Here is a 115,343-nt window from a genome sequence, read left to right on the forward strand (position 1 = left end):
CCAGCCTCTTAAGCAAGTGCTTAGAAAAGTGAAGTCCGGCTGTAGGTGCTGCAACGGCTCCTTCTTCTTTTGCATAAATAGTCTGGTAGCGCTCAGCATCTTCAGGTACTACTTCGCGGTTTATGTATTTAGGTATCGGGGTTTCGCCCAGCTCAGTAAGCTTGCTGCGAAACTCTTCATAAGAACCATCATAAAGGAAACGAAGGGTACGTCCGCGCGATGTTGTGTTGTCTATAACCTCAGCTACAAGGCTGTCATCATCACCAAAATAAAGCTTGTTACCAATACGTATTTTACGTGCCGGGTCTACAAGAACATCCCACAGGCGCTGCTCGCTGTTAAGTTCCCTTAAAAGGAAAACCTCTATACGTGCACCTGTTTTTTCTTTATTACCATAAAGGCGCGCCGGAAAAACCTTAGTGTTGTTAAGCACCATTACGTCGCCTTCATCAAAATATTCTATGATATCCTTAAACAGGCGATGCTCTATAGTTTGTGTTTTGCGGTTAACAACCATAAGCTTAGACTCATCCCTGTTTTCTGCCGGAAACTCTGCCAGGAGCTCCTTAGGCAGGTTGAAATTGAAGTTGGATAATTTCATTTCTATTTTTTAAATTGACTGCAAATATACTATCGTCAGATAGGCGTTGTCAAGTGTTTTGCCATTTATTTACAATTACTACTGACAATCAAACCACTACAACTCATTTACAACAAAGCCTAACTGTTGCATGTCATCCCAAAACGTAGGAAAAGATTTGCTTACCACTTCAGCATTATTAATGGTAAAGGCCGTTTTTACAGCGAGTGGTGCAAAGGCCATAGCCATACGGTGGTCGTTGTAAGTGGCTACTTCTAACACTTCTGCTTTGGTGACGGCGGGGGTAAGATTAAATAAATTATGCGGTTCCAGCGTAAGGCTATCGTTAGTAACCGTAATATCGGCCCCAAATTTAGAAAGCTCTGCTTTAAGGGCTTCCAGCCTGTCGGTTTCTTTTATCTTTAACGTATGCAGTCCCGTTAAATGACATCCAATACCTAATCCAAAACACGTTACCGCTATGGTCTGTGCAATGTCGGGCGTATTGTTTAGTTCAAAGTTTAAAGTTTCAGGTTTCATGTTGAGCTTCGTAAGCGTAATTTCACTGTCGCAAAATGTAGTATCAACTCCAAACGCCTTATAAATACTTACCAAAGCACTATCTCCCTGCAGGCTGTTTTCTTTATAAAATGATATTGTAACGGCGGTACCAACAGGGCTCAAAGCTACAATGCTGTAAAAATATGATGCCGAACTCCAGTCGCTTTCGACTGTGATTGAAGATTTCAGATTGAAGATTTCGGATTGAGCTTCACTCGTGCTGTCCCGGTTGTCAGATTCCCTCTCTGTTTGAAATTTGTGATTTGAAATTTGTGATTTCACTTTAATCACATTTCCTTCAAAACTATTTTGTATCCCCAGCTCTGTAAGCAGGCCGAGGGTCATATTTATATAAGGTATAGAAGTCAGCTCTCCCTCAAGGGTTAGTTCAATGCCGTTTTCAAGTTTTGATGCAATGAGCAAAAGTGCCGTTATATACTGGCTGCTTACATCTGCCTTAATAGCGGTTTTACCCCCTGCCAGTTTCTTTCCGTTTATTTTCAGCGGTGGATATCCTTCATTTTCAGTATAAGCTATGTCTGCCCCAAGGCTACGAAGGGCATCTACGAGTACGCCTATAGGGCGCTCCTTCATACGCTGGCTACCTGTAAGCACCACGCTTCTACCCTCTTTTTGTGCAAAGTAGGCGGTAAGAAAACGCATAGCGGTACCCGCATGATGAATGTCTACTACGGCATTTGTACTTGCCAGCGCACTTTGCATGGCAATACTATCGTCTGACTCTGATATGTTTTCTATGCTAATACCCGGATACAGCGCCTGTAGTAACAATAGCCTGTTTGTTTCGCTTTTGCTGCCCGTTATCTTTATGCTTTCGCCAGACTTTATAGTGCCTGCCGTACTTATTTTTATGTTCATATTACTCTATGCCTTTTTATCCTGCGGCTTTTTCTTTTTCAGAAAAAAAACCTGCGCCAGGGTTATAATTACTGCCCATAGTATAATAAACCACCAGCGCATACCATGAGAACTGGTTATGTATTCTATAAGGCAGGCTATACCAAAGTTAATGACCAATGCCGTCGCAATATTTACAAACTTAATTTTCATGTGCAGTTATTTCAGCTTCTCGTTATTGTGGTGACGGTCGTGGTCGCGCTTGGTTTTAATATCCATTTTTTTATCAAAAGCCGCCTGCAAATCAGTACCCGTTTGATTAGCCAGGCAAAGCACTACAAAAACCACATCGGCCAGTTCTTCGCCCAGATCTTTATTTTTATCGCTTTCTTTTTCGCTCTGCTCACCATAGCGGCGCGCAATAATACGGGCCACCTCTCCCACCTCTTCGGTAAGCTGTGCCATATTGGTAAGCTCATTAAAATAGCGCACACCGTGCTCTTTTATCCAGTTGTCTACTACAAGCTGTGCATTTTTTATATTCATGGTGTGTTTAAATTTTAGAAAGGCTAAAAGTAACCAATATAAATAAAACCAAAAAGCTAAACTTCAAATTACAAATAGCAAAAGCCAAACAACGAATTACAATATCCACGTATCTACAAACAACCATTATGTGTTAAATAAATATTTTTTCATCCAACCGTGTAACTTTTTTGATGCTCCTTACGTATAACTACTGAATATTTAAATTAACTCAGGAATTTTTACATGAGACAGTTAAAAATTACAAAGCAGGTAACCAACAGGGAAACTGCTTCATTAGACAAATACCTCCAGGAGATTGGTAAAGTAGACCTTATTACGGCGGATGAGGAGGTAGAACTGGCACAGCGCATTAAAGCGGGTGACCAGCGTGCACTAGAAAAACTGACGAAAGCTAACCTGCGTTTTGTGGTATCGGTTGCTAAACAATACCAAAACCAGGGCCTTACCCTGCCCGACCTTATTAACGAAGGTAACCTGGGTCTTATAAAAGCCGCACAACGTTTTGACGAAACACGTGGTTTTAAATTTATTTCTTACGCCGTATGGTGGATTCGCCAGTCGATCCTTCAGGCGCTTGCTGAGCAGTCTCGTATTGTAAGGCTTCCGCTTAACAAAATTGGCTCGATCAACAAGATCAATAAAATGTATGCCCTGCTTGAGCAAAGTAACGAGCGTGCGCCTTCGGCAGAAGAAATTGCCAAAGAGCTTGACATGACCGTTAACGATGTTAAAGAGAGTATGAAAAACAGTGGCCGCCACCTATCTATGGATGCGCCGCTTGTAGAAGGTGAAGACTCTAACCTGTATGACGTATTACGTTCTGGTGAGTCTCCAAACCCGGACAGGGAGCTTATTCATGAGTCGCTTCGTACTGAAATAGAGCGCGCCCTTGAAACCCTTACTCCGCGTGAGGCTGATGTTGTAAGGCTTTACTTCGGTTTAGGCGACCAGCACCCAATGACACTTGAGGAAATAGGTGAAACTTTTGACCTTACCCGCGAGCGTGTACGCCAAATTAAAGAAAAGGCTATCAGGAGGTTAAAACACACCTCTCGCAGCAAGATCCTTAAAACATACCTTGGTTAATACCGTATAAGCAAAAAAGCACCGCCGGAATTTCATATTTTAAATAAAATTTGTATTTTGGCGGTTCCAATTGCGATATATACCTTTTTAAAATATAGAAGACACCAACAGTTCAATAACTGTTCGTTTTTTGATTGATGATTGAACTCCGGCTGATTACCGGAGTTTTTCTTTTTATAGAAATTACCGATTAAAAATAGTAACGATTGTTTCTTACAAATATTGTGTAGTAATCGTATTTAGCAATAAACTCTTACACCTGACAGGTTTTTGAAAACCTGTCAGGTGTAAGAGTCTGATTTCTTTACGTGCCGGCATATAAGCCCGCGTTTCTATAGCGCGGATTTGTAATCCGTGCCAAATATGGTAATAAATAAGCACGGATCGCAGATCCGCGCTATCGGATGTAAGAGTCTGCTAATGAATTAGGGTAATTTCTTTACGTGCCGGCATTGCGAGGTACGAAGCAATCTTATTAGGATACTAATTTAAGAAGCTCATAACAATGAGATTGCTTCGTACCTCGCAATGACTGACGCTCGTGTAATACGTAACTGAACTTTAAAGCTTCCCCAACTAAAGCGACAAATTTCCTGCCAGTTCCTTTAAATTAACTTCAGATAATTTAGCGTTAAATTGTGCAGTACTGTTACGTGCAAGGGCATTTACATAGTTAAGCTGCGCCGTGCGTACTTCAAGCGTAGTAATGGTACCTATGCGGTATTTCTCCATGGTAATATCCAGATTTTGCTCTGCTATCTGTACATTTTTGCCTTCAAGCTTTACAAGGTCGAGGTTGGTAAGATAGGTTTGGTATGCCGAGATTAGCTGTGCGTTTATGGCCTGAGTTTGCTGGTTTATAACTACGTTGCTATTATCTATCTGTAGCTTTGCTATGTTCTCATTACGCTTTTGTAAAAAGCCGTTAAAGATATTTACCCTTGCTGTAAGTCCATAACTCAATCCGCGCCCGGTATTTGTACGGGCAAAGCCAAGGCTCGACTCGCTATCGGTAAAAACATAACCTGTGGTAACGGCTACATTAGGCAATCGCGCGCCTTTTACCTGTTTAAGATTTAGTTCTGCAACCCGCTTATTAATGAGCGAAATTTGTATCTGCGGGTTTTGCGTAGCCGCAAGCGAAAGTAAATCTACCAGCTTTAGCTTATCATCTGTAGCAACAACATCTGCCACTTTAAAATTCTCCGTCAGTTCACGCGCCATAAGCTGGTTTAGCAACGTCTTGGTATTTTCATACTCCTGCTTTTGCTTCAAAAAATTGGTTTGATCCGTATTTAGGTCTACCTCGGCATTCAGCACCTCTAGCTTTGCAGCCTTACCTATGGTAAAACGGTTTTGGGCGGTGTTAACACGCTGCTTGCTTATTACTATGGCCGTATCAAGCGCCTGTAGCATTTGCTGTTGCTGCACAAGTGTAAAATAAGTTTCCATAACATCGCCCACACGGGTAAGCACGGTATACTTTAGCTCAGCCTCACCCTGCTTTTGCAGTTCCTTTAACTGATCGTATCGGGCAAACATGGCAAAACCGTCAAAAATAGTCCACCCAAGGTTTACGCCATAACTAAGGCTATTATTTTTGGCATTGTTCAGTTCCTGCACAGTACCATCGGTACGCTCCTGCTTACTGTTTTGTATGCTGTTGTTCTGGTTAACGCTTCCGTAAAGATTGGGCAATAAACCTGCATTGGCAAGGCTTACATTCTGCTGATCGATCTTTAGGTTATTATCTGCGATCTTTATGTCAAAATTATTTTTGAGTGCCTGCGATACGGCATCTTCAACCGACAAAAATGCAGGAAACTGCTGTGCAGTAGTTTCCTGCGCATAAGATGCAGCGCCAAGAAAACAGAATAAAATGTATAAACAATACCTCATGCTAAAGGTCTTTAATGTTATCAAATTCAGGACGGTGCTTTTTAGGGCGCGACCACATATAATAAATGGCAGGTATTACAAACAGGGTAAGTAATAATGAAAACACAGTTCCCCCCACAATTACAACCCCCATACCTATACGGCTGGTAGCAGCAGCACCAAGCGACATTGCAATAGGCAATGCCCCCAGTGCTATGGCAAGACTGGTCATTAATATAGGGCGCAGGCGGCTTTCGGCACTTTCCATAATGGCCTCATATTTATCTTTACCTTCTTCGCGTAACTGGTTTGCAAATTCTACAATTAATATACCGTTTTTAGTTACAAGCCCAATAAGCATAATGGTACCTATCTGGCTAAAGATATTCCAGGTTTGCCCAAAAAGCCATAGCGAAAACAACGCCCCGGCAACTGCCATAGGCACGGTAAGTATAATGATAAACGGATCTATAAAACTCTCAAACTGACCTGCCAGGATAAGATAGATAAGTAATAACGCAAGCCCAAATGCAAACAGCGTATTAGAGCTACTCTCTACAAAGTCGCGCGATTCACCACCAAGGTCGGTTGTAAAGGTATCATCAAGTACTTTTACTTTAGCACGATCCATGGCCGCTATGCCATCGCTTATACTCATGCCGGGAGCAAGCCCTGCCGAAACGGTAGCACTCATATAACGGTTGTTGTGGTACAGCTGTGGTGGGCTACTCTCCTCATCTACCGTCACAAGGTTATCGAGCTGGATAAGTTGCCCGGTATTGCTTTTTACATAAATAGAAGTAAGGTCGAGAGGTGTTTCACGGTCAGTATCTTCAAACTGGCCTATTACCTGGTACTGCTTACCGTTCATCATGAAGTAGCCAAAACGCTGTCCGCTTAACGATAATTGCAGTGTTTGCGCCACATCCATAAGCGAAACGCCAAGGCTCTGTGCCTTTTCACGGTTTATGGTTACGTTTATTTCAGGCTTATTGAATTTAAGGTTGACATCTGTTGCAGAAAAAGTAGGGTCTGCATTTACAGCATCCATGAACTCAGGAATTTTTTCGCGGAGTTTTTCAAAGTTAGGTGCCTGGATTATATACTGTATAGGGAAGCCTCCCCTGCGGTTTACGGCAATGGTAGGCTGTTCCTGCACTGCCACACGGGCTTCGGCATAGCGCTTGGTCCATTTACCCAGATCCTGGGCTATTTCTTTCTGGCTTCGGGTACGATCTTCGCTATTTTTTAACGAAATCCTGATGCGCCCGCTGTTTACTGATGATGACCCAAAACCGGGAGATGTAATAACCAGGCTTGTCGCCGTCTCCGGAATCGAATCTTTTATCAGCTTTTCCATCTCCTTCATAAAGCGGTCCATATAATCATACGATGCACCTTCGGGGCCTGTAATGCTCATCCCTACATAGCTACGATCATCATACGGTGCAGTTTCTTTTTGCAGCGTACTAAAAAACAGTGCAATAAGACCTATACAAATAGCAAGAATGGGGAAGCTTAGCCATTTTCGCTTCATATAATCTGTAAGCATGGCAGCATAGCCTTTATTCATTTTCTCGAAATAAGGCTCTGTAAGGTCATAGAATTTTGATTTTTTGTGTACTCCCTTAATCAGATAAGCGTTAAGCATTGGGGTAAGCGTAAGCGAAACAAATGCCGAAACCAGCACTGCCGCGGCGATTACGACCCCAAATTCGCGGAAGAGCCTGCCCACAAATCCTTCAAGAAAAATTACCGGAAGAAATACTGCCGCAAGCGTAACAGAGATGGAAATTACCGCAAAGAAAATTTCGTTCGCGCCTTTTAAAGCTGCCTCTATAGGGGTCATGCCCTCTTCTACCTTTTTAAAGATATTCTCGGTTACCACGATACCATCATCTACCACAAGGCCGGTTGCCAGTACAATGGCGAGCAGCGTAAGTACATTGATCGAAAAACCAAAAATGTACATGATAAAAAACGTAGCGATAAGCGAAACAGGAATATCAAGTAGCGGACGTAGTGCTATGGCCCAGTCCCTAAAGAAAAGGTAAATAATAAGCGTTACCAGTATAATAGATATTGCCAGTGTTTCGGCAACTTCGAGTACTGATTTTTTAATGAACACCGTATTATCAAGCGCAATATTTAGTGTAAGGTCGCCCGGAAGCTCTTTCTTAAGCTGGTCGTATTGTTTGTAAAACGCATCGGCAATGTCAATGTAATTTGTACCCGGCTGCGGAATGATGGCAAGCCCCACAAGTTGCTGCCCATTGTTGGTCATTTTTGTTTCCAGGTTTTCCGGCCCCAGTTCGGCACGGCCCACATCGCTGAATTTTACGATCTTCTCCCCTTCCGATTTTATGATAATGTTGTCAAATTGTTCGGCTTTCGCCAAATTGCCCAGTGTCTTAACCGTAAGTTCTGTATTGGCACCGGTTAGCTTACCCGTAGGCAGCTCTACGTTTTGGGCAGCCAATGCACTACGCACATCGCTAACGGTAACACCATACGACGTAAGTTTTACAGGGTCTACCCACAGGCGCATGGCATAACGCTTCTGCCCCCATATCTGCACGCTGCTTACACCGGGTATGGTTTGCAGGCGCTCTGCAATAACATTCTCGGCATAGTCGCTAAGTTCCAGCGGGTCGCGGGTAGCACTTTGCACGGTCATGGTAATAATAGGTTCACTATCGGCATCAGCCTTGCTTACTACCGGCGGCGCATCAATATCCTGCGGAAGGCTGCGCACAGCCTGAGATACCTTATCGCGCACGTCGTTAGCAGCTTCCTCCAGGTTTTTTTCAAGTTCAAACTCTATAGTTATGTTACTTGACCCCTGGTTACTGCTTGAGGATATGTTACGGATACCATCAATAGAGTTGATGGCCTTTTCTAACGGTTCTGTAATTTGCGATTCAATAATATCGGCATTGGCCCCCGTATAACTGGTACGTACAGATATTTGCGCCGGGTCGATACTCGGAAACTCACGCACACCAAGAAATGTGTAGCCAATAAACCCGAAGATGATGATGGCCACATTCATTACTATGGTAAGCACGGGCCGTTTTATACTGAGTGTACTAAGGCTCATGCTACTTGGTTTTAGGAGTTACTTTTACCTTAACAGGCGCATCTGCTTTAAGGGTAAGCACGCCTGTGGTAATTACGGTATCGCCGGGCTTCAGGCCTTCCAGCACCACAATATCGGCATCGGTACGGGTACCGGTGGTTACCATTACCTCAGCAGCCTTACCATTTTTAGATACATAAAGTTTTTTACCACCCTGCACCGGCACTATAGCTTCGGTAGGTACCATAAAGGCATTGGCAGTTTTATCAAGCGGCAAAATAACGTCGGCAAAAGTACCGGGAATTAAAGCGCCATCTGTATTATCGGCAAGTGCCCTGATGCGTAATGTGCGTGTAGACACCTCAACAGCAGGTTCCAGTGCATATACGGTTGCAGCATATTTTTTACCACTTCCGGGCACGCTGAAACTAACTTTAGTATTCAGCTTCATTTGCGAAGCATATTTTTCGGGAACGTTAAAGGTAATCTTTACCTTAACGCTGTTTACCAGGGTAGTAATAAGTGTTTGTGGGGTTACGTAGGTACCCGGAGATATATTACGTAAGCCTATGGTTCCGCTAAACGGCGCACGGATAGATGTTTTTGCTATTTGCGCGTTGATAAGCTGGGTTTGTGCCTGTGCAGTTTTAAAGTCGGCGCTGGCTATATCATACTCTTCCTGGCTAATGGCTTCTTTTTTCAGCAATAGTTTTGCCCTGCGTTCGTTTTCGGCGGCAAGGTTCTGTCGTGTCTGGTACTGGTTTGCCTGCGCGCGCAGTTCAATGTCGTTTATTTTTACCAATACCTGCCCCTGCGTAACTTTTGCACCTTCCTGAAATGATATCTTCTCTGCAATACCGGCAACCTCGGTTGTGATCTGCACCTGTTCATTAGCCTCTATAGAGCCGGAGAGCGCCAGGGTATTACTAAAATCTTCAGGGCTTACTACAATGCCATTTACAGCCATAGGCCCCTTTTTACCGCTGCCACCGCCAGAGTTTTCTGCTTTGGCTTTCTTGTTTTCGACTATCCTGTAGTACACAAGCGCACCTACCCCAAGTATCAGGATGGCATAAACTATATGCTTTATTTTCATTATATCGATTTAGGAAAAGTAATATTTAGCAAATCTAAAATAAACAGTGTTGCTAATTTACATTTTAGCATTTAAAAATGACGAATTTAATACATCATTAATATGGTAGACTGTAATTAGTGGTAAAGGTTTAATTGGCAAGGGTAAATTTTATGACTTTATCTTTGCTTGACTTTGTGACTACTTAGTGTGACTTTGTGAAATATTGCGCTAAGTTTCGCAAAGCATACACAAAGTCACACCAAGTTTTAGAGCTAACACCACTATTAACCAACACCATAAAAAATCACTTCATTTATAATGGACACCTAGAACTTGTACACGCCTTCTGAAATCTTATCTTTACATCAAAAAACAACAGCACACCACAAATGAAAAATACATTAATTGCACCATCGGTACTTTCGGCAGACTTTGCAAACCTGCAACGCGACGTAGAAATGATAAACAGCAGTGAGGCCGACTGGTTTCACGTAGACATTATGGATGGTGTTTTTGTACCAAATATTTCTTTTGGGATGCCGGTGTTGGAGGCCATAGCGCGCCATGCAAATAAAACCATCGATGTGCACCTGATGATTGTAAACCCAGACCCATACATAAAGACGTTTGCCCAGCTTGGCGCCAACAACCTTACCGTACATTTTGAAGCCTGCACTCACCTGCACCGCACACTACAAGCCATAAAAGCCGAAGGTATGAAAGCTGGTGTAGCACTAAACCCACATACAAATGTTAGCCTTCTTGAAGACATTATTAATGATATTGACCTGGTTTGCATTATGAGTGTAAACCCCGGTTTTGGCGGACAGAGTTTTATAGAGCGCACATATGATAAGATAAAGCAGCTTAAAGAGATCATTACCCGCAATGGCGCGTCTACCCTTATAGAAATAGACGGCGGCGTGAGCGACAAGAATGCCGTACAGCTTGTAGAAGCCGGTGCAGATGTTCTTGTAGCCGGTAATTATATTTTTAGGGCAGCAGATCCTGTTGCAACAGTTGCCGACCTTAAAAAACTTACAGCACTTTAGAATAGTCACTTTTCTAATACACAATCACAAAGCTTTCTGATTTCAGGAGGCTTTATTTTTTTATTAAAATTCATTAAATTAATTTTTAGTCTAAACTAAATTTATATTTTTGCAGTATAAATTTTAAGTTTAGATGAAACAATTATATTTTATACTCACAATTTTTGTTGCCTGCATATCATATGGGCAAAGCAATATTAAAGGCATAGTAACAGATGGCTATCAACCCGTCGCCGGAGCTACAGTTTCTCTTGAAATACCTAACTACATAACCGCAACCGATGGTGATGGTGCATATTTATTAGAAGATGTACCGGCAGGTAACCACACCCTGACCATAAGCTACATCGGTTTTAAAACGGTTACAAAGCAACTTAGCGTTACACCCGGCAAAGAGCTTACTGTTATTACAACATTAAAAGAAGACGATAAGGCATTAGAAGAAGTAGTAATTACAGGAACGATGAAAGAGGTAAGCCGATCCGACAGCCCCATTCCGGTAGAAATAATAACACCAAAACTTTTCAGGAAAAATCCTACCGCCAGCCTGTTTGAAGCCGTGGGGATGATTAATGGTGTAATGCCACAACTTAATTGTAACGTTTGTAATACCGGCGACATCCATATTAATGGTATGGAAGGCCCCTATACCATGATACTTATAGACGGCATGCCCATAGTAAGCGCCCTGAGTACGGTATACGGATTAAGCGGCATACCTAATAGTATTGTAGAGCGTATAGAGGTTGTTAAGGGCCCGGCATCATCACTATATGGTAGTGAGGCTATGGGTGGGCTAATTAATGTAATTACCAAATCGCCATCTAAAGCACCAACAGTAAGCGCCGATTACTTTTTTACGAGCTGGGGAGAACTTAGTGCCGATGCCGCAGTAAAGATTAACGCAGGCAAGGCCAGTTCGCTTTTAGGGATCAATTACTTTAACTATAACGTAAAGGCCGATAAAAACAACGACAACTTTACCGATGTTACCCAGCAAAACCGCATCTCAATATTCAACAAATGGAGTTTTGAACGGAAAGAAAACCGTCTGGCCAGCATTGCAGCCCGATACGTGTATGAAGACCGCTGGGGTGGCGAAATGCAATGGACAAAGCAGTTTCGTGGTAGCGACAGTATTTATGGCGAAAGCATTTACACAAAACGTGCTGAGCTTATTGGCCTTTACCAGCTGCCTTTTACCGAAAAGATATTTACACAATTTTCTTACAACTGGCACAACCAGAATTCCTGGTACGGCACCACACCTTATATGGCTACACAACAGGTAGGCTTTTTGCAAACCTACTGGGATAAGCAATTTGGCGAGAACCACACATTCCTGCTTGGTGCTGCACTGCGCTATACCCGTTATGATGACAACACGCCTGCAACGGCCAGTGCAGACGGTACTGAAAATCGCCCTCAGAACACCCCACTACCCGGCATTTTTGTACAGGATGAATGGACGCTAAACGATAAGCACAAACTACTGGGCGGCTACCGCTTTGATTATGATAGAAACCACGGTGGGGTGCATTCGCCACGGGTGGCTTATAAATTTTCGCCGGATGTGCAAAATACGTTCAGGGCAAGCTTCGGTACAGGATTCAGGGTCGTAAATTTATTTACCGAAGACCATGCCGCCCTTACCGGCGCGCGACAGGTGGTAATAACCGAAAGCCTGAAACCGGAACGCTCATATAACGGTAACCTTAACTATGTGTGGAAATTTCCGGCAAAGCCTTTTATCCTTAACCTGGACGTAACAGCTTTCTATTCATATTTTACCAATAAGATAGTGGGTGATTTTGACACCGACCCTACAAAAATTATTTATGCCAATCTTAACGGTCACGCCATATCTCAGGGCATTTCTGTAAATACTGACCTGCAGTTTAATTTTCCGCTAAAGCTTATGGCAGGTATATCATATATTGATGTGTTCAGGATAGAAAACACATTGGGCGAAAGCCAGCGCATACAGCAGCTGCATGCACCTAAATGGAGTGGTAATTTTATAGCTACCTATAGCCTGCCTAACAATTACAGTGTAGATGTTACCGGTAACTGGTATGGGCCCATGCGCCTGCCCATACAGCCTAATGATTACAGGCCTGAATATTCGCCCTGGTATTGTACCGCAAACATTCAGTTTACCAAGAAGATGGATTATGGACTGGAAATTTATTGCGGCTTTAAAAATATCTTTGACTTTGTACCACGTTATTCGCTAATGCGCCCGTTTGACCCGTTTAATAAAGATGCAGACAACCCTGTTAGCAACCCCAACGGTTATACGTTTGATACAGCTTATAATTATGCTTCGCTACAAGGCAGGAGAGTATTTTTAGGAATGCGGTATAATTTGGGTATATAAAAGCGGTAGAGGAGGAATTAATAAAGTTGGAGATTTTATCACAAGTCGACCCTGAAAGTCAATTATTTAACATTTATTTAAGACCAAAAGACGCATGAAAATATACTTTTGAGCACACGGTAAGTCTAAAATTTCATCAATATTATGAAAAAAATATTCGGATTTGTTTTAATATGTGTTATTGGATGCTCTACCAGTAAAAAAACACCGGAGCGTTTATCTCCTGAGAAGCAGCTTTTATATAATCAAAGAGAAGGGTTTGCACATTTTTTTAAAATACAGGTTTTTTGTGATGCTTTAGAAAAAAGCTATCAGGACAAAGAAATTTTTGAAAAGATTGGAAAAGAAGATTTATTAGGCGGATATGATGGGATTGCTCATTCATCAATTCAAGAAAAAATTGACAGTTTAGCCACAAAAGTGGCAAACTCAATAAAGCCTGAAGAATATCCCGATTTTGAAAATAAGAAGTTTATAATGAAAGCCTGCCTTGAATATTACAACAGCAAAGAACTAGATTCGATAGCCAGATTTATGGCAGAGAAATACAATAAAGACTGACAACTTTATAAGATTTTTTTACCACAAAGACCACAAAGCTTTTCACAAAGATCACAACGTAAACCACTTTCAGTGGAAGTTCACAAAGCTGTATGTTAGAACATAGTTTTATGACTACTGCGTAAATGCTCTGCTCCTTATGGCAAAATCAACTTTAATACTTTACTATAAGCTCTTTTATAAGTGTACGCACTTTTGGTTCAGCGGCTTTAGCGGCCTGTAGCACCTCGTCGTGGCTTACATTTCCTACGCCTTCCTGGGTATCTCCCATATCGGTAATTACAGATATGCCGAAACATTCTATGTTCATATGGCGTGCTACAATAACCTCCGGCACCGTGCTCATGCCCACACAATCGGCACCCAGTATCTTAACCATTCGGTATTCAGACAGAGTTTCAAACGTTGGCCCCTGTAAGCCCAGGTAAATACCATCTTTAACATCAATGCTAAGGCTAACGGCAATTTCTTTTGCTTTGCTTATCATATTACGGCTGTACGGCTCGCTCATATTTACAAAGCGTGGTCCAAAGCGTTCGTCGTTATGCCCGCGCAGCGGATGTTCCGGCATCATATTAATATGGTCGTATATAAGCACCACATCGCCCACTTTATAAAAAGGGTTTACCCCGCCCGATGCATTGCTTACAATAAGCTTTTCTACACCAAGGTATTTCATTACCCTTACCGGAAAGGTAACCTCCTGCATGGTGTAGCCTTCATAATAATGAAAACGCCCCTGCATGGCTACCACGTTGTTTTGCCCTATTTTACCAAATATCAGCCTGCCTTCATGCCCCTCTACGGTAGATGTAGGAAAGTTTGGCAAATCTGAATACGGTATAGAATGCAGTATCTCAATATCATCTGCAAAGCCCCCAAGGCCAGAGCCTAATATAACGCCGTAGCGTGGCGTAAACTTTGTAGTTTCCTGAATGTATTTAACGGTTTCCTGTACTTTGTTCCACATAATCTAAAATGGTTTTATTAAAATCGTCGCCATCGTTTATAAACCGGCTTTTAATAGGCAGGTAATAGAGCCTGTTTTGCGGCAGTCGCCCTTTAAGGCGTACATAATCTTTCTCGGTAGCAACAATATATTGGTTTTGGGATAATCTTTCTAACTCACTGATTTCACTATCGGTAAAATCATGGTGGTCAGGATATTCTTTAAGCACATCACCATCTGATCTTAAATAATCAAAAAACGGCTTTGGCTTTGCAATGCCTGCCACCAGCACTTTAGGCTGTGCGGCAAGTTCGGCTACACTAATCCGGGTGCTTTCATTATAAACCGCGGCATCATAAGCAATGCTCGTAAAATATACACATTGCGTTGCAGCAGGCTTCAGTTTAGCAATAATTTTTTGCTGTTCAGCAACAGATATATCAGGCGGGCATTTAGTAACTACAATCACACCGGCTCTTTTTGCACCGGCGCGGCCTTCCCGCAGGTTTCCGGCAGGGAGAATAAAATCGTCTGCATACAAATCGCCATAGGCCGTGAGCAGTATATAAAATCCAGCCTTTACACGGCGGTGTTGGTAGGCATCGTCTAATATAATAAGCTGCGGTTTTGGCGTAAGCGAGAGCAGGTTTGTAATACCATTTACACGGTTAGCATCTACCGCTACCCTGATATTTTTTAATTTTGAAAAAAACTGGTAAGGCTCGTCGCCAATGATTTGTGCAGTTGCGGCAGCATCGGCAAGAATATAGCCATGGGTTTTGCGTCCGTAGCCACGGCTTAGTACCGCAACATTATACTGTTGCGACAGCAGGCGTATAAGGTATTCGGTCTGTGGGGTTTTACCGGTACCACCCGTACTCAGGTTACCTACAGCTATTACAGGCACATTAAAAGTTACTGATTTAAACCCACCACTATTGTATAATAAATTACGAATACCGGTAACCAGGCCATACAGCAGCGAAAAAGGGAGTAATAACAGCCTGAGTGTTTTCATGTGGTTTTAAGGCAGCGTTCTCTGCTGCTACACAAAGATAAAGTTTTTAAACGTTGCCATGCCATCAAAAAAATTTGGTTTTATGGGTATTTTGCAATTGTTTTGTAACAATACAAACCAATTTAAAATTACACCAAAATGAAAAGACTTATCCTGTGCATTGCGATAATGGGCACCATTACCTTTGTAGCCTGCGAAAAAGACGATAGCAGCAACGAAAACTGTGTAACCTGCAGGTTTAACTCCGGAGGCATTACTGATAGCGAAGAAGTGTGTAATGTAGATGGCATGGCTTATGTAAATGGCACAAACTCTAATACAGCATACAGCGATTATATTGACCTGGCACAGGAAACAGGATATTCTTGCAGGTAATATTTTTATGAGCTTGTATAATTGCACTTAGCGGTTTTGGGATTTTACAAAAAAGTAACACTTTTTTTATAAAGCAATATTTTTTTAACCGCTGTGCAAACAGAATATACATTTCGGCACGATATTTATCAGGCACATATACTAAAACGATAAAAATAACAAAGTTTTAACGGAAAGATTTGGATATAAACCGCGTTTTTTCTTTTTTTGCTGTTCACAAAATTAACGTGCACTACAAAATGAAAAAGATATTATTTTCCCTGGCTATAGTAAGCCTTTTTACTCTGGCAGCATGTTCTGATGAAGAAAGCCTGCCAAAGATAGCTTACACAGGTTGTACAACCTGCGAAGTATCGGGCGTTGCTCCTGACTTTGTTCCTGAGGATTATGAGATATGTGTAGCACTGGAATCTGCCACGGTAGGTGACAGTACAGCACAACAGGAAGTAGTATATGTTAACGGAAGGTCTACAGGAATAGCGCCGGAGCGTTATTTTGAATTATTTTGCGACAATGCCTACGGCGAAGTTACTAACCCTGAACCAGGTGAAGGTGAAGGTGAAGGCGGTGGTGGTGGCACCGGAAACGAAAACTGTGTTACCTGCCTTGCATTTAATGATGTAACTACAGGCACACAATTTCCGGCACAAACAGTTTGCCAGGGTACAAATGGAAATGCTTTTGTAGATAATATAGACAAAGGGATGCCTTATGCAAACTACATTGCTGCGCTAAATGTTGTTACTACCTGCCAGTAAATAACTGATAAATAAAAAATACAGAACTGCCCTTATGGGCAGTTTTTTGTTTTTGTACCTTTGGGAAAGAAGAAACCATATATGAAAATAGCGGAGATTTTAGATATACTTGAGATAATGGCTCCACTGGGGTATGCCGAAGACTTTGATAACGTGGGCCTGCTTACCGGCAGCGCAGCTACAGATGCTACCGGTATACTGGTGTGCCATGATGCACTTGAGCAGGTTATAGACGAGGCCATAGCAGCAAGCTGCAACCTTGTTGTGTGCTTTCACCCGATATTGTTTAGCGGGTTAAAAAAGATAACCGGCAAAAACTATGTAGAGCGTGCCGTTATTAAAGCCATAAAAAACGACATTGCCATTTATGCCGTACATACCGCATTAGACAACCATAGCCAGGGTGTGAACAAAATATTTGCAGATGCACTTGGGCTTATCAATACTAAGATACTGGTACCTAAAGAAGGCTTTATTCGTAAGCTTGTAACGTATACCATTGCCGAAAATCACATACAATTGCGCAATGCCCTGTTTAACGCAGGGGCAGGCAGCATAGGCAATTATCAAAATTGTAGTTTTAACAGCACCGGGCTGGGCACTTACCAGGGTAATGAATTTAGCAACCCCGAAGTGGGCCAGCGTGGCGAATTTACTGAGGCCAATGAAATAAAAATTGAGGTTACTTTTGAAAAACACCTTGAAGCCAAAATACTGAAAGCACTTTTTGCAAACCATGTGTATGAGGAAGTTGCCTATGAAATTTACACCCTTCAAAACCGCCACCAGAATATAGGTCTTGGAATTATAGGCGAACTGGCAGAACCTCTTGATGAACATACATTTCTTGAATTTGCAAAGCAAAAGATAAAAGCTGGAGGCATACGCCACAGCGCTTTTACCGGAAAGCCGATTAAAAAAGTTGCCCTGCTGGGTGGCTCAGGCAGCTTTGCTATTAAAAATGCAATAGCAGCGGGAGCTGACGCCTACCTTACGGCCGACCTTAAATACCACCAGTTTTATGAAGCCGAGGGCAAGCTATTATTAGCAGACGTAGGCCACTATGAGAGTGAGCGTTATACTGCTGATTATATAGCAAAGTACTTGTCTGAAAATATAAAAGACATTGCAATCAGGGTTTCTGGCATCGACACTAATCCTGTAAAATATGTTTAGTTTTGGGCACGGGAGGATAAAATAAAAAAATCTTCTTTACAGTCCAAAAAAAATGCATAATTTTGCATTCATTTTATCAGGAGAATAACAAATCAAGTTTAAGTACTTATACATATGGCGAATATCAAGGAACTAAGTGTTGAAGAAAAGTTAAGGGCACTTTATGATTTACAGTTGATCGACTCACGCATTGACGAGATCACGAATGTAAGGGGCGAACTTCCACTGGAAGTAGAAGACCTGGAAGATGAAGTGGCAGGGCTAAGCACAAGGCTTGAAAAACTAAAAAATGACCTTGAAAGCATTGAGGAGCAGATCAAAGAAAAGAAAAATGCTATTGACGACCACAAGGTAGCCATAAAAAAATACACTGAGCAGCAAAAAAATGTGCGCAATAACCGTGAGTTCAACTCTCTTACTAAAGAAGTAGAATTTCAGGAGCTTGAAATACAGCTTGCAGAAAAGCACATTAAAGAAATGAAGGCTTCTATAGAGCACAAAAAGGAAACTTTAGGACAAAGCCAGGAAAAACTGGATGCTAAGTCTAACCACCTTGGGCACAAAAAATCAGAGCTTGACGCTATTATGGCTGAGACTGAAAAAGAAGAAAACTTCCTGAAAGAAAAGTCAGGCGAGTACCGTAGCCAGATCGAAGACAGGCTTCTTGCCGCTTATGACAGGATACGTAGCAGCGTGCGTAATGGCCTTGCAGTAGTATCTATAGAAAGAGGTGCTTCGGCAGGTTCATTCTTTACCATTCCGCCACAAACGCAAATGGAAATTGCAGCCCGCAAAAAAATACTTACTGACGAGCACAGTGGCCGTATACTTGTAGACAGCGCACTTGCTGATGAAGAGAGAGAGAAAATGGAGCAATTATTTGCTAAAATATAATTACAGTAAAGCCTCCGCCCGCGGAGGCTTTTTCTTTTACACGCCATGCCATATTTTTTAACAAACCTGGCCGCAAAGCTTATAGGCCTGTACATAAATATTCTTAGTTACCTGGCACCCACGGCTGCCAACAGAATTGCCTATATGTATTTTAGCAAGCCCCTGCGCGGACGGTTAAAAAAAGACAGGCTCCCTATTATACTCCGCGAGGCACAACAGGAAACCATAACCTACAACAATGCTGTATTTGAGGCCTATGTATGGCCGGGCAACGAAACAAAAGTTTTATTGGTACACGGTTGGGAAAGCAATGCCAGCCGCTGGAAACTGCTTATAAGCTACCTTAAAAAATCGGGCTGTACCATTATTGCGCTTGATGCTCCTGCGCACGGGCTCTCATCCGGAGATGAGTTTACAATTCCGCATTATGCCGAATTTGTAAATGTGCTGGTTAATAAATACCAGCCACAATACCTTATAGGGCATAGCCTGGGCGGCGCTACGGCACTTTACTTCCAGGCGCACTACCCTAACCCGTTTATTGAGAAAATGGTTGTACTGGGCGCTCCCAGCGAGTTTAACTCCATCCTGCAAAATTACCGCAAACTTTTAGGGCTAAGCAATCGCGTATTTAACAAGCTGAACGCCTTTTGTATAGAATGCTATGGTATGGACCTGAAGGATTTTTCGGGTGCGGCATTTGCCAAAAAAATTGACATTCCCGGATTACTGGTACACGACCGTGCCGATGAAACCGTAGCCTTTAAAGAAGGCAAGCGCATAGCAGATGCTTATCCTAACGCTACGTTTTTAATTACAAACGGCATGGGGCACCGCCTGCACGACGACGGGCTGTATAACCGCATTTACGATTATCTGTTTAATGAAAAACAGGTTGTTTCTAATGAAGAAATAGCATAGTAAGTAATAGGAATAAAAAAATGTCATATTTTGCATATTAGAGACTTTCCCTTCGTCGAAATGGAAAATCTTTGTGTTCCATTTCGACCGCAGCTTGCCTGCCGGCAGAGGCAGGCGCAGCGAAGTGGAGAAATCTCAGAGTTATTATGACAATAAATTATTCCCACTACTTACCTCTTCTTTAAAAGAAAAAAAAGGATTAAAAACCTAAGTTCTTAATCCTTTTATATTTAAGCACAACACTTTAAATAGTGATAGCCGTATTATGATTGAAAATTCTTAATTCTTTACAATTCTTCGGGTAGTAACTTTATCGCCATCGGTAACTTTCACGATATACACACCGGCAGCAAAAGCGCTAAAATCTATTTGAGACATTCCGTTTAAGGTACTGCTATATACTTTTTGCCCCATTGTGGTGTATACCTCAGCCGTAAGTTTAGCCGAAACTACTTCAGCGTTTAGCGTAAGCTTATCTTGTACCGGGTTAGGATATGCTGTAAACAAAGCCTTAGTATTGCCCGATACCCCAAGCAGGTTTTGTATGGCTACGATCGCAGCCTGCATATTTGGCAATGGCCCTATATGCCCTGTAGATGCAGATCCCTGCGCCTGGCCCGTACTAATAAGTAGGTCGCGCATTTCAGCAGGGCTAAAATAGGTGTCGGTAAGGCTGTGGTAGTACGATTGCAGCACTACAACACACGATGCCACGATAGGCGTAGCAGAACTTGTACCACTAAACATGGTATATTGCTGGTTAAAATCATTATCTATTGTAACATAATCGCCATAACCCGATGTAAGCACACCCTGACCCCAGCCCTGCACATCTACGCGCGCGCCATAAGTACTAAAGTTTAGCCTGCGACGGGTACCGGTACTATTTCCTGCACCTACCATAATGGCACCACTATTCCCCCTGTCCATATACTCAGCATAATCAGGGGCATCAAGGTTTTGCCCTCCGTTACCGGCAGCAGCTACAATAATAATACCTGTATCGGTAGCAGCGCGGGTAAGGTCCCACACTACATTATCATACTCTCCTGCCACATAATTATCAGGATATTCAGGATCGGTTTCAGTGCCCCCTACCTGTAGCTCAAATAAAATTACATCGCCGGGAGCCGATGCAGCTATACTTCTTGAGATAGCACGGGTTCGATTATAAGAGACCGTTGTCCATTCCGGGAACAACACTGCCTCATTAGCACCATATGCCATACCTGATATACCATAGTTCCCTTTATCTCCTACAAGCACACCCAGTACGGCTGTACCATGTTCTGTGTAATTTGTAGAAGCATCATTAGAAACGACCATACCCTGTGCAAATCCTACACTTACTTCGTTCAGGTCTTCATGGTTAGGATTAAATCCGTATTCTACATCCCTTATATTAATACCCTGCCCGTTAAGGCCAAGGTTCCAGGCATAGTCCATCTTAACTCCGGCAGTACCTATATAAGTTTGTTGGTTTTCATACAGCGGCGTTACCGGCTCTATGTCTAAAGGTGGCTTTACAGGAGTTAACGACGCAAGAGAGCAGTAAGCTACTCCGTCCAGTTTTTCCAGCTCACGCCCCAGGCTAAGCAGCCTTTCATTAGTTGGATCAGTAATCGATAATTTGTAAATATTACGCAGCCTGTTGACCGATGCGCCATTACCCGTATTTTTAAGCGCAAGGGCTTCCATAGCATCCAGCTTTTCAGCACTGATGTCTATGCCGGGCTCGGCAGCTATGCCATACGTTTTAACAAGGCCATCATAACCCTTAGGCATATCACTGCTATTAAAGGCAACATATAACTCATGTTGGCTATTGGGTTGTAGGTGCAGGTTTCCTTTTCGGTTTTGTGCAAAAAATGTAAGCGGCGCAAAAAGCAGCACAGCCAGAAGGGTAGTTTTCTTCATGTGGTAAAGCAAAAAATAGTTAATGGCGTTAACGCGGTAAATATAATAAGATTAAGCAACTGCTACCTGCTCTCAATAAAATATTTTACTTTTGCAGTATGGAAACGGAACTTAAACGCCTCAATAAATTTATATCAGAAACCGGGTATTGCTCACGCCGCGAGGCAGACAAGCTTATAGAAGAAGGTCGTGTAACACTAAACGGCGCAGTGCCGGAAATGGGCACTAAGGTAAGCCCTGCTGACGAAATACGCATTGATGGCAAACTGATTACCGAAAAGCGCGGTACTAATGTATACCTGGCCTTTCATAAACCGGTAGGCATTGAGTGCACAACCAATCCTGACGTGCGGGACAATATTGTAGAATACATTAACTACCCTAAACGCATATTCCCGATAGGCAGGCTGGATAAAGCCAGTGAGGGATTAATTTTTATGACCGACGATGGCGATATTGTAAACAAGATACTCCGCGCACGCAACAACCACGAAAAAGAATATATTGTTACCGTAAGCAAACCCATTACCGATCGTTTTATACAGCGTATGGGCAATGGTGTACCAATACTGGATACCATAACCCGTAAATGCAAGGTAGAGCAGGTAAGCAAATACGTATTTAGGATTGTGCTTACCCAGGGGCTAAACCGCCAGATACGCCGCATGTGCGAGTACCTGGACTATGAGGTAACAGCCCTTAAACGCATCCGCATTATCAACATATCGCTTGATGTACCTGTGGGACGTTACCGCGACCTAACCCCGGCAGAGATTACAGAACTGAATACCCTTATAGAGCCAAGCAGCAAGACTGAAGAAGCCAGTTTGCCTAAACCTGCACAACAAAGGGATACTACCCAAAAGCCTGCTTACAAGCCACGCGAAAATAAGCCGCTTAGCAATGGCAATAAACAAAACCGTACAAGTAGTAATGGCAGCAAAAGACCATTTAACCGTGATAACAAAGGCAATGGCGGGCAGTCAGGAGAAGGTAATAAAGGGAATTTCAGGAAGAAGAACAATGAGTGATATAACCCATAATCCGTATACCGAAAAACTTGTAGAAAAGATTAAAGAAGGTATTGCACAAAGTGATGCACAGAATATTTTTTCAAGCGACAAGGCAAAAGAAAGACTACAAAAATGGTTCAAAGACTAAATCAAGATTCTTCGAATCCGCTGCGCTCAGGATAATATATCTCATTTACAGACACTGAATACCAGGCTTTACAAAATCTTGCCTTAAGAAGCTTTCGACTAAATTTAAAGACTCAGCATATCCTTAAACAATGCTGATTGCCTGCGCGATATTTCTACCTCAGCACCCGTAGTTAACGTAGCGATAAGCTTACCGCTAAAGCCATTATCTACCGTTTTTATGTATTGCAGGTTGATTATTTGCTGGCGGTTTGCCCTGAAAAACAGCTGCTGTGGCAGGCGCTCCTCTACCTGGTTCAGCGATTTATATATTAACGGCCTGTTACCGTTAAAGTACACACGGGTATAGTTACCCACAATTTCACACAGCTGAATTTCGCCTACTTTTACAAGCCAGCACTTTTCTCCCTCCTTTATAAAAATCTGGCCGTTTTCATTTAACAGCCCGTTATTCGCATTTGCTTTAGCAACAGTAGCCTCAAGCTTTTGCTTTACTTTATCTACCGCATCGGCAAAGCGCTTTTCGTTAATGGGTTTCAGCAGGTAATCAAGGGCATTGTATTCAAAAGATTTTATGGCATACTCATCAAAAGCCGTAGTAAACACGACTAAAGGCACATCATCAAGCATTTCTAAAAGTTCAAAACCATCCTTGCCCGGCATATTAATATCCAGGAAAATAAGCTGTGGCTGCAATTCGTTTATCTTGCGGTACGCTTCATCAACGTTTTCAGCTTCGGCTATTACCTCAATATCCTGGTGCTGCTTAATAAGCTCCTTAAGTTCGTTGCGCGCCAGCCGCGAATCTTCTACTATTATGGTTTTTATACTGCTCATGCCATTGGTATTGTAATGCAGGCTTCTACAAAATTATCTTTTTCACGTAGCGTAAAGGTAGCCTTGTCTCCAAAGATAATGAAAAGCCGCTTTTTGATATTTTCAAGACCCAGACGGGTAGAACCTTCTTCCATCGAAAGCGTTCCTGAATTTCGCACTTCTATATAAAGCTTATCTTCTTTAACATCTACAACAAGTAGAATTTCTCCACCGTGCGTAAGCTTCCCTATCCCGTGCTTTACCGCATTCTCCACCAGCATCTGAATAATCATGGGTGGTATGGCGATGCTTAGAGCTTCAGGATTTACCTGAGGAGAAAACTGCAGGCGTTCTTCAAATTGTATTTTGCTTATTTCGATGTAATTATCTACTGTTTGTAATTCTTCTTTAAGAGATATGGTGGTAACGCCGTTTTTAGTAAGGCTGTAGCGCAGCATTTCGCTAAGGCGGGTTATCATATCGCGGGCACGGGTGGTATCTTCCAGTATCAGACCGCGTATGTTATTAAGGCTGTTAAACATAAAGTGCGGGTTTATCTGCCCTTTAAGTGTATTGAGCTGCGACTCCTTAAGGCTGCTCTCCAGTTGCAGGCGGCTAATTTTTACCTCGTTTAGATAAGCCACCAGCTTTATGGTAATAATTACAAAGATCCATATAAGGTACATTGCGGCAAAATAAGGCATGTTGGTAACCTTCATTACCGCAGTAACGTGTATCGGTTTACCCCTCATGCTCATATACACCCAGCTGAGTATGGGCCATAATGCCAGTGTATAAGCCACCTGTACACCTACAAATGCAAACAGCACACGCCAACCCATAGTTTTACGGAAATGACTAAAATCAGAATTATGTTCTATGGCCCACATAAGCGGTATAGAAAGCAGGTAGGCAAGCGTACCGCAAATAAGCCCTTCTAAAAGGTAGTATTTTATGGCAAGGTCTATTTTATCTGCATCATGTATCATCGATACATTATAGTATATCTTATCTATAGTAAGGGTACATACCACATATAGTATAAACCCTACTAAACTGTAGATATGGTATTTTGGCTTATGTAAAAAAGTTTTTTGCATCTATATAAAAAAAGGCAGCGATGTACACTGCCCGTTTCGTTTAACTAACACGAAATTAATGGTTGCAATAGCGCACACGGATTGATTAGGCCCGCACTACTGCCTGTTCTTTGATTGATGATTTAAAAGATATTTTTTAGAATAAAGACACCACAAAATGTATGGCTACTTTAATAACGTGTACTACAACTGTAATCATAATTGTTCTGTTTTAGTTTGGTATTTGGTTTTTGTTATTTCAAAAGTAGTATATATTCTTAACATACAATTATAATTATGACGAACGGTTCTTTTTAAATGCCGAACGGTAAAACCTGCAAAACAAGGACAAGCCATCACTTTATTTGCTTAATTTTTTTGCCACGAATTCCTCGAATTTTCACAAATTTTCATTCCACTTTAAATATAACGAATTTAATGGTTCTTAAAATTTGTGAAAATTCGTGGCTTTTTTTTATGGTGCGTTTACCCTACCTATAAAAAAAGGGCAAATGAACATATAAAACAAAATATGTATATTTGTTTGAATTTTGTAATGATGTATAATTATGGAAACAGAAAGCCTTCAGGAATTTTATGAGCACAAGCGCCAGCAAATACCGGCTAACTTTAATAAGGGCGCGGGCCACTTTAATGTTTTCCGGCTGGAAGACTGCCACCACGGCAGCCCCATAAACTATGCCCGCCGGGATTATTACAAGATTACACTTATACGTGGCAACAACCGCTACCATTATGCAGATAAGAGCATAGAGGTAAATGGCGTATCGCTCATATTCTTTAACCCGCAGGTACCGTACACATGGGAGTCGCTGGATGGTAACATGACCGGTTTTTTCTGCATTTTTACACCTGATTTTTTCACCGAAAAATCGCGTACTGCATTGGCAGACCTGCCCATGTTTGCTATTGGTGGTAAGCCATCTTACGTGCTGAACGAACCGCAGGATGATGCTATGTCGGAAATTTTTGAAAAAATGCTTACAGAGATAAACTCTGACTACACCTTTAAGTACGACCTACTGCACAGCTATTTACTGGAACTTATACACCTGGCATTAAAAAATGAAGCATCGGTAAGCCTGTACGACCACCCCAACGCCAGCACCCGCATTACTGCTGTATTTAACGAGTTGCTCGAAAGGCAGTTTCCTATAGAAACGCCGGCACAACGCTTTACCATGCGCTCTGCTGCCGATTTTGCCGAATCGCTATCTGTACACGTTAACCACCTTAACCGCGCCATTAAAACCACAACCGGAAAAACCACCACTACCCTTATAGGAGAACGCCTGGTGGCTGAAGCCAAAGCGCTGCTTAAGCATACTGACTGGAACATTGCCGAGATAAGCAACAGCCTTGGCTTTGAGGAAGCCAGCCATTTTAACAACTTTTTCAAGAAGCAAACCTCCCAAACCCCTACTAATTTCAGGATTGTTTGAATTTTGCAATCATTGGTTTGATTAGCGTAAACACCTGCCTGCATGGCTGCCTTAACTTTGTCCTATCAAAATTAAGTACACATCATGCAAAATCAGACTGTAAAAACCTGGTTAGTAACCGGGGCTTCTAAAGGGCTTGGGCTCGCCCTTGTAAACCAACTGCTGGCTGCCGGGCAAAACGTAGCGGCAACATCAAGAAACCTGCAACAGCTTAAAGATGCTGTGGGCAGCAACAGCAACAACTTTCTTGCACTGGAAGTAAACCTGGCCGACGACACTTCTGTAAAAAACGCAATACAACAGGCGCATACCCACTTTGGCAGCCTTGATGTATTGATAAACAATGCAGGCTACGGCATTGGCGGCAGCCTTGAAGAACTTACCGATACCGAAATTCGCGCCGCTTTTGATGTCAATGTTTTTGGCACCATCAATACCATTCGCCATACGTTACCTTATATGAGGCAGCAACGCAGCGGGCACATCATCAACATTTCATCTATTGCAGGTTATGCTGCCGCTACGGGCTGGTCAGCTTACGCAGGTACTAAATTCGCCATCTTTGGCCTTACCGAAGTGCTGGCAGAAGATGTAAAAGCGTTTGGCATTAAGGCAACTGTAGTAGCACCCGGAGGATTTCGCACGCAATTTTTAACCGATGATTCTATTGCACTGCCAAAAACCCCGATAGCAGAATATGAAGATGTAAGGGCTGCGCATACAAAACTATTGAGCTATAACGGCCAGCAGGCAGGCGACCCCGAAAAAGCCGCTGCCGCCATGATAGCCCTGGGTTTTGATGCTAACCCACCACAACGCCTGTTTTTAGGCAGCGATGCCTACAACAGGGCAACCGCCAAGATCGAAACCGTGGCCGGAGAGATCGAAACATTTAAAAACACCAGCTTTTCTACCGATTTTTAATTTCTAAACACTTTACATAAAACATTATGGCAACTAAAACATGGTTTATTACCGGAGCCAGCCAGGGCTTTGGGTTGATTTTTATTGAACAATTATTACAAAAAGGTGATAACGTAGCCGCTACATCGCGCAGCCTTGCATCGCTTGAAAAAGCAGCAGGCACACACCCTAACCTGCTTGGGCTGGAGGTTAACCTTACAGATGAGCAGAGTGTAAAAACAGCCGTTGATGCTACTATTGCCAAATTTGGCCGTATAGACGTAGTAGTAAACAACGCCGGTTATGGCCTGCTTGGCGCTGTTGAAGAACTTAGCGATGCAGAAACCCGCCAGAACTTTGAGGTAAACGTATACGGATCGCTTAACGTTATCCGCCAGGCACTACCTTACCTTAGGGAACAGGGCAGCGGGCACATTTTTAACATATCATCTATAGGAGGCTTTTTTGGCGGATTCCCCGGGTTTGGTATTTACTGTGCAACTAAATTTGCGATGGCAGGCTTTACCGAAGCCCTTGCCGAAGAAGCTAAGCCATTTGGCATAAAAACCACGCTGGTACTGCCGGGCTACTTCAGGACAAACTTTTTAGAGTCGTCATCACTGGCTACACCTAAAAATGCACTGGATGCTTATTCAAGTGTAAGGGAATCTCAAAGAATGCACGAGATTGAAATAAACGGCAATCAGCCCGGCGACCCTGCAAAAGGCGTAGCTGAAATGATAAAAATTGCCGAAGGCGATGCTGCACCTTTATACCTCTTTTTAGGTACTGACGCTGTAGACATGGCCGAAAAGAAACTGGAACTGATTAAAAATGAAATTGAAACATGGAGAAGCGTAAGTTCTGCTACTAATTTCTAATTCCTTTTTTCAATCAAAATTTGTTAACAGAACCTTAAAAAATACCTACTTATAGGTATTTTTTTTTTGAACCTAACCTCCTATTTTTGGTTCAGGAGATAATATTTAGCAAATAGTATTAATTTAACAACAGCATTTTGTTGTGCAAAAGCTTTTAGCCGTATTGCAAACCAACCTCATTTCAAGACGGTGGCAACCAATTTTCCACAAAGATTTTTTTTGAGCAAGGCTTCCCCCGGGGTTTGGGAAGCCTTATTTTTTTTAGTACCAGGCCAGTTTAATACGGCACAGGTAATGGTGTGCGGTAATGTAAAGGTAATCTCCACCAAAGGCACAGTTACTTGTGGGCACTCCTGTAAATATCCTGCCTATTAACTTACCCTTAGGCGATATCACCACAACGCCATTTGCTGCACCAGCAAACATATAGCCACCGGCATCTATTTTTATACCATCTGCTGCGGCACGGCTTATGTCGCTGCGCTGTTTACTAAAATCGAAAAATACTTTTCCCTCGCCTAGCTGGCCATCTTTCTTAACCGGATACGCCATGATGTATGGTGTTTGCCCATTACTCTGGCTAACATATAACGTCTTTTCATCCGGCGAAAGCGCCACACCATTTGGCCTGGCAAGGTTAGACACTACCTGACGCACCGTGCTATCAGGTGTAATACTGTAAACCCCTTCTGCTTTTTGCTCACGGTTTGCGGTATCTCCTTCCCTGCCCGGCAATCCATACGGCGGATCGGTAAAATAATAGGTACCGTTACTGTGCTGGCAAATATCATTAGGGCTACTAAAGCGCTTACCCTCCCATTTATCGGCCAAGGTAACCTTGCCACCCAGTGTAAGGTTCATTTTACTTATGCGGCGGTCGCCATGCTCGCAGGCTACGAGTTCGCCGTTGGTATTAATTAGCAGGCCGTTACTGCCGGGTTCATCGCTGTATTTCCCTAAGCCCGTATAGCCGGACGGCTTAAGGAATGTCTTTAGCCCATCCTTTTCGTCCCAGCGAAAAATGGTATTTTGCGGTGCATCGCTAAACAGCAGGTAACCGCCGTCTTTAACCCAAACAGGGCCTTCGCTCCATACAAAACCGGTAGCAAGTACTTCTATCTTAGCATCGGGCAACAGGAGTTTTGTAAATTCAGGGTCGTAGGTTTCAATACTGCCTATAGTGGGCAATGGCTGTTGCGCATAGGCTACAAACCCTACCAGGAGGGCGGTAAAAAGTAATTTCTTCATGTGATGTGTTTTGGAAACGGAAAGGTAGGTAAAAACGGGCATTTGAGGATTTGGAATCAGAAGCCTGTTTTAAATCTGCTCCATCTAATACTAAAAGTAAACATAATATAGTTCAAATATTTTTTCTCGCAAAGGCGCAGAGGCGCAAAGATGTATCCTTACTTAAGTTAACACACAATCGACTTATAAGTCGCAAAGCTTTGCGACACGACATCTCTGTGTGACATTTAAAACTTTGGACTAAATATATAAAAAAAGGTATAATTTATTGCAGGATATTAGTACGCTTAAGTGTACACATTATAGTACTTCCATCCTTTTTTAGTAGCGACACACTAACCTCAGAAGCCATTTTTCCCCGTATCTGTTCTAAGATTCCGCACCATATCCCGGAATCAATATCTACCGTATTTTGGCCATTTATAGCGGTCACAGCATCGCCTGATTCTATGCCGTGTTTAAACGCATTGCTACCCTCCCAGACTATAGAAACGGTTACATTACCATCTTTATAAACAGGAGCAAAACCAAAGGTATTGTACTCTCCATTTACATCTACAACTTTTTCAGGAAGGTAAATGCGGCGTTTTTTCCAGTCGAGTATCACTTCGCCAAATCCTTTAAAAATATCATTCCCCATCAGAAAGGTATCAGCATGATCTATATCTGCAACACCGTTTAAAACCAAATGCCTTTTGTTCGCTATATAAACACTATCTACAATGCCCATATATCTTTCTTTATAATCATTTTCAAAGAGCGTGATCGTGGTAGTGCCATAACCTTTTTTAAAGGGCTTTTCATGATTTTTACGGCTTTTAAAATAAAGGCTGTCGGGTATCGAATAGCCTCCGTTAAAACCAGTATCCATCAGCATATTTACGCTATAATCTCCCATAAAAAGCTCAAGCATGGGCGAACCCGAAAAACCCTCATTAAAATCAACGGCATAAAAATTATCTCCGGGCTTAATGGCTTTGTCAGACATGGTAATAACCTCGTTTTTATAATCGATTTTCCAGTGGCAGGTACGCATTAAATTAGTACCCAGTAAACCATCGATCTTAACGCAATATAGTGTTTCAAACTTCTTCATATCAGATACAATAGCCACCATATTCTTAAATTCTACACCACCAAATTGTACGTTTGGCATACTGTAAAATGGTTCTTCCTGTACTGTTCCTGAACCATCAACTATATTATTTTTAAACAATGGCTTTAGGGCAAGCCTGGCTGCAATTTCTTCAGATATAACAGTAGCTGCCCCGGTATCAAATAAAAAGTGGTAGGTTTCTCCGGCAATGATAACCGGCACGACAATTTGGTCGTCTTTACCATCAAACGGAATTGTGCTAAGAAATTTCTTCTGTACCGGGCGGGCTGCAAAAAGATATTTATCGCGGTTTTTAAAAGATTGTTTTTCGGCCGGTGTCTGGGCAATTGCAAATAGAGGAAACAGGAGCAGGAGTAAAATGTATTTCATAAAGATTGGTTTGCTTAAATATAGCAAAATCTGTGCTATACTGTTTTAGGGAATTAAAATATTCAGCTATGATGGTGTATTATATCATTCTGAGCATATAAATTAGTCTAACAATTTTAAAAATTTCTCGCAAAGCCGCGAAGTCGCAAAGCGGTACAACTGATTTAATTAACATGCTACTAATGAATCGCAAAGCTTCGCGGCTTTGCGAGAAAAATATTCAAGCTAACACATATTTTCACTTAGTACTACTTATTCCCGAACCTGCTAAAAACAAAAAATCCCGTCTGCTTATTGCAAACGGGATTCTCATATATTTCTAAAATCTTATTTTTTCACTTTTCGCAATTCCCTTGCCAATAGCGTGTTCTTAAGAAGCATTGCAATTGTCATAGGCCCTACACCACCCGGAACCGGGGTAATAAAGCTGGCCTTTTTGCTAACATTTTCAAAGTCTACGTCGCCGGTAATTTTATAACCTTTCTCGTTAGTTTCATCCGGTACGCGGGTAATGCCCACGTCTATAACCACTACATCGTCTTTAACCATTTCGGCTTTCAGGTAGTTAGGTACACCCAGTGCTGTAATGATAATATCTGCCTGTGTGGTGATCTGGCTAATATTCTTAGTATGGCTGTGCGTAAGAGTTACGGTACTGTTACCCGGAAAGCCCTTGCGGCCCATTAGTATGCTCATAGGGCGGCCCACAATGTGGCTGCGGCCTATAACCACGGTATGTTTACCCGCAGTTTCTACGTTATAACGCTCAAGCAATTCAAGGATACCAAACGGTGTAGCCGGAATGAACGTTGTCATATCAAGCGCCATTTTACCAAAGTTTTCAGGGTGGAAACCATCCACGTCTTTACTTGGGTCGATAGCCATAAGTACTTTTTGCTCGTCTATTTGCTTAGGCAGCGGTAACTGTACTATAAAACCATCAATATCGTCATTCTGGTTAAGCTCTTCAATTTTCTTTAAAAGTTCAAGCTCGCTAATGGTAGCAGGTAGTTTTATCAGGGTACTTTCAAAACCTATCTTTTCGCACGATTTTACTTTGCTACCTACATAAGTAAGGCTGGCTCCGTCGTTACCTACAAGCACAGCAGCAAGGTGCGGCACCTTTTCGCCATTGGCTTTCATTTTTGCTACCTCGGCAGCTATTTCATTCTTAATGTCTTCAGAGACTTTTTTTCCGTCGAGTAGTTGCATTCTTTATGTTTGTAGTTGTTGTTGTTTATTGTTTGTAGTTTAGGGTTATGCGTTCAACGTTCTGATTGGCAACCATAAACTGTAGCAGCAAAGCTGCTGCTACCCCTGCATTCCTTTCATGCCACCCATCATGCGCATAAGGTTTTTGCCGGCACCGCCCTGCATCATCTTCATCATTTTGCTCATCTGGTCAAACTGCTTTAGCAATTGGTTTACCTGCTGTACGCTGGTACCAGAACCTTTAGCAATACGGTTTTTACGCTTAACATCTATAGTTGCAGGTTTGCTACGCTCGCCCGGGGTCATACTGTGTATTATGGCTTCGATGTGCTTAAAGGCATCATCTTCTATCTCTACATCTTTAAGGGCTTTGCCTGCACCGGGAATCATCCCAACAAGGTCTTTCATGTTACCCATTTTTTTAACCTGCTGTATCTGCGAAAGGAAATCGTCAAAACCAAATTCGTTCTTCGCGATTTTCTTTTGTAGTTTGCGTGCCTCTTCTTCGTCATACTGCTCCTGCGCACGCTCTACAAGCGACACCACGTCGCCCATACCAAGAATACGCTCAGCCATACGTGCAGGGTAAAACACGTCTATAGCCTCCATCTTCTCTCCGGTACCGATGAACTTGATAGGCTTATCTACTACCGATTTAATGGTGATGGCAGCACCACCGCGTGTATCGCCATCAAGCTTGGTAAGGATAACACCATCAAAGTTAAGCCTGTCGTTAAAGGCTTTTGCAGTGTTTACAGCATCCTGGCCCGTCATGGCATCTACCACAAACAGGGTTTCGTGCGGCTCTATAGCTTTATGAACGTTAGCAATCTCGTTCATCATCTCCTCGTCTACGGCAAGGCGGCCGGCGGTATCTACAATAACCACGTTAAAGCCGTTAGCCTTAGCGTGCTTAATAGCGTTCTGGGCAATTTCTACAGGGTTGCGGTTGCCTTCTTCGCTATACACCTCTACTCCTATCTGACCTCCTACAACATGAAGCTGGTTGATGGCCGCAGGGCGGTAAATATCACACGCTACAAGAAGCGGTTTTTTGTTCTTTTTTGTTTTAAGGTAATTAGCCAGCTTACCAGAGAAGGTAGTTTTACCACTACCCTGTAAGCCCGACATAAGTATAACTGTAGGGTTTCCGCTAAGGTTAACCCCGGCAGTTTCTCCCCCCATAAGCTCGGTAAGTTCGTCTTTAACAATCTTAACCATAAGCTGACCCGGCTGTAGCGTTGTAAGTACGTTTTCGCCCAGTGCCTTATCGCGCACGCGGGTTGTAAAGTCTTTGGCTATCTTAAAGTTAACGTCGGCATCAAGTAATGCACGGCGCACCTCTTTAAGGGTGTCGGCTACGTTTACATCGGTAATCTTTCCGTGGCCTTTCAGTATATGGAATGCCTTATCTAATTTATCGCTTAAATTATCAAACATAATGTGGTTTCATTTAAAGAAGCGCAAATTTAAGGATTTGATTTTGAAGTAAGGAGTTATAAAATAAAAAATGGACAATTAACAGCCATTATTTAAAAGTTTTAGCCTTTGCGCATAAATCAATGTAAGAAAAAGACACTTAATACAGCAACCATATATTTTTATGGCATGGTTAACGCTTACAGAATATAAAGAAGCCGGCTCTGGGGGAGCCGGCATTTCCACCTAAATCTGTTTAAAGATTACACCTTTTACAATGCTATTATAAAACTACAGCGTTTTAGCAAGACCACAAAGGCCCGTCGAGAATTTACACTATTTGACCGAGAATTCGCATTAAACAAACAATCAGCTATTTAAACCTGGCTTAACATCAAAAAAAAACCGGCACCCTAAGGCACCGGCAGGAGAAAAATTAAATTAAATGTTTCTTTTTCAATGATAATTTTTAATTCTTAATATGTTGTACTATAACAGCCATGTTCTAAAACACCCTACTTTTCTGACTAAAAAAATAAATAAAAAAACCTGCTACATAGTTGTAGCAGGCTCCTTAATAAAAACTATCAACTAAGGTTTACTTGTCAGTTTTACACTAACTCAAATGTTTTCTAAATTTAGTTAATTTTTAAAATAAAACAAAATAAATTATTAAAAAAAATAAATTATAATTCATCAATTTAAGAATGTAAGATTATTAGTAAACATTTCAGGGTTTTAGAATATATAATGTGGTTAACAAATAGGCAATCTTGGCAATTCAGCATTGTTTGTCTCTCTTTGGCAATACGCATCATCTTAAAACTAAAGTAGGGAAAAACATTTGCCAACTGTTATTTACAGTATTTGGCTACAAGCCTATATTTAACACCGTCCATAACCATAAATTTGTTACCTTAACACCCATTTACAGCCGCTTATGAATGATGAAAGACAAAGGGGAATATGTGAGGAACTTACCTTTTCTAACTTTTTTGCAACACATGCCAGGACGCTGCGTAATTATCTGTTCTATAAATTTGGCAACCAGGACCAGGCAGAAGATATAACCCAGGAGGCTTTTATAAAACTATGGGAAAACTGTGCAAATGTACCTCCGGAAAAAGCCAAAGCATTTATATATACCGTGGCAAATAACACCACGCTAAACCAGATAGCCCACCAAAAAGTGGTCCTGGAATATGCAAAGAAAAGTAACATTACAAATACCGACTCGCAGAGCCCCGAATTCCTGCTGGAAGAAGACCAGTTTAAGGCTAAATTGCAAAGGGCTATAGAAAGCCTGAGCGAGGCACAACGCACGGCCTTTTTACTGAATCGCATTGAAGGAAAAAAGTACCATGAAATTGCTGAAATACTGGAGATAAGCATCAAGGCCGTTGAAAAAAGAATTAGCGGCGCATTGCTGGAATTACGCAAACAAATTGATAACTTTAGGTAGGGTTTTTTGCCACCCGCCTGTTTTTAAAAAAAAGACAAGAGCAATGGACGATATTAAGTTAGCAAAGTGGCTTAATGATGAGATGGACGCACAGGAACTTAAGGAGTTTGAGTCGTTGCCGGAATATGCCACTTACAGCAAGATAAAAAAATACTCAGCAGAGCTTACAGCTCCTGTAGCAGATATGCCTGCACTATATGCAAGGATAAACGCAAATAAAAACCACCCGCAGCCTAAGGTGCGAAAGCTAAACGTATGGATGCCCCGCGTAGCGGCTGTACTGTTTATTGCCATGGGGCTTAGCTTCTTTTTATATGCTGCACATACTACAAAACAACATGCGGGTGTTGCTGCAATAGACACATTTAGCCTGCCAGACGATTCTCAGGTAACGCTTAATGCCGGCACCGAGGCTAATTATAAAGAATTTAACTGGTCTAACAACCGTGTGCTTGAACTAAACGGCGAGGCTTACTTTAAAGCAGCGAAGGGTAAAACCTTTGATGTCGTTACACCTCTGGGTACTGTAACTGTAGTAGGAACGCAGTTTAACGTAAAAGCCCGTGGCAGCCGACTGGACGTTACCTGCTATGAGGGTAAGGTAAAAGTTACCACACCTAATGAAACCATACTGCTTACACCGGGAAAAACCGTAGCTTTTGAAAACGGCACTAACCTGAACCTGCCGGATGTAAAAGCATCTGAACCGGGATGGGTGCGCCATGAAGCGGTATTTGTAACTGAAAATATTAAAAATGTAGTAGCTGAACTGGAACGTCAGTTTGGGGTTACCATAGAGCTTGCAGGAACTGTTTCTACAAAAAGCTACAACGGTACCATACCTACAAAAGACCTGAACACTGCTCTTGATATAGTTATGGGCCCTTATAACCTGAACTATAAAAAACAGGGCAATAAAATCATCCTATCTGCTGAATGACGCGTGAAACCGGGTATGTTATATTAATACTTTCCTTTTTTTTTTTCGTCCCCCGTGTGTATGGGCAGGATGAAAATAAAAGTGTAGAATTAAAAACAATACTCGAAGCGATTACAAAACAGCACCACGTAAAATTCAATTATCTTGAAGAAGACGTAGCAGGGCATGCTATATTTCCGCCCGAAGCGCGCCTTCCGCTTAAAGCTAAGCTTATTTTTATAAGCAACCGCACACTACTAAATTTTAAGCAAATTGGCATTTACATATCTATAAGTGCTACCCGTAAAACAGAGGTGCGCACGCACTGTGCTTTTATTACGGATGAAAATGGCAACCCGCTTGAAGATGCGGTAGTACAATATGGCACCACTACATTGCTTACCGGTAAAGATGGCTATTTTACTTTCCCTAAATCTGTAAACCAGGTATTTATAGAGCACGTTGCCTATGCTACAAAAACCTATGCCGTAGCAGAAACCTATGGCGACTGTGCAGAAATAAAAATGATACCTGCCCCGCATGAACTTCAGGAAATAGTAACAGAGCGTTATCTGGCTACGGGTATTGCCAAGCTTAAAAACGGCAGCTACAACATTAAGCCTTCTAAATTTGGTATCCTTCCCGGGCTTATAGAAGCCGATGTACTACAGGCCATGCAGCAGCTGCCCGGTATAAACAGTATAGACGAAACCGTAAGCAACATCAATGTACGCGGTGGTACACACGACCAGAACCTTTTTACATGGAACGGTATCCGTCTTTTTCAAACGGGTCATTTCTTTGGGCTTATATCTGCCTTTAACCCTAACCTGGCACATAATATAGAAATATCAAAAAATGGCACTTCTGCTTTTTTTGGCGAAAGCGTATCCAGTACGGTAAACATATCGTCACATCCCGAAGATATAGAAAGAACATCGGGCAGCGTAGGCGCTAATATGATTAGTATTGATGCCTATACCCGTATAAAAACATCGCCCACTACTAATATTGAGCTCTCTGCCCGCAGGTCATACACCGATGTTATTGATTTTCCTACTTACACAAAATATTCGCAGCGTATTTTTCAGAACACAGTAGTTACAGGCCTTAATACCAACGATGACCTCTATTACAGGAGCGACAAGGAATTTTACTTTTACGATTTTACAGCACAGGTGCATAAAAAAATAGGCAAAAAGCATCATATCTATGTTGATGCCATTGGTATAAAAAACAGCCTGACCTTTACACAAAGTACCTTTATGCCCTTTGGTCTTATTATAAAAAACAGCAGCCTTAGCCAGCTAACACTTGGCGGAACGGCTGCCTGGCATGGCACGTGGGATTTGCATAATACTACAGAAGCTTCTTTTTATGCCTCATATTACAACGTAGATGCCCTCAACTCCAGTTTTCAGGATGGGGGGCGTAATACCCTGCAACAAAATATTATAAACGATGCCGGTTTTCAGGCTGCGCACACTTATAATTTCAACAACGGACTTAAACTAAAAGGTGGCTACCAATATAACCAGATAACCATTAAAAATCGCGACTTTATTGACTTTCCGGAATATGAACGCGACCTGAGAGGATCTGTAAAAACACATGCTGCCATTGCCCAGGCCGAATATGGTACCACAGAAAAACCATTGTATATACTGGGAGGCATACGGTTTAATTATATAGAACCTTTTGGATTGTTGTATGCAGAACCGCGCTTAAGCCTTACCTATAAACTGGGGCAGGACTGGCAGGTAAGCCTGCAGGGCGAACGCAAAAGCCAGACTACAAGCCAGGTTGTACAATTGCAGGAAGATTTTCTGGGTATAGAAAAACGTCGTTGGGTACTGGCTAATAATAATGACATACCGGTACAACGCAGCAGCCAGGCATCTGTAGGACTTACTTACAAACGAAATGGACTATTGATATCGCTTGATAATTTTTATAAAAAAGTAAGCGGCATTACCACAGGCGGGCAGGCTTTCCAAAACCAGTATGAACTTATTGACGCCACAGGATATTATGAGGTACTGGGCTCTGAGTTTTTAGTACAAAAGCAGTTTAAGCATTTTTATGTATGGCTAAGCTATGCTTATAACCACAATAACTATCATTTTACTAAGCTGGAACCCTCTGTTTTTTCAAGCAACTTTGAGCTACCTCATACGGTAAACAATGCCGTTACATATGAGTGGAAAAACCTGAAAATATCGTTAGGCTCTAAATTTTTTAGTGGCCGCCCCTATACTCCACCTTTCATAAACCTGCCAGTAGCCGATGATGGCAGCGCTGCCATTATATATGATTACCCTAACGGGCACAGGCTTAAGAGTTATTTTCAAATGAATTTTTCTATTGGCTATTCAGTAAGGCTTTCTAAAAATTCGAATCTACAAACCGGAATTTCAATACTTAACCTGCTTAACAGGACAAATACACTTAACCGCTATTACAGGGTTAGCAGCACAGGTAACGACATAGACCGGGTAAATACTTTTGGGCTAATGCGTACCCCAAACGTTATGGCAAAGGTTACTTTTTAATCTATTTACAATCTGTTTAGATTTTATTCTTTAAAAAACACTTCAGCCCTTTTTAGTAGAAAAGGAAAACAACTATAAGTATACATCATATTTTTATAAAGACCCGGAGCACCATTTCCGGTCAGAATTTTCAAGTCGCCATTAACTGATTTTGTACTATAATAAAAGTGCAGCGTATCATTACCTGACGTAATATGGTTAACTTTTTTAAGCCCTTGTATATTAACAAAACTCTTCTTACCGTCATCAATTTTAATGTTATCACCTGAAATAAACACCATGGTATCTTTATTATTAACACCGTAATAAAACGTCTTTCCAAAATATTCTTTTGAGGCATAAAGCTGAGCACACTGGTTCTCCTTGCCTAAATAAGTTGTCCCATCATTATGCCGTATACCACAAGCCAAAAACAAAAGCAGCAAAAGCCCAATACCTATTTTCTTCATAAAATCTAAAAGGGATATCTTGTAAATATAAAAAGCCCGTCCGCTAAAAGCGAACGGGCCTATCAATGATAAACTAAAAACAAAATTATTTCTTAACTATCTTCTGTGTCAGCACCTGGCCACCATCAAATTCTGCATTAACTATGTAAACCCCATTTTGAAGTTGTGCCATGTTTATAGCAGCACCGTTTCCTTTAAGAACCACTTGTCCAAGAGTATTTACAACAGAGAACGATTTTACAGGTTCGCCTGTACTGGCAATAGTAGCAATATCAGTTACCGGGTTCGGGTATACACTAAAGCTGTTTTTTGCAAAACCATCTACATTGGCAGCTATAGCCTCATTACCCTGTACATATAATGACATAGGGAAATATCCCTGTCCACCGGTAAAGGTAGCTGCAGGTACTGTAATCTTAAATGTATGCTCTCCTGCTGCAAGGTCTCCAAGCGGAATAACACGGGTAACAATTCTTGCACCCGGACACCAGTTGCTAAACTGCGCCCACTGGGCAGCAGTAAGTATCGTAGGGCCATATATACCGTTTGGCATAGTATTATATTGCCTGTAAGGCTCACAGTTTTCGCCCGGCCTGTAACGAAGTTTTTCTACGCCATCAAGGTATGCGTAATGCCATCTTCTGATATACTCTTCACCACCACTATTAGAACCGTGGTTAGATGTAATAAGGCTAAATTCGGCATCTTTAATTGGCTTATCAAGGGTAAAGGTTATAGACCTTACCGTTGTATTCAACTCATCAGTACCTTGTCCAAAATAGTTAGTTTCTGTAGCCTGTACATAGTTTTTTAGCTCAAATTTAAAAGCCATGTCTTTGAAATAAAGATCGCCCCTTGCAGGAACTGACGTATCGGTGCTTGAAACAAGTTCAAGAGAACCTTTATAAACATCGTTACGATTATTACAAAGCCCTGATGCTAAAAAGTCCCACTGGGCACCACCGGTATTAGCATTTGGCGCTCCCTGGTATCCATAAATCTCCAGTTCCAGCCAAAAATCATATTCCGCAGCTAAAACTTCATCATGAAGTATGTAGGTTAAATTGTCAACGTCAAAAGTATAAGGAACAGATGTTGGAGTCCTTGTGATGTTATTCATAAATGGTGTTATGAACCTGCCAACCTCTATACGGCGCACGCCCCTGTATTCATAAGATGTAGCACCTTTAGGCACAAATGCAAGGTTTACACCACCTATACGGTCATAATCGTCACACAGCGCAGATGCAGATACATTAATGGTAAGTTTATTACCTATCTGTGCAATTTGCTCAGCAGTCAGTTTTTTACCATAAGAGGTATTGTTGTTGCGTATGGCACCTTCCGGTACCGGGGTAGACACAGTGCCTTCATACATACCGTAAAAAACGGCATCTTCATAAACCTGTAACGTATATGGCTCCTGTGAATGGGCATCCAGCCCAAAAAACGAAGCGCATAAAGTAAGCAGTAGTAAAGTTTTTCTCATGTGGGTATTTTTAAAGTGCGAAATGTAATCATTTTATTTAATTAACATTCCCTTTAATTACGAATAATACACCCAAATTAGGAAAACCAACTATTTTTTACCAGAATGTTATATTTAAAACTGAAAATATATAAATGGCTGTGGCCCTGCGGCTGCGGCTGCATATACAAGCCAGAAAACAAGGCCTAAGATTATGCCTTTTAGTGGCCATGCCAATGCGCCAAAGGTACGCTCCATAAAATCTGTAAAGCTTTGCGGCAGGAAATGCCACACATAGCCTATAGCCATCAGGATAAACACATTTTTATAACCCAGGGCAATGGTTTTCCAATGATCGGGCTCAAAGGTTACCTTACCTATATTACTGATAAGATCTAACGCTATGCCAAAGTCTTTAGCACGGAAAAATATCCAGCAGAAAGCTACGAAATGAAATGTAAGCAATACGGCAATAACTTTCCATACAGCACTTCCCAGGGTTTTCTTATTATCATTTTTAGGAGGGAAAAATTCTATCCATATTTTATGTACCGCAAGGGCAATGCCATGCAGGCCACCCCAAATAATAAACCTCAGGCTTGCGCCGTGCCATAAACCGCCAAGGAGCATGGTAGTCATAAGGTTTACATTGGTATACATGGTTTTTTCTCTTTGCCTGGATAGCATAAACGTCATGGTAAATGCTACCACTCCCGCTACTGCCAATATAAGCGGTATGTTACTGGTACGCGAAAAGTTGATACCAAACACTACAAGCCCGAAGAAAAACAACGCCGGGAATAAAAACCCCGCAAATGAGCCATGCCTGTTACCCCCTACTGATATATAAAGAAAATCTTTTAGCCACGTAGAAAGCGAGATGTGCCACCTGCGCCAAAACTCTGTAATGCTGGCAGATTTATAAGGCGTAAGGAAGTTGGTAGGCAGCCTGAAGCCTAATAGCAATGCTATACCTATGGCCATATCACTATAGCCTGAGAAATCGCAATATATCTGTATAGTGTAACCGTAAGCCGCCATAAGGTTTTCAAAAGCGGTGTAGGCATTAGGCATATCAAACACCCGGTCTACAAAGTTGATGGAGATATAATCTGATATTACCGTTTTTTTGATAAGCCCCCCAATGATAAGGAACAACGCACGGTTTACATCTTCGCGGGTTAGGTTTAGCTTAGCGTATATCTGCGGAATAAAATCTTTGGCTCGTACTATAGGCCCTGCAACCAGTTGCGGAAAGAACGACACAAAGAACAGGTAATCAAGGTAATTCTTAGCCGGGGTAATTTCTTTACGGTAAATCTCGATAATGTAACTGATGGACTGGAATGTATAGAACGATATACCTACCGGCAGTATTACTTTAAGGAAACTATAGTGCGTACCGGCAGCAGTATTTACGGTATCTATAATAAAGTTACTGTATTTAAAGTATCCCAAAAAGGTAAGGTTTACAATAACACTAAACCACAGGTATACCTTTCGCTGCACATCGCGTTCTTCACGGTACAAAAAGTAGCTCAGCGTATAATCAACCACGCTGGAGAGTATGAGCAGCAAAAAATAGCGCTCACTACACAGGTAATAAAAGTAGATGGAGAAAGCTGCCGTAAAAACAATCCTTGTCCGGAAATTATCCCTTATAAGTGCGTAGATAAAGTAGAATATAAGAAACAGCCTCAGGAACTTAGTTGTATTAAACAACATTGGCTCCTTAGCATCATATAAAAACCAGCTATGCAGGTTTTCGGCGGTTATTTGCGGCAAAAAATCGTTAAGCTGCATTATTTATCCCTGTTGGTTTTAAAATTATCATATGCTTTTACAAAGGCTTCGCTAAAAAGACGGCCCTGTTTTTCATATCCGTCTTTAGTATAGTGCACGCGGTCTCCCCCTATTATGCCACGCTTTGCGTTGCGGGGTACACCATACAGCCCACCCATTTCGGTGTACATATCCCAGGTAGCATAGTTTTTTTCGGCTTCCTGTTCGGCAATGCTTTTCGCATAAGCCGCCGCTATGGTATTAGGGTACTTCCTGCGGAAGAGCGATGGCGGCGGGGTCATTACCAGTATGCAGGCATCAGGACATTCCGCCTTAACGCTGCTTATGAACTGGTTAAGCTGTATTAGAAACCCTTCTGCACCGGTCTTGTCAAAAGATTCGTTAGTACCTAATGATATCACAACCAGGTCGGGCTGTAATGCCGGCAGTTGCTTAAAGAACAGCGGGTACTTATTATAATCTGAAGCCTTAGCACCATTTACACCAATAGCATGGTACAACAGGCCGGGCGCATCATTTTCGAGCACCAGCCCGCTAAGTGAATATTCTTTTTGCCCTTTGTTTGGCAACAGGTAAATTTTATCAAGCGCAGTACTACTGTGGTAATAATGCGAAAGCGAATCGGACTGCAACGCAAGCGGAATAAACTCAGAACGCCGCACCTCCCGCTTTTGCATTTCGCCGGTAGGTATCTTTAGCGTTTTACCCGCACGGATACGGTCTGTCTTAAGGCCGTTCATCTTTTTAAGTTGGGTTACGCTTACATTGTATTTATCTGCAATGCTGCCCAGTACCTCCCCGCTTTTAATGCGGTGGGTAACTTTTTTAGGCACAGTACTTTCAAGCACTATGGTTTTACTGCTTGTAGCCACATCAAAGTCGGGCTCATTACCCGGCGTGATAATTTTTATGGTATTAAAATCGTAAGCCGAATCGCGCACGTTTAGCTCTACGGCAAAATCCTCACGGGTTTTCAGGACAATGCCACTAAGGCCTACTTCCATACCCGCCTCTACAGGATAAATAACCCTGCGCACCTGCCAAGAGGCATTACTCGTAAAACGGGTGTTATAGCTGCCATTTGTCTTTGCCAGCTGGTGCGGAAACGTAAAGCCGCCGCCGCCATTGCCATACATTTCCTGTAAACGCTTACGGATGTAGTTGGTCATCAGGTCGGCCTGGATATGGCTATCGCCAATGTGCACAATATTTACCTTACCGGCCTTTTGTTGCTCCATAAGAGACAGCTTTTCAAAAAACAGTTTAAGCGATGATGTATTGGTAATAACGTTATCGCCCACCATTTCTACCTCATCATCAAAGTCAAGTGTATCTACAGCCACACTGTCGATAACCACCTCTGTGGTATCAACCTGCGCTTTCACAGTAAAAGTGAAAAGCAATAGTAATATGGCTATAAGATTACTGCGCACTCGTGGTATCTGCTTTAGTAGTTATTGTTTGCGGCGTTACCTCAGGTTTTTTCTCTGCCGGTTTTGCCGTACCCACAGGTGTTTGCCTTGTAGCTTGCGCAGGTTTTGTTACCGGCTGCGGCGTTTTTGCCGGAAGCTGTTTTATAGGTGTAGCAGCAGGAAACTGCGACGTTGTTTTTACCGGCGGACTTACCGGTGCTACTGTCTTAAACGAATCTGCGGCAGGTTTTGTTGTAACCGGTGCAGGCAAAGGCGCTACAGGTTCAGGATCTGGCGGCAGGGTTTTGCCACCGCGCAGTTTTTTATATTTTTCGTAACCTTCATTAAGCTGTCCGTAAATAAGGTCGGACACTTTCTTGCTTCCGCGGAAGTTAAAATGCGTATAATCTTTATTGGCCAAAGCAGGATCCTGCTCTACCCACTTAACCATAGAGCCATCGCCGCCCATAAGGCTATACAGGTTAATATAAGATGCTTCGCTCTTAACGGCATAGCGTTTTTGGGCGAGCGCTACAGGCACTACGGCAGAATCGGTTTTCATCTCTGTACCGTATTTTGTCGACTTATCTGCGGTAGAAATTACCAGTATTGTAACACCGGGGAAACATTCGCGCAGGTGGGCTACTACCTTTTCCATACGCTTTTCATACCAGGTATATTTAAGCGAACCGTTGTTCAGTATGTTTGTACCATATTGCAGTACAATAAGATCGTACCCCAGCTTATCATTAAACGCCTTCATGAGCGCAGTATTAAAACTGCCGTTTGGTATGCCGGAGTTACCACGGGTACTAAAGTTATCAACGTGTACGCCACGCCCATCATCAAAGCTAAAGCCATAGAATGGTATGCTGTCAGACTTTATAAAATCGGCTTTAAAGCTTTTATAGTTGTCACCGAGTTTCAGCGTGTTTAACGTACCAGATGGGTTAAGCTTTTTGGTAATGGTATCGTTACCCGCATATACCCTTATGGTTGCCTGTGTATTACCACTACGCCCGTAGAAAAGTGTAGGCGATGGCAACGAACTTATGTGCCCAAAGTTAACTGCTTTGTATTTTACCCATGCGGGGTTAAGGCTGTCGTGTTTTGCAAAGAACACGCGACCGTTAACACCAAAAGGCTTTGTAGGGCTTTTTACATTAAGGTAGCTCTGGGTTTTCCAGTTGGATGCAAACTGGTGTGTAATGGTATTGCGCGATGGCGCCGACTCTGATGCGATGCTTACAAAGCCTACACCCTCACCCCCAAAACGCGCCTGAAGGCTGGTACGCAGGTCTTTCACGATCATGTCGCCATCGGTCATCGAGTCGCCAAAGTAGGCAATGCGCACATTACCCTGGCCTGTTTTTTCGAGTTGCATCAACTTTTCATAAAAGCGTATCAAGTGCTGGTAACCTTTATAATTCTCAAAGCTTTCCGGCGGAAACTTTACACCATAGGTTTCCTCAAAGGTAATCTTTGTATTGCTTAGTGTATCTTTTTCGGCTACGGTATCGCCCGCCTCCTGCACGGCTTCGAGCATAAGGCTGTCTACCGCCACATTTTTAGTGTTGCCGGTGGTTTCGGTAAGTATTTTTTCAGGGAGTATGCTCTTAAAAAACAGCATGGCGATTACCGAGATAACCACTATGGCATACGACTTAAAAAAGTAGGGCTTGTTCTCGCTCACGTTTTTTGTAGGTTATGGATGTGGAATTACATGCGCTCAGGCACGCCAATGCCCAATAGCCCAAATGCCGATTTAATGGTTTCGCCTACTTTTTTGCTTAGCTGCACACGAAATATTTTTTCGTTCTGCACCTCTGTGCCCAATACGGGAACACTTTGGTAGAATGAACTAAATTCCTTTGCAAGATCATAAGCATAGTTAGCAATTAGCGCAGGGCTGTATGACGATGCAGCATTACTTATTACAAGCGGATACATCTCAAGCTGTTTCAATAATTCTTTTTCTTTTGGATGAAGCTGAACATCTGTAACGGTATCTACCAGTGATAAAGAATCAGCTTTACGCAAAATAGACCTTGTCCTTACATAAGACATTTGTATAAATGGCCCAGAATCTCCATTAAAGTCAATGGAATCTTTAGGGTCAAACAATATCCTCTTTTTAGGATCTACCTTTAGCATCTGATATTTAAGCGCACCAAGGCCAATGATTTTATACAGACCTGCTTTTTCTTCAACAGAGTAGCCTTCCAGTTTACCTAACTCTTCTGAGATATTTTGTGCCGTTTCTATCATTTCAGCCATCAGGTCGTCAGCATCTACCACGGTACCTTCACGGCTTTTCATTTTACCCGAAGGTAAATCTACCATGCCGTAAGACAGGTGGTACAGGTGCTCTGCCCAGTCGAAACCAAGTTTTTTAAGGATAAGAAACAGCACTTTAAAGTGATAATCCTGCTCGTTACCCACAGTATATACCATACCGCCCACATCAGGAAAATCTTTAACACGCTGAATAGCGGTACCAATATCCTGAGTGATGTATACCGATGTACCATCTGAACGCAACACGATCTTACGGTCAAGCCCGTCTGATGTAAGGTCGATCCATACCGAACCGTCAGGGTCTTTTTCGAAAACACCTTTTGCAAGGCCTTCTTCTACAACATCTTTACCTAAAAGGTAGGTATTGCTCTCGTAATAATTTTTATCAAAGTCTACACCTATTTCAGCAAAGGTTGCATCAAAACCGGCATATACCCAGCTGTTCATGGTTTCCCATAATTGGATTACTTCAGGCTTACCGGCTTCCCAGTCAAGAAGCATTTGTTGGGCTTCTTTTAGAATAGCAGTCTGTTTTTTTGCAATCTCTTTAAGTTCTGAAATTTTATCGCCGATTTTAGTCTCAAGAGTTACTAACGGCTTGATTAGCTTTTCAATCTCTGATTTATCTTTTTCAGTAATATCTTGCGACTTATCATTTCGGATATTTTTATTAAGTTCCGAAAATGATGATTCTGTTTCAAAAATTTCAGCAATAGCATCTTTTTTCAAGCTATCCGGTAATTGGAATTTACCCTTGTTTTGTTCAAGTATATTTTTAAGCTTAGCTATTTCTAATACAATCGGTGACACTTTCTCTCCAAGTTCAGGAAATTCAGAAAAATCAGAATTATTAAATTTCTCTATAATTGGCTTAACTTGATTTTGTAATTCCTTTTCAAATTCTACATAGTATTTACCTACAAGCTTATCTCCTTTCAAATTTTCACTTTCCGGCGTTTCGTTCGCATGCCATTTTTGGTAAACCAGCATACTTTTACAAATATGTATACCACGGTCGTTTACCACCTGCGTTTTATACACCTTAGTACCCGATGCTTTTAGTACCTGTGCAACCGAATAGCCTAACAGTACATTACGCACGTGGCCAAGGTGCAGGGGTTTGTTGGTATTTGGCGAAGCATACTCTACCATTACCGCTTTACCATCTTCTTTAACCGGGGCAAAGCCAAAGTTCTCGTCGGCTTTTATGCCGTTAAAAAAATCAACATAGTAGCTGTCTGCAATAACAAGGTTAAGAAAACCCGCTACTACATTAAACTTGTTTACAATACCTGCATGCCCTACCAGGTACTGCCCTATTTTGTTACCAAGTTCTACCGGGTTGCCCTTAAGCAGCTTTAGCAACGGAAAAATAACCACCGTAATATCGCCCTCAAAATCCCTTCGGGTAGCCTGAAGCTCTACTTTTTCAAGTGTGATGTCAAACAGTTCCTTAACCGCATTTTGTATGTGGTTGGTAATGATATGGGATAAAGCCATGGGTTATAATTTTTTTTAAGCGTGCAAAGATAAGTATATTTTGGGTAGGTGTTGAAAAGAGTGGTTTTAAATGTTTTGTTAAAAGAGATAGATGGCACGCGGATAACGCGGATGAGGCAGATTTACGCAGATTTAGGATGACGGCACACGGTTTTTCATGCTGAGGGAGGAAGTATGTCGAATAGGCCTCACCCCCAACCCCTCTCCGAAGGAGAGGGGAGCCAACGGACGGGTACAGTATGGATACTTATAATTGAGATCCTTCACTACGCTGCGCTGCGTTCAGGATGACAATATCGGTTTGTCATGCTGAGGAAGGAAGGGTGTTAAAATTGAAACCCATTAGACCTCACCCCCAGCCCCTCTCCAAAGGAGAGGGGAGCCAACGGACGGGTACAGTATGGATACTTATAATTGAGATCCTTCACTACGCTGCGCTGCGTTCAGGATGACAATATCGGTTTGTCATGCTGAGGAAGGAAGGGTGTTAAAATTGAAACCCATTAGACCTCACCCCCAGCCCCTCTCCAAAGGAGAGGGGAGCCAACGGACGGGTACAGTTCGTAATAATCATTGAGAAAATGAGCTTAAGTCACTAACAAGACATCTGAGTGAAGCTGCTCCCTCTCCTTCGTAGAGGAAAACAAAAAGAAAGCTTTACTTATAATGAGATCCTTCGCTGCGCTACGTTCAGGATGACAAAAATGCACATAAAAAAACCCGCAGCCTTTCAGCTACGGGTTTATATCAATTATCTGACATCTATAATCTAAATATCAATTACTTTATCAGTTCAAAGCTTCTTTTTACAAAAGCGGTAAGCTCTTCGCCTTTCAGCAGATTCTGACTTAGTTTAGCAAGGTCTAGCGCCTGCTTAACAATAGCCTCACGGTTGCTATCATCGGCATTAAGTATGTTACCGGCAAGTTCGCTGTTTGTATTTACCACAAGGTTATACATTTCAGGGAAATTACCCATACCAAACATACCGCCACCGCCGCTTTGGCTCATCTCCTTCATACGGCGCATAAACTCCGGCTGTGTAATGCGGAATGGTGCTGCGTTACTATCCATAGCTTCAAGCTGCACTGTATAGCTTTGGCCAGGAACCACGGCCTCAAGCTGCGATTTTAGTTTGTCTTTTTCCTCGTCGCTCAGTTTGCTAATCTGCTCTTCGTCTTTTGCGATAAGCTTGTCTACCGTATCAGAGTCAACGCGCACAAAGGTAACCTTGTCGTTATCGGCCTCCAGTTTCTGGATAAGGTGCGACACAATTGGCGAATCAAGAAGCAGTACTTCATACCCCTTATCCCTTGCTTCGGCGATATAGCTATGCTGCACATCTTTATTAGAAGCATACAGCAATACAAGCTTACCATCTTTATCCGTCTGGTTAGCGGCAAGCTGCTCTTTAAGCTCTTCAAGGGTAAAGAATTTACCATCTACTGTAGGGTATAATACGAATGCGCCCGATTTTTCATAGAATTTAGGCTCGCTTAGCATGCCATATTCTAATACGATCTTGATGTCGTTCCATTTTTGCTCAAAATCCTCACGGTTTTCAGAGAACAGCGATTTTAATTTATCAGCTACCTTACGGGTAATGTAGTTTGATATTTTTTTAACCGCGCCGTCTGCCTGCAGGTATGAACGCGATACGTTTAGCGGAATGTCCGGGCTGTCGATAACACCGCGCAGCATGGTAAGGAATTCCGGTACAATACCTTCCACATTATCGGTAACAAATACCTGGTTCTGATACAGCTGTATCTTGTCTTTCTGCACCTGCAGGTCAGACGATAATTTAGGGAAGTACAAAATACCGGTAAGGTTAAACGGATAGTCTACATTAAGGTGAATGTTAAACAACGGTTCCTCAAACTGTGTTGGATATAGTTCGTGGTAAAAGTTTTTATAGTCTTCCTCAGTAAGGTCAGCAGGCTGTTTCGTCCAGGCCGGGTTAGGGTTGTTGATGATGGTATCAACCTCAACTTCCTCAGGCTGGTAATCAGCCCCTGCATCCTCAGGTGTAGGAAGGGTTTCTGTATGGGTACCAAATTTAATAGGCACCGGCATAAACTTGTTATACTTTTTAAGCAGTTCGCGAATTTTAGATTCCTCTAAAAAGTCAAGCGAATCTTCGGCAATATTCAGGATGATCTCTGTACCGCGTGTAGTTTTGTCTGCAGGCTCCAGGGTAAACTCCGGGCTACCGTCGCAAATCCAATGTACCGCAGGTTCGTCTTTATACGACTTGGTAATGATCTCAACTTTTTCTGCCACCATAAACGCAGAGTAGAAACCAAGGCCGAAATGACCGATGATACCTGAATCTTTGGCAGAATCCTTATATTTTTCAAGAAACTCTTCAGCTCCTGAAAATGCTACCTGGTTGATGTATTTCTCTACTTCTTCGCCCGTCATACCAAGACCCTGGTCGATAATGTGAAGTTTCTTACCTTCTTTATCAATCTTAACCTCAATAACCGGGTTGCCATATTCTACACTGGCCTCACCTATATTAGTAAGGTGCTTTAGCTTAAGTGTAGCATCTGTGGCATTACTTACCAGTTCGCGTAAAAAGATTTCGTGGTCGCTGTATAAAAATTTCTTGATTAAGGGAAATATGTTTTCTACCGAAACATTAATTTTTCCTGTTGTCATAGTATTACGGTTTTTATTGTTCGTTTTGCTCTTATAAGTCAAATTAAGTACCAAACTGCCTGCTGTGACAAATTGGCATTTTACCCGACAAGACTGTGCACGTTTGTTAACGTAATATAGATTTAAGAAAAGATTAATACGCCTTTTATAAATATTACTGACCTGGCTGAAATTTCTTTAAAATCAGTTATTTCAACAACTTCCGATGCAGGAAAATTTATTTAAACATAAAGTTATTCCTGTTAAATATTTAGCATAATCCTTGTAAATCTCACGGCAATCGCTGTATCTTTATACTTAGAAAAAGCGTTTAAAGCACATAACCTAAACAGAAATTATTTATTATGAAAAAACTATTGTCATTATGCATGATGCTTGTATTATTTGCCTCATGCGGGTCGCTTGACCAAAAAGGCCAGGTGGCGCTAAAAGGTAACTGGGCTATTAACAGCGTAACCTACCCGGGTAGCGAATATATTAAAGTAACATCTTTTGATGTAGCCGACTCTAAATGCTTTGAAGGCAGCTCCTGGAATTTTATCTCTAACAACAATAAAGGTACCATGACGCTTAACAGTACCGTAGGCGGATGCCCGTCTTTTAGCAGCCCTATTGTATGGACGGTAACTAAAGCAGGTACTTTTAACCTGAAGATTACTGAAGGCCAAAAAGCAAAAAGGGTAACAGAAGGATATATTCTTACCATACAAAACCAAACGGAAAATTCTTTCCAGTTAGTAGATAACGTAACTGTGGGCGGCAAAACCGTAGCTGTTACTTACAACTTTACAAAAATCTAAGAATCAATAAAACACTAAAAATAAGCATCATGAAAAATATCAGGATTTTTGCCCTTGCAATTGCATTTGTGGGCAGTATAGGCTTCACGTCGTGTGAGGCTGTTAAGAATACTAATAACACACAGCGTGGCGCAGCCGCAGGTGCTGTGGGTGGTGCCGTTATAGGCGGTATCCTGGGCAATAACCTGGGCAAAGGCGGTAATACTGCACTGGGTGCTATCATTGGCGGTGCCGTGGGTGGTACTGTAGGTGGCGTTATTGGTAACAGGATGGATAAGCAGGCCCAGAAAATTGAAACGGCGCTTCCGGGTGCTGAAGTTGAAAGGGTGGGCGAAGGTATCAAACTTACATTGGGCGAAAACTCGGTAAATTTTGACCTTAACAAGGCATCACTTACTGCAAAGGCTAAAGCAAACCTTGATAAACTGGTATCTGTATTCAACGAATATCCTGACACTAACATCCAGATATTTGGTTATACAGACAGTAGCGGTTCTGACGAATACAACCTGAAACTGAGCGAGCAAAGGGCTGCATCTGTACAACAGTACTTAAGCACTAAAGGCCTTACTTCCGGCAGGTTTGTAACCGCAGGTAAAGGCGAAGCAGATCCAATTGCTACTAACGACACCCCCGAAGGAAGGGCTAAAAACAGGCGTGTAGAGTTTGCTATTACTGCAAACGAAAAAATGGTGCAGGATGCCCAAAAAGAAGCCGGAAAACAATAGGTTATTCTCGTATTCTATTTTTATATCTAAAGAGAGGTTGTTGTATAAGCAGCCTCTCTTTTTTGTATCCAGAGATTTGTCTTTGGTTTCTGGTTTATGGATATGCGGGTTCCTCTCCCACCAGCCGTGCATTTTGTCATCCTGAACGCAGCGCAGCGGAGTTGAAGGATCTTACTTTTTACCTTTACCATAAATCAATCATTGAGATGCTTCCTATCGTCAGCATGACAAAACGTACCTTGCCATATTGATCAGAAAACGGTGTGATGGATTTAAAGGGAACGCAGATGACGCAGATGCTGCGCAATCGCAGATCTTCGCGAATTTGCGGTGCGCTTTGTCATCCTGCCGATAAGGAGGCCTGAGGGGGAGAATAAAAGATATATCCGCACGATGGCCCGAAGAGAAGATCAAGGAGAGAAAACAATTATTCTCTAAACCAAAACAACTTATTTTACGTAAATATAGTTGCATCCTTATTATATACTCCGTGAATCATCCTGCTAAAAAACACAAGCGGCTGCCTTTTTGGGCAGCCGCTTATTTATTTCATATTCAGGACAAATACATTTACCTCCAGTCCGACGTAGATTTATTACGCCCAAAGTAATAGGTAATACCTGCAGACACCGTTAGCATTTTACCCGTGAATTCGTCAGGGGTTTTTACACCATTAAAGCCATAATTCTGCTTGAAGTTTATAATACCGGAAACATCACCCGTAAGGGCAAACTGCGGACTAACATAAAACTGTGCCGTACCACCAATGATAAAGTTCCCCAGCTTATCGGTTTCGCCGGGCTCCGTTTTTAAAATGGTTATACCTGCCCCGCCGTGTAATAGCACATTAAAAGTACGCGATGCAATGTCATTAAAACTCAGCAGCCGGCCTATATTATAAACCGCCTGCACCGATACCCTGTTTAGCGTCGTATTATTATCAAGCCCGTCTTTAGATTTAAACATATCATAACCGTAGTCTGCCTTAGCACCCCAGTATTCATTTGCCATATACCTAAACCCAAGGTCAAAATGGTTAAAGCCGTTCAGCTCTGGGTTACGGGCATAATTAAAGCCATAACCACCTTCAATAGAATATTGATTGAAATGGTTTTGCGCAAAACCAGCACCCGTTAAGCCCAACATTAAAGCAATCAGTATTTTAGACTTTTTTATCATATTCAGAATTTCAGCACCATGAAATTAGTGTATTTTTAAAAACGGAATTAATCAATCTTTTATTTTAGCATTATGGTTAATGCCTTCTTAAAGTTTGGCCTATAACTTTAACACTTAAAAATGCATTTCCCCCTCTTTTTTTAAATCCATCGTACAAATTATTACGTAAGTATAACTGAAAACACCCTTATGAGAAAGAAAATGAGAGGGTTCGCAAAGTGTGTTTTATTTTATTGGTTAGGTTTTTTTTAAGGGCGAGCATTTTTAGTGGCCGCCCTTATTATTTTGTTAACTGCCACCTTTGTATTGTAAGTAATTGAATACTTTTGCAAAACAATTTTTCCAGAGGATGCTTGCAGTTAAAAACATATCTTTCGGTTATACCGAAACCACCATACTACACAATATAAACTTTACCGTAAAAACGGGACAAAACATTGCCGTTATTGGCGAAAGCGGCTGTGGCAAAAGCACACTGCTTAAAGTTATCTACGGCCTTTATGACCTTGACGGCGGTGAAATAACTTACAAAGGCGAAACCGTAACCGGCCCTAAGCATAACCTGGTGCCCGGAATGCCTTACATGAAATACCTTGCCCAGGATTTTGACCTTATGCCCTACACTACCGCTGCCGAAAATGTGGGTAGTTTTTTGAGCAACATTTATATGGAGCAAAAACAACAACGCATAGCCGAACTATTACAAATTGTAGAAATGGAAGCCTTTGCAGACACCAAGGTGAAATTTTTAAGCGGTGGGCAGCAACAGCGCATAGCTCTGGCAAAGGTACTGGCACTGGAACCTGAAGTATTATTACTAGATGAACCTTTTAGCCATATAGATAACTTCAGGAAAAATGCCCTGCGCCGCAACTTGTTTGCGTATCTTAAAGGCAAGAATGTAACAGTAATTGTAGCCACGCACGATAGTACTGATGCGCTTTCTTTTGCAGATGAAACCATTGTTATTAAAAATGGCAACATGCTGGATAAAGCACCCAGCAAAAAAATATACTTTAACCCCGGCGATAAATATACCGCATCGCTTTTTGGAGAGGTAAACGAAATAAAACTAGAGCTGCTTACACTTACCCAAAACCCTGACGAAACTGTACTTATTTACCCCCACCAGCTAATGGTAGCCGATGGTGGCCCGCTAAATGTGGTGGTAAAGCAATGCTATTTTAAAGGCAACCGTTACCTGGTAAAAGGTGCGCTGGGCAGGCAGGTTATCTTTTTTGAGAACCAAAAAGAACTGGCTGTAAATAGCGAAGTGACACTGGCAGTAGACAAGAATGCATTCGGATAATACTCATTACACAGATACAAAGAGCATCAGTAAAAACAAAGCCACGAATTACTCGGATTTCACAAATCAGGTTAGTGAAATTCGAGTAATTCGTGGCTTTAATAGTATCGTTTATTTGTATTAAGGAAGTATTTTACCCTCTACACTATCATCAAAGGTTTCGCCTACTATGGCACCATAGGTACGTTTTGCCAGCGCTACCAGCATATTATGTTTGGTGTCCCAGTAATAACCATCTGTAGGCACAAACTTAATTACAGTAATGCGCGGGTCATCTTTACCCTCGGTAAACCAGATTTTCATGGTAGCATCCCACAGCTCATCAATCTTTTGCCTGTCAACACTTATAGTTGCCTTACCATAAAGCGTAAGAAAATCAGAGTATGACGACCCCTGAAACAGCATCTGTACCGATGGATCGGCCTGTATATCTGCATTCTTATGCGAATCGCTGGCACTCAAAAACCAGAATGTACCGTTGTCATCTATCAGTTCGGCAGCCATAGGGCGCGTATTGAAGTGTTCGCCCGTGCGTATTTTGGTACAGAAGAAGCTTCCTCCGGCTTTCTTTGCCAGGTCTTTTATCTTTTCGATGGCCTGTTCGCCCACAAGGTTTTTAAAATTATCCTCGGGCTGTTGTTTGTTTATCGAGTCCATAATCGTAAATATTATTTGTTTGTTACCTAAAGTTAAGCCGATTACAATTAGACAGCTGTTAGCAATGTGCTAATTGGGTAGAGTTTAAGAGAGTGTGCAGTGCTCAGTTGGTAGTGTTCGGTTGACAGTAGCTTTCGATACCCGACAATGGTCAACCGATAACCAATAATTTTTTTCGTTACCTTTAAAGAAATTTACGTTGGGCATCATGAGGGAAAAGAGTTTTAACATCGCGGTACTTATTGATGGCGATAATGCACAGGCCAAGCTACTACAGTCTATTCTGGAAGAAGTCTCTAAATATGGCAAGGCTACTATAAGGCGCATTTATGGCGACTGGACTACCCCGCAAATGAACAGCTGGAAAGAACCCGTTAACAATTTCTCTTTTAATCCCATCCAGAAGTTTGCTTACACATCGGGCAAAAACTCGACCGACAGCTCTATGATCATTGATGCTATGGATATACTGCACAGTAAAAGCGTAGATGGTTTTTGTATCGTATCGAGCGACAGTGACTATACCGGCCTGGCAAAGCGCATACGTGAAGAGGGCATTTTTGTAATGGGTATCGGCATGCAAAAAACGCCCGTAGCCTTTGTACAATCCTGCGAAATATTTACCTATGTTGAGAACATACAGCAAGCTATTGAACCGGCGGGTGAAGACAAAAAAGAACCGGGTGCTGCGGTCAAGCCGAAAGTAAAATTTCCTAAAGTAAACATCAAGCTGCTAAACAAGGCGTTTGAAATATCGGTTAACGAAGAGGAGGAAGCCTATATTGCCAATGTGGGGAGCAACCTGCGCAAAATAGACCCCAGCTTTGACTCGCGGGCTTTTGGGTTTAAAAACCTGACCAAGCTTTTTGAAAGCCTGCCAAATTATGTTATTATCAAAAATGAGGTAGGCGGACTGAATCATCCACTGGTAAAGAGAAAATAGATTTGAACCCGAAATACGCTAATTTTATCCCCTGATATATTTTTGCTATCTTTGATAAAAATACTGCTATGGCTACTATAACCTTAAACAACTCATCTTTAAAAAAGTATCTTGACCTTTTCAGGAGTTTTGATCTTCCTTCCAGAAAAAAACTTATTGATGGGCTCAACAAAAACATATCAGAACCGGAGGAAGAAAAAACTAATAAAATAGCTTCATTTTTTGGCGCATGGGAAGATGATCGTGATGCTGACGAAATTATAGGTGATATTAAAGCAGCGCGCACAAGCAACCCGGATATAGAGACTTTTTAAAATGAAATATCTTTTAGATACTAATATCTGTGTACATTTTTTTCGTGGGAAATTTAACCTTGCAACTAAATTTCAGGAAATTGGTTTAAACTCCTGCGCAATATCAGAGATAACACTCGCAGAATTAGTTTATGGTGCTGAACATAGCTCAAACCCTCAAAAAAACTTTAACCTTATTGAATCGTTTTCCGCAGAAATTACAATATTACCAATCATAAACTGTATCTATCTTTACGGCAAGGAAAAGTCACGCTTAAGAAAAACCGGAACTATGATCAGTGATTTCGATTTACTTATTGGAACTACATCAATTACCTCTGACCTAATTATGGTGACGGAAAATATTTCTGAATTTGAAAGAATTAAAGCAATCAAACTTGAGAACTGGATTGAGCGATAAGCATTATTTGAAAACCAATACCATATGACATTCCCCGAGCTGATTAATTACTTTAGAGAGGAAGACGGCACTTACGAAAGCTTTTGTAAAATGCAAAGGCTTGATGGCGATGCTGAGTCTGTTGAAATTTACATGCCAAAGCCATTTGGGTTAAACAGTAAGCTGGAATTTTTTAAAACGGATGAAACAGGCGGTAAACCCCAGTACAGCTATAACGGATCAGCATTTTACAACCTCTTTAATTTTTACTACTTTCTTAATGCCCTTAAAGAATCTGAAAGGGATGATAATAAAGTAGTTTCTGACATTGACCTTACACTGCGCTTACTGGATTATGCTGAGAGGAATTCTTAACAGAGACATTTTGTCGGAATTAAAATTATAAGATTGCCACGCTTCGTTCCTCCGCTCGCAAAGACGGCGCGTGAAGAGCACAACGATTCGATGTTCTAAACACCTTACAAACCGGCAACTAATACCATATAAAAGAAATAAATAAGTATTAATTTCAATATATATATATGGCTATATAAGTAAGCAGTTAAGTCCCAGAGGGACGGTATGCATATAGTCTTTATATCAATTCCTGTAGAACATTCATTATTTCCCATAAAACAGTAAGCCCCCGCTTTCGCGAGGGCATTACCAACCTAAAATCTGATATGAAAAATTGCATTAATAATGCCGTAGCTAAGCGCAGTACGGTACAGGATTAAAACATCCCGCCGCTACCCTGCGTGGTATTATCTTCGCGTGCTTTGCGCTGCATTGCACGGTTTTTACCTGCACCAAACATATAGTTTAGCCCAAAGTATACGGTGCGGCTCTCCCAGCGAAACTCGCCGGTTTGCGGGAAAGGATTGCGGCTGTCAAAGGCATAGCGCATGGTCTTGAACATATCGCTAAAGCGAAGGCTAAGCGACATTTTGTTATCCAGTAGTGTATAACGTGCGCCACTATCTATCTTATACATATCGCGGCTGTTGCTTTGCACACCATTTACACCACTGCGGTAAAAACCAAAAAGCAGGAAGCTTAAGCGCTGGTTTACCCTAAAGTTACTGTTAAGGCGGGCATTAAAAGCATCTGCCTTAATCTTTCTGCTTACAAATTCAAAATCGGTATCAGAGCCATCTTTTAGTTCTGCTACAGTACCCTGCTGCGATATGCTGTTAAAGTCGATAGCCGGCTGTACATCCCACCATTTAGTAATCTTATAATTAGCAGACAACTCAAAGCCATACGAACTGTTATGACCAAAGTTAGCATAGCTCATAATCTGGTCCTGAGTGTTTGGCGTAGTTTCATCAGGGTAAATAACACGGTTAATTTCGTTATCGATCAACCTGTAAAATATACCTCCTGTTATAGATGATCCTTTTTCAAGCATCCTGGTATAGTTAGCCTCAACAGAGTTTGTAAACTGTGGTTCAAGCCTTTGGTTACCTAACGATGTAAACTGAGGCGTACTAAATTCCCTTATCGGCTTGGTCTGCTCCAGGCTTGGGCGGTCTACCCTGCGGCTGTAGCTAATTTGCACTGTGTTCTTATCGTTAATGGCATAGGATGCAAAAGCCGATGGATATACTGTAAAATACTTGTTTTCAAACGTTGTGGCACCTTTATTAAAATCGGCATCAGCAGTAAAATGCTCGGCACGCAGGCCTAACTGGTAACTAAATTTATCAAACTTCTGGCCAAAGGTGGCGTAGGCAGAATAAATATCATTATCATAACTATACACCGAATTTTGTAATGATGGGTTCTCCAGCACACGGGTAGTCTGGTACTCATTATCTGTACGGATAATACGTGCCTCAGCACCAAGTTCCAGCGTGGTTTTGTCGTTAAGCGGGTTTACATAATCAAGGTTTGCCGTTATGTTCTTGCGTTTATCCAGCACGTCATCGTTATAAAACACAGGGCTGGCCGCACCTGTAGTGGTTTCATAATCGGCATCCTGCGTACTTTTAACAGTATTATAATTTGCCTCAAAATCAAGGGTATGCCCCTCTTTTTCAAACTTGTGTTTAAAGGCAAGGTTGTAGGTGTTATTATGGTTGTCGCCATCCAGCTTACTGTGCTGCAATATATTTTCGAAGGGGCTGCCTTCCGGATACATAACATCGCTGCCTATGGCTGCCTTACCACTTCCCTGGTTTTGATTGGTATACACCGAAAGTGTATTAAAATCATTGATATAATAGTCCATTCCCACCTTAGCCAGGAATCCGGTATTATCATTCGTCACGTCTATAAGGGTATTAGCACCGGTATCTAAACGTTTAGAAACCCCACCATTAAAGTACTTACCGCCGTTAGTGCCACCATTCGCAAAAAAGTTAACCTTACCGGTGCGGTAGTTCATATCTAACGAGTTGTTGTACTTAGGCGTTTCGCCAAAGGTAAGCCCTGCGTTAAAGCTGCCATTAAAGCCGTCGTTAGCGTTTTTGTTCAATATAATGTTTATGATACCACTCATACCCTCAGGGTTATACTTGGCACTTGGGCTGGTAATAAGCTCTATCTTTTTAATAGATGTACTTGGTATCTGCTTTAGCAATGTAGCAGCATCAATGGTAGTGGGGCGTCCATCTATAAGCACACGTACATTGGCATTACCACGAAGCGATATATTACCGTCCTGGTCTACGTTTACCGATGGTATGTTGTTCATAATCTCGCTGGCAGTAGCCCCGGCAGTGGTAAGGTCGCGCCCTACGGTAATAACCTTACGGTCTATTTTTTGCTCTATGGTACTGGTTTCCTTTACAATCTCTACCGTATCAAGCGTAGTAGCTTCTTCGGTAAGGGCTATGGTGCCCAGGTTTAGTGATGGTTTAGCAGCAGTAAGCGCAGCATTAACCACATAGGTTTTATACCCCATAAACTGCACCTCAACGGTGTAGCTTTTTAACGGCAGGTTTTTTAGGTTAAAGTCGCCGTTATCTGTAGCCACATCACTGGCTACGGTAGTGGCACCATCTTTAACTACCACACTTACAAAGGGTAGTGACTGGCCAGAGGTTTTGTCTGTAATTTTTCCGGAAATGTTGCCCGTTGTCTGGGCAGTAATTGTCATGATGCTTCCCATAAGGAGCACCCACAGCATGTGTAACTTCATTGTTCGTTTTTTAATTAGCAATTGCAAACAGGGAGGTCAGGCCCTGCCTACAGGCAAATAATGATTGATGATACTGCATAAGACTCAACTGACTTATTTTTGTTACATATTTAGTTACATAAAAAATTAAAAAGAGTGAAATTTGACCTAATTTTTAAAAAACGATGCTCATAACATCCTATCTTTAAGGATTATTATAATTTTGCAGTGCAATTTTAAAAAATACAGAAATTGATGTATCATTCAAAAATATCAGGCCTGGGCTACTACGTACCGGAGAATGTAGTAACCAACGATGACCTATCTAAACTAATAGACACAAACGATGCCTGGATACAGGAACGTACCGGCATTAAAGAGCGCAGGCATGTAATTAAAGGCGATGGCGACACCACAACCACTATGGGCGTTAAGGCCGCCAAAGTGGCTATAGAACGCGCCGGCTTAAGCAACGACGATATCGACTTTATAGTATTTGCCACCCTTAGCCCAGACTATTACTTTCCGGGGCCGGGAGTATTGGTACAAAGAGACTTAGGCATGACACGTACCGTTGGCGCGCTTGATGTGCGTAACCAGTGTTCAGGGTTTTTATATGCCGTTTCGGTGGCAGACCAGTTCATTAAAACGGGAATGTATAAGAACATTCTTGTTATTGGTTCTGAGCTACATAGTACGGGCTTAGACATGACCACGAGGGGTCGAAATGTATCGGTAATCTTTGGCGATGGTGCAGGAGCCGCGGTACTGAGCCGCGAGGAAGACTTAACCAAAGGGATTCTCTCTACACACCTGCACAGCGAGGGACAATTTGCTGAAGAACTGAGCCTTACCGCTCCGGGCATGGGTCGCCGTTGGGTTACAGACATTATTGCTGATAACGACCCCGAAGACGTAAGCTACTACCCATACATGAACGGCCAGTTTGTATTTAAAAATGCCGTACAGCGCCTTGCAGAAGTAGTAGATGAAGGATTGAAAGCCAACAATTTAGAGGTAGCCGATATTGATATGCTGATACCGCACCAAGCCAACCTGAGGATAGCGCAGTACATACAGCAAAAGTTTCAGTTGCCTGACGATAAGATATATAACAACATCATGAAGTATGGTAATACCACAGCAGCATCGGTACCCATAGCGCTTACCGAAGCCTGGGAACTTGGCAAGATCAAAGAAGGCGATACAGTAGTATTGGCCGCATTTGGGTCGGGCTTTACATGGGGTAGTGCCATTATCAAATGGTAAATTAGAAGTCAGAAGTTAGACCTGGCTTTAATGATTTACCACAAGGGGCACTAAGATTTCACAAGGATCACTAAGCTTAACGAATTGCTTTAAATCATGAAAGAACACAAAGCTTTGTGTTCTTCCGTAAAGGCAGTTTTCCGTAGTGGACTTTGTGAAATCTTAGTGGCCCTTGTGGTAAAATTCATTTAGTATTTCGAACTGAAAATTTACTTTTTGAGATTTAAAATTTGTCTTTTGGAATTTAATTTAAACTCCTTCTTTGGTTTGCTAAAGAAAGAGTTTTCTTATATAATAAATTAGCAGGTTCTCAATTTTCCACATTCTGTAATTTTATTTCGCGTTTTTTCACAGAGTTACCGTAATTCAGAAAATCGACACCCTGATTACAAGCTAATTATATTTTTGAAAGACTAAAAATCCGAAAAGCTAATATGTATATACTTTACAGTTTACTGAAACACTGACTTCAGTACAGTAATATAACCAGTTCATTATTTTTGTATTTTGGCAGCTGTTTCACAAAGCATCAAAAAGAAGGCGCGAAGTTTCGTAAAGTAAATTATGAAAAAAATTATGGTTTATATTTTTGTCATTGCCCTCGCACTTTTGGCGACCTGGTACTTTTATCCCGGTAAAAAACTTCCCGTCGGAACCATTATCGACAAACTGGTAGTTTACAAATCGAAACATAAAATGGAGGCCTATGCAAACGGTAGCCTGGTTAAAACCTATACCATAGCATTAGGCTTTAGTCCAAACGGGCATAAGCAGTTTGAAGGCGATGGACGTACACCCGAAGGTACCTATACCATAAATGCACGCAACGCTAAGAGTGCCTACCATAAAAACCTTGGTGTAAGCTACCCTAACGCCGCAGACCGTACCTATGCCGAGACACAGGGTAAAAGCCCCGGGGGCGACATAAAGATACATGGGTTACGCAACGGACGTGGCTATATAGGCAAATTCCACCAATGGAAAGACTGGACACACGGCTGCATTGCCGTTACCAATGCCGAGATTGATGAATTGTTTGCTTCGGTTAAGGAAGATGCGGTAATTGAGATTTTGAAGTGAAGTTAAGAAACGTCATTACACACCATATCGAAACGCAACTACCATTCATCGAAACAAAACAGGCATCCGTCTAAAAACCAAGCAGAAACCTTTTAAGCCGTCCTATCTTTGTATCAACAAAACAGGATGCCCCCTGAATATTGTAAAAGAAAAGATATAAAGATTTTTCATAATTGGTTTTGATTGGTTTTAAAATGCCCCGACAGACACGTTTTCTATCGGGGCATTTTTATTTAAGACAAGTCCAACAATAAGGTTTACTTAACTATATCAATAGGAATGTAAACCGCATAATTGCCTTATGATTACTTATTAATAATCAAGATGTTTTAATATCCAGCAGCGCCTCCAGACCCAGTTCCTTAATCGCTATTTCACGCATTTCTACCTTGCGCACTTTGCCCGTTATGGTAATAGGAAAACGATCGGTAAACTTCCAGTAACGCGGTATTTTATAATGTGCAATGGTATCTTTGCAAAAGGCTTTTAAGCCATCTTCAGTAAGCGTATGGTGTGGCTTAACTTTTACCCATGCCATTACTACTTCGCCAAATTTTGCATCGGGCACGCCTATAACCTGTACGTCTTCTACATCCGGGTGGGTATATAAAAACTCTTCTATTTCCCTGGGCGATATATTCTCCCCTCCCCTAATGATCACATCTTTAATACGCCCCGAAATGTTGATGTACCCTTCATCGTCCATCACAGCCATATCACCGCTGTGCATCCAGCGTGCTTCATCTATTACTGAGCGTGTCGCCTCCGGATTGTTCCAGTATTTAAGCATTACACTATAGCCACGGGTACATAATTCTCCCGCTACATTACGTGCAACAATGGCCCCGGTTTTAGGGTCAACAATTTTTATTTCCAGGTGGTTTTGCACCGTTCCCACAGTACTCACCTGTTTTTCTAAAGGTGCGCCTATAATGGTTTGTGTAGACACCGGAGATGTTTCGGTCATGCCATAACAAATAGAAACCTCGCGCATGTACATTTTTGTCTGCACCTGTTTCATGATCTCTACCGGGCAGGGAGAACCTGCCATAACACCTGTGCGCAATGTGGTAAGGTTAAAACGGTCAAAGTCCGGCAGGGCAAGTTCTGCAATAAACATGGTAGGCACCCCGTAGAGCGAAGTACAACGTTCCTTTTCTACGGCTTCGAGCGTAAGTACCGGGTCAAAACTTTCGGCAGGAATAACCATCGTAGCACCATGGCTGGTACAGCACAGGTTACCTATTACCATACCAAAACAATGGTAAAATGGCACAGGTATGCACACCCTGTCTGCACTGGTATATTTTAGGCGTACCCCAATAAAGTAGCCGTTATTAAGCAGGTTATGGTGGCTAAGCGTTACCCCTTTAGGAAAACCCGTAGTACCCGAAGTGTATTGAATGTTTATAGGTTCGTCAAACTGTAATGTGTTTTCTATGGTAGCCACAGCTTCATCAGCAACGTTATTGGCAGTAGCCAGAAAAGCATCCCAGTCACGGTCCAGGTAAACGGCTTGCTGTAGTCCGGGGCAATTAGCGGCTACTTCTTCCACCATTTTTTTATAGTCGCTGGTCTTGAATATCAAAGCCGAAACCAGTAATTTAATCCCACTTTGGTTTAGTACAAACTCCAGTTCGCTGCTGCGGTATGCCGGGTTAATGTTTACCAGTATAGCACCTATGCGTGCAGTGGCATACTGCAGCAATACCCATTCGGCACGATTGGGCGACCATATACCCACCCTGTCGCCTTTAATAATTCCCGCGGCTACTAAGGCTTTTGCTACAGTTGTGGTGTGGGCATAAAACTGGCTGTAAGTAGCACGGTAGCCCTGCTGTACACAAACAAGCGCATCGTTATCAGGAAATTTTTCGGCAGTAGATTTAAGGTTAAACCCTATGGGCTGCCCCAGCAGCGGAAGTTCAGAACCTCCGCTTACATAAGATAGTGTATTCAAAACAAAAAAAATTAATCCATAAAATGGGAAGGCAAGATATAACCTAATCTTTGGGCAGAGCTGTCATCAAAAAATATATTCCCGACGCCTAAGTTCTTAAAATAAATTGTACAACATTGTTTTTCAGCAATTACAATAAAGAAAGGGTACGATACCCAAAAAACTTTGAAACTTTGAAACTTTGAAACTTTAACGACATTTGTCATAATATTTACGACATTTTTCGTTAACTTTGTTTTCTAAACTATTTCAGCATGAGCACTGCCGAACTTTTAAACATCAATTACGCTAATGCCGATGACCGTGGTATGCTATCGCTCATCCGCACAGCACGCGAAGGGATAAGCTTTGCCACCTTTGCAGGTTTTGTAGAAAAAAGCCCATTTGACCTTAATGACTGGAGCATTTTTTTACATCTGAGCGAACGTACCATGCAACGCTACAAAAAAGAGGCGCGCACTTTTGATGCACAGCAGTCAGAAAAAATACTGGAAATAGCATTGCTGTATAATAAAGGTATTGAAGTTTTTGGTAATGCCGATAAGTTTAACCTTTGGGTAGACAGCCCAAACCTTGCCCTGGGCAGGATATTACCAAAAAGCCTTATGGACAGCTCTTTTGGGCTATCGCTCCTAAAAGATGAACTTGTGCGCATAGAATATGGCATACTGGCATGAGGATATACAGGCTTAGCAAGGCAGTATATGCCAATGACCTTAGTGGCCGTGGTGCCGAAAAAGCCGGTGGCCGGTGGAACAGCAAAGGCACTGCCATGCTGTACGGTGGCGAAACGCGCGCACTTTGCACTACAGAAATTGCCGTACATACCCCACTTGGAAATATTCCGCTGGATTATATGCTCATTACCATCGAACTACCTGATACCCTTAGTATAGACATTTTAGAGAAATCGAATCTCCCTGCCGACTGGAAAGCCCTGCCACACGCCCATGCTACCCAGCTTATAGGCGATGCCTTTATTGCCGCACATAAATTTGTCGCCCTTAAAGTACCCTCTGTTGTAGTACCCGGCGAATACAATTACTTATTAAACCCTTCTCACCCTGATTTTAAAACGGTAACTGTAATAAGCATAGAACCTTTTGATTTTGATGAACGGTTGTTTATTAAATAGACCACCGCAAAACTTTAAAAACTTCCGGCTTTAAAAGTTTCTACTTATCGTTATTTCTTGTCCTGGTTCAATGTTTTTTGAATTGCAAAGCCAAATCTTTGTACCCTCATAAAACCGTTTTATCATGAACCGGAAACAATTTTTACAAACCCTGGCAGCATTACCCCTGACCGGTGCCGCCGCTAAAGTGGGCATATTAGGCAAACTTGCGGAACCACTGGAAAACACCGCACCCATGCCCGTGCTGTTTTTAGGCCACGGCAGCCCGATGAATGCTATTGAAGAAAATGAATTTGTAGCCAACTTCAGGAAGGTCGCAAAAGAAATTCCCAAACCCAATGCCATACTGTGCATTTCTGCACACTGGGAAACACGCGGCACGTTTGTTACCGCCATGAAAAATCCGCCCACCATACACGATTTTGGTGGTTTCCCTAAGCCCCTTTTTGATGTACAATACCCGGCACCGGGCAGCCCTGAACTTGCGCAGCAAACCAAAGAGCTTATAAAATCGGTCAATATAGGGCTTGATGAGCACTGGGGTCTTGATCATGGCGCATGGTCTGTAATTAAGCACCTGTACCCAAAGGCCGATGTACCCATTATACAATTCAGTATCGATTATACCAAAGGCGGGCAATACCATTATGACCTGGGTAAAGAACTTGCCGCATTGCGCAAAAAAGGTATCCTGATTATTGGCAGTGGCAATATGGTACACAACCTGGGTAAAATGGACTGGAAATACATACACGACACGTATGGTTTTGACTGGGCGCTGGAGGCCAACAATAAAATGATGGGCTACATAAAATCAGGCGATCATAAGCCACTTATCAACTTTAAATCGCAGGGCAAATCCTGGGATCTTGCCATACCGTCTCCAGAGCATTACCTGCCGCTTTTATACACTATGGCACTTAAGGGTGCTAATGAGAAAGTAACCATTTTTAATGACAAACCCGTGGCAGGCTCGCTTACCATGACCTCGGTTAAAATAGGATAATACTATGCGCATTTTACTACTACTTTTATTTACACTTACCATGCAGGCACAAAACGAAACACTTACATACCTGGTTCGCGAACCAAAAATCAAATCGGCACATCCTCCTGTTATTTTTCTATTACACGGCGTGGGTAGTAATGAAAAAGACCTTTTTAGTTTTGCTGATAAACTACCGGATAATTACCTCATCATCTCAGCCCGCGGGCCGGTTACAATAGGCCCGGGACGCTACGGCTGGTTTCACGTAGATTTTACCCCGGATGGCCCCAAGCCAAACTTTGAGGAAGAGGCACACAGCCGGAAATTACTAGCCGCTTTTATAGGCCAGATGCAGGAAAAATTTAATTTTGACCCTAAAAAGGCACTACTGTGCGGGTTTAGCCAGGGCGGCATCATGAACTACAGCATAGCCCTTACCCACCCCGGCCTGGTAAAAGGCATTGCAATAATGAGCAGCAGGCTACTGCCCGAAATAAAACCTCTTGTACCGGCAGCCGATAAACTAAAAGGGCTCAATATTTTTATAAGCCACGGCACGGCAGACCAGGTACTAACTGTAGAGTATGCGCGCACTGCAAAAACATACCTGCAATCGCTTAAGCTTGAGCCGGAATATCATGAATATGCCGGTGCCGTGCATCAGATAAATGCACAGATGTTTAGCGATTTACTAAACTGGATAGAGAAGCAATAACTAATTGCCGTAACATTTTAACTACCATAATTATCCTTCAGATATTATGGTAGAAAATTTGTTAAAAGGACATTTTTATTTTTCAAAAAATCCATTCGTGCTGCATATTTTATACTAAAACCTGTATTTTCGCAGTTTATATTTACAACCAATCGGCAAATAACACAATGCGAAACTATTTACTGCTGTTTTTGATGGCCTTTACAGGCATTTCTTACAGCCAAACCGTAACATTACGCGGCACAGTACAGGACCCTGACGGTACTCCACTGGAAGCCGCAACAGTGTACCTGAGTACTGCAAAAGACTCTACACTAATAGACTACACCATTACCAATAAAAGCGGGAAATGGGAAATCAAAACACGCCCCTCAAAAACTGCTGTATTATTAAAAGTTTCATTTGTGGGACTGGCGGGATACAGAAAAGTACTGGAAACTGTAAATGCGGATATGGATCTCGGCACCATAGCGCTAGAAGATAAAGGTACAGAACTGGGTGAAGTAGTTATACAAGGCGAAGTACCCCCAATCCGTATAAAAAAAGACACTTTAGAATTTGACGCGGCTTCTTTTGCAGTACGCCCCGATGCTAATGTGCAGGAACTCCTTAAGCAGCTACCCGGTGTAGAAATAGATGCTGAAGGAAAAATAACCGTAAACGGCAAAGAAGTAAGCCAGATACTGGTAAACGGCAAGCCTTTTTTTGACAAAGATGGTAAGATAGCCCTGCAAAACCTTCCGGCAGAAATTATCAATAAAATACAGGTTACCTCTAAAAAAACCAAAGAAGAAGAGCTTACCGGTCAAAATGCCAAAGGCAATGAGGCCAGTATAAACATTACCATAGACGAAGAAAAGAACAAGGGTTTTATGATGCGGATAATTGGCGGTTTTGGCAGTAGCGGGCGGTATGACCACAGCGGGCTGGTAAACTACTTTAAGGGCGAACGCAAAATAAGCGTGCTTGCCAGTACCAATAACATCAACGCCACTGGTTTCTCTATGGATGAGATATTCGATAATATGAGTGGCGGCCGTAACACATCTATATGGAGCGACGGCGAAAGCTATAACATAAACGGTATGCAGTTTGGCGGCGGCAAGGGTATTACAAAGTCTGACATTATAGGCATTAACTATGCTGATAAGTGGGCAAAATCTTTTGACGGCGCGTTAAATTATTTCTACACCGCAGCAAACTCTGACAACCTCAACCGCACACGCGAAACTAATTTTGTGCCTACCCGCATAGACCCTGCTACAGGAAACACCATAGACGACAGCTATGTGCGCACCAGCGAATCTAAAAACAACCAGGAGCGCTATGCACACAACTTTAACACACAGTTTACGGTAAAGATAGACTCTACTGCTACCCTATATTTTGAGCCTAAATTTGTAAAAGGCCACAACCGCAGCGATAATAACATTACACAAAACTCGGCAAGATTAAGCGACGGACGGGCATTAAACGACAACAGGGGTACTTATACAAACCAGACCGATAACAATGGTTTTAGTAACTATCTTACCCTAAGTAAATCACTCAAAGGCAAAAAAGGGCGTGTAATGAGTTTTACGGTTCAAAACGAAAATAATACCAGCGATGGTTATAACCTGAATAATACAGTAACTAATAGTTATGATTATACAACGGGCAATCCTGTTATAACCGCCGAAGCCCGTAATCAATTACGCAAAAACAGGCAGACCAGTGACAACTACACCGCAAGCCTGCAATATAACGAGCCGGTAAGCGATTCTGCACAGGTAAACTTTGCTTTTGCCTTTGGTCACAAAGGTGGGGTAGAAAACCGCCAGGGATATGACTTTGACAGCAGTACAAACAGGTATAGTACAGCAAATGCGGCATTAAGCGGCTACCTTGAATCTGAAACCGAACGCTTTAGGCCGGTACTAGGCTATACGGTTACAAAAAACAAATTCTGGTTTAATATACAGGCAGGCCCACGCTTTATAAACTTTAGCAATCACGGCGCTTACCAGGCCGACCGTTACACCGTAAACAGGAATTACAGCCTGCCATCGGGCGATGTGCAGATGAATTACCAGATGTCTAAAACAAAATCGTTATGGACAAGCTACTCTTATGATGTAGAGTTGCCATCTGCTGCGCAAATACTGCCTGTACAGGATGTGCTGAATCCACTCTCTACCACTACGGGTTTTGCAGGCCTGCGCCCGCGCAAGTACCATAACTTTAACATTAACCTGTATGATTATGACTACCCTACCCGCACGGGCTACAGCTACTATGCAGGGGGCGAATATAACGAACAGGCCATTGTAGGCTATAACATAATAAATGAAGATGCTACCAGCTTTAACTCGTACCGCAATGCTAACGATACTTACTATGTATGGTTTGGGGCAAACTGGGGCAAATCGTTTAAAAAAGAGGCACATGATTTCAAAGTAAACCTTGGCCTTCATGGCGAATATAAAGTAGATAAAGGCTTTATGAACGAGCAGCTGTATAAAAGCAAACAGGTAGATGTAGGGCCACGCGTTAACTTTACCTATAAATATGGCGAATTGCTTACCATAAACCCTAACTACTCTTTCTCTTATGTGCAGACTAATTACAGCAACTATACTTTAAGCGAAACATCATATTTTACACATAGGGTTGGTTTTTCAACCACCAGCTACTGGCCTAAGCATTTTGTTTTTGGTAATGACATTAACTATACATACAACTCGCAACTATCATCATCATTTAAGCGCGATTTTTATTTGTGGAACACCAGCCTTGGCTACAACTTCTGGAAAGACCAATTGTTGTTTAAAGTTAAGGTATATGACGTGCTGAACCAAAACCTGGGTACCAGCCGCAGCATTAACGCTACAACCATAAGCGACCAGGAAAACATCGTATTAAAACGCTACGTAATGTTTTCGCTATCGCTTAAGCTTAATAAATTTGGCGCCAAAAAAGAAGAAGCTGCCGCCGGCAGTGGCATCATAACTTTTTAGAAGATATATTTTCTATAATTATCCGCTTAACCACACAAGCATAGCTTATAAAAATGTGGTTCGGCGGATATTTAATTTTAAAAGCCCGCTCTTAGCATCCTTTTAACATAACTCCTGCGGTTTAGCAGCCTAAATAGTGCTATTTTGCACATTTTTAAGAGCAGCACATAATAAAAACGTTTGCAGCGCTGTTATTATACTGTACCAACAAGAACCTTTTATATGCACAAAATCCTTACTCTACTGCTATTGGTATGTACTGCCATTGGCTACAGCCAGAACATTAAGCTTAAAGGCAACATTAAAGACCCTGCCGGCCTTCCGCTCGAAGCCGCAACGGTTTACCTTAGCAATGCTAAAGACTCTACACTCATAGAGTACACCATTACTGATAACAAAGGCAACTGGGAACTTAAAACCCACGCTATAAACAGTCCGCTATTTCTTAAGGTATCATTCGTTGGCTTTGCTAACTATCAAAAAGCATATGACAAGCTTACACAGGATACTGATTTTGGTATTATAAAACTTGAAGATAAAGGCACCGACCTAAAAGAACTTGTAATAGAGGGCGAAGTACCTCCCATACGCATAAAGCAGGATACGCTGGAGTTTGACGCGGCATCGTTTAAAGTACGCCCGGATGCTAACGTGCAGGCTCTTTTAAAACAGCTGCCCGGTGTAGACATAGATGAGAACGGAAAAATAAAAGTAAACGGAAAGGAAGTAAACCAGATACTGGTTAACGGTAAACCTTTTTTTGATAAAGACGGTAAGATAGCACTGCAAAGCCTTCCGGCAGAACTTATAAAAAAGGTGCAGGTAACAGATACCAAAACTAAAAAAGAAGAGCTTGCCAAGCAAAAAGCCAGTGGCGATAATGCCAGCATTAACCTTACCATAGACGAGAAAAACAATAAAGGTGTTTTCGGGAAGGTAACCGCAGGCTACGGCACAGACGACCGTTATGAAGCCAATGCCCTTATAAACTATTTTAAAGGCAAGCAAAAGATAAGCCTCCTGGCATCCAGCAACAACATTAACGCTACCGGCTTTAGTAACGACGAAGTTTTTGACAGCATGGGTGGCGGGCGCAACAACATTAGTATGTGGACCAGTAACGATGGTACCGCTTACATTAATGGTAACCGCATAGGCGGTGGCGGTATAACCACTACAAACATAGTAGGCCTTAACTTTGCAGACCAATGGGGTAAAAACTTTGACCCGTCGTTAAGTTATTTTTACACCAGTACCGATACAAAGAACGACAGCCGCAGCCGTACCGAAACGTTTCTGCCTGATGAAAATGGCGTAACCAGCACAAACAAGCTGATAACTAACAGCGTTGCAAAAAGAAATGCGCTTAGCTTTAGCAACAATATTAGTACCCAGTTTGAATATAAAATAGACAGTACATCTACCATATTTTTTGCACCTAAGTTTATACGTTCAAACAACAAGAGTACGAGCCGTTCTACACAAAACACCACAAACCAGGATGACTTATTGCTAAATGACAGCGAAGGTTTTACCCTGAGTGAAAGCGACGAAAACAATGTAAGTACAGAGCTGAATTATAATAAAATGTTCAACAGCCGCGGCAGGTCTTTATCTGTAGAGTTGAGCACTGCCAATAGCCTTAATGAGAACGGAAACATTAACGACACCCGTGCCAATTTTTACAGAGATACTAATAATGACGGTATAAATGATGAAACCCGCAAGGATGATCGTAACCAGCTCCAGAAATCAAGGCGTACAAGCGATAGCTACACCGCAGATATAACCTTTACAGAACCTGTTACAGATTCGCTTGAAGTACAAATAGGAAGTATTTATGAGTGGGATAACAATGTAGAAAACAACCGTGGTTATGATTACGATTATACTGTAGACGACTATGTAAACCTGCGCGATTCTATTACAAACTACACCCGCAGCAGCACGCAGCGCGTAAACCCTTATGCCGTTTTACACCTTAAAAAGAAAAAGATCGATGCAAGAGCCAGCCTTGGCACAAACATTTATAACTTTAACAACTATGGCGAGTACCTGGGCGATACCTATAGGGTAAACAAAGACTATATACTCCCTTCGGCACGGGCAAGCCTGCGCTACCGTATTGATAAAGGCAAAACGTTATACACGAGTTATAATTATGACATTAACCTGCCATCTGCTTCGCAGTTATTGCCCATAACAGATGCCACAAGTGCATTACGAAGTGTTACGGGTAATCCGGACCTGAACCCAGGCAAAACACACCGCCTCAATCTAAACTTTAATAACTATGACTGGGCTAACCGATCTGGCTACTATATGTGGAGCGGCGTGAGTATTAACGAAACCCAGATCGTAAATAAAGATTCGATTGCAAGCGATGCAAAAAGATATACTACTTATACCAACATTAACGGCGGCTATGGTGCATACATAGGTGCTAATTACAACAAATCGGTTAAAACCGAAAAAGGCAACACCTACCGTTATACCTTTAGCCTTAATGCAAATTACAGCCTTGACAGGGCTTTTACTAATGGTGTGCAAAACAGTGCGAAGACACTGGGTTTAACCCCAAGTGTAAACTTTAGCTATGACCTGGGCGAACTGCTTACCATTAACCCATCATACTCCTACACATTTAATGATGTAAAGTATGAAAACCTGCAAAGTAATACGGCCAGCAACTTTATACATAAAGCAACCATTATGGTTACTAATTACTGGCCCAAGCATTTTGTAATGGGTAATGACCTTAGCTATACCTATAATTCGCAAATAGCATCGGGCTTTAAAAAAGATTTCTTTTTATGGAATACCAGCATAGGCTACAACTTTCTTAAAGACAGTATGCTGTTTAAAGTAAAGGTGTATGATTTACTAAACCAAAACCTTGGCACCAGCCGTACCATAACCCCTACAGGTATTTATGATGTGCAAAACAATGTACTTAAACGCTACATGATGTTTTCGCTTACCTACAAGATCAACAACTTTGGCGATAAAGGTAAAGGCGGGCCCGGCGGTGCACGTGGTGGCAGGCGCATAATACGCATGGGAAGATAGCGGGTAATAATATTGCTTAACGATCTTTAATCTTCAGGTGTCCATAAGGATAAGCACCTGAAGCTGGCACTGCATTTTCTAAAAAGAGGACAAACAGCAAACACGGGTTATGTATGTACAAATTTTTCGTGGTATTCTTCCTTATTTTTTGCGCACCGGCCTATAGCCAAAGTATTACGCTAAAAGGCACAGTACAGGATCCGGATGGCACGCCGCTGGAAAATACAACGGTGTACCTGCGAACCGTTAAAGACTCAGTAATGCTGGGATATGCCATAAGCGACCAAAAAGGCGAATGGCAGATAAAAACACGCAATGCCAGCCAACCCGCATATCTTAAGGTTTCGTATATGGGATTTGAAACCTACCAGAAACCGCTTGACTCAATAAAAAGGGATATTGATTTTGGAATCATAAAACTTAAAGAAGCAGCTACCGAGCTAAATGAGGTTATCATAGAATCTGAAACTCCGCCCATACGTATTAAAAAAGACACCCTGGAGTTTAATGCAGGCTCTTTTAAAACACGCCCGGATGCAAATGTAAAAGAGCTGCTTAAAAAACTACCCGGATTTGACATAGATCCTTCAACCGGAAAACTTACCGTAAACGGCAAAGACGTACCCCAAATACTGGTTAACGGCAAGCCTTTTTTTGATGAGAATGGCACCATGGCGCTGGAAAACCTGCCCGCAGAACTCATTAGTAAAATTCAGGTATCTGACTATAAAACAAAAAAAGAAGAACTTTCCGGACAAAAAGCTTCCGGCAACATGACTACCATAAACCTTACGATAGACAAAAACAAGAACAAAGGTTTTTTTGGTAATGCCAGTGCAGGCTATGGCACTAACGACCGCTATCAGGCAAACGCAATGCTTAATTACTTTAACAACCAGCGCAGGATAAGTGTTGTAGGGTCATCAAACAATATAAATGCCATAAGTAGTTTGGGCATGGGAATGCGTACCGGCTCCATGTTCAGCTTAGGAGGCATTGGTTCGGGCAGTTCCGGCAGGACGGTTACAAATTCTTTAGGGGTAAATTATAGCGATGAGTGGTTTAAAGATTTTAGCCCTAACATAAGCTATAACTACAGTGGCTCCGAAAGTCGTAACGACAACAAGAGCCGTACAGAAACTTTTCTTATCAATGAAGATGGTACAGCCACCGAAAATAGCCAGATTAATAATTCAACATCAAGTTCCCGTTCCGTTAGCGATTCTCAAAACATAAACGGCAGCTTTGATATAAAAATAGACAGCACGGCACGTATGTATATAAAACCCAGCTTTAACAGGAGCAATAACAAGAGTACGGGTAACACCGCACAAACCGTTACAGACCAGGATGGCAATCTGCTTAACGAAAGCAGCAACAAAAGCCTTAACGATAGCGACAGGAGCGTTATTAGCAATACCATAAACTTTAACAAGGCGTTTAAACATAAAAAAGGCCGCTTTATAAGTGCTTCATTCAGTAACCTGAATAGTATAACATCAGCCAATAATTATGCAAACAGCCTTACTACCTTTTATGAAGATACGGATGAAAACGGCATACCCGTAATTAATAATGTACGGCGTAACCAGTTACAAAAAAACAGCAGTAGTGCAGACGAGTATAACGCTGAAATATCGTTTACAGAACCAATTAACGACTCGCTTCAGGCCGGTGTGGGCCTGGCCTTTGAGCATAACAGCGAGTCTGATAACAGCAGGGGTTTTTATTATAATGAAACCAATGGTGCCTTTACTACCGTAGCCGATTCTATAACAAAATATACCGGCAATACCACTACACGCATTAACCCCTTTACAGAAATTACACTAAACAAAAACAAGCTTAATTTTCGCACCACGCTTGGCACTAACTTTTACACTTTTAACAACTACGGCTCTTATCTTGGTAATGACTTTGCCCTTACCACAAGGTATGCCTTACCTACACTAACCTCAACATTGAGATATGAAATTTCGAAGGGAAAATCGCTTACGGTAAATTATAACTTTAGCACAAACCTGCCCTCTTCATCGCAACTTCTACCGGTAGTAGATGTAACCGATCCTTTAATTACTACTACAGGAAATAAAAACCTCGACCCCGGCAAGTCACACCGGATGTCTGTTAACTTTCATCGTTTTAACTTCACCTCCCAGTCCGGCTTGTTTATTTTTGGAACAGCCAGCATAAATGAACGCCAGATTGTAAACTATACCGAACTCACATCTTCAGGAAAAACAAATATTACTTACCGCAACATGGCGGGTGGGTATAGCGCATCATTATCATCTAATTACAACAAGAATGTAAAAATGCCCTCCGGTAATAACATCCGTTACAGTTTGTCGCTTACCGGTAATTTTTCGCACGATCTGGGCTTTACAAATACTAAACGCTACAGCGCAGAACGACTGATGCTGAGCTCTAACATCAATGTAAATTATGATATCGGCGAAGTTTTATCTATAAACCCGTCTTACAATTACTCCATAACAAATGCAGATTATACAAATTATGCACGGGGTTCTGCCTCTACATTTAGCCACAGGGCGGGTTTGGGTATTGTAAATTACTGGCCAAAACATATAGTTATGGAAAACAACATGAGCTATAACTACAACTCGCAACTGAGTGCGGGCTACAGAAAAGATTCATTTTTATGGAACAGCAGCCTGGGGTATAATTTCTTTAAAGACAAATTACTGTTTAAAGTTACCGTATACGACCTGCTTAACCAAAACATAGGCACCAGCCGAAGCATTACTGCAACCGGCGTTACCGATAGCCAAAACACAGTATTAAACCGCTACATGATATTTTCTTTAACCTGGAAAATAAAGAATTTTTCCGGTAGCAAACCGCGCGGTGCAGCGCCCTCGCGAATTAAATAAACTAAAAACAGTTAATATAACGGCGGCAGGATACCATAATTTCTAACAAATAAAACCAACCTGAAACCTGTTTAGCAGTAGGTAGACCACCGCCGTTTTACGCATACAAAAAAACTCCCGCACCTTGTTAAGGCTGCGGGAGTTTTTTTGTAGTTGAGCCATCTCAATTATTCGGTAGCTGTATTTTCTTTATCTGTTGTAACCGTTTCTTCTTTACCCGGTTTAGGCTTATGGAAGTCGATTTTCTTTTTACGAAGTTCAAAGTTTTGCCCCAGGTATACCTTACGCACCATTTCGTCGCTGGCAAGGTCTTCGGGTATGCCCGCTTTTAATATACCACCCTCAAACATCAGGTAGGTCTTATCTGTAATGGCAAGGGTTTCCTGCACGTTGTGGTCAGTTATCAGGATACCAATATTCTTATCTTTTAGCTGCGCCACAATACGCTGAATGTCTTCTACCGCCACAGGGTCTACCCCTGCAAAAGGCTCATCCAGCAAGATAAACTTAGGGTCGGTAGCCAGTGCACGTGCTATCTCGGTACGGCGGCGTTCGCCCCCACTCAAAAGGTCGCCCCTGTTGGTACGAATGTGTTCCAGGCTAAACTCCTCTATAAGCGATTCCATCTTAGCTACCTGCTCTTTTTTAGAAAGGTTGGTAAGCTGTAGTACGCTCAGTATATTATCTTCAATGCTCAGTTTACGAAAAACCGACGCTTCCTGTGCCAGGTAGCCAATGCCGTTTTGCGCGCGCTTGTACATCGGGAAATCGGTAATTTCCATCTGGTCCAGGTAAATCTTGCCGCTGTTAGGCTTTACCAGCCCCACGATCATGTAGAACGATGTAGTTTTACCGGCACCGTTAGGCCCCAGCAACCCCACGATTTCGCCCTGGTTTACCTCTACCGAAATGCCTTTTACAACACTGCGGCCTTTGTATGTTTTTATAAGGTTATCTGCCCTTAGCTTCATAGTCTGTAAATTAGTTTATTCGCCGGCGGCGTTTGCTTCCAGCGCTTCCCAAAATTCGTAGGCACGGCGCAGGTGCGGTACAACAATAGTCCCCCCCACCAGTGTGGCTATACTCAGGGCTTCCATAACCTCAGCTTTAGTAAGGCCCTCTTTATGGCTGGTTTCAAGATGGTATTTTACACAGTCGTCGCAACGCAGCACGGCGCTTGCCACAAGGCCCAGTAACTCCTTGGTTTTAACATCAAGTGCACCCGGCATATAAGCATTGGTATCAAGGTTAAAAATACGCTTGATCACTTTATTATCATCAGCCAGAAGCCTTTCGTTCATCTTCTGGCGGTAGTCGTTAAATTCCTGTACTAAATCGGCCATGGCTATTCGGTAGTTTTAGGGGTTTTGTTCATTCGTGCAGCTATCAGTATACTTGCTTCATACAGTATAACCAGCGGTATGGTTACCGTCATCTGGCTTACCACATCGGGCGGGGTAACAACCGCAGCCACAATTAATATTATTACCAGTGCATAACGGCGGTACTTGCGCAAAAATGATGCCGTTACCAGCCCCAGTTTAGCCAGGAAGTAAATAATTATGGGCATCTCAAACACGAGCCCGCACGATATTACAGTAGTTTTTATAAGGCTAAGGTAAGAATCAAGGTCTACATTGTTTATTACCTCTTTACTAATGGTATAATTAGCAAGGAAGTTAATAGACAGCGGCATTATGAGGTAGTACCCAAAAAGCACGCCCAGAAAAAACAACAATGATGTAAACACGATGAAAGAAACCGCGTTTTTACGCTCATTATCATACAGGGCAGGTGCTATAAACTTCCATACCTGCCATAGTATGAACGGAAATGCAAGGATAAGGCCGGCGGTAATGGCTGTCCAGATATCGGTACTAAACTGCCCATCCATAGTACGGCTTATAACTGCAAACGGAAGCTCTGTAACACAAAAGCTTTTATCGAGGTCATACTTATTAGCCAGGTCGCAAAAAATGCGGTAGGTAATAAAGTCAGCACGCTTAGGCGCAAAGATGATGTCATCAAATATTTCACGGCTAAAAACAAAAGCCACAACAGCCCCTATAAGAATTGCGGCGCAGCTGCGCACTAATATCCATCGAAGCTCTTCAAGATGGTCCAGGAACGACATTTCGCCACCTGTATTTTTGTTTTTTGCCATAAGTTATACTATTCCTTCTTTTAAGATATCGTGCAGGTGCAGTATGCCTTTGTACTCGCCGCCGTCTACTACCACAAGCTGGGTAATGGCATGGTTTTCCATAATATTAAAGGCATCGGCCACCATATCAAATGATGTTATTGTTTTTGGGTTCTTAGTCATTACATCTTTAGCGGTAACGCCTGCAATGTTGTCGCGGTCGTTAAGCATGCGCCTTATATCACCATCGGTTATTACACCGGTTACAGTGCCATTTTCAACCACTGCGGTTACACCCAGGCGCTTTTCAGATATTTCGTGTATGGCAACTTTAACACTGTCATCGGGGCTAACCTGCGGCATACGCGACGCATCGAGCATATCGGCAACACGCAGCAGCAACTTTTTGCCCAGCGCACCACCCGGGTGGTACTTAGCAAAATCTTCGGCAGTAAAGTTGCGCATCTCCATAAGGCAAACGGCAAGGGCATCGCCCAGTACCAGCTGCGCCGTAGTGCTGTTTGTAGGTGCCAGGTTTAGCGGACAGGCCTCCTGTTCTACATACGCATGAAGTACCAAATCAGATTCTTTGCCAAGGTATGAATTTTTATTGGCTGTCATGCCAATAAGTATATTGCCCCCACGTTTAAGTAATGGAACAAGGGCTTTAATTTCGGGACTGTTACCGCTTTTAGAGATACAAATAACCACATCGCCGGGCTGCACCATGCCCAGGTCGCCATGTATGGCTTCGGCAGCATGCAAAAAAAGTGATGGGGTTCCGGTACTGTTTAGGGTAGCCACGATCTTAGCCGCTATAAGAGCACTCTTACCAATACCTGTAATAACGGTACGGCCTGTGCAGTTGTATATATGTTCTACGCTTTGGGTAAAATCGTTGTCAATATATTGCGCCAGTGCAGCAATGCTCTCACTTTCAGAAAGTATAGTTTTTCTGGCGGCGGCCAGTATTGCTTCAGTATCTATCAATCGCGCTAAATATTTAAAAAGTTGTTAATGTAAAAGATTTTTGTATCTTTATGTTCTGCAAATTTATGTAAATTACTATTATTGATATAATGAAATCGACCGAAATTGACTTACATAAAGAGTTAAAAAAGTATTTTGGTTTTAACAAATTCAAGGGCCTTCAGGAAGAAGTGGTGCGCAGCATAATATCTGGCAATAACACTTTTGTGATTATGCCTACAGGCGGCGGAAAATCGCTCTGCTACCAGCTGCCGGCACTTGTTTTAGACGGCGTTGCCATTGTGGTGTCTCCACTCATCGCTCTTATGAAGAACCAGGTCGATGCCATTCGCAGCCTGTCTTCTGAGTTTGGCATTGCGCACGTACTTAACAGCTCCCTTACCAAGACTGAGATAAACCAGGTAAAAAAAGATATTAGCTCTGGCCTTACAAAACTACTATATGTGGCGCCCGAATCGCTTACTAAAGAAGAGTACACGTTGTTCTTACAATCAGTACCGCTTTCTTTTGTAGCTATAGACGAAGCCCACTGTATTTCAGAATGGGGGCATGACTTCCGTCCGGAATACCGCAACCTGCGCAATATTATCCGCAACCTGGGCGATATACCCATTATTGGCCTTACCGCCACGGCTACCCCTAAGGTGCAGGAGGATATACTGAAAAACCTAGATATGCCCGATGCCAATACATTTAAGGCATCGTTTAACAGGCCAAACCTTTACTACGAAATACGCCCGAAGCAAAAAACGGTAGAAAGCGACATTATTCGCTTTATTCGCCAGCATAAGGGTAAAAGCGGGGTTATTTACTGCCTTAGCCGTAAAAAAGTAGAAGAGATTGCACAGGTACTACAGGTAAACGGCATTAGCGCCGTACCCTATCACGCGGGTCTTGATGCCAAAACGCGCGCCAAACACCAGGATATGTTCCTGATGGAAGACGTAGACGTTGTGGTTGCAACTATAGCCTTTGGTATGGGTATCGATAAGCCGGATGTACGTTTTGTAATTCACCACGACATTCCTAAATCGCTCGAAAGTTATTACCAGGAAACCGGGCGTGCCGGCCGCGATGGTGGCGAAGGCCATTGCCTTTCCTACTACAGCTACAAGGATATTGAAAAGCTTGAAAAATTTATGAGTGGCAAGCCCGTAGCCGAACAGGAAATAGGGTTTGCATTGCTTCAGGAAGTGGTGGCCTATGCTGAGACTTCTATGAGCCGCCGTAAATTTTTACTCCACTATTTTGGAGAAGAGTTTGACGACGAAACCGGAGAAGGCGCCGATATGGATGACAACGTGCGCAATCCGAAAAAGAAAACCGAAGCACAGGAACAGGTTGTTACCCTGCTTAAGGTAGTGCGCGATACCAAGCAGCTTTATAAATCTAAAGAAATCATCTTTACCCTTACGGGAAAAGTAAACGCCGTTATAAAAGCACATCGTACTGATGCCCAGCCTTATTTTGGCATTGGAAAAGATTTTGAAGAAAAACACTGGATGGCACTTATTCGCCAGGTACTGGTAGAAGGTTATCTTGACAAAGACATTGAAACATATGGTATACTAAAGCTTACACCAAAAGGCGAGGCTTTTATAAACAATCCTGTGTCGTTTATGATGACCGAGGATCATGATTTTAGCGGAGACAGTGACGATGAGACCACAGTTACCACAGCAAAATCTGTTACCGTGGCAGACGAGGTGCTGACAAATATGCTGAAAGACCTGCGCAAAAAAGTGGCTAAAAAACTGGGCGTACCGCCGTTTGTGGTATTCCAAGATCCGTCGCTGGAAGATATGGCGCTTAAGTACCCTGTAAACATTGAGGAATTGGGTGGCGTACACGGTGTGGGCGAAGGTAAAGCCAAAAAATACGGTAAAGAGTTTGTAGATCTTATAGCACGCTACGTAGAAGACAATGACATTATACGTCCGGACGACCTTGTGGTTAAAACTACAGGAGCCAACTCTGCGCTAAAGCTTTATATTATACAAAACATAGACCGTAAACTACCTTTAAACGATATTGCTAAAGCCAAGGGCCTTGACATGGACACACTACTCAAAGAAATGGAGCAGATTGTGTACAGCGGCACTAAGCTAAATATCAAATACTGGGTAGACGAAATACTGGACGACGAACAGCAGGAGGAAATCCATGATTACTATATGGACTCTGAATCTGACAGTATTAAAGATGCCCTGAAAGAATTTGAAGGCGATTATGATACCGAAGAACTACGCCTGATGCGCATTAAGTTTATCAGCGAAGTGGCAAATTAGTTGTTAGTTGCCGGTTGTCAGTTGTTGGCAACTACACTCTTGCTCAGCAAAAAATATAAAATGAAAACCTCGGCAGAATAATGTTCTGCCGAGGTTTTTTTATGCTGGTAATAACTAAACACTAAACTATCAACAGCGCTGGAAATATCCGAGTGAAGCTACCAACAACTGACAACCGGCAACTACTCCTCATACAGCTCTCCCCTATGCGGCTTCAACGCATCCCTTACAGGTATCATATGTTCATCAGTTACTACCATCCATGCAATGGCGTACATATCGTTTACAACATCAAAACCCGTAATGTTTAACGGTAGTTTTTCTATGGCAATAAATTCTTTTAAATGTATTTCGTGGTGTTCTGCGGTGCGCGCTGCGGCAGGCCCACGGAAATCCCATACCAGTTTTATTTTTCGCATTTTTAAGTAACAAAGTTTCAGAGTGGCAAAGTTACAAAGTTTGGAAAGAAGTAACAGAGTTACAAAGCAGCAAAGTTTCAGCCATACCTGATAAAACAGCATATACTTACTTACACTTTGAAACTTTGAAACTTTGAAACTTTGCCACTCTGAAACTATAAAAACTCAACTCCCGTAGCCTCCTCTGCATATTGCCAAAGCTTTTTAGCCTCATATTCATCAAGCGCGACAGGTAAAATCTCAGCTTTTGTGGGGTAACCGCGAAGGCCGCCATCCTGATCAGGACCAATAAAATCGCCTCCGGCAACCTTATCACTTACCGCGGCATATAATGATGGTAAAGTTCCCTGCCAGGCCGGCATTAGCTTACCATATACTTTTATCATATCATCAAATTGCTCCTTAGAAATATACCGTGCTAGCTCGGTACCGGTAATGCCCGGATGCGACGCTACAGAAAGTACGCTATCTCCCGAATTTGCAATAAGCTTTTGCAGCTCTAATGTAAATAACAGGTTAGCGAGTTTACTCTGTGCATACTCGCGGTTAGGGTCGTAATCTTTTTCAGATTTAAGATTAGCATAATCAATAGCACCTAAGCGGTACACCAAGCTACTAACGGTAACAATGCGCGAATCTGGCGTAGCCTTAAGCAGCGGATATAAATAGCCGGTAAACGCATAATGCCCCAATACATTAGTGCCAAACTGAAGTTCAAAACCCTGTGCCGTTTTAGATGCGGGCGGCACCATAACACCGGCATTGTTTATAAGCAGGCCGAGTTTTTGATGCTTGCTTTTAAAAGTATCGGCCGCAGCCTTAACCGAATCAAGATCAGAAAGATCTAATTGAAGTATTTCTACACTACCAGCGGAATCTGTTTTCTGTATTGCTTCGGCAGCGGCATTTGCCTTATCAAGGTTACGGCAGGCCAGTACTACATGGGCACCTTTTTGGTAAAGTACAAGTGCGGTTTCATATCCTATACCGGCGTTTGCACCGGTAACTATTACAGTTTTTCCTTTTTGGTCAGGAATATTATCTTTTGTCCACATGGTATTATATTTAAATGTGGTACAAAGTTCGGGTATTTAAACAGCTTTAGTAATACGATCAGCAAACCAAAAAGTACAAAAAACAATCAATCGCCTTTCCTGAATTGCAACGGAGAAAGGTTAGTTGTCTTTTTAAAGAAAGTACTAAAATGATTGGACTCTTCAAAACCCAGGCAGCCCGATATTTCAGCAACAGTCCATGATGTAGTTTTAAGCAACACACGGGCTTCCTGCAAAACACGGTTACGGATAAGTTGTGAGGTAGAGAGTCCTAATATTTCCCGTAGCGATTTATTAAGATGGTTTACATGGACATTAAGCTTTGCAGCAAAATCAGATGGGGTTTTTAGCAACACAACATCACCGGGATCTTCAATTGTAAACTGCCTTTCGAGCAAATCATTAAATAAAAGTGCAATACGCGCCGCGCCGTTAGATACTGGCAAAGCCTCTCCTTTTTCAGGCTGTAACTTTTGCGCTTCATGAATTACTTCCAGCAGTTTGTGGCGCAGGTAATCATATTTAAGCACATAATCTCCGTGTAGCTCTTCGCGCATTTTTTCGAATAAGCGTTTAAAGAAAATGTACTGCTCCTGCGTGAGTAATACAACAGCATTATCTGCCGACTGAAACACTGAAAACCCCATAAGGATACCAGGCTTATCCAGAAAGCTTTCAGTAAATACACATACATTACCAAATTGCCGTTCGCCAATAACTTCCCATTTGTAAGGCACAGACGGATTAGTAAACACCAGCGCACAACCATCTACCGCTATACTCCTGTCGGCATAATGCACAATGCATTTTCCCTCTATCAGGCTTACCTTATAAAAGCTGCGCCTGCTGTAGCTGCTACTTTTCGGCTTACCGTTAATAATCAGGTCTTCAACATTGAGTATATTAAAATGCCCCGTTCCGGTATTATTCTCATCCGGATGCAGGCCAGCTACATGCCCATAAAGTTTGCTTAACCCTATAAATTCTGCCATGACTCAAAGATACAAAAATCAAACTTCCAAGCGTTCTATAAAGGCATTTCGCAAAGTTTCACAAAGCAGACGCAAAGATTCGCAAAGGCTGTAAACTTTTCTTACTTTTGAAAAAAGCCGATTACATGAAGATTCTTACCACAGTATTACTGTTTGCTACTACCCTGTCTTTCGCACAACAACTTACCACAGAGCGTGCTAACGGCCTGGCAAAACTGCCCATTAAGTGCCTGCAACAGGAATATCCCAATAAATTAGGACAGCTACTTGCCGATGCTTCAGAACTTGGTACACCCAGGCAGCTTCACCCCGCTTTTTATGGCTGCTTTGACTGGCATTCATCAGTACATGGGCACTGGAGCCTGGTATATTTGCTTAAGCACTTTCCTAACCTTGAAAATCGTGAAGAAATAATAAGCAAGCTCAATACCAACCTTAGCAAAGAGAACATTGCACAGGAAGTGGCGTACATATCTAAAAAACACGAAAAATCTTTTGAGCGCACCTACGGCTGGGCATGGTTGTTAAAACTGCAACAGGAACTTGACGCCTATAATGAGCCGTTCGCAAAAAAACTTTCGCAAAATTTATTGCCGCTTACCAAACTGGTTTCTGAACGTTATATCGAATTTTTGCCGAAATTAAATTATGCACTTCGCGTGGGTACACACCCTAACACGGCTTTCGGATTATCATTCGCATGGGATTATGCCGTGCAGACAAAAAACATTCCCCTACAAAACAGCATTCGCGAAAATGCCCTGCGCCTTTTTAAGAACGATAAAAACGGGCCGTTTGAATGGGAACCCAGCGGTACTGATTTTCTTTCGCCCTGTATGGAAGAGATTGGGATCATGCAACGCATTATGCCTGAAAAAGAGTTCCTGAAATGGCTGAAGGATTTTGCGCCAAAGCTGTTTGACAAAAACTATAACTGGGAACCCGGCAAAGTATCTGACCGTACCGATGGCCTGCTGGTACATCTGGACGGACTCAACTTTAGCCGCGCCTGGAACTTTTACCACCTGGCAAAACAGTTCCCGAAACAGCTGAGCCACCTGAATACCCTTGCCGACAAGCATCTTAACTACTCGCTTCCTGCCGTGGTAGATGGCAATTATGAAGGCGAGCACTGGCTTGCGAGTTTTGCATTGCATGCTTTTGAAGAGAAAGAGAATCAGCAATAATATCAATTATAACAAGAGCATGGAAAAAGATAAAATCATACTGGATCTTGTCGAAAAATTAAAATCACTTGAGAATTTCAGTCAGTTACAATTTGCAGACTATTGGGATGCCGACCTATGCAGCTTTGGATTAAAAACAGAATCCAGACTTATATATATATCCGGATATAATTACGCAGAAGATGAAACGCAGAAATACGATTATAATCTTGAGTTGGATTATGACAAAAATCCAGGACAAACATACAAATCAGTAAGTGGTGTTACGTCGGACGAATTAATTACTGCGCTGCGCAATTTTTTCAACATTTAAGTATCGACAATAACCCCAGGAGGCTTTTCGCACACACCCGAGTGCAGCATCTGATAAAAACTGATAAACCGTACATCCTTATGAGATTGCTTTGTACCTCGCAATGACAAGTAAAAAATTCTTATTTTTGCCCCATGCCAAAAGAACTTTCATTGCAGGTAGCCCCAGAGGTAGCAGCACAAATGCCGCTGCTTACTAATCACGTAGCTAAACTACTTAGTGTTAGCCCTGCTGACATTACCCACATTGCTATTATTAAACGCAGTATAGATGCACGCCAAAAAAGCATTAAGATAAACCTTAAGCTTAACGTGTACCTTAACGAAGAATACCACGAAACTACCATTCCGCTACCGGAATACAAAGATGTGAGCAATGCTAAGGAGGTAATAATCATTGGCGCAGGACCAGCCGGATTATTTGGCGCACTGCAACTGATAGAGCTTGGCTTAAAGCCAATTGTTTTAGAACGTGGACGCGATGTGCAGGAACGCCGCCGCGACCTGAAGGCCATAAACCGCGACCATATTGTAGACGAAGATTCTAACTACTGCTATGGCGAAGGTGGGGCAGGTACTTATAGCGACGGTAAGCTTTACACCCGTTCTAAAAAGCGCGGCGACGTAGATCGCATTCTACAACTGTTCGTAGCCTTTGGTGCTTCACCCGAAATATTGGTAGAAGCCCATCCGCATATAGGCACTAATAAGCTGCCAAAGATTATCAAGGCTATGCGCGAAAAGATAATCGAGTTTGGCGGGCAGGTACTTTTTGAAACCCGCGTTACCGATATTCTTATAAAGAGTGGCGCTGTAACGGGCGTTACTACCCAAAAAGGCGACACCATAAATGCCGATAAAATAATACTGGCCACAGGCCACTCTGCGCGCGATATTTTTGAACTGCTCGACCGTAAAAAAATATTTATCGAGGCCAAGCCATTTGCACTTGGCGTGCGTGCTGAACATCCGCAATCGTTAATAGACAGCATACAGTACAGCTGCGATTTTAATACTGGCCGTGGCGAGTTCCTGCCACCGGCACCTTACGCCATTGTAAAGCAGGTTGCCGGCAGGGGAATGTACTCTTTTTGCATGTGTCCCGGTGGGGTTATAGCACCGTGTGCTACCAGCCCCGGCGAGGTGGTTACTAACGGCTGGAGTCCCAGCAAGCGCGACCAGGAAACCGCAAACTCAGGTATTGTAATTGAGCTTAAGCTCGAAGACTTTGCTCCCTTTGCTAAATTTGGCGCTTTGGCGGGCATGGAATTTCAAAAATCTATTGAGCAACAGGCATGGCGTGTTGCTGGAGAAACCCAACGTGTGCCTGCACAGCGTATGGTAGATTTTACACAAAGTAAAATTTCGGCAGATATACCTAAAACATCATATGTTCCGGGTACTACGCCTGTAGAACTGGGACAGGTATTTCCGGGTTTTCTTACACAAACACTTCGTGAAGGCTTTAAGGAGTTTGGCAAGTCAATGCGTGGCTACCTTACTAACGATGCCATATTGCACGCGCCCGAATCGCGCACCTCATCGCCGGTTCGTATTCCGCGCGACAACGAAACCTTAGAACATTTGCAGATAAAAGGCCTCTACCCGTGTGGCGAAGGTGCAGGTTATGCCGGCGGCATTATCTCTGCTGCTATTGATGGCGAGAAGTGTGCACTGAAATGTGTAGGATAGTGTTTTAATCATCGGAATTAACCGCTAATTTTTTCAATACTTTTTTACCGCAATGCGCACCGGGTTTTGCACTAAGAACACAAAGCTATTTTAACAGTCCAAAGCTCCCAATTTCTTGGCAGAACCACAACCAGTACTTATATTTGCGGTTCAGTCAAAAATCAATCAATGAACAAATCGCTACTTCTTGCAACACTGTTTGCAGGTACTTTTATTGCCCATGCGCAAGACAATTTTAAACCCATCGACTCTATTGTAAAAACCTATGAAAGCAAAAATGGCCCCGGGCTTTCTGTACGTATCCTTAAAGATGGTAAAACCGTTTACAACAACCATGCAGGTTATGCCAACCTGGAGAAAAACACCAAAATTACTGACGAGAGTGTATTTAACCTTGGCTCTACATCCAAGCAGTTTACGGCCGCGTGCATTGTTTTACTGCAACAACAGGGCAAGCTAAACCTTAATGGCAACCTGCGCAAATACATACCTGAGTTTCCTGCGTATGCTGAGAAAATAACGTTGCTGCACCTGCTTACCCACACCAGCGGATTAAAAGATTTCCTGATACTTGCCACGATTCAGGGTGATGAGTCAGAAGAGTACACCAACGCCCAGATTAAAGAAATGATGGTTTCACTACAACCTGACTTTGCCCCCGGCGAAAAATGGAACTACAGCAACACCGGCTACTGGTGCCTTGCGCAAATTGTAGAAAAAGTTTCGGGTAAGAGCATTGGCGAATTTGCCCGTAAAAATATTTTCAAACCTCTTGGCATGAAGAATACAGCCTACTACCTGAGGCCCGCAAACGGCATTAAAAATAAGGCGACCGGTTATGCTAAAAAAAATAACACTTACGCTCCTACCGCCCCTGACGAGAGCGCCGTGGGTGGTGCCGGTGTATACAGCACGCTGGGCGATTTAGAAAAATGGCTTGTAGAAATGCAAAAGCACCACCTTTTTGGCGATGCCTTTTGGAAAGCCATGACCGAAGACGATGCTTACAAAAGTGAAGAAGTAACCTATACTAAAGGATTATTCATTTCGCCATACCGTTCTAAGACCATGATACAGCACGGTGGCGATGTTGAAGGATACCACCCCTTTTTAGGTTATTTTCCGGAAGATAAAGTAGGCGCAATTATACTTACTAACGACGACAATTTTAAACGTAATGATGCCATAATAGCATCGGTAGACAACCTTCTTGGCTTTCAGTACCGCTATCCTTCTAAAACCACCGAAACAGCACCGGTTCTAATACCAGATTTTATGCTTTATTCAGGCAATTATATACTTGGTGAAAATGAATATGTGCTAATAGAGGAAAACCACGGAAGGCTTGTACTTACATATCTTGCCGAAGCCATAAATGCCACCCTGAATCCTACCGCAGACCCACATCGTTTTATGATTGAAGGCACATCAATAGCCATGGTGTTCAGCGATATAAAAGATGGTAAAGCCCAAAAGATAAAAAGTATTGAAGGCGAAGAAATAACCGATTTTAGCCGTGTTGAGAAAATGCCTGAAAATCCTGCCTATAAGGTGTATGAAGGCTCTTATCATTGTGCAGGCCTAAAACAGGATATTAAATTTTTCACTAAACAAGGCTTGCTTTACATTAAGCTTGCCAACAATAAAACAGACTGGATAATACACACCGAAGGAGAAGATTTTGGCACAAAATACGGTGAAATCAGTTTTAAGAAGGATGCTTCAGGCACGGTAACCGGTTTTATGTATAACCATGAACGGGCCAAAAACCTTGAGTTTGTAAAGCAGTAAAAGATAGGTCAATAAAAAAACCGCAGTTCTCACTGCGGTTTTTTGTTTTATTATTTCTGGCGGAAATAAATATCGATAGGCACACCTTCTAAATTATATATTTCGCGCATTTTATTTTCAAGGTAACGCTTGTATGGATCTTTTACATACTGCGGCAGGTTACAGAAGAATACAAACTGCGGCGTAGGCGTAGGCAGCTGCATACAGAATTTAATCTTTACATACTTACCTTTTAGTGCCGGCGGCGGGTTGTTTTCTATTATTGGCAGCATGGTTTCGTTTAGCTTGCTGGTAGCAATACGCTGCTTGCGGTTTTCAAACACCTCTACAGCCGTTTCAAGCGCCTTAAGCAAACGTTGCTTTGTAAGTGCAGATACAAACAGGATAGGCACATCCGTCCACGGTTGCAGCTCTTCGCGTATTTTAAGTTCGTAATCGCGGGTACTCATGGTGTCTTTTTCTACAAGGTCCCATTTGTTAACCAGGATCACTACACCCTTACGGTTTTTTTCTGCCAGCCAGAAGATGCTCTGGTCCTGCCCTTCAAAACCACGGGTAGCGTCTATAACAAGTATACATATATCTGAATGCTCTATGGCACGCACAGATCGCATTACACTATAAAACTCAAGGTCTTCCTTAACCTTTGCCTTACGGCGGATACCCGCTGTATCTACAAGGTTAAATTTAAACCCAAAACGGTTGTAAGTAGTATCAATGGCATCGCGGGTAGTACCTGCAATATCAGTAACCACAAAACGGTCTTCGCCAATAAGCGCGTTGATAAATGATGATTTACCTGCATTAGGGCGGCCTACTACTGCAAAGCGCGGCAACACCTCGGCATTTTCATCGGGTGCTACAGCTTCCGGCAATAAGTCTACAATGGCATCAAGCAATTCGCCTGTACCGCTGCCACTCATACCCGCTATAGTATAGTATTCGCCAAGGCCAAGGTTATAAAACTCTACCGCATCTTTTTCGCGCATTGAGTTATCTACCTTATTTATTGCCAAAACCACCGGCTTGGTAACTTTGCGAAGCAGTTTTGCTACTTCGGCATCCATAGGTGTAATACCTTCTTCAACATCAACAAGAAACACAATAACATCGGCTTCATCAATGGCAAGTTCTACCTGGCGGCGTATTTCGGCCTCAAAAACGTCATCACTACCTTTTATATAACCTCCGGTATCAATTACCGAAAACTCTTTTCCGTTCCACTCGCTTTTTCCGTAATTACGGTCGCGCGTAACGCCGCTTACAGAGTCTACAATAGCTTCTCTGCGCTGAATGAGGCGGTTAAAAAAGGTAGACTTCCCTACATTAGGCCTTCCCACTATGGCTACGATATTATTCATCAGCTTGTTTTAATTTTTTGCAAAAGTACGTTTTTAAGTTGAAAAGTCGAAAGTTATCAACTTGTAAAGTTTTTAAACCTGCTTAATTGTTGCATTTAGCCAAGAGTTTCACAAATTGTCACATTTTTTTATGCCTAAGCTATTGGTGTAAATTCGTGGGATTAGTGGCAAAAAAATAAAACATTACGGAATTTGCAACTGCTTTAAGTCTTGCAGGCCGCCGTTATAAATGTTTACATCTATAGTACCGTCGATACCCTTAACAGCACCTTTATCTGTAAATTGCCAAAAGAGCCACTCTTTACGTATCTCGTCTTCAAAAAAACTGTAATTGGCTATCCAGAGGTTGTAGCCTGTAAACTCTTCTTTTAAAAAATCGGTATAAAAACTTTCGCCACTATATATAATAGGCTTTACGCCATAGTGTTTTTCTACTTTAGCAAGGTATCGTTTCAGGCCGCTTTTCAGGCTGTCCAGACTTTGCCCGCTGGGTACTTTTTCGATGTCAATAACCGGGGGAAGGTCGCCCTTGTGCAGGGTAACCGTTTTTATAAAATTATCGGCCTGTAGCACCGAGTTTTCGTCGGGGCGGTAATAATGATATGCCCCACGAATGAATCCTGCATTTTTTGAGTTCTTCCAATTGCGTAAAAATTCCGTATCTGTAGCATTCTTACCCGCAGTAGCACGTATAAAAACAAAATCGAGCGGAAAGTCGCCTTTGCTTCGCTCTATACTATCCCACTGTATTTTGCCCTGGTAGTGCGACACATCCATACCAAAAACACGGTCTTTGTGGCGGCTTACAATCTCATAAATACGCAGGTCGGCAATCTTACGTTCTTCTTTAGTAAGTACATTGATGCGCTTATCTGTCTTAAAGCCCAGGTAATATAAAAAGCCATGACGGTAGCGGTAACCGGCAGCAATTACAAATGACACCAGCAGCGTTATAAAAGCGTACTTTAGTATCTTTAAAGGCGTAAGTGTACCTTTAGCAGAAGTCTTTTTTTTGCGGGTAGCCGGTTTGCGCACGGTGCGCGTAGTCCTTACGGCATCCATTGGGTTTCGGGCAGCCGCAGTGCGTTTTCTTCCGTTATTTCCTGAAGGTTTTATTTGGCCTGCCAAAACGTATTATTGATTACTGAGAGTAAAACATACAGCAATATAATAAGTGGTATGGCAAGGTAAGCCAAAAAGAACAGCAGCAATACCGAGATAATCAGAAAAGTAAACTGCACTTTATTAGTCTCCCAGTTAAAGTATTTTATTTTAAGCGAAAACAGCGGAATATTAGCATTAAGCATATAGGCACTAAGCAGGCTGATGCCCACAAGCACATAAGGGTTACTTAGCAAATCGAATATAATACCATCGCCGTCGCTGTATATCTGTATTACCGGAAGGCTCATTATAAACAGGGCATTTGCCGGTGTAGGCAGGCCTATGAACGAATTTGTCTGACGGGTGTCTACATTAAATTTAGCAAGCCTGTATGCTGATGCAAGGGTTATGATAAACCCTGCATAAGGCAGTAAGCCCATATAAAAATTATCACTTTGCAGGTTTAGCTCTTCCTGCATATCTGCAATACCGGCAAGCATCTGAAATATGGCAAGCCCGGGTACTACCCCACTTGTTACCATATCTGCAAGCGAGTCTAGCTGCAAGCCTATAGGGCTCGATACCTTAAGGGTACGGGCAAAGAAGCCATCCCAAAAATCAAAGAATATCCCCATGCTAACCCAAAAGAAGGCCATTTGCCAGTTGGTATTAAACGCGAAAATTAAGGCAATAAGCCCCGAAGCAAGGTTTAAGAGGGTAATTAAATTAGGGATATGTCTTTTAAACGGCATAAAGGTTAATTTTTAAACACAAAGGTAATACAATAAAGTTAATAGAAACGGAGTTTAGTAATTGAGATTTTTATATCATATTTGCACAAATTTACCGTGTTGGGAAAACTACTTTCTGTCATACTTTTATTTGCCGCTATTACTGCAGGCGCACAAACTACCCGTAAATATTCTAACGAATTTATGAGCATAGGGGTAGATGCTGCTGCGCTGGGCATGAGCAATGCTGTAACGGCCAGTACTGCCGATGTAAATTCGGGCTACTGGAACCCCGCAGGCCTTATGCAGGTAAAAGACAAACAGCTTGCCCTTATGCACGCCAGTTACTTTGCTAACATTGCCCAGTATGACTACGGCGCATTTGCCATGCCGCTGGATGACCGTAGCGCCATTGGGGTATCTATAATACGTTTTGGGGTAGACGACATTCTTAACACCACGCAGCTTATAGACGACCAGGGCAATATTGACTACAACCGCATCAGCCTTTTTTCTACTGCCGATTATGGCTTTACCCTTAGCTATGCCCGCAAGGCACCGCTGGATGGTTTTACCTATGGCTTTAACGCTAAAGTAATACGCCGCATTATTGGCAAATTTGCCAACTCATGGGGTTTTGGGTTTGACTTCGGGATGCAATATGAAACTAAGAATGAGTGGAAGCTTGGCTTTATGCTGCGTGACATTACCACTACTTATAATGTATGGGCGATAGACGAAGAGGAGTTTAAAACCATAAGCGACGCCATACCGGGACAAAACCAGGAACTGCCCGAAACTACCGAGATAACACTACCAAAGGCACAACTTGGTGTCTCTAAAAAATTTATGTTTCATAACGATTACAGCCTTATGGCGGCCGTAAACCTTAATATGCAGTTTGCTAAAACAAACGACCTTGTAAACCTTGACTTTGTAAGTATAGACCCTGCTGTGGGGTTTGAGTTTGGTTATATCGACATGGTATTTCTTCGTGCGGGGGTGGGTAACTTCCAGAATGAAATGCAGATAGACAACAGGCAGAAAATGACCTTTCAGCCAAACATTGGCGTGGGTTTTAAATACCGCGGCGTACAGGTAGATTATGCCCTTACCGACATTGGTGACCAAAGCGTTGCTTTATATTCAAATATATTTTCTCTTAAGGTAGATTTGGGTATCTTTAGGCGCTAAAACTTTATATCCAAAAACAAAATGCAGACCATTTCGCGGCTACGGCTATTGCTGGTATTTTTATTACTGGCAATGTCAAACTACGTGCAATCTCAAACCACTTTATCAGACAGGTCGTTTATCTCGTTGATTACCTGCGGACCGGGTAATGAACTTTATTCGGTTTTTGGGCACACCGGCATTCGCGTTGCAGATCCTGCCACAGGCATGGATGTAGTATACAATTATGGGATGTTTAATTTTGACACCCCTAACTTTTACACAAAATTTGTAAAAGGCGACCTGCAATATTATGCCGCGGTAAACAGCTATGCCGATTTTGTGTACACCTATCAGTACTACAACCGCGACGTACTGGAGCAAAAACTAAACTTTACCCGGCAACAGAAACAACAAATTGCCGATAAGCTGGCTACAGATATTGTTTCTGACAGTAAATATTACACTTACAAATACTTTGAGCGCAACTGTACGACCATGGTGGCAGATATTATAAATGCGCACCTGCCTGTAAAAATTTCTTCAAAAAATGAAGATGAAGGTAAAACGTACCGCAAGATAGTAGTAGAAAGGCTGCACAACAGCTTTTACGAAAACCTGGGCATCAGCCTGATATTTGGTTACAGGACAGACTCTACCCTGCATAACCTTTTCCTGCCCATACAGTTACTGCAAGGCATAGAAAACACAAAACTTGCCGATGGCAGTCCCCTTTCTGGCCCGGTACAAACTATTCACAAAAGCACCGCCGAACCAGAAACATCAATATGGAATAACTTTTACACCTTTATTGCCGCCTGCCTTATACTTATGGCAATTTCTAATAACATTGTAATAAGAAGGTCATTGTATGCCATTTTTGGTTTGTTAGGCATTTTCTTTTCTGTAGTAGGCCTTTATTCTTTTCATACAGAAATATCGCAAAACTATAATGTACTCCTGGTAAACCCGCTTATGCTGGTACTCTTGTACTTTAGCTTTGCTAAAAACAAAAGAGCAACACAAATAATAGCTATAGTACTACTGGCTTTAGTTTTTATATACATAATCTTTATGCTTAACAAGCCACACTTGTTTATAGTACTGCCGCTTGTAGCGCTTATTGCAGTAATGCTCTTTAGGGAAGCTATTCCTGTAATTAAAAAAAGCAGCTGGAGGCGCGGCAAATAAGCTGCTGCAAAAGTTTTAAAATAAAAACGTTTCGCTATTTTTGTGCTATAACCTTATTAAACCTCATCACCTTGTTTTTCTTTAAAAAGCCAAAAGTCCGCCTGGACAGCCTTATACCTAACGGTTATGTAGACATACACTCGCACCTGCTGCCGGGTATAGATGATGGCGCCAAGGATCAAAACCATTCGCTTACGCTTATAAACAGCCTTCGCGACTATGGGTTTACGCAATTTATAACCACACCACACGTGCTTACGGGTGTATGGAACAATACCCGCGAGGGTATACAAGGCGTAGAGGCCGCCCATAAAGATTACCTTAAAGGGCAAGGCATTACACACCCGTTTAAGGCAGCCGCAGAGTACCTTATGGATGATGTTTTTTTAAAGAAAATAAAGACAGAGCCATTACTTACCCTAAAAGACAATAATGTCCTGGTAGAAATGTCGTACCTCAACGCACCGGCGCAATTATATGATATAATTTTTGACCTCCAGATGGAAGGCTACCAGCCTATACTTGCCCACCCGGAACGTTACCTGTTTTATCACTTTAAACAGGAAGAATATAAGAAACTAAAACAGGCTGGATGCAAATTCCAGATCAACCTGCTTTCGGTTACGGGGTACTATGGCAAACCGGTTTTTGAAATAGCCCAAAAACTGCTTAACGAAGGTATGATCGATTTTGCAGGGTCTGATGCGCACCACGAACGCCATACAGAATCGTTTAAAAATCCCGTACTGCTAAAAGACACCACTGCACTGGTAACGGCGATGGAGAATAACGCGCTGTTTGGGGTGTAAATATTGGAACGAATAATAGAAATAGATATCTGTTCCAAGTAATAATTATTGATGGGAACTTACCTTTCAAAAAGTAAGTTCCCATCAATAATTTCTGTAGCACTTAAAATATTGTTAAGTTTAAAATTTCTGAATTTCCCTTTTCGAAGGAGACAGTTTGCAACTATAAAACAATCAAGATTAATATCTTCGACGACTTCTCTTAATTTAAATGACTGTGTTGGCTTGTCATTTAACATTATACGGACTCTACTGCTTATTGAACCATCCGCTTCTTCATAGTAGAAATTGGCAAATTCAACGCCCTCAGAATTTACACTTTCATCTATTTTATATTTAATTTTAAATTCATCAGAATTCTTAATGTAAATTAACAAGTCTATGACCTTAATAATACGTTTGGTTATTCTGTCAAATTGATCTTTATATTGTATTAAATAGTATTGACCTTCATTAAAATGACAATCTATAACTCTTTTTCTAGATCCATTATTGTAACTAGGATATGACGCTCCGAAAACATCTCCTTGTTCTTTAGTTTCAAAGACTCTATTGAGTTTTGTTATTTGTTTATTTTGGGAAACGTAATTGAATGATTGAAAAATGTAGTGATAATGTTTAAAATAAATGTCCGTAGGTTCCAAAATTGTACTAGCAATTTCTATCAATGGATCTCTTCCTTCTAAACGAAAGACATCTTTATCTTTAACGTTTATTTTTATTAATTTATTTGATTCGATTACTATTTTAAGATCTGAAAGGATATCTGGCCCAAAAAGTTCTGAAGTTTCTTTCACTAATTGTAAAACCTGATATGGGAGAAATTCTTCCGAAAAAGATTTTGAAGCTGAATTATACCACTTGCATTTAAAATCAATTTTTAATCTGCCGGTATCTTCACAAAATTTTTTCTTCTCATCAGGAAATCTATGCCCAATGATTGTCATAATTGGAGGAAGAAACTCTAAGTGATTTGTTTCTATGAATTTATCTTTTTCGAAAGACCTATGTGCTTTAACTTTTTTAAGCTCTAAATCTAAAGATTTTAGTGCTACTTTTTTATTGAGATATATAGTTTTGATGACAATTTCAACTTCCTTCTGAGTGATATTATCTTTAAATTTTATATCTTCAATAAAAATGCTCGGTTTAGCAATTAGGGGATTTAGGAGATTGCCATTTATCCATTTAGATTCTAATTTTCCATTATTTGAATTGTAATAAGCACAATATACTGACTGTCCTAATGATAGTCCTGTATCCGCATCATATTTGCTAATTTTAGATTCAATTATAATTAAAATTGGCGGTGTGTAGTCAGCGTATGCTGTTATTTTATAAGATGTTTCATTTTTGTAATATGGATGTGAATTGTAGGCTGCTAACCCACCCGATTGAAATGTTATCATAAATTTTGTTGAATTGGTTATTCAAATATATAAATTTTAACATTATATTTGAACCAATCCTGGAGTAAAGTGAAATAACATCTGGTGGATTATAGATCGCACAAGTATACTTGCATGATCACTTGAAAATAGATAGATTTTCAAGGGCTGAAGATTTATTCTTCTGCTTCTGTTTTAACGTTAAAACAGTCGCAGAAATCATATTTAATACATTGAACATAGTTCCTAATGCATCACCTGCTATCAGGCTTGTCAGTAAAGGTACAAATAGTTTAATCGCTTTCATAGTGTTTATTATATATTTACTCGAATTACCAATGACTCAGTAACTGGGTACTAATCCAACTCGAGAGAGTGTATGTTGTTTTAAAACGTTATTGATATCTCCAGGATTTATTTTTTAGGAATATGGGTAAACCACCAGAATGGCTAAAAGAAAAAGGTTACATACATTTATCCCCCTCACTTCAATTAAGGGATGATAAATCATTAATTGTAAAGAAAATTGAAAGTCCATCTTTTGTAGCGAAATATGCATTTTATCCCTTATTGCATACTTTTATTTCTGACCGTAAATATAAAAAGGGCAATGCTGAAAAACATACCACCCATATCCGCCGACATACCCATTATGAGATTGGATCTCTAAAGCCAGTCAGGAATGCTAAGTTGCGGCCTTTGCATTATGCAAGCCATTTCGATGCACTTGTTTACGGCTGTTATGCTGAAAAACTTCGGGTTCCTTACGAAAAAGAATTGGCTATTGATGACGAATTAAACAAGGCAATCATAGCCTATCGAAAAATTGAAACTTTTGAGGGTTCAGGCAAAGGCAGAGCAAATATGCATTTCGCAAAAGAATGTTTCGATGAGATAAAGACTCGTAGTGAGAATGAAGAAATAGGTGTATTAGCAATTGACCTAAAAAGTTTTTTTTCTTCTTTAGATCATTCTTACATAAAACAACAATGGGCTAAATTATTGGGCAAAGACGAACTTCCTCCTGATCATTACAATGTTTTTAGATCATGTACTAAATTTAGGTATGTTTTGAGGGATGATTTGCGAATTGGCAACAAATCTAAAAATGGAAGAAAAAAACCTTTTGATGAAAGTAAATTAGCAAGTATAAGAAGAAATAAAGGATATAGATGTTTTTTTGAAACCAACGAGGATTTTCGAAATGCAATTAAGGAAGGTTTGCTTCCTGTTTATTCAAATCCTTTTTATAGAGAAGTTGACAATAAAGATAAATCGAAATTTGAAACTCGAAAAATAAATATTGGCATTCCCCAAGGGTTACCAATTAGCGCTTTATTAGCTAATATATATCTTCTTGAATTTGATAGAAAGATATTGGAATTCGTTCATTATAAATTAGGTGGATTTTACAGGAGATACTCAGATGATATTTTGATAGTTTGCAAAGCTGAACAAATGAGCGAAATAGAGAAGTTCACTTATGATTTAATCGAGGAATATAAAATCAAGATTAGTAAAGAAAAAACGGAGCGTTATGTTTTTAAAAATGTTGCTCATCCCAAAAATAAAGCTTCTCAGAAACTAACCTGCTTTTCTCTAGATAGTTTGGGTAATGAAAAAACTGCAGCTCTTTCATATTTAGGTTTTGAATTTAGAGGGCACAATGTAGGAATTAAATCTTCTAATTTAGGGAAGTACTATCGTAAACTGATAAGTGTGGTTAAAAGAAAAGCTAAACGTGCAATAAAATCGAGTGAGCAAAATCCAAATGCTAAACGTGCCATCTTTAAGAGTCAAGTAAAAAAGATTTACAACTTACCTCTTAAATACTTAGATGGTGATGGAACCGAAGATAAGAAAATGAAAAGGAAGAGATATAACTTGGTCTTAAATGATAGAGGGTTTTATGAATTTAAACACAGACCAGTAAATAATAAGAAACAGTCTAATTATCATTCTTATCTCAAACGTTGTGCAGCAACATTTGAAACTGACTCTTTTGAAAAGCAAGTTTACAAATCAAGAGCGATTGTTCACAAGGCAATGAATAAATATCTTAAATAACAGTCACTAAGTTACTGACAATAACGCGCTGTTTGGGGTGTAAACCCACTGTTGTATGTGCCGATAATTAATAATACCTTTGTACCATAAAATCCATAAGCCATTATATTGATGGCTTTTTTTATTAAAGGATATCACTATGGCACATAAGGCAGGTTTTGTAAACATAATAGGCAACCCAAACGTGGGCAAAAGCACACTGATGAACGCATTTGTGGGCGAGCGCCTTTCTATCATTACCAGTAAGGCACAAACCACGCGCCACCGCATACTGGGCATTGTAAATGGCGAAGATTTTCAGGTAGTACTGTCAGATACGCCGGGTATCATTAAGCCTGCTTATGAGTTACAAAGTTCTATGATGGATTTTGTAAAAACAGCCTTTGAAGATGCCGATGTGCTTATTTATATGGTAGAGATAGGCGAAAAAGAACTTAAAGACGAAGCATTTTTCAACAAGATCGTACACACTAAAATCCCTGTACTTTTACTGCTTAATAAGATAGATAAGTCTACCCAGGAGCAGCTGGAAGAGCAGGTACAGCACTGGAAAGAAAAAGTACCCAATGCCGAAATATACCCTATAAGCGCATTACAAAACTTTAATGTTCAAAATGTATTTACCCGCATTTTAGAGATACTGCCGGAGTCGCCTCCTTATTACCCTAAAGATGCACTTACCGACAAGCCCGAACGCTTTTTTGTAAACGAAACCATTAGGGAAAAAATACTACTTAACTACGACAAAGAAATTCCGTATGCGGTAGAAATAGAGACCGAAGAATTTATTGAAGATGATGACATCATCCGCATCCGTGCGGTAATCATGGTAGAGCGCGATACCCAAAAAGGCATCATTATAGGCCATAAAGGCGCTGCCCTTAAAAGAGTGGGCATAGCTGCACGTGCCGACCTCGAAAAATTCTTTGGCAAGCAAATACACCTGCAAATGTTTGTAAAGGTTAATAAAGACTGGCGCAGCAATAACTTTCAGCTACGCAGATTTGGCTACAATAATAAGTAGCTAAAGCCTTCTTTTTGAAACATAAGACTTAAAACTCCCTTCTATATTATTTATAGTAAGGTTAGCTTTATATGGGTTAAGATATAAAAAAAGGAGGCTGCCTCAGCAAGCAGCCCCCCCAACCATTAAATTAACCAGACTAAACCTTTGATACGTCAGAAAATATAATGCTACGCATAAATATCGCGGCGATAAACAAAAGGTTAGAAACCCCCGTTACCATACATACTATAACCATTTTATAAGGACTTTCGGTAAGCAGCTCTCCATTTGTGCCATAAGACACGAGTTCTGCATAGCCCGAAAGCTCTATAATAAGGTAAAGTTCCAGGCAATTAACTACCAGTAGTATAATGCAAGCGATGTAAAGCGACTTCATTTTCATGGTACAATAAGTTTAGTCAGATTAACCTATATGGGTAGGCACATAGCCTTTTACTCTTTACTAATCGGGGGTTTTGCCCCTTTATTCACGACCTGATCAAGGCCAATTTTACAAATTTTCTACCCGCACACCACCGCTTTCCAACAACCATACAAATAGCAATGGTTACCTTCCGGCGGCGGCTCTGGGGGCAGAGTAAGGTTTAAGTAATTTTTAAGTACCTGAAAGACAAACCTCAGGCCTTCCATGTACTGCAAGATTGGTGATTGTGACTATGTTGGTTTATTAAGTCCGGTATTAATGAGACATTTCTGTAGCCATTGCCATGGTTACTGCCTGCGCTACGCCTGTACCCGCGCCGTTAATGGCACCAAGTATGGCAGGTCTTTTCTTTATCCAGTATTTATCTTCGTCGCCGTTATCGCAGCTTTGGTAGCGCGCTACAGCAGCAGCCGTAAGCACAATTTTCCTGTCGAGGTCATTAAGCTTATTATCGCTCAAAACGGCATTTTCAAAGCTTGTTAGCTGCGCATATACACTACTAAATGACTTGTTTGTTAACGATTGTGCCAGCACAAGCAATTCTGCTATTTTTGTTTTTCCGTCAGCCGATGCCGCCGTGGCATTTATAATGGCAGTATCGGTATAGTTATTTACAACCCAGGTTACATCATTTAAACCTACCCCCGAATATCCCGGATAAGTAGCTGTAAGCACTTTAGCGGCTGCATCATTAACATCAACTGTAATTTGCGTAACAGATGTTCCGGGAACTACATAAGGTGCGATATCTCTTACCTTTACATATAAATCTCCGGCTGCGTCATAAGGGTTAGATGTATTTTTTACAATTACGGCATCTTTGTGTGCTAACTGTAATGAACCTGTGTTTTGCGAAGCTTCCGCTTCTATAGTGTTGTCATCTGTGATGCAGGAATTAAGCACGAGTGTACAAAAGACAAATAGGACATAGTATCTTTTCATGGTTAATCAAGATGTAATGGTTGAATAATGTGTTCCTATAAGTTCTTGTGCATCCCGGGTAGCAGAACTTTTTTTTGCTGAGTTGTTAGCCGATTGCTGAGCAGCTAACGAGGACAAAACTACAGGCTGTGCCGGCGCTATGCAAAGCATATAAGGCAGGATTCATGAATACAACACCACGAATTCATGAATTCACACCTAAAAAAAACAAACACAAAACACTTAAAACCAAAACATTAAATCAAAACAAGAACAAAAAACACCTTACAGGCAAGACGTCCAAAACCAAAAGCATAAAATGCAGGTATTTTAGTGCTATAACGCGCTTTTTTTAATAATTTGCAGTGCTCCACAATAATTAAAAATATCCTTTATGAGGCAAGGCGGCACAGTATTGCTTTTTGTTTTTCTTTTATTTTGCCATAAAGTACTTTCTCAGGAAAGCCCTGATACGGCAAAAAAAAAGTCATATGAAGAACTACAGCAGGTTATCGACAACAGTTACGATACCATATACCTAAAGCCGTACTTAAATGGATATATACAAAAAGCTAAAAAGGACAACGACCCTGAAAAAATATACCGGGCCTATCAAAACTACATATACAGTTCTGCAGCTCAGTTAATGTTGCCCTATGCAGACAGCCTTATAAGCATCGCAAAAAAAATAGGCACCAACGAAAAATTAGGTAAAGCCTATGAGCATAAAGCAACAGTATATTATACCCAAAAGAATTATAAAGAGGCAATGGATAATTTTTTGGCAGCTAATGAGTATGCTTCAAAAACCACCGACGAGTCTCTTAAGCATCAAATTAAATATGACATTGCCAACATAAAATTCTATCTTGGATTTTATAAGGAAGCCTTGGTACTATTTGAACAATGTGCTGCATTTTTTGACAAAACAGCAAACAGAGGCTACATCAATTCGATGAACTCCATAGCACTTTGTTATAACAAAATGGGAAAATATGACCTGTGTACAGTAGCAAACAACAAAGCTCTGGAACGTGCCATAAAAACTAATGACAAATCATCTATTGCTTATATAAGCTTTTATGAAGGAATTAATGAATACGGTAAAAAAAACTATGCCGAAGCCATTAAAAAAATTAATGCAGGACTTCCTGAAGTAAATGCCAATGATGATTTTGCGAATGAAACCGTAGCGGCATTCTACCTGGGTAAAAGCTACCGCGCGTTAGGCAATAACGAAAAAGCTATGGCGTATTTTAAAAAGACCGATGAGGCTTTTCGAACAAAAAAATACACCCGCCCGGACTTAAGGGAAAATTATGAGATACTGATAAACGAAGCCAAGAAAACCGGCAATATACAAATGCAGTTGTATTATGTAGACCGCCTTATGGAGGTAGACAGTGTACTAAATGCAAACTACAAATACCTTTCTGGTAAAGTATATAAGGAATATGACACCAAAGCCCTTATTGCAGAAAAAAAATCGATAGAAGATGAACTGACTAACCGCAAAGCGCTTATGGTTTTACTGTACAGCGCTGTTGGCTTATTAGTTACTGCCATGCTACTGCTTATGTATCGTTATTTTAAGCACCAGAAAAAGTATAAGGAACGTTTTGAAGAACTGATGGCCCGCCTGGAACACCAGCAAAAAAAAGCCGTCAATATTGCCGATGGTATAGCTGTAAAGCCTGAGGCCATTGCCGAAACCACAGCAGAAACACGTCAGGCTCCGGACATTAACCCCGAAGTTGTAAAAAGTGTGCTCGCCCAACTGGAAAAGTTTGAAGCAAAAAATAAGTTCCTTAAAAAGGAACTTACATTAAATGATCTGGCAGCAGTATTAAACACTAATGCCAACTACCTGTCTAAAATAATTAATTATTATAAAGAAAAAAGCTTTAGTAATTATCTTAATGACCTGCGGGTAGATTTTATAATTGAACTTTTGCGCAACCAGCCACGCTATCGCAATTTTACAATTAAGGCCCTTGCCGAAGAGGCTGGTTTTGCAAATGCCCAGCATTTCTCAAAAGCATTTTACGCACGTACCGGGCTGTATCCTTCTTTCTTTGTAAACGAAATGGTTAATGTATATACAAATGCAGTAGTAAGCGAATAACCCTACCAGCTGCCACCGGCACCGCCGCCGCTAAAGCCGCCGCCACCGAATCCACCACCAAAGCCTCCGCCTCCGCCGAAACCGCCACCAGAACGGCTACCGCCACCCCAGCCGCCAGAACTGCGCCCAAGGCTTCCCAGTATAAGAATATCGGCCAGATCAAGGCCACCACTACGCCTGCCGCCATTTCGGCCACCGCCGCCGCCCCTAAAACGGGAAATGATGAAGATGATAATTATTATGATAAAGATGAATATCCCTAATATACCCGAGCCATCATTACTTTCTTTACCGTCCCCCCCCTGGCGGGTGCCTTTATATTTACCATTAAGCATCTGGAAAATGGCATCAGTACCTTTGTCAAGACCGGCATAATAATCGCCTGCCTTAAACTCCGGAATAATAACCTCACGGGTCATCTCCCCCACTTCCCCGGCTGTCATACGGTCTTCAGCACCGTACCCCGGAGAAATCCAAATTTGGTGCTCTTTCTCGGCTAATACTATAAAAACGCCGTTATCGTCTTTTGCAGTACCGCCCACACCCCACTCATGGCCCCACTTAGGGGTAAGCAGCCCTATGTTCTCGCCTTTAAGCGATGGTATAATGGCAATTACTATTTGGGTTGTAGTGGTATCGGCATAATTAATAAGCTTTTGTTCCAGCTGCTTTTTATCTGATGCAGAAAGCAGGTTGGCATAATCATATACACTAGTCTGAAAATCAGGCTTTGGCGGAATGTCAAATTGCGCAAAACTATGTTGCGGCAATAATAGTATACCTGTATAGAGCAGGCAAAGCAGTAGTATTTTTTTCATCCTTTAGATATGGTATCAGGAAGTTCATTTTTATCATCATCCGCATACGGAAAATAGGTTTTAAGCCTTTCGCCTGCACGCAGTATGCCTTCTACAAGCCCCTGCTTAAAGCGGTTTTCTTTAAAGTGGCCTATAACAACATCTTTGGTACAATCCCAAAAATCATTTTCTACAGCCTTATCTATCCCTTCATCGCCTATAATAGCAAAGGCACGGTCTTTTACACCCACATAAAACAACACTCCGTTACGGGCAGTAGTAGCCTCCATGCCTAAAACAGAAAAAACCTCCTGTGCCCTTTCGAGCGGAGGTTTTTGAGATGTATTTTCTATATGTACACGAATCTCACCACTGGTGTTTTTTTCGGCTTGCTGAATAGCTTCAACAATAGCCCCTTCATCAGCAGCAGTAAGAAAATCATTAGCTTCGGGCATAATATTTTTATTTTTAAAATTTAACCTCTACCGGTTTGTCTGCACCTTCTACCGCTTTAAAATATGGTTTCTCTTTATATTCGCCTAAGAACATAGAGTTAGGAAATTTCAGCACATAGTTGTTATACTCCTGTACCACCTCATTATAGCGTGTACGTTGTGTTTGTATGGTATTTTCTGTCGACGCCAGTTCATCCTGCAGTTTCAGGAAATTTTGGTTTGATTTTAATTCCGGATATTTCTCTACCGTAACGTTACCTATCAATTTATTAACCGACCCCATAAGGTTAGCCTGCGCAGTACTAAAAGCTGCAAGCTGCTCTGGCGTGGCATTAGACGGGTCTACCTGTACTGATGTGGCTTTGCTCCTGGCCTCAATAACCTCTACAAGTGTACTCTTTTCAAAATTAGCAGCACCTTTTACAGTCTCCACAAGATTACCTATAAGGTCGTTACGGCGCTGGTATGCAGTTTCTACATTACCCCATTCTTTACTAACGGCCTGGCTTTTATCTATAGCTCCGTTCTTGATGCCCATGCTCCAAAAAAAGCCAATTGCTATTACTGCTACAATAATTATTACGGGTAGTAACCACTTTTTCATTTGTTGGATGTTTTTAAAGTTCTTTTTTAATATTGATCAATTGTGTTTTTATAGCCTCTAATTTACGGATAATTTCAAAGGTATCCATAGTTTTCTTCTGTCCACCCTTAAGGTGCACCTTTGCACCATCAAGTGTAAAGCCGCGCTCTTTTACCAAATGGTAAATAAGTTGCAGGTTCTTTACGTCTTCGGGCGTAAACATACGGTTGCCTTTGGCATTCTTTTTTGGCTTAAGCACGTCAAATTCCTTATCCCAAAAGCGGATAAGCGACGCGTTAACATCAAAGGCTTTGGCAAGTTCGCCAATACTGTAATATCTTTTTTCGGGCAGGTCTAAGTGCATTTAGTCGAGCGATTGATTTTCCTGGTTAGCTAATTTAGCAATTAAAACATATTCTTTTGCAGAAATATTTCCATAATAAAAGTTAAGCGGGTTTACCACAGTACCGTTTTTGTGCACTTCATAATGCAGATGGGGTGCCTCGCTGCGGCCTGTGCTACCTACATAGCCTATAATGTCGCCACGTTTTACACGCTGCCCTGCCCTTACGGCAAATTTGCTCATGTGCCCATACAGTGTCTGGTAGCCATAGCCATGGTTTATAACCACACGGTTACCGTAGCCAGACATTTTATTATCTGCTGCATAAACCACGCCATCTCCGGTGGCATAGATAACCGTACCGGTACGTGCACTAAAATCCATGCCTGCATGAAACTTACGCACCTTTGTAAACGGGTCGCTCCTGTACCCAAAGCCCGATGCCATCTGGCGCAGGTCTTCGTTTTTTACCGGTTGTATGGCCGGTATGGCAGTAAGCAGTTTTGCTTTATCTTTTGCCAGTTTGGCTATTTCATCAAGGCTCTGGCTTTGTATCACAATTTCCTTAGCCAGTACATCTAATCGTTTTGTAGTATTCTTTACCAGGTCGCTGTTGTTGTATCCTTCTATAGATTTATAACGGTTAACCCCGCCAAAGCCTGCCGTGCGCTGCTCTTCAGGAATAGGTGTGGCGTTAAAATAAGTGCGGTAAACATTATTATCACGGTCTTCTACACTATTCAGTGCCTCTTCCATCAGGGCACTTTTGCGGTTCAGTATCTCATACTGCAATTTCATACTCTCAATTTCGCGGGTAAGCAGCCTGTCTTTAGGGGTTTCAAAAAACGGCGTATTTAGCAGTACCACAAAACACAAAAACCCAAACAGTGCAGCTGCCACTATAAACAGCAGCGCCACGCCTATCTTTTTACCCTTTTTGGTCTTTATTTTATGAAAGGCCAGCTTTTCAGGATCGTAATAATATTTTGCCTTCGCCATGTGGTTAAATTATTCTATTTTTGCACCTTAACGGTAAAAACCGTGCCGGGCGCCTGCATCCATAACGGACAAATGTAATAAATGTTACGGTTTTACCGCTAATTTTAGGCTGCCAAAGGTATTTTAATTGTAATATTGAACTCATTAAACAAACTTTCATACGAGCATGAAATCCCAGGATATCAGGAAACAATTCCTGCAATTTTTTGAAGACAGGGGCCACTTAATTGTCCCGTCTGCACCCATAGTTACTAAAGACGACCCTACCCTTATGTTTAACAACAGCGGTATGGCACAGTTTAAGGAGTTTTTTCTTGGCAACGGCACGCCGAAAAGTAAGCGTATTGCCGACACCCAAAAATGCCTTCGCGTAAGCGGAAAGCACAACGACCTGGAAGATGTAGGCTTTGACACCTACCACCACACCATGTTTGAGATGCTGGGTAACTGGAGCTTTGGCGACTACTTTAAAAAAGAAGCCATTAACTGGGCATGGGAACTGCTTACCGAAGTATATAAAATACCGAAAGACATACTGTATGTATCTGTGTTTGAAGGCAGCCCCGAAGAAGGTGTACCTTTTGACCAGGAGGCATACGACATATGGAAAGGCCTGATAGATGAAGACCGCATTATTCTTGGCAACAAGAAAGACAACTTTTGGGAAATGGGCGACCAGGGACCGTGCGGGCCATGTTCTGAAATTCACGTAGACATTCGCTCTGCTGAGGAGAAAGCACTGGTATCTGGCAAGAGCCTGGTTAACAACGACCACCCACACGTGGTGGAGATATGGAACAACGTATTTATGGAGTTTAACCGTAAGGCAGATAAAAGCCTGGAGAAACTGCCTGCACAGCACGTAGATACCGGTATGGGCTTTGAGCGCCTGTGCATGGTGCTGCAAGGTGTACAGAGTAACTATGATACTGATGTATTTACCCCGCTTATTACTAAAATAGAAGCCGTAACCGGTACTAAATATGTAGCTAAAAACGCTACGCCCGAAGAAGAAAAAGTAAACATAGCAATACGCGTAGTGGCAGACCACGTGCGTGCAGTAGCCTTTGCTATTGCAGATGGGCAGCTACCATCTAACGGTGGTGCGGGCTATGTTATCCGCAGGATATTAAGAAGGGCTATTCGTTATGCGTTTACCTTCCTTAACAAAAAAGAGACATTCATCTACGAACTTGTTGCTGTACTGGCAGACCAGATGGGCGATTTCTTCCCGGAGATACGCCAACAGCAGTCGTTGGTAACAAATGTTATCCGTGAGGAAGAAAATTCATTCTTACGCACGCTTGACCAGGGGCTTCAGCTACTGGATAATGTTATTAGTGAAACTAAAGGTACTGAAGTTAGTGGCGAAAAAGCATTTGAACTATATGATACTTTCGGTTTCCCGGAAGACCTTACAGCGCTTATCCTTAAAGAAAAAGGCTTTAGCTACGACAAAGAAGGTTTTGATGCCGAGCTGTTAAAACAAAAAACACGCAGCCGTGCTGCATCTGAAGTTGCTAAAGACGACTGGGTTATACTTGTTGATGGTAATACCGAAAGTTTTGTAGGCTACGACCAGCTGGAAAACGAAGTACACATTACCCGTTACCGCAAGGTAGATTCTAAAAAAGACGGATTGCTGTATCAAATCGTTCTTAGTGCGACTCCTTTCTACCCGGAAGGCGGCGGTCAGGTAGGCGACCGTGGTGTACTTAAATCGGCTAACGAAACCATTGAAGTACTGGACACTAAAAAAGAGAACAACCTTATACTGCACATTACTAAAGAGCTGCCAGAAAATGTAAAGGCGGCCTTTACCGCTATGGTAAATCCGCTGCTAAGGCATGAGAGTGAGAGCAACCATACTGCTACACACTTACTGCACCAGGCACTGCGCCATATACTGGGTACGCACGTAGAGCAAAAAGGATCGTTAGTAAGTCCGGGCTACCTGAGGTTTGACTTTTCGCATTTTGCAAAAGTTACCGAAGAGGAGCAGCAAAAAGTAGAAGACTTTGTAAATGCCCGTATATTCGAGCACCTGCCGCTTGTAGAGCGCAGGAGCATTCCGTTTAAACAAGCGGTAGAAGAAGGTGCTATGGCGCTCTTTGGCGAAAAATATGGCGATAATGTACGCGCTATTAAATTTGGCGACAGCATGGAGCTTTGCGGTGGTACACACGTTAAGAACACTGCCGATATCTGGTCGTTTAAAATAGTAAGCGAAGGTGCCGTTGCAGCAGGTATACGCCGTATTGAAGCCATAACAGGCAACGCGGTAAAAGATTTCTTTGCATCGCAGGAAAAAACCCTGGCTGAAATTAAGGCTACACTAAAAAATCCGCAGGATACGCTTAAAGCTGTGGTATCATTACAGGATGAAAATGCTAAACTAAAAAAACAACTGGAGCAGCTACTACGCGATAAGGCCAAAAACCTTAAAGGCGAACTTGCAGGCGAGCTACAGGAAATAAACGGGGTGAAATTCCTGGCCAAACAGGTTGACCTTGATGCTAACGGCGCTAAAGATTTAGCCTATGAGCTTGGTAACCTGGGCACGAACCTGTTCCTTGTATTAGCTACTGTTACAGAAGACAAACCAATGCTTACCTGCTATATCTCTAAAGAGCTTGCTACTGAGAAAGGCCTTAACGCCGGGCAGGTAGTGCGCGAACTGGGTAAATACATTCAGGGCGGCGGCGGCGGACAGCCATTCTTTGCTACAGCAGGTGGTAAAAATGCTGCCGGTGTACCGGAGGCTTTAAGCGCTGCTGAGAATTTTATAAAGTAATTTACTTTTAATACATATGCAAGGGCAGCCGGTTGGCTGCCCTTTATTTTTTAATGCTATTTAAAGCAAGCCCTATAACGTAATAGCTATTGTTTATATATTTGCTGTAAAATGCTTAACAAAAGAAAAAAATGAAAAATATCTTATTATTTATGCTTGCCACATCGCTGACATCATGCTCTGATGACAGTGGCTATTTGGGTGGCGGCGGCACCTCAACACCGATGCTGCGCACTACAGTAGAAACAGCACCAAACGGCACTACGTTTACCTCGCAATACAGGTATAGTGATGATCAACTACTTGAAGTTACACACAGCAATGGCACAAACGAAGTCTACTCTTATGCCGGCGATTTTTTAACAGAGGTCAACTTTTACACTAATGGCAGCCTGGTTAAAAAAGATGTATACAAATACACAACTTCGGGTGTTTTCGGCGAATTTACCTCATACGACTATACCGCTACAGATGCCAACAAAAGTGCCTTTAAATCGACTTATTCTTACAATGGCAACAATGTAACCGTTACACGCTACACCGGCGGGCCGCAAAATCAAAACCAGGTTGTAGATACCTTAGCACTTACACTAAACAGTAGTGGCGATATTTTAAAAGCAGCCGGTTCTAAAATGACCACGACCTACAACTTCGATGCAAAAAAAGCTCCGCTTAGTTCATCTACAGCATATCTTGTAAGAACACTTGCGGCATTAGAGGGTGGTGCTCATAATATAACTACAGTGCAGTCAACCCAAAACAATACTGTTAGTAACAGCTACAGCACATATACTTATAACACCGATGATTACCCGGCGAGCGAAACGCATACCGAACCCGATGGCAGTGTGCATACTACGCTGTATACCTACAATTAATCCCTATGTTTTTTTTTCTCGCAAAGACGCAAAGGCGCAAAGCTTATGACGATTAAATGAATGCAGAGCATTTAAACTTTGCGCCTTTGCGTCTTTGCGAGATTTTTATTTAATGGGCTATAATATATTTCTAATCCAGAAAACTATTCTCTAATTTGAGAAGATGTCAAGGCGCAAGCTTATGATGATTAAATAAATGCGGAGCATTTAAGCTTTGCGCCTTAGCGTCTTTGCGAGATTTTTAATCCTAATAATTTCTTCAGTGAAACTTGTATTGATTTCGCGAAATGCTTTTGCTATATTCGCTTAACATACCAAACCCACCTGATGACTGAGAATGAACTATCAAAAATAATTGTAGACACTTGCTATAAAATCCACACAAAGCTTGGCCCCGGACTTTTAGAATCCGTTTATGAACATATTCTGAGCTATGAACTTACAAATGCAGGACTCACGATAGAAAGGCAGAAAGGCTTACCTGTTTTTTGGGACGGATTAATAATGGACATTGGTTTTAGGGCAGATCTGATTGTGCAAAATAAAGTTATTATTGAGCTAAAATCTATAGAAAAAATAATGCCCGTTCATCAAAAGCAGATGCTAACATATTTACGCATAACCGGTCTTAAACTTGGCTTATTAGTAAATTTCAATGAAGCTTTGATAAAAAACGGAATAACAAGAATCGTCCATAATTTATAAGACCCATGCAGTTTACAACCCACATCCCTATCGCTGAAAGCAATATAAAAATTGACTACAATTCCCATATTGTGTCGTTAGGGTCTTGCTTTGCGGTAAACATAGGGCAAAAGCTTGACTATTTTAAGTTCAGGAATACAACCAACCCTTTTGGTATATTGTTCCACCCACTGGCCCTTGAAAAGGTTATCAGGTATGCCATTGAAGATAAAATTTTTACGGAGACTGATATCTTTTACCATAACGAACGTTGGCATTGCTATGATGCGCACAGCGACCTGAGCCATACTGACAGTTCACAACTAGTACAGTCACTTAACGGTGCTGCACTACAACTGCGCAACGAAATAATGCAGGCAAGCCACATTATTATAACCCTGGGTACCGCATGGGTGTACCGCCTTATAGAAACGGAATCGCTTGTAGCCAATTGCCATAAAGTACCGCAAAAAGAATTTACGAAAGAACTACTCTCTGTTGAGCATATCAGCACAGGATTACGCGGTATCGTTTCGGCAATAGCCAATGTAAATCCGTCAGCGCATCTTATTTTTACGGTATCGCCCGTACGCCATATAAAAGATGGCTTTATAGAAAATCAGTGGAGCAAGGCAAACCTCATCTCAGCACTACACCAGACATTGAATACTGAACACCGAATACTGAACACTGGCTACTTCCCTTCTTACGAAATCATGATGGATGAACTGCGTGATTACCGCTTTTATGCCGAAGACATGATTCACCCCAACCAAATGGCTATTGACTACATCTGGGAACGTTTTACCAATACCTATGTATCTGAAGAAGCACAGCAGACTATGAAGCTGGCCGATGGCATACAAAAGGGATTACAGCACCGATCGTTTAATCCTGAATCTGACAGCCACAAAAAGTTCCTGGATAACCTTGGCACAAAGATTGCATCCTTAAGCAAAAAGCATCCGCATATAAAGTTTTAAGGATGCTATAACACAGTGTTCTTAATACTATTCTTACATTTAAAATAAAAATGCTTAAAAAAATCCTTGTTGCCGCAGCGGCGATTATTCTTATAGTACTTGCATTTAAATACTGCGAATTTAAAGATGACGACAGCGACAAAACCACCATTGAAGAAACCGCGCTTATACAGCAGCAACTTAAAAATGTGGGTAAGCTGGTAGTTACCGAAGGTCATTACAGCGAAGTACTGACGTATAAAAACAAACAGAGCTATATGATGGATATGGTATCTTTTGACAAAAAGGCTATGGTAGTGGTTAATGCAGATGCCACAGTAAGTTATGACCTAAGGCAGATTCAGTATGACATTAATGAAACGACCAAAACCATAACGATAAAGAACATACCGAAGGAAGAGATAAAAATAAGCCCCGACATTAAATTTTATGATGTGCAGCAAAGTACCTTTAATGAATTTACGGGTGCCGATTATAACAAGATCAGCACACAGGTAAAGGCCAGCCTGCGCAAAAAAATAGAAAAGAGTTCGCTTAAGACCAATGCACAGAACCGCCTGCTAAGCGAACTGAGCAAAATACTGATACTTACAAACACTATGGGCTGGACGCTGCAATATAACGGACAGCCGGTGCAGAACGAAAACATGAACACCCTGCTATAAAAAAAGCGTCCTGTATCGGGACGCTTTTTTGGGGTTTAAAGTACACTTTCTTTTTCAAATATAAGTTCCAGTCCGCCGGTAATAAGATGGGCTACCTTAGGACGTTTTTCTTTTACTTCATCAAGATGTTTTAGCACATCCTGTAACAATACTGTATCATTTTGTTTGTGCAGCAGCTCTGCAATCTCTACAGATAATAACCAGTCAGAGGAATGACTTTCTGTAAGCTTGGCAAACACCTCATCTATGCTAAATGCTGCTTCTTTACCTTCGCGAATGTTACGAATGGCCTGGTACAGTTTTTCAAGCTCTTCCCTCTCAGCAGATTTCTTTGCCTTGATGGTTTTGCTTGATGGTACATGGCTAACCATATCAAAACTCTTAACATCGGCAGGGCCACTAAAAGCAGATATTACTTTTTTGCCCACGGCCATATCATAAATACCCCACTCCGGCTGGAACAGCACAGTATCATTATGGGTAACCGTACAGTTCTTAAAGCTTATCAGGATAATTTTACCCTGAAGGTTTCGCGTGCCTGTAATAATATCTCCGGTAACGGTAATATCGCCTTCAAACTCCAACGTTACGGTAAGGCCCTCATAAATGTTATAGGCCATCAGGTCACGCGGGCTCATGTCTTCAATAGCCAGGTTGATGCCCTTAAGCCTCCCCACCGGGCTGCCAAAGCCTTCGGCGTGGTATGAAGTATCATGACCTACCAGTTCTTTTTCTCGGTAAGACAATGCTGTTTTACCCGTAGTTTGTATATAAACGGGTTTGCCCTCGTTTTCAATGACATTAGTAAACACACCCGATATTTGTATGCCGGTACTTAATTCTACCGTGCCAAGTGCCTTACTCTTTATCAGTTTTTCAAGTCCGCTGAGGCCTCCGGTGCGTAGTGCCATTTTATTAGCAAACTCCTCCAGTACCAGGCTAAGGTGTGCAAAATCCGGCGTTACAAAAAGTTGTGGCTGTAGTTTTGTAATATCAAATCCCCGATAGGCTGCATTAATATCGTACGGCAATTTTGCTACATTATCGGTCATGCACCAGGCGCTCTCACCAATAGACGACAACAGTCCGGCACCGTATATCTTAGGATCTTCAGGCGTACCAATAAGGCCGTACTCTACCGTCCACCAGTGCAGGTTGCGTATAAGCGCCATCTCACTGGGCTCGGCAGGTTCATTTTGTAACTGGTCTACACGAAGTTCTATGGCATCAATTTCATCCTGCGGTGTACCCTCGGCTTCCTTAAGTATCGAAAGCAGGCGTATGGCTTCATAAATTTCGTAATCACGTGCCGATGATATGGCCTTACAGCCTATTTCGCCAAAGCGGCGCAGGTATTCGGCATATTCAGGATTTGCAATTATGGGAGCGTGCCCGGCACCCTCGTGAATAATATCGGGCGCGGGCGTGTATTCTATGTTTTCGAGCTGGCGAATGTCTGATGCAATAACAAGCACGTTATAGGCCTGAAACTCCATAAATGCATTCGGCGGAATAAACCCGTCTACCGCTACGGCAGCCCAGCCTATTTCCTGCAATATGCGGTTCATGCCATACATACTGGGAATATTCTCTGTTTCTATACCCGTTTTTTTAAGCCCTTCAAGGTACGACTCATGTGCTACACGGCTAAGATAGTCTACATTTTTTCGCATAACATAGCGCCACACCGCCTGGTTTATAGGTGTGTACTCAGCATAATCCTGCGGTTTTATAAACTGCCTTAAATGATTGGGAAGCCTTTCCAGAAGCGGATTGCTTTCAAATGGTGCGCTCATGCGTTTTATAATTATATATAGCTTTTGTAAAATTAAGAATTTATTATCAATATTTACAAAAACGACAGTATTATAACTTATTCGCTACAGCAACAATCTATTTATTACAGATATCACAAAAAAGCGAAAGCCGCGGTTGATGAAACTGCGACTTTCAGGACAAAGTAATAATGAAATTTAAGATAACATAAAACTACTACACATGCTGGCTTTACTCACCTCACCGCACGTTGTATCTTTAATGTAATATCCAAATATAGTTCCTACCCACTTTAGGTTTTAATTAATGAGGTAAAGCACATATTTATTGAGGTAAACAAAAAAGCCTGACTAAAAAATCAGGCTTTTCAAAAGTCAAATTATCATGACCTTTATTTATCTTTTTTTGGAGGAAACTGTGCAATAATCTTATTTACAAACTCGTTAATACGGGTTGTTTTTTTATCGCGGTTTTGAGTAAGCACACCATTGCCTATGCCCTGCCAAACCAGTTCTTTCTTTTTAGCATCAATAACATCAATGTAAAGTGTGCCTTCGGTCTGGGTACTTACAGAGGTGTAATTACCTCCCCAGCCCCATGGACCTCCCCAGCCGTAACCTCCCCAGCCCCAGCCGCCATAACCCCAACCGCCGTAGCCGCCAAAGTTATTTACGTTGACATCTTTACTGGCTTTGGTAAAAAAGTTAATAAACACATCGGGCTTATCACTTTTAGTCAGGCCTTTGGCTGTAAGTTCTGTATCGAGCGCTTTCATGATCCGCTTTTTATCAAGGTCGCTAATTTCAGCCTTGTCAACCCCGTCTTTTAAAAAGCCGTACGTTTTAAAGGTTGTAAAATCAGTATTGTCATCATAATCCGTATTTACGTTAACAGATGCACAGCTTACCGCAAAAGTAGTAAGCACAAAGAGCGAGAGCAATTTTATCGTTTTCATAGGACGAAGAATAAAGGTTAATTTTATTTCAATAGCAATTTACGCCTCAGCATCTGGTAACAATGTATCCGGAATATTACAGGTTAAGCAGGTTATCGCTTACCGTGTTTGGCAACGTTACCTTAAGCAGCGGCTCGTTCTCCATAGCACGTTTTATGGCAAAAACTGCACCTTCGTTCCTGGCCCAACTGCGCCTTGCAATACCGTTGTTAACATCCCAAAAAAGCATTGATTCTAAGCGCCTTGACGCATCTGGTGTACCATCAAGAACCATGCCGAAGCCACCGTTAATTACCTCACCCCAGCCTACGCCGCCGCCGTTGTGGATGCTTACCCACGTAGCCCCGCGGAAGCTGTCGCCAATAACGTTTTGTATGGCCATATCGGCTGTAAAGCGCGAACCGTCGTATATATTGCTGGTTTCCCTGTAAGGCGAATCGGTACCGCTTACATCATGATGGTCGCGGCCTAAAACCACAGACCCTATTTTACCGGCTGCAATAGCCTCATTAAAGGCACGCGCTATGTTGGTACGCCCTTCAGCATCGGCATATAATATGCGTGCCTGAGAGCCTACTACCAGTTTATTTTGTTGTGCACCTTTTATCCAGCGAATGTTATCTTCCATCTGCTGGCGAATTTCTGCCGGTGCATCTTTAGCCATTTCTTCCAGCACCGATGCAGCTATAGCATCTGTAGCCTGTAAATCTTCGGGCTTACCCGAAGTACAAACCCAGCGGAATGGCCCAAAACCAAAGTCAAAACACATAGGCCCCATAATATCCTGCACATAGCTTGGGTATTTAAAGTCGATGCCGTTTGGCGCCATAATATC

General features: G+C 41.8%; 97 protein-coding genes and 2 pseudogenes (2 of these 99 running past the window's edge). 49 read left to right on the top strand and 50 right to left on the bottom strand.

Annotation, left to right across the window (positions count from 1 at the left end; translation table 11 throughout):
- From queA to DYH63_RS13905, 4 genes are all read right to left on the bottom strand, one after another.
- Positions 1-601, bottom strand: partial view of a tRNA preQ1(34) S-adenosylmethionine ribosyltransferase-isomerase QueA gene (gene queA, locus DYH63_RS13890; protein ID WP_116789371.1) — the 5' portion only. Its footprint begins 449 nt before the window's first position; only the first 601 of its 1,050 coding nucleotides appear in the window; its start codon is at positions 599-601; its stop codon lies beyond the left edge, outside the window.
- Positions 602-697: 96 nt separating this feature from the next.
- The gene (locus tag DYH63_RS13895; RefSeq protein WP_116789372.1) at positions 698-2,020 is read right to left on the bottom strand and encodes a 3-phosphoshikimate 1-carboxyvinyltransferase; all 1,323 of its coding nucleotides are present in this window, start codon (positions 2,018-2,020) and stop codon (positions 698-700) included.
- A gap of 6 nt (positions 2,021-2,026) precedes the next feature.
- Positions 2,027-2,212: a hypothetical protein gene (locus DYH63_RS13900; RefSeq protein ID WP_116789373.1), complete on the bottom strand. Its 186-nt coding sequence runs from the start codon at positions 2,210-2,212 to the stop codon at positions 2,027-2,029.
- Between the two features lie 6 nt (positions 2,213-2,218).
- Positions 2,219-2,545, bottom strand: a complete 327-nt coding sequence (locus DYH63_RS13905; RefSeq protein WP_116789374.1) for a nucleotide pyrophosphohydrolase — start codon at positions 2,543-2,545, stop codon at positions 2,219-2,221.
- Positions 2,546-2,770: 225 nt separating this feature from the next.
- Here DYH63_RS13905 and DYH63_RS13910 point away from each other — a divergent pair, with 225 nt between their 5' ends.
- Complete coding sequence (locus DYH63_RS13910; RefSeq protein ID WP_020212501.1) at positions 2,771-3,634, top strand: sigma-70 family RNA polymerase sigma factor; 864 nt, start codon at positions 2,771-2,773, stop codon at positions 3,632-3,634.
- A 576-nt stretch (positions 3,635-4,210) separates the two neighbouring features.
- On the opposite strand, the gene DYH63_RS13915 is transcribed toward DYH63_RS13910, so the two are convergent.
- Genes DYH63_RS13915 through DYH63_RS13925 form a run of 3 tightly spaced genes read right to left on the bottom strand, consistent with a single transcriptional unit; the run spans position 4,211 to position 9,687 of the window.
- On the bottom strand, positions 4,211-5,533 hold the full coding sequence (locus DYH63_RS13915; RefSeq protein WP_116789375.1) for a TolC family protein: 1,323 nt from the start codon (positions 5,531-5,533) through the stop codon (positions 4,211-4,213).
- Position 5,534: 1 nt separating this feature from the next.
- On the bottom strand, positions 5,535-8,612 hold the full coding sequence (locus DYH63_RS13920; protein ID WP_116789376.1) for an efflux RND transporter permease subunit: 3,078 nt from the start codon (positions 8,610-8,612) through the stop codon (positions 5,535-5,537).
- Position 8,613: 1 nt separating this feature from the next.
- Positions 8,614-9,687 carry an efflux RND transporter periplasmic adaptor subunit gene (locus tag DYH63_RS13925; protein WP_116789377.1) on the bottom strand — a complete coding sequence of 358 codons (1,074 nt, stop codon included), beginning with the start codon at positions 9,685-9,687 and terminating at the stop codon, positions 8,614-8,616.
- Between the two features lie 371 nt (positions 9,688-10,058).
- Between DYH63_RS13925 and rpe the strand changes: the two genes are divergently transcribed.
- The 3 genes from rpe to DYH63_RS13940 all read left to right on the top strand — a co-directional run bounded on the left by rpe (position 10,059) and on the right by DYH63_RS13940 (position 13,662).
- Positions 10,059-10,721 (top strand): ribulose-phosphate 3-epimerase, encoded by a 663-nt coding sequence (rpe, locus tag DYH63_RS13930; RefSeq protein ID WP_116789378.1) that lies wholly within the window; start codon positions 10,059-10,061, stop codon positions 10,719-10,721.
- Between the two features lie 133 nt (positions 10,722-10,854).
- Positions 10,855-13,101, top strand: coding sequence for a TonB-dependent receptor (locus DYH63_RS13935; protein WP_116789379.1), 2,247 nt, complete (start codon positions 10,855-10,857; stop codon positions 13,099-13,101).
- Positions 13,102-13,245: 144 nt separating this feature from the next.
- A complete protein-coding gene (locus tag DYH63_RS13940) occupies positions 13,246-13,662 on the top strand; it encodes a hypothetical protein (protein ID WP_116789380.1) in 417 nt (138 codons plus the stop codon).
- A gap of 154 nt (positions 13,663-13,816) precedes the next feature.
- Here the strand turns inward: DYH63_RS13940 and DYH63_RS13945 are convergent, their stop codons facing one another.
- Together DYH63_RS13945 and lpxK are read right to left on the bottom strand one after the other, a co-directional pair.
- Entirely contained in the window at positions 13,817-14,632 is an 816-nt protein-coding gene (locus tag DYH63_RS13945) for a purine-nucleoside phosphorylase (RefSeq protein WP_116789381.1), read from the bottom strand.
- Positions 14,604-15,629 (bottom strand): tetraacyldisaccharide 4'-kinase, encoded by a 1,026-nt coding sequence (gene lpxK / locus DYH63_RS13950; RefSeq protein ID WP_116789382.1) that lies wholly within the window; start codon positions 15,627-15,629, stop codon positions 14,604-14,606. Before lpxK ends, DYH63_RS13945 begins: the two co-directional genes overlap by 29 nt.
- A 138-nt stretch (positions 15,630-15,767) precedes the next feature.
- Here lpxK and DYH63_RS13955 point away from each other — a divergent pair, with 138 nt between their 5' ends.
- The 5 genes from DYH63_RS13955 (at position 15,768) to DYH63_RS13975 (ending at position 19,753) form a co-directional block, all read left to right on the top strand.
- Positions 15,768-16,004, top strand: a complete 237-nt coding sequence (locus tag DYH63_RS13955) for a hypothetical protein (RefSeq protein ID WP_116789383.1) — start codon at positions 15,768-15,770, stop codon at positions 16,002-16,004.
- Between the two features lie 239 nt (positions 16,005-16,243).
- Positions 16,244-16,762 carry a hypothetical protein gene (locus DYH63_RS13960; protein ID WP_116789384.1) on the top strand — a complete coding sequence of 173 codons (519 nt, stop codon included), beginning with the start codon at positions 16,244-16,246 and terminating at the stop codon, positions 16,760-16,762.
- 81 nt (positions 16,763-16,843) lie between these two features.
- Complete coding sequence (locus DYH63_RS13965) at positions 16,844-17,938, top strand: Nif3-like dinuclear metal center hexameric protein (RefSeq protein ID WP_116789385.1); 1,095 nt, start codon at positions 16,844-16,846, stop codon at positions 17,936-17,938.
- A gap of 114 nt (positions 17,939-18,052) precedes the next feature.
- The gene (locus DYH63_RS13970) at positions 18,053-18,832 is read left to right on the top strand and encodes a zinc ribbon domain-containing protein (protein WP_116789386.1); all 780 of its coding nucleotides are present in this window, start codon (positions 18,053-18,055) and stop codon (positions 18,830-18,832) included.
- Positions 18,833-18,877: 45 nt separating this feature from the next.
- Positions 18,878-19,753 (top strand): alpha/beta fold hydrolase, encoded by an 876-nt coding sequence (locus DYH63_RS13975; RefSeq protein ID WP_116789387.1) that lies wholly within the window; start codon positions 18,878-18,880, stop codon positions 19,751-19,753.
- Positions 19,754-20,032: 279 nt separating this feature from the next.
- On the opposite strand, the gene DYH63_RS13980 is transcribed toward DYH63_RS13975, so the two are convergent.
- Positions 20,033-21,670, bottom strand: coding sequence for a S8 family peptidase (locus DYH63_RS13980; protein ID WP_116789388.1), 1,638 nt, complete (start codon positions 21,668-21,670; stop codon positions 20,033-20,035).
- Positions 21,671-21,768: 98 nt separating this feature from the next.
- Between DYH63_RS13980 and rluF the strand changes: the two genes are divergently transcribed.
- Together rluF and DYH63_RS21335 are read left to right on the top strand one after the other, a co-directional pair.
- Positions 21,769-22,701: a 23S rRNA pseudouridine(2604) synthase RluF gene (gene rluF / locus DYH63_RS13985; RefSeq protein WP_116789389.1), complete on the top strand. Its 933-nt coding sequence runs from the start codon at positions 21,769-21,771 to the stop codon at positions 22,699-22,701.
- Complete coding sequence (locus DYH63_RS21335) at positions 22,694-22,831, top strand: hypothetical protein (RefSeq protein ID WP_162927033.1); 138 nt, start codon at positions 22,694-22,696, stop codon at positions 22,829-22,831. Before rluF ends, DYH63_RS21335 begins: the two co-directional genes overlap by 8 nt.
- 104 nt (positions 22,832-22,935) lie before the next feature.
- Here the strand turns inward: DYH63_RS21335 and DYH63_RS13990 are convergent, their stop codons facing one another.
- Together DYH63_RS13990 and DYH63_RS13995 are read right to left on the bottom strand one after the other, a co-directional pair.
- Entirely contained in the window at positions 22,936-23,667 is a 732-nt protein-coding gene (locus DYH63_RS13990; RefSeq protein ID WP_116789390.1) for a LytR/AlgR family response regulator transcription factor, read from the bottom strand.
- The gene (locus tag DYH63_RS13995; RefSeq protein ID WP_240409002.1) at positions 23,664-24,746 is read right to left on the bottom strand and encodes a sensor histidine kinase; all 1,083 of its coding nucleotides are present in this window, start codon (positions 24,744-24,746) and stop codon (positions 23,664-23,666) included. Before DYH63_RS13995 ends, DYH63_RS13990 begins: the two co-directional genes overlap by 4 nt.
- A gap of 548 nt (positions 24,747-25,294) precedes the next feature.
- Between DYH63_RS13995 and DYH63_RS14000 the strand changes: the two genes are divergently transcribed.
- The 3 genes from DYH63_RS14000 (at position 25,295) to DYH63_RS14010 (ending at position 27,972) form a co-directional block, all read left to right on the top strand.
- Positions 25,295-26,188: a helix-turn-helix domain-containing protein gene (locus DYH63_RS14000; RefSeq protein ID WP_205528253.1), complete on the top strand. Its 894-nt coding sequence runs from the start codon at positions 25,295-25,297 to the stop codon at positions 26,186-26,188.
- 84 nt (positions 26,189-26,272) lie between these two features.
- A complete protein-coding gene (locus tag DYH63_RS14005; RefSeq protein WP_116789392.1) occupies positions 26,273-27,112 on the top strand; it encodes an SDR family NAD(P)-dependent oxidoreductase in 840 nt (279 codons plus the stop codon).
- Positions 27,113-27,138: 26 nt separating this feature from the next.
- Positions 27,139-27,972 carry an SDR family NAD(P)-dependent oxidoreductase gene (locus DYH63_RS14010; protein WP_369692783.1) on the top strand — a complete coding sequence of 278 codons (834 nt, stop codon included), beginning with the start codon at positions 27,139-27,141 and terminating at the stop codon, positions 27,970-27,972.
- A gap of 261 nt (positions 27,973-28,233) precedes the next feature.
- On the opposite strand, the gene DYH63_RS14015 is transcribed toward DYH63_RS14010, so the two are convergent.
- The 4 genes from DYH63_RS14015 to ffh form a co-directional block, all read right to left on the bottom strand.
- Positions 28,234-29,220: an SMP-30/gluconolactonase/LRE family protein gene (locus DYH63_RS14015; protein ID WP_116789394.1), complete on the bottom strand. Its 987-nt coding sequence runs from the start codon at positions 29,218-29,220 to the stop codon at positions 28,234-28,236.
- 265 nt (positions 29,221-29,485) lie between these two features.
- On the bottom strand, positions 29,486-30,706 hold the full coding sequence (locus DYH63_RS14020) for an aspartyl protease family protein (RefSeq protein ID WP_116789395.1): 1,221 nt from the start codon (positions 30,704-30,706) through the stop codon (positions 29,486-29,488).
- 327 nt (positions 30,707-31,033) lie between these two features.
- On the bottom strand, positions 31,034-31,918 hold the full coding sequence (locus DYH63_RS14025) for a bifunctional 5,10-methylenetetrahydrofolate dehydrogenase/5,10-methenyltetrahydrofolate cyclohydrolase (protein ID WP_116789396.1): 885 nt from the start codon (positions 31,916-31,918) through the stop codon (positions 31,034-31,036).
- Between the two features lie 99 nt (positions 31,919-32,017).
- The gene (gene ffh, locus DYH63_RS14030; protein WP_116789397.1) at positions 32,018-33,358 is read right to left on the bottom strand and encodes a signal recognition particle protein; all 1,341 of its coding nucleotides are present in this window, start codon (positions 33,356-33,358) and stop codon (positions 32,018-32,020) included.
- A gap of 919 nt (positions 33,359-34,277) precedes the next feature.
- Between ffh and DYH63_RS14035 the strand changes: the two genes are divergently transcribed.
- From DYH63_RS14035 to DYH63_RS14045, 3 genes are read left to right on the top strand one after another with little or no spacing between them, the layout of a single operon-like run.
- Positions 34,278-34,799 (top strand): RNA polymerase sigma factor, encoded by a 522-nt coding sequence (locus DYH63_RS14035; RefSeq protein ID WP_116789398.1) that lies wholly within the window; start codon positions 34,278-34,280, stop codon positions 34,797-34,799.
- A 43-nt stretch (positions 34,800-34,842) separates the two neighbouring features.
- Positions 34,843-35,739, top strand: a complete 897-nt coding sequence (locus tag DYH63_RS14040) for a FecR family protein (RefSeq protein ID WP_116789399.1) — start codon at positions 34,843-34,845, stop codon at positions 35,737-35,739.
- Entirely contained in the window at positions 35,736-38,270 is a 2,535-nt protein-coding gene (locus DYH63_RS14045; RefSeq protein WP_116789400.1) for a TonB-dependent receptor plug domain-containing protein, read from the top strand. Before DYH63_RS14040 ends, DYH63_RS14045 begins: the two co-directional genes overlap by 4 nt.
- 23 nt (positions 38,271-38,293) lie before the next feature.
- Here the strand turns inward: DYH63_RS14045 and DYH63_RS14050 are convergent, their stop codons facing one another.
- The 8 genes and pseudogenes from DYH63_RS14050 to htpG form a co-directional block, all read right to left on the bottom strand.
- Positions 38,294-38,719, bottom strand: a complete 426-nt coding sequence (locus tag DYH63_RS14050) for a hypothetical protein (RefSeq protein ID WP_116789401.1) — start codon at positions 38,717-38,719, stop codon at positions 38,294-38,296.
- An 85-nt stretch (positions 38,720-38,804) separates the two neighbouring features.
- The gene (locus tag DYH63_RS14055; RefSeq protein WP_116789402.1) at positions 38,805-40,208 is read right to left on the bottom strand and encodes a peptide-N-glycosidase F-related protein; all 1,404 of its coding nucleotides are present in this window, start codon (positions 40,206-40,208) and stop codon (positions 38,805-38,807) included.
- A 114-nt stretch (positions 40,209-40,322) separates the two neighbouring features.
- The gene (locus DYH63_RS14060) at positions 40,323-41,990 is read right to left on the bottom strand and encodes an MBOAT family O-acyltransferase (RefSeq protein WP_116789403.1); all 1,668 of its coding nucleotides are present in this window, start codon (positions 41,988-41,990) and stop codon (positions 40,323-40,325) included.
- Positions 41,990-43,423 (bottom strand): GDSL-type esterase/lipase family protein, encoded by a 1,434-nt coding sequence (locus DYH63_RS14065; protein ID WP_240409004.1) that lies wholly within the window; start codon positions 43,421-43,423, stop codon positions 41,990-41,992. The genes DYH63_RS14060 and DYH63_RS14065 overlap by 1 nt, the downstream gene beginning before the upstream one ends.
- Positions 43,413-45,095 (bottom strand): SGNH/GDSL hydrolase family protein, encoded by a 1,683-nt coding sequence (locus tag DYH63_RS14070; RefSeq protein ID WP_240409006.1) that lies wholly within the window; start codon positions 45,093-45,095, stop codon positions 43,413-43,415. Before DYH63_RS14070 ends, DYH63_RS14065 begins: the two co-directional genes overlap by 11 nt.
- 26 nt (positions 45,096-45,121) lie before the next feature.
- A pseudogene (gene argS, locus DYH63_RS21790) lies at positions 45,122-46,324 on the bottom strand (arginine--tRNA ligase); the annotation flags it as partial.
- A gap of 153 nt (positions 46,325-46,477) precedes the next feature.
- Positions 46,478-47,200: pseudogene (argS, locus tag DYH63_RS21795) on the bottom strand (arginine--tRNA ligase domain-containing protein); the annotation flags it as partial.
- Positions 47,201-47,980: 780 nt separating this feature from the next.
- Entirely contained in the window at positions 47,981-49,864 is a 1,884-nt protein-coding gene (htpG, locus tag DYH63_RS14080) for a molecular chaperone HtpG (RefSeq protein ID WP_116790844.1), read from the bottom strand.
- Positions 49,865-50,208: 344 nt separating this feature from the next.
- On the opposite strand from htpG, the gene DYH63_RS14085 reads away from it, so the two are divergent.
- Both DYH63_RS14085 and DYH63_RS14090 read left to right on the top strand, forming a co-directional pair.
- Complete coding sequence (locus tag DYH63_RS14085; protein WP_240409008.1) at positions 50,209-50,664, top strand: lipocalin family protein; 456 nt, start codon at positions 50,209-50,211, stop codon at positions 50,662-50,664.
- Between the two features lie 29 nt (positions 50,665-50,693).
- On the top strand, positions 50,694-51,392 hold the full coding sequence (locus tag DYH63_RS14090) for a YiaD family glycine zipper/OmpA-like lipoprotein (RefSeq protein WP_116789407.1): 699 nt from the start codon (positions 50,694-50,696) through the stop codon (positions 51,390-51,392).
- Positions 51,393-51,962: 570 nt separating this feature from the next.
- On the opposite strand, the gene DYH63_RS14095 is transcribed toward DYH63_RS14090, so the two are convergent.
- Entirely contained in the window at positions 51,963-52,571 is a 609-nt protein-coding gene (locus DYH63_RS14095) for an outer membrane beta-barrel protein (protein ID WP_116789408.1), read from the bottom strand.
- A gap of 349 nt (positions 52,572-52,920) precedes the next feature.
- On the opposite strand from DYH63_RS14095, the gene DYH63_RS14100 reads away from it, so the two are divergent.
- Positions 52,921-53,880, top strand: a complete 960-nt coding sequence (locus DYH63_RS14100) for an ABC transporter ATP-binding protein (protein WP_116789409.1) — start codon at positions 52,921-52,923, stop codon at positions 53,878-53,880.
- A 120-nt stretch (positions 53,881-54,000) separates the two neighbouring features.
- Here the strand turns inward: DYH63_RS14100 and DYH63_RS14105 are convergent, their stop codons facing one another.
- Positions 54,001-54,537 (bottom strand): pyridoxamine 5'-phosphate oxidase family protein, encoded by a 537-nt coding sequence (locus tag DYH63_RS14105; RefSeq protein WP_116789410.1) that lies wholly within the window; start codon positions 54,535-54,537, stop codon positions 54,001-54,003.
- A 208-nt stretch (positions 54,538-54,745) separates the two neighbouring features.
- Between DYH63_RS14105 and DYH63_RS14110 the strand changes: the two genes are divergently transcribed.
- The 4 genes from DYH63_RS14110 to DYH63_RS14125 all read left to right on the top strand — a co-directional run bounded on the left by DYH63_RS14110 (position 54,746) and on the right by DYH63_RS14125 (position 56,548).
- Positions 54,746-55,480, top strand: a complete 735-nt coding sequence (locus DYH63_RS14110; RefSeq protein WP_116789411.1) for an NYN domain-containing protein — start codon at positions 54,746-54,748, stop codon at positions 55,478-55,480.
- Positions 55,481-55,548: 68 nt separating this feature from the next.
- Positions 55,549-55,794, top strand: coding sequence for a hypothetical protein (locus DYH63_RS14115; protein ID WP_116789412.1), 246 nt, complete (start codon positions 55,549-55,551; stop codon positions 55,792-55,794).
- A gap of 1 nt (position 55,795) precedes the next feature.
- Entirely contained in the window at positions 55,796-56,194 is a 399-nt protein-coding gene (locus tag DYH63_RS14120) for a type II toxin-antitoxin system VapC family toxin (RefSeq protein ID WP_116789413.1), read from the top strand.
- A gap of 24 nt (positions 56,195-56,218) precedes the next feature.
- Complete coding sequence (locus tag DYH63_RS14125; RefSeq protein ID WP_116789414.1) at positions 56,219-56,548, top strand: hypothetical protein; 330 nt, start codon at positions 56,219-56,221, stop codon at positions 56,546-56,548.
- 358 nt (positions 56,549-56,906) lie between these two features.
- Here DYH63_RS14125 and DYH63_RS14130 read toward each other — a convergent pair whose 3' ends face one another.
- Positions 56,907-59,318 carry a TonB-dependent receptor gene (locus DYH63_RS14130; protein WP_116789415.1) on the bottom strand — a complete coding sequence of 804 codons (2,412 nt, stop codon included), beginning with the start codon at positions 59,316-59,318 and terminating at the stop codon, positions 56,907-56,909.
- 234 nt (positions 59,319-59,552) lie between these two features.
- On the opposite strand from DYH63_RS14130, the gene DYH63_RS14135 reads away from it, so the two are divergent.
- Together DYH63_RS14135 and DYH63_RS14140 are read left to right on the top strand one after the other, a co-directional pair.
- Positions 59,553-60,566 (top strand): 3-oxoacyl-ACP synthase III family protein, encoded by a 1,014-nt coding sequence (locus tag DYH63_RS14135; RefSeq protein ID WP_116789416.1) that lies wholly within the window; start codon positions 59,553-59,555, stop codon positions 60,564-60,566.
- 564 nt (positions 60,567-61,130) lie between these two features.
- A complete protein-coding gene (locus tag DYH63_RS14140) occupies positions 61,131-61,646 on the top strand; it encodes a L,D-transpeptidase family protein (RefSeq protein ID WP_116789417.1) in 516 nt (171 codons plus the stop codon).
- Between the two features lie 319 nt (positions 61,647-61,965).
- On the opposite strand, the gene DYH63_RS14145 is transcribed toward DYH63_RS14140, so the two are convergent.
- The gene (locus tag DYH63_RS14145; protein WP_116789418.1) at positions 61,966-63,606 is read right to left on the bottom strand and encodes an AMP-binding protein; all 1,641 of its coding nucleotides are present in this window, start codon (positions 63,604-63,606) and stop codon (positions 61,966-61,968) included.
- A gap of 254 nt (positions 63,607-63,860) precedes the next feature.
- Between DYH63_RS14145 and DYH63_RS14150 the strand changes: the two genes are divergently transcribed.
- From DYH63_RS14150 to DYH63_RS14180, 7 genes are all read left to right on the top strand, one after another.
- Positions 63,861-64,283, top strand: coding sequence for an Xre family toxin-antitoxin system antitoxin (locus DYH63_RS14150; RefSeq protein ID WP_116789419.1), 423 nt, complete (start codon positions 63,861-63,863; stop codon positions 64,281-64,283).
- On the top strand, positions 64,280-64,741 hold the full coding sequence (locus tag DYH63_RS14155) for an RES family NAD+ phosphorylase (RefSeq protein ID WP_116789420.1): 462 nt from the start codon (positions 64,280-64,282) through the stop codon (positions 64,739-64,741). The genes DYH63_RS14150 and DYH63_RS14155 overlap by 4 nt, the downstream gene beginning before the upstream one ends.
- Positions 64,742-64,865: 124 nt before the next feature.
- Complete coding sequence (gene ygiD, locus DYH63_RS14160; RefSeq protein ID WP_116789421.1) at positions 64,866-65,747, top strand: 4,5-DOPA-extradiol-dioxygenase; 882 nt, start codon at positions 64,866-64,868, stop codon at positions 65,745-65,747.
- A gap of 4 nt (positions 65,748-65,751) precedes the next feature.
- Positions 65,752-66,444: an alpha/beta hydrolase gene (locus DYH63_RS14165; protein WP_205528254.1), complete on the top strand. Its 693-nt coding sequence runs from the start codon at positions 65,752-65,754 to the stop codon at positions 66,442-66,444.
- Positions 66,445-66,611: 167 nt separating this feature from the next.
- Positions 66,612-69,443 carry a TonB-dependent receptor gene (locus tag DYH63_RS14170; protein ID WP_116789422.1) on the top strand — a complete coding sequence of 944 codons (2,832 nt, stop codon included), beginning with the start codon at positions 66,612-66,614 and terminating at the stop codon, positions 69,441-69,443.
- A gap of 222 nt (positions 69,444-69,665) precedes the next feature.
- Positions 69,666-72,512 (top strand): outer membrane beta-barrel protein, encoded by a 2,847-nt coding sequence (locus DYH63_RS14175; protein WP_116790846.1) that lies wholly within the window; start codon positions 69,666-69,668, stop codon positions 72,510-72,512.
- A gap of 113 nt (positions 72,513-72,625) precedes the next feature.
- Entirely contained in the window at positions 72,626-75,406 is a 2,781-nt protein-coding gene (locus tag DYH63_RS14180) for an outer membrane beta-barrel protein (protein WP_116789423.1), read from the top strand.
- 167 nt (positions 75,407-75,573) lie between these two features.
- Here DYH63_RS14180 and lptB read toward each other — a convergent pair whose 3' ends face one another.
- The 4 genes from lptB to DYH63_RS14200 are packed head-to-tail and all read right to left on the bottom strand — an operon-like array spanning position 75,574 to position 78,539.
- Positions 75,574-76,377 (bottom strand): LPS export ABC transporter ATP-binding protein, encoded by an 804-nt coding sequence (lptB, locus tag DYH63_RS14185; RefSeq protein WP_116789424.1) that lies wholly within the window; start codon positions 76,375-76,377, stop codon positions 75,574-75,576.
- A gap of 15 nt (positions 76,378-76,392) precedes the next feature.
- Positions 76,393-76,749 carry a carboxymuconolactone decarboxylase family protein gene (locus DYH63_RS14190; RefSeq protein ID WP_116789425.1) on the bottom strand — a complete coding sequence of 119 codons (357 nt, stop codon included), beginning with the start codon at positions 76,747-76,749 and terminating at the stop codon, positions 76,393-76,395.
- A 2-nt stretch (positions 76,750-76,751) separates the two neighbouring features.
- Positions 76,752-77,570 (bottom strand): twin-arginine translocase subunit TatC, encoded by an 819-nt coding sequence (tatC, locus tag DYH63_RS14195; RefSeq protein WP_205528255.1) that lies wholly within the window; start codon positions 77,568-77,570, stop codon positions 76,752-76,754.
- Positions 77,571-77,573: 3 nt separating this feature from the next.
- A complete protein-coding gene (locus DYH63_RS14200) occupies positions 77,574-78,539 on the bottom strand; it encodes a KpsF/GutQ family sugar-phosphate isomerase (protein WP_116789426.1) in 966 nt (321 codons plus the stop codon).
- An 89-nt stretch (positions 78,540-78,628) separates the two neighbouring features.
- Between DYH63_RS14200 and recQ the strand changes: the two genes are divergently transcribed.
- Complete coding sequence (gene recQ / locus DYH63_RS14205; RefSeq protein WP_116789427.1) at positions 78,629-80,827, top strand: DNA helicase RecQ; 2,199 nt, start codon at positions 78,629-78,631, stop codon at positions 80,825-80,827.
- Between the two features lie 182 nt (positions 80,828-81,009).
- Here recQ and DYH63_RS14210 read toward each other — a convergent pair whose 3' ends face one another.
- The 3 genes from DYH63_RS14210 to DYH63_RS14220 form a co-directional block, all read right to left on the bottom strand.
- The gene (locus tag DYH63_RS14210) at positions 81,010-81,246 is read right to left on the bottom strand and encodes a hypothetical protein (protein WP_116789428.1); all 237 of its coding nucleotides are present in this window, start codon (positions 81,244-81,246) and stop codon (positions 81,010-81,012) included.
- A gap of 155 nt (positions 81,247-81,401) precedes the next feature.
- Positions 81,402-82,301, bottom strand: coding sequence for an oxidoreductase (locus DYH63_RS14215; protein ID WP_116789429.1), 900 nt, complete (start codon positions 82,299-82,301; stop codon positions 81,402-81,404).
- 86 nt (positions 82,302-82,387) lie between these two features.
- Positions 82,388-83,293: a helix-turn-helix domain-containing protein gene (locus DYH63_RS14220; protein ID WP_116789430.1), complete on the bottom strand. Its 906-nt coding sequence runs from the start codon at positions 83,291-83,293 to the stop codon at positions 82,388-82,390.
- Between the two features lie 125 nt (positions 83,294-83,418).
- Here DYH63_RS14220 and DYH63_RS14225 point away from each other — a divergent pair, with 125 nt between their 5' ends.
- The 4 genes from DYH63_RS14225 (at position 83,419) to DYH63_RS14240 (ending at position 88,275) form a co-directional block, all read left to right on the top strand.
- Positions 83,419-84,480, top strand: a complete 1,062-nt coding sequence (locus tag DYH63_RS14225) for a DUF2891 domain-containing protein (RefSeq protein ID WP_116789431.1) — start codon at positions 83,419-83,421, stop codon at positions 84,478-84,480.
- A 19-nt stretch (positions 84,481-84,499) separates the two neighbouring features.
- The gene (locus DYH63_RS14230) at positions 84,500-84,793 is read left to right on the top strand and encodes a hypothetical protein (RefSeq protein ID WP_162927034.1); all 294 of its coding nucleotides are present in this window, start codon (positions 84,500-84,502) and stop codon (positions 84,791-84,793) included.
- Between the two features lie 134 nt (positions 84,794-84,927).
- Positions 84,928-86,484 carry an NAD(P)/FAD-dependent oxidoreductase gene (locus DYH63_RS14235; RefSeq protein WP_116789433.1) on the top strand — a complete coding sequence of 519 codons (1,557 nt, stop codon included), beginning with the start codon at positions 84,928-84,930 and terminating at the stop codon, positions 86,482-86,484.
- A gap of 168 nt (positions 86,485-86,652) precedes the next feature.
- Entirely contained in the window at positions 86,653-88,275 is a 1,623-nt protein-coding gene (locus tag DYH63_RS14240) for a serine hydrolase domain-containing protein (RefSeq protein ID WP_116789434.1), read from the top strand.
- A 50-nt stretch (positions 88,276-88,325) separates the two neighbouring features.
- On the opposite strand, the gene der is transcribed toward DYH63_RS14240, so the two are convergent.
- From der to DYH63_RS14255, 3 genes are all read right to left on the bottom strand, one after another.
- Positions 88,326-89,636: a ribosome biogenesis GTPase Der gene (gene der / locus DYH63_RS14245; RefSeq protein ID WP_116789435.1), complete on the bottom strand. Its 1,311-nt coding sequence runs from the start codon at positions 89,634-89,636 to the stop codon at positions 88,326-88,328.
- A gap of 183 nt (positions 89,637-89,819) precedes the next feature.
- Complete coding sequence (locus tag DYH63_RS14250; RefSeq protein ID WP_240409009.1) at positions 89,820-90,764, bottom strand: glycoside hydrolase family 25 protein; 945 nt, start codon at positions 90,762-90,764, stop codon at positions 89,820-89,822.
- Positions 90,749-91,492: a CDP-alcohol phosphatidyltransferase family protein gene (locus DYH63_RS14255; RefSeq protein ID WP_116789436.1), complete on the bottom strand. Its 744-nt coding sequence runs from the start codon at positions 91,490-91,492 to the stop codon at positions 90,749-90,751. The genes DYH63_RS14250 and DYH63_RS14255 overlap by 16 nt, the downstream gene beginning before the upstream one ends.
- Before the next feature lie 99 nt (positions 91,493-91,591).
- On the opposite strand from DYH63_RS14255, the gene DYH63_RS14260 reads away from it, so the two are divergent.
- The 3 genes from DYH63_RS14260 to DYH63_RS14270 all read left to right on the top strand — a co-directional run bounded on the left by DYH63_RS14260 (position 91,592) and on the right by DYH63_RS14270 (position 94,644).
- The gene (locus DYH63_RS14260) at positions 91,592-92,665 is read left to right on the top strand and encodes a putative type IX sorting system protein PorV2 (RefSeq protein WP_240409010.1); all 1,074 of its coding nucleotides are present in this window, start codon (positions 91,592-91,594) and stop codon (positions 92,663-92,665) included.
- Positions 92,666-92,686: 21 nt separating this feature from the next.
- The gene (locus DYH63_RS14265; protein WP_116789437.1) at positions 92,687-93,835 is read left to right on the top strand and encodes a lipoprotein N-acyltransferase Lnb domain-containing protein; all 1,149 of its coding nucleotides are present in this window, start codon (positions 92,687-92,689) and stop codon (positions 93,833-93,835) included.
- Between the two features lie 71 nt (positions 93,836-93,906).
- On the top strand, positions 93,907-94,644 hold the full coding sequence (locus tag DYH63_RS14270; RefSeq protein ID WP_162927035.1) for a tyrosine-protein phosphatase: 738 nt from the start codon (positions 93,907-93,909) through the stop codon (positions 94,642-94,644).
- A 59-nt stretch (positions 94,645-94,703) separates the two neighbouring features.
- On the opposite strand, the gene DYH63_RS14275 is transcribed toward DYH63_RS14270, so the two are convergent.
- Together DYH63_RS14275 and DYH63_RS21340 are read right to left on the bottom strand one after the other, a co-directional pair.
- Positions 94,704-96,053, bottom strand: coding sequence for a hypothetical protein (locus tag DYH63_RS14275; RefSeq protein ID WP_116789438.1), 1,350 nt, complete (start codon positions 96,051-96,053; stop codon positions 94,704-94,706).
- A 118-nt stretch (positions 96,054-96,171) separates the two neighbouring features.
- Positions 96,172-96,339: a hypothetical protein gene (locus DYH63_RS21340; protein WP_162927036.1), complete on the bottom strand. Its 168-nt coding sequence runs from the start codon at positions 96,337-96,339 to the stop codon at positions 96,172-96,174.
- A 122-nt stretch (positions 96,340-96,461) separates the two neighbouring features.
- On the opposite strand from DYH63_RS21340, the gene DYH63_RS14280 reads away from it, so the two are divergent.
- Together DYH63_RS14280 and era are read left to right on the top strand one after the other, a co-directional pair.
- Positions 96,462-98,099 (top strand): reverse transcriptase domain-containing protein, encoded by a 1,638-nt coding sequence (locus DYH63_RS14280; RefSeq protein ID WP_116789439.1) that lies wholly within the window; start codon positions 96,462-96,464, stop codon positions 98,097-98,099.
- 139 nt (positions 98,100-98,238) lie between these two features.
- A complete protein-coding gene (gene era, locus DYH63_RS14285; RefSeq protein ID WP_116789440.1) occupies positions 98,239-99,123 on the top strand; it encodes a GTPase Era in 885 nt (294 codons plus the stop codon).
- Between the two features lie 139 nt (positions 99,124-99,262).
- On the opposite strand, the gene DYH63_RS14290 is transcribed toward era, so the two are convergent.
- A complete protein-coding gene (locus DYH63_RS14290; protein WP_116789441.1) occupies positions 99,263-99,508 on the bottom strand; it encodes a hypothetical protein in 246 nt (81 codons plus the stop codon).
- Positions 99,509-99,805: 297 nt separating this feature from the next.
- Positions 99,806-100,492, bottom strand: a complete 687-nt coding sequence (locus tag DYH63_RS14295; RefSeq protein WP_162927037.1) for a hypothetical protein — start codon at positions 100,490-100,492, stop codon at positions 99,806-99,808.
- Positions 100,493-100,865: 373 nt separating this feature from the next.
- On the opposite strand from DYH63_RS14295, the gene DYH63_RS14300 reads away from it, so the two are divergent.
- Entirely contained in the window at positions 100,866-102,596 is a 1,731-nt protein-coding gene (locus tag DYH63_RS14300) for a helix-turn-helix domain-containing protein (protein ID WP_116789443.1), read from the top strand.
- A gap of 2 nt (positions 102,597-102,598) precedes the next feature.
- Here the strand turns inward: DYH63_RS14300 and DYH63_RS14305 are convergent, their stop codons facing one another.
- From DYH63_RS14305 to DYH63_RS14325, 5 genes are read right to left on the bottom strand one after another with little or no spacing between them, the layout of a single operon-like run.
- Complete coding sequence (locus DYH63_RS14305) at positions 102,599-103,414, bottom strand: TPM domain-containing protein (protein WP_116789444.1); 816 nt, start codon at positions 103,412-103,414, stop codon at positions 102,599-102,601.
- Positions 103,411-103,848: a TPM domain-containing protein gene (locus tag DYH63_RS14310; RefSeq protein ID WP_116789445.1), complete on the bottom strand. Its 438-nt coding sequence runs from the start codon at positions 103,846-103,848 to the stop codon at positions 103,411-103,413. The genes DYH63_RS14305 and DYH63_RS14310 overlap by 4 nt, the downstream gene beginning before the upstream one ends.
- Before the next feature lie 13 nt (positions 103,849-103,861).
- Complete coding sequence (locus DYH63_RS14315) at positions 103,862-104,452, bottom strand: LemA family protein (RefSeq protein WP_116789446.1); 591 nt, start codon at positions 104,450-104,452, stop codon at positions 103,862-103,864.
- 13 nt (positions 104,453-104,465) lie between these two features.
- Entirely contained in the window at positions 104,466-104,795 is a 330-nt protein-coding gene (locus DYH63_RS14320; protein WP_116789447.1) for a MerR family transcriptional regulator, read from the bottom strand.
- Positions 104,796-105,773 carry a M23 family metallopeptidase gene (locus DYH63_RS14325; protein ID WP_116789448.1) on the bottom strand — a complete coding sequence of 326 codons (978 nt, stop codon included), beginning with the start codon at positions 105,771-105,773 and terminating at the stop codon, positions 104,796-104,798.
- 166 nt (positions 105,774-105,939) lie between these two features.
- On the opposite strand from DYH63_RS14325, the gene alaS reads away from it, so the two are divergent.
- The 5 genes from alaS to DYH63_RS14350 all read left to right on the top strand — a co-directional run bounded on the left by alaS (position 105,940) and on the right by DYH63_RS14350 (position 111,777).
- Positions 105,940-108,567, top strand: a complete 2,628-nt coding sequence (alaS, locus tag DYH63_RS14330; protein WP_116789449.1) for an alanine--tRNA ligase — start codon at positions 105,940-105,942, stop codon at positions 108,565-108,567.
- 131 nt (positions 108,568-108,698) lie between these two features.
- Entirely contained in the window at positions 108,699-109,445 is a 747-nt protein-coding gene (locus tag DYH63_RS14335; protein WP_116789450.1) for a hypothetical protein, read from the top strand.
- Between the two features lie 327 nt (positions 109,446-109,772).
- Positions 109,773-110,150: a GxxExxY protein gene (locus tag DYH63_RS14340; protein ID WP_116789451.1), complete on the top strand. Its 378-nt coding sequence runs from the start codon at positions 109,773-109,775 to the stop codon at positions 110,148-110,150.
- Positions 110,151-110,155: 5 nt separating this feature from the next.
- The gene (locus DYH63_RS14345; RefSeq protein WP_116789452.1) at positions 110,156-111,112 is read left to right on the top strand and encodes a GSCFA domain-containing protein; all 957 of its coding nucleotides are present in this window, start codon (positions 110,156-110,158) and stop codon (positions 111,110-111,112) included.
- A gap of 50 nt (positions 111,113-111,162) precedes the next feature.
- On the top strand, positions 111,163-111,777 hold the full coding sequence (locus tag DYH63_RS14350; RefSeq protein WP_116789453.1) for a DUF4230 domain-containing protein: 615 nt from the start codon (positions 111,163-111,165) through the stop codon (positions 111,775-111,777).
- Between the two features lie 35 nt (positions 111,778-111,812).
- Here the strand turns inward: DYH63_RS14350 and DYH63_RS14355 are convergent, their stop codons facing one another.
- From DYH63_RS14355 to hutU, 3 genes are all read right to left on the bottom strand, one after another.
- On the bottom strand, positions 111,813-113,573 hold the full coding sequence (locus tag DYH63_RS14355) for an aromatic amino acid hydroxylase (RefSeq protein WP_116789454.1): 1,761 nt from the start codon (positions 113,571-113,573) through the stop codon (positions 111,813-111,815).
- 371 nt (positions 113,574-113,944) lie between these two features.
- The gene (locus DYH63_RS14360) at positions 113,945-114,508 is read right to left on the bottom strand and encodes a DUF4136 domain-containing protein (protein ID WP_116789455.1); all 564 of its coding nucleotides are present in this window, start codon (positions 114,506-114,508) and stop codon (positions 113,945-113,947) included.
- Between the two features lie 76 nt (positions 114,509-114,584).
- Positions 114,585-115,343 carry the 3' end of a urocanate hydratase gene (gene hutU, locus DYH63_RS14365; RefSeq protein ID WP_116789456.1) on the bottom strand. The gene runs 1,233 nt beyond the window's last position, so the window shows 759 of its 1,992 coding nt (coding positions 1,234-1,992); the start codon falls outside the window, past its right edge; its stop codon occupies positions 114,585-114,587.

The organism is Flavobacterium psychrotrophum (genome assembly GCF_003403075.1).
GTDB classification, from domain to species: domain Bacteria; phylum Bacteroidota; class Bacteroidia; order Flavobacteriales; family Flavobacteriaceae; genus Flavobacterium; species Flavobacterium psychrotrophum.

Coding starts and splice junctions, on each gene's coding strand:
- DYH63_RS13895 (WP_116789372.1), bottom strand. CDS start 2,020: ATGAACATAAAAATAAGTACGGCAGGCACTATAAAGTCTGGCGAAAGC.
- DYH63_RS13900 (WP_116789373.1), bottom strand. CDS start 2,212: ATGAAAATTAAGTTTGTAAATATTGCGACGGCATTGGTCATTAACTTT.
- DYH63_RS13905 (WP_116789374.1), bottom strand. CDS start 2,545: ATGAATATAAAAAATGCACAGCTTGTAGTAGACAACTGGATAAAAGAG.
- DYH63_RS13910 (WP_020212501.1), top strand. CDS start 2,771: ATGAGACAGTTAAAAATTACAAAGCAGGTAACCAACAGGGAAACTGCT.
- DYH63_RS13915 (WP_116789375.1), bottom strand. CDS start 5,533: ATGAGGTATTGTTTATACATTTTATTCTGTTTTCTTGGCGCTGCATCT.
- DYH63_RS13920 (WP_116789376.1), bottom strand. CDS start 8,612: ATGAGCCTTAGTACACTCAGTATAAAACGGCCCGTGCTTACCATAGTA.
- DYH63_RS13925 (WP_116789377.1), bottom strand. CDS start 9,687: ATGAAAATAAAGCATATAGTTTATGCCATCCTGATACTTGGGGTAGGT.
- rpe (WP_116789378.1), top strand. CDS start 10,059: ATGAAAAATACATTAATTGCACCATCGGTACTTTCGGCAGACTTTGCA.
- DYH63_RS13935 (WP_116789379.1), top strand. CDS start 10,855: ATGAAACAATTATATTTTATACTCACAATTTTTGTTGCCTGCATATCA.
- DYH63_RS13940 (WP_116789380.1), top strand. CDS start 13,246: ATGAAAAAAATATTCGGATTTGTTTTAATATGTGTTATTGGATGCTCT.
- DYH63_RS13945 (WP_116789381.1), bottom strand. CDS start 14,632: ATGTGGAACAAAGTACAGGAAACCGTTAAATACATTCAGGAAACTACA.
- lpxK (WP_116789382.1), bottom strand. CDS start 15,629: ATGAAAACACTCAGGCTGTTATTACTCCCTTTTTCGCTGCTGTATGGC.
- DYH63_RS13955 (WP_116789383.1), top strand. CDS start 15,768: ATGAAAAGACTTATCCTGTGCATTGCGATAATGGGCACCATTACCTTT.
- DYH63_RS13960 (WP_116789384.1), top strand. CDS start 16,244: ATGAAAAAGATATTATTTTCCCTGGCTATAGTAAGCCTTTTTACTCTG.
- DYH63_RS13965 (WP_116789385.1), top strand. CDS start 16,844: ATGAAAATAGCGGAGATTTTAGATATACTTGAGATAATGGCTCCACTG.
- DYH63_RS13970 (WP_116789386.1), top strand. CDS start 18,053: ATGGCGAATATCAAGGAACTAAGTGTTGAAGAAAAGTTAAGGGCACTT.
- DYH63_RS13975 (WP_116789387.1), top strand. CDS start 18,878: ATGCCATATTTTTTAACAAACCTGGCCGCAAAGCTTATAGGCCTGTAC.
- DYH63_RS13980 (WP_116789388.1), bottom strand. CDS start 21,670: ATGAAGAAAACTACCCTTCTGGCTGTGCTGCTTTTTGCGCCGCTTACA.
- rluF (WP_116789389.1), top strand. CDS start 21,769: ATGGAAACGGAACTTAAACGCCTCAATAAATTTATATCAGAAACCGGG.
- DYH63_RS21335 (WP_162927033.1), top strand. CDS start 22,694: ATGAGTGATATAACCCATAATCCGTATACCGAAAAACTTGTAGAAAAG.
- DYH63_RS13990 (WP_116789390.1), bottom strand. CDS start 23,667: ATGAGCAGTATAAAAACCATAATAGTAGAAGATTCGCGGCTGGCGCGC.
- DYH63_RS13995 (WP_240409002.1), bottom strand. CDS start 24,746: ATGCAAAAAACTTTTTTACATAAGCCAAAATACCATATCTACAGTTTA.
- DYH63_RS14000 (WP_205528253.1), top strand. CDS start 25,295: ATGGAAACAGAAAGCCTTCAGGAATTTTATGAGCACAAGCGCCAGCAA.
- DYH63_RS14005 (WP_116789392.1), top strand. CDS start 26,273: ATGCAAAATCAGACTGTAAAAACCTGGTTAGTAACCGGGGCTTCTAAA.
- DYH63_RS14010 (WP_369692783.1), top strand. CDS start 27,139: ATGGCAACTAAAACATGGTTTATTACCGGAGCCAGCCAGGGCTTTGGG.
- DYH63_RS14015 (WP_116789394.1), bottom strand. CDS start 29,220: ATGAAGAAATTACTTTTTACCGCCCTCCTGGTAGGGTTTGTAGCCTAT.
- DYH63_RS14020 (WP_116789395.1), bottom strand. CDS start 30,706: ATGAAATACATTTTACTCCTGCTCCTGTTTCCTCTATTTGCAATTGCC.
- DYH63_RS14025 (WP_116789396.1), bottom strand. CDS start 31,918: ATGCAACTACTCGACGGAAAAAAAGTCTCTGAAGACATTAAGAATGAA.
- ffh (WP_116789397.1), bottom strand. CDS start 33,358: ATGTTTGATAATTTAAGCGATAAATTAGATAAGGCATTCCATATACTG.
- DYH63_RS14035 (WP_116789398.1), top strand. CDS start 34,278: ATGAATGATGAAAGACAAAGGGGAATATGTGAGGAACTTACCTTTTCT.
- DYH63_RS14040 (WP_116789399.1), top strand. CDS start 34,843: ATGGACGATATTAAGTTAGCAAAGTGGCTTAATGATGAGATGGACGCA.
- DYH63_RS14045 (WP_116789400.1), top strand. CDS start 35,736: ATGACGCGTGAAACCGGGTATGTTATATTAATACTTTCCTTTTTTTTT.
- DYH63_RS14050 (WP_116789401.1), bottom strand. CDS start 38,719: ATGAAGAAAATAGGTATTGGGCTTTTGCTGCTTTTGTTTTTGGCTTGT.
- DYH63_RS14055 (WP_116789402.1), bottom strand. CDS start 40,208: ATGAGAAAAACTTTACTACTGCTTACTTTATGCGCTTCGTTTTTTGGG.
- DYH63_RS14060 (WP_116789403.1), bottom strand. CDS start 41,990: ATGCAGCTTAACGATTTTTTGCCGCAAATAACCGCCGAAAACCTGCAT.
- htpG (WP_116790844.1), bottom strand. CDS start 49,864: ATGACAACAGGAAAAATTAATGTTTCGGTAGAAAACATATTTCCCTTA.
- DYH63_RS14085 (WP_240409008.1), top strand. CDS start 50,209: ATGAAAAAACTATTGTCATTATGCATGATGCTTGTATTATTTGCCTCA.
- DYH63_RS14090 (WP_116789407.1), top strand. CDS start 50,694: ATGAAAAATATCAGGATTTTTGCCCTTGCAATTGCATTTGTGGGCAGT.
- DYH63_RS14095 (WP_116789408.1), bottom strand. CDS start 52,571: ATGATAAAAAAGTCTAAAATACTGATTGCTTTAATGTTGGGCTTAACG.
- DYH63_RS14100 (WP_116789409.1), top strand. CDS start 52,921: ATGCTTGCAGTTAAAAACATATCTTTCGGTTATACCGAAACCACCATA.
- DYH63_RS14105 (WP_116789410.1), bottom strand. CDS start 54,537: ATGGACTCGATAAACAAACAACAGCCCGAGGATAATTTTAAAAACCTT.
- DYH63_RS14110 (WP_116789411.1), top strand. CDS start 54,746: ATGAGGGAAAAGAGTTTTAACATCGCGGTACTTATTGATGGCGATAAT.
- DYH63_RS14115 (WP_116789412.1), top strand. CDS start 55,549: ATGGCTACTATAACCTTAAACAACTCATCTTTAAAAAAGTATCTTGAC.
- DYH63_RS14120 (WP_116789413.1), top strand. CDS start 55,796: ATGAAATATCTTTTAGATACTAATATCTGTGTACATTTTTTTCGTGGG.
- DYH63_RS14125 (WP_116789414.1), top strand. CDS start 56,219: ATGACATTCCCCGAGCTGATTAATTACTTTAGAGAGGAAGACGGCACT.
- DYH63_RS14130 (WP_116789415.1), bottom strand. CDS start 59,318: ATGAAGTTACACATGCTGTGGGTGCTCCTTATGGGAAGCATCATGACA.
- DYH63_RS14135 (WP_116789416.1), top strand. CDS start 59,553: ATGTATCATTCAAAAATATCAGGCCTGGGCTACTACGTACCGGAGAAT.
- DYH63_RS14140 (WP_116789417.1), top strand. CDS start 61,131: ATGAAAAAAATTATGGTTTATATTTTTGTCATTGCCCTCGCACTTTTG.
- DYH63_RS14150 (WP_116789419.1), top strand. CDS start 63,861: ATGAGCACTGCCGAACTTTTAAACATCAATTACGCTAATGCCGATGAC.
- DYH63_RS14155 (WP_116789420.1), top strand. CDS start 64,280: ATGAGGATATACAGGCTTAGCAAGGCAGTATATGCCAATGACCTTAGT.
- ygiD (WP_116789421.1), top strand. CDS start 64,866: ATGAACCGGAAACAATTTTTACAAACCCTGGCAGCATTACCCCTGACC.
- DYH63_RS14165 (WP_205528254.1), top strand. CDS start 65,752: ATGCGCATTTTACTACTACTTTTATTTACACTTACCATGCAGGCACAA.
- DYH63_RS14170 (WP_116789422.1), top strand. CDS start 66,612: ATGCGAAACTATTTACTGCTGTTTTTGATGGCCTTTACAGGCATTTCT.
- DYH63_RS14175 (WP_116790846.1), top strand. CDS start 69,666: ATGCACAAAATCCTTACTCTACTGCTATTGGTATGTACTGCCATTGGC.
- DYH63_RS14180 (WP_116789423.1), top strand. CDS start 72,626: ATGTACAAATTTTTCGTGGTATTCTTCCTTATTTTTTGCGCACCGGCC.
- lptB (WP_116789424.1), bottom strand. CDS start 76,377: ATGAAGCTAAGGGCAGATAACCTTATAAAAACATACAAAGGCCGCAGT.
- DYH63_RS14190 (WP_116789425.1), bottom strand. CDS start 76,749: ATGGCCGATTTAGTACAGGAATTTAACGACTACCGCCAGAAGATGAAC.
- tatC (WP_205528255.1), bottom strand. CDS start 77,570: ATGGCAAAAAACAAAAATACAGGTGGCGAAATGTCGTTCCTGGACCAT.
- recQ (WP_116789427.1), top strand. CDS start 78,629: ATGAAATCGACCGAAATTGACTTACATAAAGAGTTAAAAAAGTATTTT.
- DYH63_RS14210 (WP_116789428.1), bottom strand. CDS start 81,246: ATGCGAAAAATAAAACTGGTATGGGATTTCCGTGGGCCTGCCGCAGCG.
- DYH63_RS14215 (WP_116789429.1), bottom strand. CDS start 82,301: ATGTGGACAAAAGATAATATTCCTGACCAAAAAGGAAAAACTGTAATA.
- DYH63_RS14220 (WP_116789430.1), bottom strand. CDS start 83,293: ATGGCAGAATTTATAGGGTTAAGCAAACTTTATGGGCATGTAGCTGGC.
- DYH63_RS14225 (WP_116789431.1), top strand. CDS start 83,419: ATGAAGATTCTTACCACAGTATTACTGTTTGCTACTACCCTGTCTTTC.
- DYH63_RS14230 (WP_162927034.1), top strand. CDS start 84,500: ATGGAAAAAGATAAAATCATACTGGATCTTGTCGAAAAATTAAAATCA.
- DYH63_RS14235 (WP_116789433.1), top strand. CDS start 84,928: ATGCCAAAAGAACTTTCATTGCAGGTAGCCCCAGAGGTAGCAGCACAA.
- DYH63_RS14240 (WP_116789434.1), top strand. CDS start 86,653: ATGAACAAATCGCTACTTCTTGCAACACTGTTTGCAGGTACTTTTATT.
- der (WP_116789435.1), bottom strand. CDS start 89,636: ATGAATAATATCGTAGCCATAGTGGGAAGGCCTAATGTAGGGAAGTCT.
- DYH63_RS14255 (WP_116789436.1), bottom strand. CDS start 91,492: ATGCCGTTTAAAAGACATATCCCTAATTTAATTACCCTCTTAAACCTT.
- DYH63_RS14265 (WP_116789437.1), top strand. CDS start 92,687: ATGCAGACCATTTCGCGGCTACGGCTATTGCTGGTATTTTTATTACTG.
- DYH63_RS14275 (WP_116789438.1), bottom strand. CDS start 96,053: ATGATAACATTTCAATCGGGTGGGTTAGCAGCCTACAATTCACATCCA.
- DYH63_RS21340 (WP_162927036.1), bottom strand. CDS start 96,339: ATGAAAGCGATTAAACTATTTGTACCTTTACTGACAAGCCTGATAGCA.
- DYH63_RS14280 (WP_116789439.1), top strand. CDS start 96,462: ATGGGTAAACCACCAGAATGGCTAAAAGAAAAAGGTTACATACATTTA.
- era (WP_116789440.1), top strand. CDS start 98,239: ATGGCACATAAGGCAGGTTTTGTAAACATAATAGGCAACCCAAACGTG.
- DYH63_RS14290 (WP_116789441.1), bottom strand. CDS start 99,508: ATGAAAATGAAGTCGCTTTACATCGCTTGCATTATACTACTGGTAGTT.
- DYH63_RS14295 (WP_162927037.1), bottom strand. CDS start 100,492: ATGAAAAGATACTATGTCCTATTTGTCTTTTGTACACTCGTGCTTAAT.
- DYH63_RS14300 (WP_116789443.1), top strand. CDS start 100,866: ATGAGGCAAGGCGGCACAGTATTGCTTTTTGTTTTTCTTTTATTTTGC.
- DYH63_RS14305 (WP_116789444.1), bottom strand. CDS start 103,414: ATGAAAAAAATACTACTGCTTTGCCTGCTCTATACAGGTATACTATTA.
- DYH63_RS14310 (WP_116789445.1), bottom strand. CDS start 103,848: ATGCCCGAAGCTAATGATTTTCTTACTGCTGCTGATGAAGGGGCTATT.
- DYH63_RS14315 (WP_116789446.1), bottom strand. CDS start 104,452: ATGAAAAAGTGGTTACTACCCGTAATAATTATTGTAGCAGTAATAGCA.
- DYH63_RS14320 (WP_116789447.1), bottom strand. CDS start 104,795: ATGCACTTAGACCTGCCCGAAAAAAGATATTACAGTATTGGCGAACTT.
- DYH63_RS14325 (WP_116789448.1), bottom strand. CDS start 105,773: ATGGCGAAGGCAAAATATTATTACGATCCTGAAAAGCTGGCCTTTCAT.
- alaS (WP_116789449.1), top strand. CDS start 105,940: ATGAAATCCCAGGATATCAGGAAACAATTCCTGCAATTTTTTGAAGAC.
- DYH63_RS14335 (WP_116789450.1), top strand. CDS start 108,699: ATGAAAAATATCTTATTATTTATGCTTGCCACATCGCTGACATCATGC.
- DYH63_RS14340 (WP_116789451.1), top strand. CDS start 109,773: ATGACTGAGAATGAACTATCAAAAATAATTGTAGACACTTGCTATAAA.
- DYH63_RS14345 (WP_116789452.1), top strand. CDS start 110,156: ATGCAGTTTACAACCCACATCCCTATCGCTGAAAGCAATATAAAAATT.
- DYH63_RS14350 (WP_116789453.1), top strand. CDS start 111,163: ATGCTTAAAAAAATCCTTGTTGCCGCAGCGGCGATTATTCTTATAGTA.
- DYH63_RS14355 (WP_116789454.1), bottom strand. CDS start 113,573: ATGAGCGCACCATTTGAAAGCAATCCGCTTCTGGAAAGGCTTCCCAAT.
- DYH63_RS14360 (WP_116789455.1), bottom strand. CDS start 114,508: ATGAAAACGATAAAATTGCTCTCGCTCTTTGTGCTTACTACTTTTGCG.